Source organism: Halomonas sp. KM072 (assembly GCF_050710315.1).
Lineage (GTDB): Bacteria > Pseudomonadota > Gammaproteobacteria > Pseudomonadales > Halomonadaceae > Vreelandella > Vreelandella hamiltonii.
On record NZ_CP136132.1, the window covers coordinates 742108 to 857450 of the forward strand.

The 115343-nt window shown below is 58.1% G+C and carries 91 protein-coding genes and 1 tRNA gene (2 of these 92 only partly in view); 64 read left to right on the forward strand and 28 right to left on the reverse strand.

Annotated elements, in window-relative coordinates; genetic code table 11:
- From RVM26_RS03405 to RVM26_RS03425, 5 genes are all read left to right on the forward strand, one after another.
- Positions 1-588: the 3' portion of a glycosyltransferase family 32 protein gene (locus RVM26_RS03405; RefSeq protein ID WP_193462017.1), read on the forward strand. It extends 63 nt beyond the left edge of the window; the window shows 588 of its 651 coding nt (coding positions 64-651); the start codon falls outside the window, past its left edge; its stop codon occupies positions 586-588.
- A gap of 7 nt (positions 589-595) precedes the next feature.
- Entirely contained in the window at positions 596-1924 is a 1329-nt protein-coding gene (locus RVM26_RS03410) for an O-antigen ligase family protein (protein ID WP_498940800.1), read from the forward strand.
- Positions 1917-3320, forward strand: coding sequence for a sugar transferase (locus tag RVM26_RS03415; RefSeq protein WP_498940801.1), 1404 nt, complete (start codon positions 1917-1919; stop codon positions 3318-3320). The genes RVM26_RS03410 and RVM26_RS03415 overlap by 8 nt, the downstream gene beginning before the upstream one ends.
- A gap of 12 nt (positions 3321-3332) precedes the next feature.
- Positions 3333-4331 carry a UDP-glucose 4-epimerase GalE gene (gene galE / locus RVM26_RS03420; protein WP_498940803.1) on the forward strand — a complete coding sequence of 333 codons (999 nt, stop codon included), beginning with the start codon at positions 3333-3335 and terminating at the stop codon, positions 4329-4331.
- 192 nt (positions 4332-4523) lie between these two features.
- Complete coding sequence (locus RVM26_RS03425; protein WP_498940805.1) at positions 4524-5783, forward strand: O-antigen ligase family protein; 1260 nt, start codon at positions 4524-4526, stop codon at positions 5781-5783.
- A gap of 90 nt (positions 5784-5873) precedes the next feature.
- On the opposite strand, the gene RVM26_RS03430 is transcribed toward RVM26_RS03425, so the two are convergent.
- Complete coding sequence (locus tag RVM26_RS03430; RefSeq protein WP_039183083.1) at positions 5874-7208, reverse strand: UDP-glucose dehydrogenase family protein; 1335 nt, start codon at positions 7206-7208, stop codon at positions 5874-5876.
- A 318-nt stretch (positions 7209-7526) separates the two neighbouring features.
- Between RVM26_RS03430 and RVM26_RS03435 the strand changes: the two genes are divergently transcribed.
- The 20 genes from RVM26_RS03435 (at position 7527) to RVM26_RS03530 (ending at position 30748) form a co-directional block, all read left to right on the forward strand.
- Complete coding sequence (locus RVM26_RS03435; RefSeq protein WP_498940807.1) at positions 7527-7928, forward strand: RT0821/Lpp0805 family surface protein; 402 nt, start codon at positions 7527-7529, stop codon at positions 7926-7928.
- 1 nt (position 7929) lies between these two features.
- A complete protein-coding gene (locus RVM26_RS03440; protein WP_498940809.1) occupies positions 7930-9675 on the forward strand; it encodes a polysaccharide biosynthesis/export family protein in 1746 nt (581 codons plus the stop codon).
- 175 nt (positions 9676-9850) lie between these two features.
- Positions 9851-10660, forward strand: coding sequence for an ABC transporter permease (locus RVM26_RS03445; RefSeq protein WP_498940811.1), 810 nt, complete (start codon positions 9851-9853; stop codon positions 10658-10660).
- Between the two features lie 3 nt (positions 10661-10663).
- Positions 10664-11761 (forward strand): KpsE/RkpR family capsule polysaccharide export protein, encoded by a 1098-nt coding sequence (locus RVM26_RS03450; RefSeq protein ID WP_498940813.1) that lies wholly within the window; start codon positions 10664-10666, stop codon positions 11759-11761.
- A 222-nt stretch (positions 11762-11983) separates the two neighbouring features.
- Complete coding sequence (locus RVM26_RS03455; RefSeq protein WP_074210384.1) at positions 11984-12277, forward strand: DUF4351 domain-containing protein; 294 nt, start codon at positions 11984-11986, stop codon at positions 12275-12277.
- Between the two features lie 188 nt (positions 12278-12465).
- Positions 12466-12657, forward strand: coding sequence for a DUF2283 domain-containing protein (locus RVM26_RS03460; protein ID WP_016913348.1), 192 nt, complete (start codon positions 12466-12468; stop codon positions 12655-12657).
- Positions 12658-12857: 200 nt separating this feature from the next.
- Positions 12858-13139: a DUF4351 domain-containing protein gene (locus RVM26_RS03465; protein ID WP_498940815.1), complete on the forward strand. Its 282-nt coding sequence runs from the start codon at positions 12858-12860 to the stop codon at positions 13137-13139.
- Positions 13140-13503: 364 nt separating this feature from the next.
- Positions 13504-13770, forward strand: coding sequence for a hypothetical protein (locus tag RVM26_RS03470; RefSeq protein WP_016913346.1), 267 nt, complete (start codon positions 13504-13506; stop codon positions 13768-13770).
- The gene (locus RVM26_RS03475; protein ID WP_498940818.1) at positions 13758-14453 is read left to right on the forward strand and encodes an ATPase; all 696 of its coding nucleotides are present in this window, start codon (positions 13758-13760) and stop codon (positions 14451-14453) included. Before RVM26_RS03470 ends, RVM26_RS03475 begins: the two co-directional genes overlap by 13 nt.
- A gap of 586 nt (positions 14454-15039) precedes the next feature.
- The gene (locus RVM26_RS03480; protein ID WP_498940820.1) at positions 15040-16464 is read left to right on the forward strand and encodes an MBL fold metallo-hydrolase RNA specificity domain-containing protein; all 1425 of its coding nucleotides are present in this window, start codon (positions 15040-15042) and stop codon (positions 16462-16464) included.
- A gap of 196 nt (positions 16465-16660) precedes the next feature.
- Positions 16661-17329 carry an ABC transporter ATP-binding protein gene (locus RVM26_RS03485; RefSeq protein ID WP_074210387.1) on the forward strand — a complete coding sequence of 223 codons (669 nt, stop codon included), beginning with the start codon at positions 16661-16663 and terminating at the stop codon, positions 17327-17329.
- Positions 17330-17383: 54 nt separating this feature from the next.
- Entirely contained in the window at positions 17384-18949 is a 1566-nt protein-coding gene (locus RVM26_RS03490) for a DUF8374 domain-containing protein (protein ID WP_474189142.1), read from the forward strand.
- A 49-nt stretch (positions 18950-18998) separates the two neighbouring features.
- Complete coding sequence (locus tag RVM26_RS03495; protein WP_474189141.1) at positions 18999-20069, forward strand: hypothetical protein; 1071 nt, start codon at positions 18999-19001, stop codon at positions 20067-20069.
- On the forward strand, positions 20066-20365 hold the full coding sequence (locus RVM26_RS03500) for a hypothetical protein (RefSeq protein WP_498940824.1): 300 nt from the start codon (positions 20066-20068) through the stop codon (positions 20363-20365). Before RVM26_RS03495 ends, RVM26_RS03500 begins: the two co-directional genes overlap by 4 nt.
- Positions 20366-20385: 20 nt before the next feature.
- Positions 20386-21513, forward strand: a complete 1128-nt coding sequence (wecB, locus tag RVM26_RS03505; RefSeq protein ID WP_498940826.1) for a UDP-N-acetyl glucosamine 2-epimerase — start codon at positions 20386-20388, stop codon at positions 21511-21513.
- A gap of 78 nt (positions 21514-21591) precedes the next feature.
- On the forward strand, positions 21592-22872 hold the full coding sequence (wecC, locus tag RVM26_RS03510; RefSeq protein WP_498940828.1) for a nucleotide sugar dehydrogenase: 1281 nt from the start codon (positions 21592-21594) through the stop codon (positions 22870-22872).
- A 109-nt stretch (positions 22873-22981) separates the two neighbouring features.
- Positions 22982-28222 (forward strand): glycosyltransferase, encoded by a 5241-nt coding sequence (locus RVM26_RS03515; protein ID WP_498940830.1) that lies wholly within the window; start codon positions 22982-22984, stop codon positions 28220-28222.
- A complete protein-coding gene (locus tag RVM26_RS03520) occupies positions 28206-28991 on the forward strand; it encodes a hypothetical protein (RefSeq protein ID WP_498940832.1) in 786 nt (261 codons plus the stop codon). Before RVM26_RS03515 ends, RVM26_RS03520 begins: the two co-directional genes overlap by 17 nt.
- 151 nt (positions 28992-29142) lie before the next feature.
- Entirely contained in the window at positions 29143-30396 is a 1254-nt protein-coding gene (locus RVM26_RS03525; RefSeq protein ID WP_498939527.1) for an IS256 family transposase, read from the forward strand.
- A gap of 34 nt (positions 30397-30430) precedes the next feature.
- Complete coding sequence (locus RVM26_RS03530) at positions 30431-30748, forward strand: glycosyltransferase (protein ID WP_498940834.1); 318 nt, start codon at positions 30431-30433, stop codon at positions 30746-30748.
- Between the two features lie 171 nt (positions 30749-30919).
- Here the strand turns inward: RVM26_RS03530 and RVM26_RS03535 are convergent, their stop codons facing one another.
- The gene (locus RVM26_RS03535; RefSeq protein ID WP_498940836.1) at positions 30920-32281 is read right to left on the reverse strand and encodes an IS1380 family transposase; all 1362 of its coding nucleotides are present in this window, start codon (positions 32279-32281) and stop codon (positions 30920-30922) included.
- Between the two features lie 181 nt (positions 32282-32462).
- On the opposite strand from RVM26_RS03535, the gene RVM26_RS03540 reads away from it, so the two are divergent.
- The 11 genes from RVM26_RS03540 to cysQ all read left to right on the forward strand — a co-directional run bounded on the left by RVM26_RS03540 (position 32463) and on the right by cysQ (position 46984).
- Positions 32463-33035, forward strand: coding sequence for a hypothetical protein (locus RVM26_RS03540; RefSeq protein WP_498940838.1), 573 nt, complete (start codon positions 32463-32465; stop codon positions 33033-33035).
- Between the two features lie 11 nt (positions 33036-33046).
- Complete coding sequence (locus RVM26_RS03545; RefSeq protein ID WP_498940840.1) at positions 33047-33790, forward strand: O-methyltransferase; 744 nt, start codon at positions 33047-33049, stop codon at positions 33788-33790.
- Positions 33791-33876: 86 nt separating this feature from the next.
- Entirely contained in the window at positions 33877-35718 is a 1842-nt protein-coding gene (glmS, locus tag RVM26_RS03550) for a glutamine--fructose-6-phosphate aminotransferase (RefSeq protein WP_498940842.1), read from the forward strand.
- 133 nt (positions 35719-35851) lie between these two features.
- Positions 35852-37030, forward strand: coding sequence for a hypothetical protein (locus RVM26_RS03555; RefSeq protein ID WP_498940844.1), 1179 nt, complete (start codon positions 35852-35854; stop codon positions 37028-37030).
- 371 nt (positions 37031-37401) lie between these two features.
- On the forward strand, positions 37402-39243 hold the full coding sequence (gene glmS / locus RVM26_RS03560) for a glutamine--fructose-6-phosphate aminotransferase (RefSeq protein ID WP_498940846.1): 1842 nt from the start codon (positions 37402-37404) through the stop codon (positions 39241-39243).
- A gap of 508 nt (positions 39244-39751) precedes the next feature.
- Positions 39752-39997 carry a hypothetical protein gene (locus RVM26_RS03565; RefSeq protein ID WP_498940848.1) on the forward strand — a complete coding sequence of 82 codons (246 nt, stop codon included), beginning with the start codon at positions 39752-39754 and terminating at the stop codon, positions 39995-39997.
- Positions 39998-40025: 28 nt separating this feature from the next.
- Complete coding sequence (locus RVM26_RS03570; protein WP_498940850.1) at positions 40026-41492, forward strand: glycosyltransferase family 2 protein; 1467 nt, start codon at positions 40026-40028, stop codon at positions 41490-41492.
- A gap of 45 nt (positions 41493-41537) precedes the next feature.
- Positions 41538-42875, forward strand: coding sequence for a phosphoglucosamine mutase (gene glmM / locus RVM26_RS03575; RefSeq protein ID WP_498940852.1), 1338 nt, complete (start codon positions 41538-41540; stop codon positions 42873-42875).
- Between the two features lie 198 nt (positions 42876-43073).
- Entirely contained in the window at positions 43074-44666 is a 1593-nt protein-coding gene (gene pgm, locus RVM26_RS03580; RefSeq protein ID WP_498940854.1) for a phosphoglucomutase, read from the forward strand.
- A gap of 632 nt (positions 44667-45298) precedes the next feature.
- Positions 45299-46153 (forward strand): UTP--glucose-1-phosphate uridylyltransferase, encoded by an 855-nt coding sequence (locus tag RVM26_RS03585; protein WP_498941703.1) that lies wholly within the window; start codon positions 45299-45301, stop codon positions 46151-46153.
- A gap of 66 nt (positions 46154-46219) precedes the next feature.
- The gene (cysQ, locus tag RVM26_RS03590; RefSeq protein WP_498940856.1) at positions 46220-46984 is read left to right on the forward strand and encodes a 3'(2'),5'-bisphosphate nucleotidase CysQ family protein; all 765 of its coding nucleotides are present in this window, start codon (positions 46220-46222) and stop codon (positions 46982-46984) included.
- A gap of 945 nt (positions 46985-47929) precedes the next feature.
- Here the strand turns inward: cysQ and RVM26_RS03595 are convergent.
- From RVM26_RS03595 to RVM26_RS03630, 8 genes are all read right to left on the reverse strand, one after another.
- On the reverse strand, positions 47930-48439 hold the full coding sequence (locus RVM26_RS03595; protein WP_498940858.1) for an REP-associated tyrosine transposase: 510 nt from the start codon (positions 48437-48439) through the stop codon (positions 47930-47932).
- Between the two features lie 1343 nt (positions 48440-49782).
- Positions 49783-50298: a transcription/translation regulatory transformer protein RfaH gene (gene rfaH, locus RVM26_RS03600; protein ID WP_498940860.1), complete on the reverse strand. Its 516-nt coding sequence runs from the start codon at positions 50296-50298 to the stop codon at positions 49783-49785.
- 246 nt (positions 50299-50544) lie between these two features.
- Positions 50545-51873 carry an aminotransferase class I/II-fold pyridoxal phosphate-dependent enzyme gene (locus RVM26_RS03605; RefSeq protein ID WP_498940862.1) on the reverse strand — a complete coding sequence of 443 codons (1329 nt, stop codon included), beginning with the start codon at positions 51871-51873 and terminating at the stop codon, positions 50545-50547.
- Complete coding sequence (locus RVM26_RS03610) at positions 51870-59213, reverse strand: SDR family NAD(P)-dependent oxidoreductase (protein WP_498940864.1); 7344 nt, start codon at positions 59211-59213, stop codon at positions 51870-51872. The genes RVM26_RS03605 and RVM26_RS03610 overlap by 4 nt, the downstream gene beginning before the upstream one ends.
- On the reverse strand, positions 59210-60829 hold the full coding sequence (locus RVM26_RS03615) for an LTA synthase family protein (protein ID WP_498940866.1): 1620 nt from the start codon (positions 60827-60829) through the stop codon (positions 59210-59212). Before RVM26_RS03615 ends, RVM26_RS03610 begins: the two co-directional genes overlap by 4 nt.
- 1 nt (position 60830) lies before the next feature.
- Positions 60831-61640, reverse strand: a complete 810-nt coding sequence (locus RVM26_RS03620; RefSeq protein WP_498940868.1) for an SDR family NAD(P)-dependent oxidoreductase — start codon at positions 61638-61640, stop codon at positions 60831-60833.
- Positions 61637-62872 carry a capsule polysaccharide biogenesis protein gene (locus tag RVM26_RS03625; protein WP_498940870.1) on the reverse strand — a complete coding sequence of 412 codons (1236 nt, stop codon included), beginning with the start codon at positions 62870-62872 and terminating at the stop codon, positions 61637-61639. Before RVM26_RS03625 ends, RVM26_RS03620 begins: the two co-directional genes overlap by 4 nt.
- Before the next feature lies 1 nt (position 62873).
- Positions 62874-64892, reverse strand: a complete 2019-nt coding sequence (locus RVM26_RS03630; RefSeq protein ID WP_498940872.1) for a capsule polysaccharide biogenesis protein — start codon at positions 64890-64892, stop codon at positions 62874-62876.
- A 226-nt stretch (positions 64893-65118) separates the two neighbouring features.
- On the opposite strand from RVM26_RS03630, the gene RVM26_RS03635 reads away from it, so the two are divergent.
- Entirely contained in the window at positions 65119-67134 is a 2016-nt protein-coding gene (locus RVM26_RS03635) for a sensor domain-containing diguanylate cyclase (RefSeq protein WP_498940874.1), read from the forward strand.
- Here the strand turns inward: RVM26_RS03635 and RVM26_RS03640 are convergent.
- Positions 67131-70205 carry a bifunctional diguanylate cyclase/phosphodiesterase gene (locus RVM26_RS03640; protein WP_498940876.1) on the reverse strand — a complete coding sequence of 1025 codons (3075 nt, stop codon included), beginning with the start codon at positions 70203-70205 and terminating at the stop codon, positions 67131-67133. The genes RVM26_RS03635 and RVM26_RS03640 overlap by 4 nt on opposite strands.
- 127 nt (positions 70206-70332) lie before the next feature.
- Here RVM26_RS03640 and RVM26_RS03645 point away from each other — a divergent pair, with 127 nt between their 5' ends.
- Both RVM26_RS03645 and RVM26_RS03650 read left to right on the forward strand, forming a co-directional pair.
- Complete coding sequence (locus RVM26_RS03645; RefSeq protein WP_039177736.1) at positions 70333-71280, forward strand: AEC family transporter; 948 nt, start codon at positions 70333-70335, stop codon at positions 71278-71280.
- A gap of 52 nt (positions 71281-71332) precedes the next feature.
- Positions 71333-71409, forward strand: a tRNA-Arg gene (locus RVM26_RS03650).
- A gap of 91 nt (positions 71410-71500) precedes the next feature.
- On the opposite strand, the gene RVM26_RS03655 is transcribed toward RVM26_RS03650, so the two are convergent.
- The 4 genes from RVM26_RS03655 to RVM26_RS03670 all read right to left on the reverse strand — a co-directional run bounded on the left by RVM26_RS03655 (position 71501) and on the right by RVM26_RS03670 (position 74685).
- Positions 71501-72004 (reverse strand): opioid growth factor receptor-related protein, encoded by a 504-nt coding sequence (locus RVM26_RS03655; RefSeq protein WP_287808305.1) that lies wholly within the window; start codon positions 72002-72004, stop codon positions 71501-71503.
- Between the two features lie 198 nt (positions 72005-72202).
- A complete protein-coding gene (locus RVM26_RS03660) occupies positions 72203-73234 on the reverse strand; it encodes a helix-turn-helix transcriptional regulator (RefSeq protein WP_016915973.1) in 1032 nt (343 codons plus the stop codon).
- A 40-nt stretch (positions 73235-73274) separates the two neighbouring features.
- On the reverse strand, positions 73275-73739 hold the full coding sequence (locus RVM26_RS03665) for a DUF2201 family putative metallopeptidase (RefSeq protein ID WP_498940880.1): 465 nt from the start codon (positions 73737-73739) through the stop codon (positions 73275-73277).
- Between the two features lie 58 nt (positions 73740-73797).
- Positions 73798-74685: a LysR family transcriptional regulator gene (locus tag RVM26_RS03670; RefSeq protein ID WP_287808813.1), complete on the reverse strand. Its 888-nt coding sequence runs from the start codon at positions 74683-74685 to the stop codon at positions 73798-73800.
- A 130-nt stretch (positions 74686-74815) separates the two neighbouring features.
- Between RVM26_RS03670 and RVM26_RS03675 the strand changes: the two genes are divergently transcribed.
- From RVM26_RS03675 to RVM26_RS03685, 3 genes are all read left to right on the forward strand, one after another.
- The gene (locus RVM26_RS03675; protein WP_287808812.1) at positions 74816-76411 is read left to right on the forward strand and encodes an NADH-quinone oxidoreductase subunit L; all 1596 of its coding nucleotides are present in this window, start codon (positions 74816-74818) and stop codon (positions 76409-76411) included.
- On the forward strand, positions 76408-78771 hold the full coding sequence (locus tag RVM26_RS03680) for a putative inorganic carbon transporter subunit DabA (protein WP_498940883.1): 2364 nt from the start codon (positions 76408-76410) through the stop codon (positions 78769-78771). The genes RVM26_RS03675 and RVM26_RS03680 overlap by 4 nt, the downstream gene beginning before the upstream one ends.
- Positions 78772-79108: 337 nt before the next feature.
- Positions 79109-80110, forward strand: coding sequence for an aldo-keto reductase family protein (locus RVM26_RS03685; protein ID WP_498940885.1), 1002 nt, complete (start codon positions 79109-79111; stop codon positions 80108-80110).
- On the opposite strand, the gene RVM26_RS03690 is transcribed toward RVM26_RS03685, so the two are convergent.
- On the reverse strand, positions 80062-80325 hold the full coding sequence (locus RVM26_RS03690; RefSeq protein WP_498940887.1) for a hypothetical protein: 264 nt from the start codon (positions 80323-80325) through the stop codon (positions 80062-80064). The genes RVM26_RS03685 and RVM26_RS03690 overlap by 49 nt on opposite strands.
- A 48-nt stretch (positions 80326-80373) precedes the next feature.
- Positions 80374-80994 carry a DUF2201 family putative metallopeptidase gene (locus tag RVM26_RS03695; RefSeq protein WP_498940889.1) on the reverse strand — a complete coding sequence of 207 codons (621 nt, stop codon included), beginning with the start codon at positions 80992-80994 and terminating at the stop codon, positions 80374-80376.
- 91 nt (positions 80995-81085) lie between these two features.
- Between RVM26_RS03695 and RVM26_RS03700 the strand changes: the two genes are divergently transcribed.
- Both RVM26_RS03700 and RVM26_RS03705 read left to right on the forward strand, forming a co-directional pair.
- Complete coding sequence (locus RVM26_RS03700; RefSeq protein ID WP_287808809.1) at positions 81086-81334, forward strand: putative hemolysin; 249 nt, start codon at positions 81086-81088, stop codon at positions 81332-81334.
- Between the two features lie 37 nt (positions 81335-81371).
- Positions 81372-83141 carry a GGDEF domain-containing protein gene (locus tag RVM26_RS03705; RefSeq protein ID WP_498940891.1) on the forward strand — a complete coding sequence of 590 codons (1770 nt, stop codon included), beginning with the start codon at positions 81372-81374 and terminating at the stop codon, positions 83139-83141.
- Positions 83142-83166: 25 nt separating this feature from the next.
- On the opposite strand, the gene RVM26_RS03710 is transcribed toward RVM26_RS03705, so the two are convergent.
- The 4 genes from RVM26_RS03710 to RVM26_RS03725 are packed head-to-tail and all read right to left on the reverse strand — an operon-like array spanning position 83167 to position 86886.
- Entirely contained in the window at positions 83167-83850 is a 684-nt protein-coding gene (locus RVM26_RS03710; RefSeq protein ID WP_287807408.1) for an HAD family hydrolase, read from the reverse strand.
- The gene (locus RVM26_RS03715) at positions 83847-84821 is read right to left on the reverse strand and encodes a 2-hydroxyacid dehydrogenase (protein ID WP_287807406.1); all 975 of its coding nucleotides are present in this window, start codon (positions 84819-84821) and stop codon (positions 83847-83849) included. The genes RVM26_RS03710 and RVM26_RS03715 overlap by 4 nt, the downstream gene beginning before the upstream one ends.
- A gap of 33 nt (positions 84822-84854) precedes the next feature.
- Entirely contained in the window at positions 84855-85823 is a 969-nt protein-coding gene (locus RVM26_RS03720; protein WP_287807404.1) for a sugar kinase, read from the reverse strand.
- A 7-nt stretch (positions 85824-85830) separates the two neighbouring features.
- Positions 85831-86886, reverse strand: coding sequence for a LacI family DNA-binding transcriptional regulator (locus tag RVM26_RS03725; protein WP_287807402.1), 1056 nt, complete (start codon positions 86884-86886; stop codon positions 85831-85833).
- Between the two features lie 165 nt (positions 86887-87051).
- Here RVM26_RS03725 and RVM26_RS03730 point away from each other — a divergent pair, with 165 nt between their 5' ends.
- Genes RVM26_RS03730 through RVM26_RS03740 form a run of 3 tightly spaced genes read left to right on the forward strand, consistent with a single transcriptional unit; the run spans position 87052 to position 90423 of the window.
- Complete coding sequence (locus tag RVM26_RS03730) at positions 87052-88569, forward strand: amidase (RefSeq protein ID WP_498940895.1); 1518 nt, start codon at positions 87052-87054, stop codon at positions 88567-88569.
- 49 nt (positions 88570-88618) lie between these two features.
- A complete protein-coding gene (locus tag RVM26_RS03735) occupies positions 88619-89437 on the forward strand; it encodes a class I SAM-dependent methyltransferase (protein WP_498940898.1) in 819 nt (272 codons plus the stop codon).
- Positions 89434-90423 carry a methyltransferase gene (locus tag RVM26_RS03740; protein ID WP_287807396.1) on the forward strand — a complete coding sequence of 330 codons (990 nt, stop codon included), beginning with the start codon at positions 89434-89436 and terminating at the stop codon, positions 90421-90423. Before RVM26_RS03735 ends, RVM26_RS03740 begins: the two co-directional genes overlap by 4 nt.
- A gap of 13 nt (positions 90424-90436) precedes the next feature.
- On the opposite strand, the gene greB is transcribed toward RVM26_RS03740, so the two are convergent.
- Positions 90437-90982, reverse strand: a complete 546-nt coding sequence (gene greB / locus RVM26_RS03745) for a transcription elongation factor GreB (RefSeq protein WP_498940900.1) — start codon at positions 90980-90982, stop codon at positions 90437-90439.
- A gap of 232 nt (positions 90983-91214) precedes the next feature.
- On the opposite strand from greB, the gene RVM26_RS03750 reads away from it, so the two are divergent.
- From RVM26_RS03750 to cysN, 6 genes are all read left to right on the forward strand, one after another.
- Positions 91215-91859: a TRAP transporter TatT component family protein gene (locus tag RVM26_RS03750; RefSeq protein WP_486996430.1), complete on the forward strand. Its 645-nt coding sequence runs from the start codon at positions 91215-91217 to the stop codon at positions 91857-91859.
- 90 nt (positions 91860-91949) lie between these two features.
- Positions 91950-92597, forward strand: a complete 648-nt coding sequence (locus RVM26_RS03755) for an NUDIX domain-containing protein (RefSeq protein WP_491361887.1) — start codon at positions 91950-91952, stop codon at positions 92595-92597.
- A gap of 9 nt (positions 92598-92606) precedes the next feature.
- A complete protein-coding gene (locus tag RVM26_RS03760) occupies positions 92607-93053 on the forward strand; it encodes a DUF1249 domain-containing protein (RefSeq protein ID WP_287807390.1) in 447 nt (148 codons plus the stop codon).
- Positions 93053-93787, forward strand: coding sequence for a metallophosphoesterase family protein (locus tag RVM26_RS03765; protein ID WP_498940903.1), 735 nt, complete (start codon positions 93053-93055; stop codon positions 93785-93787). The genes RVM26_RS03760 and RVM26_RS03765 overlap by 1 nt, the downstream gene beginning before the upstream one ends.
- A 195-nt stretch (positions 93788-93982) precedes the next feature.
- Positions 93983-94939, forward strand: a complete 957-nt coding sequence (cysD, locus tag RVM26_RS03770; protein ID WP_287807386.1) for a sulfate adenylyltransferase subunit CysD — start codon at positions 93983-93985, stop codon at positions 94937-94939.
- Positions 94939-96387, forward strand: a complete 1449-nt coding sequence (gene cysN / locus RVM26_RS03775; RefSeq protein ID WP_287807384.1) for a sulfate adenylyltransferase subunit CysN — start codon at positions 94939-94941, stop codon at positions 96385-96387. Before cysD ends, cysN begins: the two co-directional genes overlap by 1 nt.
- Positions 96388-96529: 142 nt before the next feature.
- Here cysN and RVM26_RS03780 read toward each other — a convergent pair whose 3' ends face one another.
- The 3 genes from RVM26_RS03780 to RVM26_RS03790 are packed head-to-tail and all read right to left on the reverse strand — an operon-like array spanning position 96530 to position 98823.
- Entirely contained in the window at positions 96530-97345 is an 816-nt protein-coding gene (locus RVM26_RS03780) for an ABC transporter substrate-binding protein (protein ID WP_287807382.1), read from the reverse strand.
- Positions 97346-97402: 57 nt separating this feature from the next.
- Entirely contained in the window at positions 97403-98128 is a 726-nt protein-coding gene (locus RVM26_RS03785; protein ID WP_287807380.1) for an ATP-binding cassette domain-containing protein, read from the reverse strand.
- Positions 98125-98823, reverse strand: coding sequence for an ABC transporter permease (locus RVM26_RS03790; RefSeq protein WP_498940906.1), 699 nt, complete (start codon positions 98821-98823; stop codon positions 98125-98127). Before RVM26_RS03790 ends, RVM26_RS03785 begins: the two co-directional genes overlap by 4 nt.
- 204 nt (positions 98824-99027) lie before the next feature.
- Here RVM26_RS03790 and RVM26_RS03795 point away from each other — a divergent pair, with 204 nt between their 5' ends.
- The 4 genes from RVM26_RS03795 to RVM26_RS03810 all read left to right on the forward strand — a co-directional run bounded on the left by RVM26_RS03795 (position 99028) and on the right by RVM26_RS03810 (position 102514).
- Entirely contained in the window at positions 99028-99930 is a 903-nt protein-coding gene (locus tag RVM26_RS03795; RefSeq protein WP_287807376.1) for a substrate-binding domain-containing protein, read from the forward strand.
- 69 nt (positions 99931-99999) lie between these two features.
- A complete protein-coding gene (locus RVM26_RS03800; protein WP_498940909.1) occupies positions 100000-100563 on the forward strand; it encodes a type 1 glutamine amidotransferase domain-containing protein in 564 nt (187 codons plus the stop codon).
- A 62-nt stretch (positions 100564-100625) separates the two neighbouring features.
- Positions 100626-101681 (forward strand): App1 family protein phosphatidate phosphatase, encoded by a 1056-nt coding sequence (locus tag RVM26_RS03805; protein WP_227407877.1) that lies wholly within the window; start codon positions 100626-100628, stop codon positions 101679-101681.
- 158 nt (positions 101682-101839) lie between these two features.
- On the forward strand, positions 101840-102514 hold the full coding sequence (locus tag RVM26_RS03810; RefSeq protein ID WP_287807373.1) for a zinc metallopeptidase: 675 nt from the start codon (positions 101840-101842) through the stop codon (positions 102512-102514).
- A gap of 42 nt (positions 102515-102556) precedes the next feature.
- Here the strand turns inward: RVM26_RS03810 and cmoB are convergent, their stop codons facing one another.
- Entirely contained in the window at positions 102557-103567 is a 1011-nt protein-coding gene (cmoB, locus tag RVM26_RS03815; protein ID WP_498940912.1) for a tRNA 5-methoxyuridine(34)/uridine 5-oxyacetic acid(34) synthase CmoB, read from the reverse strand.
- A 1-nt stretch (position 103568) separates the two neighbouring features.
- Complete coding sequence (gene cmoA, locus RVM26_RS03820; protein WP_287807370.1) at positions 103569-104312, reverse strand: carboxy-S-adenosyl-L-methionine synthase CmoA; 744 nt, start codon at positions 104310-104312, stop codon at positions 103569-103571.
- A 114-nt stretch (positions 104313-104426) separates the two neighbouring features.
- Between cmoA and pgi the strand changes: the two genes are divergently transcribed.
- The 4 genes from pgi (at position 104427) to serB (ending at position 111360) form a co-directional block, all read left to right on the forward strand.
- A complete protein-coding gene (pgi, locus tag RVM26_RS03825) occupies positions 104427-106136 on the forward strand; it encodes a glucose-6-phosphate isomerase (RefSeq protein WP_498940914.1) in 1710 nt (569 codons plus the stop codon).
- Positions 106137-106257: 121 nt separating this feature from the next.
- Positions 106258-108153 carry a DNA topoisomerase IV subunit B gene (gene parE / locus RVM26_RS03830; protein ID WP_498940916.1) on the forward strand — a complete coding sequence of 632 codons (1896 nt, stop codon included), beginning with the start codon at positions 106258-106260 and terminating at the stop codon, positions 108151-108153.
- Positions 108154-108159: 6 nt separating this feature from the next.
- Positions 108160-110412, forward strand: coding sequence for a DNA topoisomerase IV subunit A (parC, locus tag RVM26_RS03835; protein ID WP_498940918.1), 2253 nt, complete (start codon positions 108160-108162; stop codon positions 110410-110412).
- Positions 110413-110415: 3 nt separating this feature from the next.
- Positions 110416-111360 carry a phosphoserine phosphatase SerB gene (gene serB / locus RVM26_RS03840; RefSeq protein ID WP_287807363.1) on the forward strand — a complete coding sequence of 315 codons (945 nt, stop codon included), beginning with the start codon at positions 110416-110418 and terminating at the stop codon, positions 111358-111360.
- 76 nt (positions 111361-111436) lie between these two features.
- On the opposite strand, the gene RVM26_RS03845 is transcribed toward serB, so the two are convergent.
- Positions 111437-112279, reverse strand: a complete 843-nt coding sequence (locus RVM26_RS03845; RefSeq protein WP_084123757.1) for a DUF6694 family lipoprotein — start codon at positions 112277-112279, stop codon at positions 111437-111439.
- Positions 112280-112442: 163 nt separating this feature from the next.
- Between RVM26_RS03845 and RVM26_RS03850 the strand changes: the two genes are divergently transcribed.
- The 3 genes in view from RVM26_RS03850 to RVM26_RS03860 are tightly spaced (at most 37 nt apart) and all read left to right on the forward strand, a layout consistent with a single transcriptional unit that may run on beyond the window.
- Positions 112443-113324, forward strand: coding sequence for an ion transporter (locus tag RVM26_RS03850; protein ID WP_287807361.1), 882 nt, complete (start codon positions 112443-112445; stop codon positions 113322-113324).
- A 13-nt stretch (positions 113325-113337) separates the two neighbouring features.
- Positions 113338-115044, forward strand: coding sequence for a 2-isopropylmalate synthase (gene leuA / locus RVM26_RS03855; protein WP_498940921.1), 1707 nt, complete (start codon positions 113338-113340; stop codon positions 115042-115044).
- Between the two features lie 37 nt (positions 115045-115081).
- Positions 115082-115343 carry the beginning of a DUF3375 domain-containing protein gene (locus tag RVM26_RS03860; protein WP_498940923.1) on the forward strand. Its footprint extends 1241 nt past the window's final position, so the window shows 262 of its 1503 coding nt (coding positions 1-262); the start codon lies at positions 115082-115084; its stop codon lies beyond the right edge, outside the window.

Below are 115343 nucleotides of genomic sequence, written 5' to 3' on the forward strand. Positions count from 1 at the left end.
GAGTGTATCGCTTCGTGGCAAGAGAAAATGCCCGATTATGAAATCGTGGAATGGAACGAAAGTAATATCGATAAAGATATTCCTTTTGTTCGCTACTGCCTGGAAAACAAAAAGTGGGCATTTCTCTCGGACTACATTCGGATGTACGCCCTGAATGAGCAAGGGGGCATCTACCTCGATGTGGACATGGAAGTAGTGAAGTCCTTGGATCCTTTGTTGAGTCATCCCTTTTTCATCGGGTATGAAGATGAGGGAAGAATCGGCGCTGGAGCCATTGGCGGTGTGCCTGGGCATCACTTCTTCAAGAACGCCATGCAGCTCATCGAAGAGCGGCATCAGAAGAAAAAGCCTTATCTGATAGCGCCCGAAGTGGCCAATGCGTGCATTGCCAAAGAAGATACCGATACCGTCATTCTGCCTTGGCCACTTTTCTATCCCTACAACCCTTACGCAAAAACCCATGACCGGAAGCAGCTGCTCTATCGGCATGTCACCGAAGAAACATACCTGATCCACCATTGGGGTAAGGGGTGGAAAATGAGTCTGCCTGAAAAGATATTAAGAAAATTATCAAAAATGATGAGCTGAAAGTATCATGTCTACAGAAATAAATCGCAAAGGAAATGTGATGTTTCCCAAAGTTGCCATTGCGCTTTTGAGCGCATGGCTTTTTTTGATTAATGGAAACCTTGATCCAAGAGTTATGTCAGGGATGTATTTGCAAGGCGCCATGGTGCTTGTTTTGGTTGGGTTTTTGGTGCTTTTTTTATATGATGGGCATAAGTTACCCCTGGCTATGGTTTTTTTTCCGCTCTTGTTTTTATACATGTATCTGGTTTCGCTTTTTAATGGAGGTGGTCTTCAAAGTGTGGCAAAGGTCGTGGTTTTTGCCGTGGTGGTTTGGATGGCGGTTTATTGTGCTGAAAAAATAAAAGTCGAAGTTTTTTTGAAAGTGGTAGTGCTGTCTCTCTTCTTTTTATCAGTTTTGAATTTCTTTGTGATCGTCGCTATTCCTGAAATAGGCGTGGATGTTGGCTTTTTTGAGGGAGACTGGAAGGGTGTATATGATCAAAAAAACTCTTTGGGTAGGCTAGCTTCAATATTGATGATTTCCGCTTTTTTACTTTTTTTAATTAGTAAGGACTTTGGTGTCCGTCTTTATTCAGTGTTGTTTTCTCTGGCTGCAATGTTTTTTTCATATAACACGGGCTCGAGAACGGCATTGGCAACTTCTTTGATTGTTGTCGTTTTGATTGTTGCCTTTCGTTTTCTTATTTTTGTGTATAGTCGTCCCATCAAGGATAAGGTTGTTTTTACTTTAATTTTGTTTGTTGAGGCGGCATTGGTTCTTTTCTTTATAGCAATTACAGTTTCTGTTGTGGATTTGCATACTAGTTACGATGGTGTTGAAGTTATGGGGTATTTCGTATCTTTGACAGGGAGAGTTACTATCTGGGATTTTGTGCTAGAAAATTTGACTGGTGTGCAAGCAATATTGGGGTATGGTCTGGATAATTTTTGGACCTATGAGCGCTTTAATGTTATTGGTCCTATGCAGGGAATGGGTGATTTTTATCCCCATGATAGTCATAATGGCTATGTGGATTTATTGGTTCAAGGTGGCTGGCTATCTGTTTTGGCTTATATTGCCATGATGATGCTTGTTGCTTATTACTTTGTGCGCGGAGGTCTCTCTTTGCAGGAAAAGCTGTGTGTGTTTGGTGTTTTTGCGCTTTTCTTTGTTTCAAATTTAACTGAGTCTTACGTGACAAAGTCCACCAATATTGTGAATTTTCTATTTGTCTATGCTGTAGCGTTATGTTGTTTGAATTCTAATCGACTAATGAAAAGTAAAGTCATCGATATAGGAGGATGGCTGGCTGGCAGGGATTATTTTTTGGTAAGGAGAAGGGGTAATGAATAAGCCGCAGTCTAATAGACAAAGAGGCGTGATTTTTTCTGAGCGCTACCCGCCCAAGATCATCTTTCCGGTGTTCGACTTCGTCGTTGTCGTGTTCTCGGGGGTAATGGCGTACCTGTTGCGTTTCGAGACCTTTCATTTGCATGAGCGCTACGTTCTGGCGTTGGCCTGCATGGCCTTGCTGGTGGTGGTGGCCAACAGTTCCACAGGCAGCTATAAACGCTGGCGCATCTCGTCCACGTTTTACATCATCACCAAGTTGATGCTGGTCTGGCTGGTGATCGGCATCATCGTCACCTCCATCATCTACTTTGCCCACGCGGCAGAGCGCTACTCGCGGTTATGGGTAGGATTGACCCTGCTGTTCTCCTTCGTGCTGGCCGCCAGTGCTCGAGCGCTGGTGCAATATGGGTTACGGCGCATTCGTATCCGCGGCGGGGCACGGCGCCCGGTTTTCCTGGTGGGTCCCGCCAAGAACGTACTGCACGTGGCGCGGGGCATGCGGGCAGCCTCCTGGGAAGGGCACTCCATTGCGGGGGTCGAGCGCTTGGGTGATGAAGCGCCTGATCAAGAGCACCTGGAGCGCATTGCCGCTCGGATCAGTGACGCGGGCGCCGCCGAAGTGTGGATCTGTGTGCCGCTGGAAATGGGCGACACCGTGCATGGCCTGTTTTACGCGCTGCGCAACCATACCGAGGAGATCCGCCTGATTCCGGAATTCAAGGACATGCGCCTGCTCAACCATCGCACCAGCGAAGTGGCGGGCCACCTGGCCATCGACCTCAGCGTGACGCCCATCAACGGCATGTCCCGAGTGGTCAAGCGTGCCGAAGACATCATCGTCGGCAGCCTGATCTCGCTGATGATTCTGCCGGTGTGCATTGCCATTGCGCTGGCCATCAAGTTCACCTCGCCTGGCCCCGTGCTGTTCAAGCAGCACCGCACGGGCTCCAACGGCAAGGTGTTCAAGGTTTACAAGTTCCGCTCGATGAAAGTGCATCAGGAGAAAGAGGGCGTCGTTACCCAGGCCACCAAGAACGATAACCGCCTGACGCCGATAGGGGCCTTCCTGCGCCGCACCTCCCTGGATGAGCTGCCGCAGTTCTATAACGTGCTGCAGGGGCGCATGTCCATCGTAGGGCCACGGCCCCATGCGCTGGCCCACAATGAGTACTACAAGGAACTGGTGGAGTCCTACATGCGCAGGCACAAGGTGAAGCCCGGCATTACCGGCTGGGCTCAGGTCAATGGGCTGCGCGGTGAGACCGAGACGCTGGAAAAAATGCAGCGGCGGGTCGAGTATGACCTGTGGTACATCGACAACTGGTCGGTGTGGCTCGACCTGAAGATCATCTTCATGACCGTGTTTAAGGGCTTTAAACACGCCAATGCCTACTGACCGGAGCCTCTGATGATTCTAGTGACAGGTGGCACGGGGTATATCGGCTCGCATATCGCCGTCGAACTGCTGAAGGAAGGGTACTCGGTGGTGCTGCTGGATGACCTTTCCAATAGCGTGGCCTCCGTGGTGCCGCGTATCGAAAAGATCACTGGGCGCGCGGCGGCGTTCTACCAGGGCGACGTGCGCGATGCTGCGCTGCTGGCGAGCATTTTCGAGCAGCACCCTATCGACGCGGTGATTCATTGCGCAGGCCTGAAGGCGGTGGGTGAAAGCGTGACCCAGCCGCTGGCCTATTACGATACCAACGTGCATGGCTCCATCGTGCTGTGCCAGGCCATGGCCAAAGCGGGTATCAAGCGGCTGATTTTCAGCTCATCGGCCACGGTGTATGGCGTGGAAGCCATCCCGCCCTACGTGGAAACCATGGGCCGGGGCAGCTGTACCAGCCCCTACGGCACCTCCAAGGCCATGGTCGAGCAGGTGCTGGAAGACCTGTGCGCCAGCGACCCAGAGTGGTCCGTGGCCATTCTGCGCTACTTCAACCCCATTGGTGCGCACCCCTCGGGCCTGATTGGTGAATCACCCCAAGGGGTGCCCAATAACCTGATGCCCTACATCAGCCAGGTGGCGGCAGGCGTGCTGCCCGAGCTGCAGGTCTACGGCAACGACTACCCGACCCAGGACGGTACCTGCGTGCGCGACTACCTGCACGTGGTCGATCTGGCGGTTGGGCACCGCGTGGCGCTCAAGGCCCTGGAAACGCCGGGCGCCAGCCACTACAACCTGGGCACGGGGCAGGGGGTGTCGGTCAAGCAGATGATCGATGCCTTTACCCAGGCCACCCAAGTGCCCGTGGCCTTCCGCTACGCCCCCCGGCGTGATGGCGACCTGGCCGCCTTCTGGGCCAGTGCCGAAAAGGCGCAGCAAGAGCTGGGCTGGCAAGCCACCAAAACCCTCGACGACATGATGACCGACACCTGGCGCTGGCAGCAGCACGCCAGCGCATGAGCGTATGCTTGCCAGGTGAGCGCCTGGTGAGCAGCCACGTTATCGGTAGGCCTCTGTTGCCTGTGGACCCTCGTTTTCTGTGAGCCCATTCTGCCTGTGAGCCCCTGCTGTCTGTGAGAACGGGCTGCCTGTGCTACTATCGGCTTCCTCAATGATTTGCCGCCCCAGGGCCATGAAAGGAAGTCTGTTTCAATGCTGGCAACGCACTCCCCCTCATCACACGCACGCACTCAACCCCCCCAGCTATTCACGGGCGTGGCCGTCTTTCTATTGGCCGCCATTGCACTGGTGGTGCCCAGCGGCTACTCGCTAGGGGCGTTGCTGCTGCTGCTGGCGGGGCTGGGGCTCATCGCCCTGCGCCGTGTGCCTACGTTGACACGTCAGGATGGCGCTATCATGGCCGTGCTGCTGGCCTATGCGGCCATCACCATGCTGGAAGCGTGGCTGGATGGCCAGGGCAGCAAGGGTTTCGACAAGCCCAGCCGCTTCATTCTGGCCATTCCGGCGCTGTTCTGGGTACTGCGCTACCCGCCCAATCTGGCCTTTCTGTGGAGCGGTGCCGCCGTGGGCGCACTCAGTGCAGGTACCTGGGCCGGGTGGCAAAAGCTGTTCGAAGGGGTAGATCGTGCCCAAGGGCACACTCACGTGATTCAGTTCGGTAACCTCAGCATGCTGCTGGGCGTACTGTGCATGGCAGGCCTGGGGTGGGCCGTGGTGCAGCGCCAGCGCCAAGTTTGGGTCGCCCTGCTGCTGGCGGGGGCGTTGGGTGGCATACTGGGCTCGCTGTTTTCCGGCAGCCGTGGCGGCTGGGTAGGTTTTCCCATCGTGCTGCTGGTGCTGTATCGCGCCTACGGCACCCAGCTTTCCAACCGCCTCAAAGTAGCCGTCGTGGCGGCCGTAGTGGTGGGGGGGCTGGCGGTGTATTCCGTGCCTCAGTCGGGGGTTCAAACTCGCGTACAGCACGCATTCAGTGACGTGGCGTTGTACATTTCCGGTGAAAATCGCTCGACCTCTGTTGGGGCTCGATTCGAAATGTGGCGCGGTGCTGCCATGCTGATTCAGGAAAAACCGCTGACCGGGTGGGGCAGTACCGGTTACGCCGAAGCCATGTACGACTTTGGTGAAGAAGGCATCATCAGTCGTGAAGCGGCTCAATATGGTCACGCTCACAATGAATTCGTCGATGCTTTCGCCAAGCGCGGCATTCTAGGGCTGGTGATTTTGTTGGCACTTTATCTGGTGCCCATGCGAATGTTCGCCCGCGATTTGCAATCCCCCGATCTGGCCGCTCGCGCTGTGGCCACGGCGGGCGTGCTGCTACCCGTCACGTTTCTGGATTTCGGGCTTTCCCAGGTTTTTCTGGAGCATAACAGCGGCGTCATGATGTACGCCTTCCTGCTGGTGGTGCTGTGGGGTTGCCACCGTCGACAATCCGCCCCCAAGGTGGCCTAGCAGCGTTGCTGGATAGACCCGCATGGGAAGCCCAAACGAATACGCCCGGCCTTGGCGCCGGGCGTCGTCTTTGTGGTGCCTCCTGACGGCTCAGGCAGGCTGAGGGCTGCGGCGGCCAACGCCCACGTAGCGCAGCCCGGCACTCGCCAGGGCGGCGGGCGAATAGAGGTTGCGCCCATCCACCACCAGCTTGTCGTTCAACTGGCTGGCCAGCCAGGCAAAGTCTACCGTCCGGAACGCCTTCCACTCCGTGCAGATCACCAGCGCATCGGCGCCTTTCACCGCCTGAATACGGTCACCGGCCAGCATCAGGTCGTCGCGTTCGCCGTACAGGCGGCGGCATTCGGCCATGGCTTCCGGGTCGAAGGCCTGCACCGTAGCGCCCGCCGCCCATAGCGCCTCCATCAGCGTGCGGCTGGGGGCCTCGCGCATGTCATCGGTATTGGGTTTGAAGGCCAGCCCCCACAGTGCGATGGTCTTGCCCCGCACATCGCCCAGTTCGGCGGTCAGCTTGTCGAACAGGGTCTGTTTCTGGCGCTGGTTGACCGCTTCCACGGCACCCAGCAGCTGAGGTTCGAAACCCAACGCCCTGGCGGTGCGCTCAAGGGCCTTCACATCCTTGGGAAAGCAAGAGCCACCGTAACCACAGCCGGGGTAGATGAAGTGATAGCCAATGCGCGGGTCGCTACCAATACCCCGGCGTACCTCTTCGATATCCACCTCCAGCCGCTCGGCCAGATTGGCCATCTCGTTCATGAAGCTGATCTTGGTGGCCAGCATGGCGTTGGCGGCGTACTTGGTCAGCTCGGCGGCCCGCACGCTCATGAACATCAGCTTGTCGTGGTTACGGTTGTACGGTGCATAGCACTCGCGCATCAACTCCCGCACCCGTTCGCTTTCGGTGCCCACCACGATACGAGCACCCCGAGTAAAGTCCTCGATGGCTGCGCCTTCCTTCATGAATTCCGGGTTGGAGCACACATCGAAGGCGTGGGCCGTGCCGCGCGCTTGCTGGGCCTGTGCGATGGTGGCCGCCACCTTCTCGGCCGTGCCCACGGGCACGGTGGATTTGTCGATCACCAGCTTGTAGCCGGTCATGTGCTCGCCAATGCTGCGCGCCACGGCCAGCACGTGGCGCAAATCGGCACTGCCATCTTCATCCGGCGGGGTGCCCACGGCGATGAACAGCAGGTCGCCCTGGCGAACGGCCTCTTCGGTGTTGGTGGTGAAATGCAGGCGGCCAGCCTCGCGGTTCTGCTGCAACAGAGTGCTCAAGCCTGGCTCGAACAACGGGCACTCGCCCGCATCGAGCAGGGCAATACGCGCCGGGTCGATATCCATGCAGGTAACCTGATGGCCCACTTCGGCCAGACATGCGCCCGCCACCAGCCCCACATAGCCCGTACCAAAAACCGCAATATTCATGGTGCCTTCACTCGTCAATACAAACGTTCAACGAGCTTACCACAGCCGTGTGACACACCTACGACAAGAAAGCCACGGAACTAAAAGGCTATTTTTCGTTATAAGAAGCCGTAGTGTGACATGCACACGGAAGCGCCAGCGTGAAAAGGGCGGGCTGTACAATGCTTGTTGACGTAGAGCCCAAGCAACGAATCCCTTACAATGGCGCGTGCTTTACAGCGCATTGGTAATCACTTTTTACATCCGCACAGCGTAGGGCAAGGGAATACGCCCGTATCAATCCCTGGGCGGTAGCGTGCCTTTTTGATGGAATCCACTATGTTGAACACCCCAATTTACGTCTCGCGGCCAGCTCGCATGCTGTTGGCGGCGGTCAGCGTGGCCCTGGTCAGCGGCTGCGCCACCCAGTACCCCTCTGGCAGCGCCCAGCAAGCGCCTCAATACGTGCTTACCCAGGATGCCGCGTCGCTGCTGGAAGACGAAGCGCTCAATCGCTTCCTCACCCAATCGCCCGCCAGCGGTGTACACACCGCCGCCCGTACCCCCTGGGGCGACAACGTGGAAATCATCGCCGAAGCCCCGTACCTGGCCGCCAGCGGGCGCAAATGCCGCCAGCTCCAAGTGATGGAGCCCGGCGGCAGCGTACGCGCAGCACTCGCCTGTGAAACCCCCAATGGCTGGGCACACCAGCGCCTGGTCACCCAAGCAGGAGGGCGCTGACATGCCGGCCACGATCACTTCCACCCCCACCCTGTTGGCTCCGCTGAAGCGCGTGCTGGCCACGGCCGGGCTGGTGTTTGCCACGCTGGCCACTGCGCCCGCCATGGCGCAATCCATCAGTCTCTCCAACGACATCCTTCCCCAGCAGGGCAGCCAGCAAGGCGGCCAGCAGGGGCAGCAAGAACAGGTGGACGACACCCCGCGCGCCGACTGGCGCAGCGGCACCTACGGCCCCATCGCCACGCCGCCCCAAAACCCCGATGCCTTGCCGCCCTTTGGTGCCAACCTGTTCACCGGGGGCTTTCGTGGCGCCATGGGAGACGGCCTGAACGCCGATTACCGCATCAAGCCCGGCGACCAGATCACCGTGCGCGCCTGGGGCGCATTCGAGTTCGACCGCGTGCTGCCTGTGGATGCCCAGGGCAACATCTTCATTCCCGGCTCCGGCCCGCTCAACGTGGAAGGGCAGAACAGCCAACAGGTCGATGGCAGCGTACGCGGCGCCATTACCTCGGTGTACCCCGATAACGTCGAGGTCTACACCAACGTGCAAGGCGTTCAGCCCGTGGCCGTGTTCGTCACTGGCTACGTGGAAAGCCCGGGCCGCTATGCAGGCACCCCCAACGATTCGCTGCTCTACTTCCTTGACCAGGCAGGCGGCATCGACCAGGATCTGGGGAGCTACCGCCAGATTCGTGTGGTGCGTGACGACCGCACCGTGGCCACCGTCGACCTCTACGACTTCCTCATCAACGGCACCATCGCCCGCCCGCAGTTCCAGGATGGCGACACCATCGTGGTGGAAGAGCGTGGCCCCGCCATTGCCGTGGTGGGTGACGTACACCGCGAACACCGCTATGAACTGATCGGCAACCAGCTCAGCGGTGCCGAAATCATCAATCTGGCCCGGTTGAGAAGCGGCGTTTCCCACGTACTGCTGCGCGGCGACCGCGACGACGGCCCGATTGCCCAATACTTCCCCATCAACCTGTTTGCAGGCCAAACGGTACGCAGCGGTGACGAAGTGGTGTTCAGCGCCGACCAGCGCAGCGAAACCATCGTGGTGGAAATCGAAGGCAGCTACTACGGCCCCTCGCGGTTTGCGCTGCCCCGCAATGCGCGCCTCAGCGAACTGCTCGACGCCATTGCCGTACCGGAAAACATGACCGCCGTGGAAAGCATCTCGCTACAGCGGGAAAGCGTGCGCCAGCAACAGGCGCAATCCTTGCAGGACAGCCTGCGCCGCCTGGAAACCACCTACCTGGGCGCTTCCTCGCGCACCGACCAGGAAGCCCAGATTCGCCTGCAAGAAGCCGAACTGATCGAACGCTTCATCGAACGCGCCCGTGAGCTCGAACCCAGCGGCCGCTTGGTGGTGGCCTCCAGCGACGGCATCACCGACATCCGCCTCCAGGATGGCGACGTGATCACCATCCCTGAAATCAGCGACTCGGTGCTCATCAGCGGTGAAATCCTCGTGCCCCAGGCCGCCGTCTACCGCCCCGGCATGAGCGTCATCGACTACGTGGAAAGCGCCGGTGGCTTCACCGAACGCGCCGACCGCGACCAGATCCTGCTGGTACGCCAGAACGGCGCCGTCGAACACGCCCGCAACACCCCGCTGCGCCCCGGCGACGAAATCCTCGTCATGCCCAAGGCACCCACGCACAACCTGCAGCTCGCCTCGACCCTCACCCAGATCCTCTTCCAGATCGCCGTCACCACCCGCGTCGCCCTGGACCTGTGATGGGTGGTTGGTAAATAGTGAATGGTGAGTGGTGAGTAGTGAAGGTAGTATCTCGTAGCGCGGCGTAACGAAAGAGCGAGGCAACGAGCGAAAGAGGCACCCGCGGAGGGCGGCGCCAGCCGCCCCGATCGAGCCACTACTCCATTTATGTTCTTGAATCAAAAGACACAGCATCATGGATAACACAAGCAGCGCCCCCAAAGGCGCGCGCACCCCTTGGCAAGTTACCCGCAGCGTGTGGTACGCCATGTTCATGCGGGAAGCTCTTTCCCGCACCATGGGCGACCGCATGGGCTGGTTCTGGATGATCTTCGAACCCTTTGCACTTGTTGCGATCATGGTGGGTATCCGTAGCTTCGTCAGCGGTGATAATTTAATTGCTAATGCCCCTTTTATACCCTGGATGATCATCGGGATGATGGGTTTTTTTTTGGCACGTGAAGGTATGATTCGTGGTATGGGAGCCATTGATGCTAACAGTTCATTATTTGCTTATCGCCAAGTACAACCTATAGACCCAGTATTAGTGCGCAATTTTCTTGAAGGCGCTCTACGGAGTTTTATATTCCTTATCTTTATTGGTGGGGGGTTAATGCTGGGGCTTGATATGTACCCCGATAACGCCATTAGAGCGATGGCTGCTTGGCTGTCCCTTTGGTGTCTCGGTGTGGGTTTGGGTCTAGTGACATCAGTCTCAGCAACCCTGGTGCCTGAAGTCGGTAAAGTTGTTCGAATGCTATCTCTACCGTTAATGATTATCTCGGGGGCAATTTTTCCGCTTAATCAATTACCGCACTGGTTGCTTGAGTATTTAATGTTTAACCCCGTTCCGCATGCGCTTGAAAACTTGCGGCTTGGTTTTTTCGAAAATTACCAAGTGATCCATGGCACTAGCATGCTTTATTTTTGGTTGGTGACATTGACTCTAAATGCGCTAGGACTACTCATGCATCTACGTTTTGTTGATCGTTTAAAGGCCAAATAACCCATGCACGTATCGTTTACTCGTTTTATCAAGCAGTCACCGCACTGGGCATTGGCCTTAATCGCTATCCTGCTCGTTAGTTTTTATTGGTTTGTATGGGCAGAGGAGCGCTACGTCTCGCGCGCGACCGTGGTGTTAGAAAGCCCTCAGGTCGCCACGCCAGAATTTAGCCTGTCATCCTTAATGGGGGGCGGGTCAGGTAACACCGCTGACCTATTGCTATTGCGTGAGCACTTACTTTCGGTAGATATGCTGCGCCTACTAGACGAGCAGCTCGGTATTCGCCAGCACTACAGCGAACACGGTGATTTCTTTGCGAAGCTGCGCGACCCCAACGTTCCAATCGAAGACTTGCACGACTACTACCTGCGCCGGGTAGAGGTAGAGCTAGACGAGTACGCAGGGGTGTTGAACATTCGTGTGCAGGGCTACACCCCGGAATTCGCCCACGACATGGCATCGCTGCTGTTAGAGGCCGGCGAAAACCACATGAACGAAATGGGCCACCGCCTGGCCGACGAACAGGTACGCTTCCTGGAGCGCCAAATGGTGCGCCTGGAAGAGCGCTTCAATGACACCCGCGCCCAACTGCTCGAATTCCAGAACGAGCACGGCCTGGTATCACCCACCAGCACGGTGGAAAGCATCAACCAGGTCGTCGCCACCCTCGAAGCCGACCTGGCCCGCTTCCAGGCCCAGCGCAACGCCCTGGCCAGCTTCCAAAGCTCGCAATCCGCCGAATTACGCCAAGTAGAGCGCAGCATTGCAGCACTACGCGACCAAATCACCGAACAGCGCGACCGCCTAGCCCAAGCCACCGGCAACTCGCTCAACCGCATCTCGGCAGAATACGAAACCCTGGAACTGCAAGCCCAGTTCGCCCAGGAAACCTACTCCAGCGCCCTGGCCGCCCTGGAAAACACCCGCCTGGAAGCCGCCCGTCAGCTCAAACAAGTCAGCGTGCTGCAAAGCCCGCTCATGCCGGAATACCCCACAGAGCCCAACCGCCTCTACAACAGCAGCGTCTTCGCCATTATCACCATCTTCCTCGCCTTCATCCTCAGCATGCTCATGATGATTGTGAAGGATCATCGGGATTAGAGTTGTTGGTGAGTGGTGAGTGGTGAGTGGTGAGTGGTGAGTAGTGAGTAGTGAATGGTGAGTAGTGAATGGTGAAGGGTGCCGCTATCCCGTGGCGCGGCGTAATGAAAGAGCGAGAGAAACGAGCGAAAGAGGCACCCGCAGCGGCGGCGCCAGCCGCCCTGATTGAGCCCTAGCTCGCTAAAGTGCCATCATCGCAGCTATCCTCAGGAGGAAAGCAAAATGGCTGGTTTAGCAGAGCGTCTTCGTACGGAAGGTATTCAGCAAGGCATGCAGCAAGGTATGCAACAGGGCATGCAACAGGGCATGCAACAGGGCATGCAACAGGGCATGCAACAGGGCCGTCAGCATGAAGCACAAAATATGCTGCGAAAGCTGCTCATGCTGAAGTTTGGCGAGTTACCGTCATGGGCCGATACCCAAATTGAGGCGGCTTCCATAGAGCAGCTGGAAAACTGGATGGAAGGCATATTGAGTGCCAACACATTGGAAGCCCTGATCGAACCTATTCAGTAACCGTTGACATTCACGCCATCACCAGCACCCCTCACGGGGTGCTTCGCGGGTGCGCTCCGCTTACGCCGCGCTACGAACACCGCCAACCTTATGAGGCGTGGCACCATCCTCTTGTCGATTGCAGCAGTCTTGGAAGATAAAATAGTGGTAAAGACAGTCATGCATCACTTTGTGTGGGAGGATAAGTAATGCGAACTACCTACGATGAAGCAGATGATATTCTAGTTCTGCACCTATCAGAAAAGCCTACCGTTAGGGAGGTTTCTCAAGATTGGCATACACATATTAGTTACGCTGAGGATGGCACGATCAATGAAATCGTCATTCTGGAAGCCTCGAAGCAAGGTGCATGGCCACTCTTAAAAAGCCAAGCCGCTTAACTAACCCCATCACCACTCCTCGCTGCTCCTGCGGGTGCACTCGTCTACACCGCGCTACAGAGAGAACCCGTAGCGCGGCGTAACGAAAGAGCGAGAGAAACGAGCGAAAGAGGCACCCGCGAAGGCGGCGCCAGCCGCCCTGATTGAGCCCTAGCTCGCTAAAGTGCCATCATCGCAGCTATCCTCAGGAGGAAAGCAAAATGGCTGGTTTAGCAGAGCGTCTTCGTACGGAAGGTATTCAGCAAGGCATGCAGCAAGGTATGCAACAGGGCATGCAACAGGGCATGCAACAGGGCATGCAACAGGGCCGTCAGCATGAAGCACAAAATATGCTGCGAAAGCTGCTCATGCTGAAGTTTGGCGAGTTACCGTCATGGGCCGATGCCCAAATTGAGGCGGCTTCCATAGAGCAGCTGGAAAACTGGATGGAAGGCATATTGAGTGCCAACACATTGGAAGCCCTGATCGAACCTATTCAGTAACCGTTGACATTCACGCCATCACCAGCACCCCTCACGGGGTGCTTCGCGGGTGCGCTCCGCTTACGCCGCGCTACGAACACCGCCAACCTTATGAGGCGTGGCACCATCCCCGTTTCGCGCCATAACGAGCAACCGCGTCAACACCTCGAATGGCGGCACCAACCCCGTAACGCGGCGTAACGAAAGAGCGAGAGAAACGAACGAAAGAGACACCCGCAGCGGCGGCCCGGCGCGAAGGGCGGCGTCAGCCGCCCTGATCGAGCCACGATATTTAATGAATCATTGCAATAGCCTGCTCTATTCGAAACTACTCGGTCTATAATGAATCTATGGTTTCACAAGCTGTACTGAGAAGGGGGAAATCATGAGTCAGAAATCAAACCACGAGAAGCTAGCGATGGTGCGCAAAGGTAAGAGAAAAGATCCAATGCAAGACACGCGCTCACTCATGCAGTTTGCGAGTGAATCCTCTCGCGCGGCCATCCAAAGAAATTTGGCGGCAGGTGTTTCTGTGGTCTATGAGCGTGATGGCTATCTGGTTGAAGAGTCGCCCGATCATCAGGTCAAGCAGCTCAAAAAGTTAAAACAAGCCCAGCCATTCAATCTTAGGGAGTATTTGTGCCAAGGTTAAGGCTTATTGCTGGCCCAAATGGCTCGGGTAAAACAACCCTGACTCAATTTTTGCTTAGTAAGAAAATACCATTAGGGCAATATTTAAATCCTGATGATATTGCGAAGCATATTGAGCTAAATGATGTTATTGAAAAAACCTCAACCACAATGTCTGAGGGCAAGGCGTTCGTAAAGTCTTTTGCTAAAGAGTTTGAAACGTATTTTGCTGCGATCTCTGCGCAAGCGATTGCCACAGGCCTGAGAGAGGATTGGTTGGAGTCTGGCCTATCCCTCACCTATGAATCTGTTATGAGTCATAGTAGTCACATAATATTTGTTGAAAAAGCACTAGATTTTGGGTTTGAGCCCTACCTCTATTATATTTGCACATCAAGTCCTGAGATTAATCAGGCTCGTGTTGCACAAAGAGTTTCGAGTGGTGGGCATGATGTCCCTGCCGAAAAGATAATAAGTCGCTATCAAGCAAGCTTGTCACTTTTGCATGAAATGGTTGTGAAATGTAGAAGAACTTATTTTTTTGATAATTCTAGTGAAATGCATCTGCATTTTGCAGAAGCCACACCTGATGGTTTTCTAGATATCTATGAAAGCGAATTTAAAAAATTTGATTCACAGTGGTTTGTTGATTCAGTGCTTAGAAAATGGGACAGATCTAAAGTGAGATCTGCACGCCCCTCATAACGCACGTAGCAATAAATAGCCGCCAACACCCGTATTAGCGGCCCTAGCCGCCCCGATTGAGCCACGGTGATCGAGCAAACCCCAGTGGCATATTCGGCACCCCTCACGGGGTGCTTCGCGGGTGCGCTCCGCTTACACCGCGCTACAGGTGAATCGCCAAGATACGCATGGGCGAGCACCCGTAGCGCGGCGTAACGAAAGAGCGAGGCAACGAGCGAAAGAGGCACCCGCAGCGGCGGCCCGGCGCGAAGGCGGCGTCAGCCGCCCTGATTGAGCCACGGTGATCGAGCAAACCCCAGTGGCATATTCGGCACCCCTCACGGGGTGCTTCGCGGGTGCGCTCCGCTTACACCGCGCTACGGGAACACCTCCAACGTTATGAGGCGTGGCACCATCATCGTTTCGCGCCATAACGATCAACCGCGTGAACACCTCGAATGGCGGCACCAACCCCGTAGCGCGGCGTAACGAAAGAGCGAGAGCAACGAGCGAAAGAGGCACCCGCGTGGGCGGCGCCAGCCGCCCCGATCAAGCCACTACGCTCCATAACGCCTTACCGCCCAAAGCAAGCACGAAAAGGAATTCAATGCTCAACATCACCCACCACGGCGGAGCCAAAGGCGTCACTGGAAGCTGCCACCAGCTCACCCTCGATAGCGAACACTCACTGCTGATCGACTGCGGGCTATTCCAAGGCGAAGACGCAAAAGAAAACGCCTTCGATCAGCTACAAATCGAATTCGATATCAGCACCGTCAAAGCGCTGGTCATCACCCACGTACACATTGATCACGTAGGCCGTTTGCCTTACCTACTGGCTGCCGGATTCAAAGGGCCAATCATCTGCTCCATTCCTTCGGCCAAACTGCTGCCCCTAGTGATCGAAGATGCCCTAAAAATCGGCTTCACCCGCAACGCCCAGCTCATCGAGCGTTTCCAGCAGCAGTTGGAAAGCCAGATCGTCAACGTGCCCTACGGCAAATGGCACACCGTGGTAGAAAAAACCGAAGAAGGCGGCATCACCACCCGCGTGAAGCTCAAGCGGGCAGGGCACATACTGGGCTCCAGCTACGTGGAAGTAGCCCACCAGCACCCCAACGGCGAAAAGGAACGGGTGATATTCAGCGGCGATTTAGGCGCTCCCTACGCACCGCTACTGCCCGCGCCCCAATCGCCCTACGGCTGCGAACAATTGGTACTCGAAAGCACCTACGGCGACCGCCAGCACCCTGACCGCCGCCAGCGCCGCGCCACGCTGAAACAGGCCATCGAGCAAGCGCTCACTAACGGCGGCACGGTCATGGTGCCCGCCTTCAGCATTGGCCGAACCCAAGAGTTGCTCTACGAGCTGGAAGGCATCATTCATGAAGCCGAGCGCAACGCCAAACGCGGGCTGCCCAAAAGCCTATGGCAAACGCTGGAGATCATCGTCGATTCGCCGCTGGCCGCCCGCTTCACCCAGGTATACCGCCAGCTAAAACCCTACTGGGACGACGAAGCTCAACGCCGCCTGCGCAGTGGCCGCCACCCGCTCAGCTTCGCCAACCTCTACACCGTAGAAAGCCACGAAGCCCACGAGCAAACGGTAGCGTATTTAGCCAACACAGGCCGCCCCGCCGTGGTGATCGCCGCCAGCGGCATGTGTGCAGGTGGGCGCATCATGAACTACCTAAAAGCTATGCTAGGCGATGAGCGTCACCAAGTACTATTCGTAGGCTACCAAGGCGCAGGCACCCCAGGCCGCGCCATACAGCAGTACGGCCCCCAAGGCGGTTGGGTAGAAATAGACGGCCAGCGAATTGATATCAAAGCAGGCGTCACCTCCATCAGCGGCTACTCCGCCCACGCCGACCAAAAAGGGCTGCTCAACTTCGTCAAACGCATGCGCCGCTGGCCCCATACCATCCATTTAGTACACGGCGAACAAACCGCGCGCAGCGCGCTCAAACGTGAGCTGGAAGCGATGTACACCCGTAAAGGAAAGGTGGTGAAAGTAGTGAATGGTGAGTAGCACCAACCCCGTTTCGTCACATAACCATCAATCGTGGCAACACCTCAAGTGGCGGCAACCACCCCGTAGCGCGGCGTAACGAAAGAGCGAGAGCAACGAGCGAAAGAGGCACCCGCGGAGGCGGCGATAGCCGCCCCGAACACGCCACTAAATGCTAAAACGCCACCACAGAACACCATCGGCAACCAAATACCAAATGATCGAAATAAAGAACCTCTACAAGCGCTACCACAACCACCACGGCAGCGACTGGGTGCTCAAAGACATCAACCTCACCATACCCACCGGGGTGAGCGTAGGCCTGATTGGCCGTAACGGTGCCGGTAAATCCACACTGCTGCGCCTTATTGCAGGAATGGATACACCAGAGCGTGGCGAGGTAATACGTCACAGCCGGGTCTCTTGGCCAGTAGGGCTAGCAGGCGGCATGCAAAACAATATGACAGGCCGCCAAAACGTCAAATTTGTAGCGCGAACACAAGGCTGTGGCCCCGAAGAAGTAAAACGGGTAATAGCGTTTGTGCAAGATTTTGCAGAGATCGGTGAAGCGTTCAATGAACCAGTACGTACGTACTCATCAGGTATGCGTTCAAGGCTCTCGTTTGGCCTCTCACTAGCGTTTGATTTCGATGTTTATATTTCAGATGAAGCTACGGCGGTAGGGGATCGAGCGTTTAAAGCAAAAGCGCAAAACCTATTTAAATCGAAAGTTGGGCAATCGTCGCTGATTATTGTTTCTCACTCTGAGGGAATTCTCAAAGAGCTATGTCAAGTAGGCGTTTATATCAAGGACGGGCAAGCGCTTTGGTTTGATAACATTAATGAAGCGATAGAGTCTTACCACAATGATGTGGATAAAAAATAAATTCATCGTTGCTATCTAAATTGCATAAATACCAAGGTATAGAGGAATGTGTCAGTGAATAGAATTGCCATTGTCGGCCATCCATCTTCGGATTACATGGACGTAGAAGCACTGCTAAAAAAATATGGTATGGCAGAGGCAGCTCCTTCCAGAAGGGAAGGCATGAGTATTCACAAAATTCAGGACTCGCTTTTTAAAGCTCACAGTGCCGTAAATGTTGAAGATGCTCAACAAGAGAGCGAGTTGGGGCAGTTGGAGCTTAGCAATGTATGGCAAGGGCTAGTCTTGGACTTATTGCTAGGAAACATTGAGCAAGAGGGCGTATGGGGCTGGGCTTCACCGGATACTCTGCGGTTACTAGATATGTGGTATAAGGTAGATGAGCAGACCTCTTTCTTACTGGTATACCAACACCCAGCCATAGCACTGAAAAATGCACTAGATCGCAAAGAGGACATTTCCCCAATCAAGGTGCTCAACAACTGGGCGGCCTATCATGGGGCCTTGTTAGCCTTTTACTTACGCCACCCTGAGCGCAGTTTCCTGGTCCACACCCAGCAGCTCCTTAGTCAGCCCCAGGACATACTCAAAGCGCTACCTGAGTTTTCAGCTAATCCCGCAAGTGCAATTGTAGCGCCTAAGGCAAGCCGGTTAGCGACTGCGCTCGAATCATTCGATGGCTGTGAACAAGCAAATGTCACACAGTTAGAAGCAGAGCCGTTAGCGCGTTTTCTCAGCGAAAAAGTGGTCGAACAGCACTCTGCGCTTTCCTTGTTTGAAGAGCTGCAAGCGAGCGCTACCTATCCAAGGGAATGTAATAGCACACTGACATATGAGGATGCTTGGCAGTATTTCAAGCAAAAGCGCACTGCGCTATTAAGTACAATCACAAGTTTGCAACAGGCGCTGGAGAGCGAAAGCAGCAAGAGTGCTGCTTTAAAACGCGAAAATGAAACGTCGACCAATAAGATTGCAAGCTTGCAGCAAGCGCTGGAGAGAGAAAGCACCAAAAGTGCTGCTTTAAAACGCGAAAATGAAACGTCCGCTAATAAGATCGCAAGCTTGCAGCAGGCGCTAGAGAGCGAAAGTGCCAAGAGTGCTGCTTTAAAACGCGAAAATGATGCGCTGAAAAAAACACCTCCAGCCCCCGCTGTTGATACTACTAAGCTACAGCAAGAAAACAGTATGCTGCTGGAGCAACTGCACGTAGTGCAGGAAGAGCTAGAAAAACTGCATAGCCAAAGGGGAGTGAACTCTGCAGCTGCCTCAATAGATGAGTCTTATTACGGCGCGGACCAACGCATTAAACGCCAGCTAACTTACCGGTTAGGGGCAGTAGTAGTGAATAGCCACAGCATAAAAGACTTTATCTGCCTCCCCCTGTCACTGAAACGCGAATATGCCGCATATCAAAAAGACATGAAGGCTCGCAAAGGGGAAAAACTACCGCCCATTTCCCAGTATGCGGATGCCCACAAAGCGGAGCAGGTGAAACGTCATCTCTCTTATCGCTTAGGGCAAGTGATTATGAACCACGCAGGTTCCCCTGTAGGGTGGGTGAAGCTACCAACGGCATTAAGCCGAGAAGCCAAAGCTTTTCGTAAAGAGCGCCAGAGTTGATCATCATTCAGTATCTTGCCAATAACACCAACACCATAGCGAGCATCTTATGACGGTTTTGACTCACTCCACTCAAGCTTCCTCTTCACAGCCTGCACTTGGCTTCCATGCGCTTTCGCTTGTGCAATGGCTAAGCGCGCTTCATGGTTTACAGTCACCGTCACAAATAACGCTGTTTGGGGCAGGCAGTGGCCACAATGAAGTGCTTGCCTGGGCAGCAGAGCAGTCCATTGAAAAGGTTAGCTTGGTCGAAGGTAGCCAGCAGGCGTTTCATCAGTTAAGCGTTAGATGGCAGGCTGCGCAGCCGCAATGGAAGCTGCACAATGTGGTGATGGATGCCGGGGTGGATAAAGCTGATACGTTTTATTTAGCCAGCAACTCCACAGAAAGCGGCTTGCTGGCACCTTTAACACTTACCCCTCTATGGCCGAACATCGCAGAAAAAGAGAGCCAGCCATGTGAACCTGTCAGCTTGACTGAGTGGGCAAGTACACACTGGCGAAGCCCAGGGCAGTGGCTCTTTATTAACTATTTTTGTGAAGCAAGCTTGTTAGTTAATCAGGTCGCTGAGTTTGATAAAGTAGACGTGCTTAGGTTGCGTGTAAGTACTGAAAAATCAGTACCCCAAGCTATAACTGCAGCTGCATGGCAGCCAGCTTTGAAGCAAGCAGGTTTTCGCATCATCAGCCGTGAAAGTGAGCGTCATCCGGGTATTGAGCGCTGGCTGTGTGTTAAGGTCCTTAACAGCGGATCCTCTGCCGTTAAAGCAGAGCTTGCTCAAACAAAAGCGGAGTTTGAGCAGGTGAAAGAGAAACTTGAAAATACTCATAATTGGTTCATGAACCATAAGAAGCAAGCGCTGGAGTATGAAAAGCAACTGGCTGTTACAGAAGACGAATTAAAAGCAACTAAAAATGAACTGGCGCAAACGCGGCAGCAAATGGAGCAAATAAAGTTGCTAAGAGAATCAGTCGATCAAATATCCCAGAAAATAACGCAAGGGTTTACGATTCAAAGCGAGCAGCGTCAACAGTCAACAAACGCATTAGGAAAACATATTACCCAAATGCTTCAACCTTCCAAAGTGCAGACCGAAAATGAGGAAAAGGATAACCTATGAGCGCACAGCCTCTTGTGGTCAAGCAGGCCATGCAAGCATTTCGGCAAGGGAATTATGCCGCCGCCAAAGTGCTTTACCAAAAAGCTGCCAAACAGTACGGCGCACACTTATTTAAAGCCAATCTCTACCTGTGTGATAAATACGCTGGCAGCGGTTCAAAACAACTAGCCGTAATGCCTGAAAGCATGACAGGTCAAGCGGATCAGGCACAGCGCCAGCTACAGGAAACTCAGCAACTTCTTGAGCACTACTACCAGCGCTGCCAAGAACTTGAGTACCAACGATTAGAGCGTTGATTAACAGCTAAGGTAACAGAATGAAAGTATTGACCGTATTTGGCACCCGCCCCGAAGCGATTAAAATGGCACCGCTGGCGCTTCAATTAGCCGCCGATGAGCGTTTTGACGCTAAAGTATGCGTGACGGCACAGCACCGAGAAATGCTGGATCAGGTGTTATCTCTATTTGAGCTAGTACCCGATTTTGACCTGAACATCATGAAACCGGGCCAAGACCTAAACGATGTCACCTGCGGGATTCTGCAAGGTCTCAAGGGTGTTTTTGAAGAGTTTAAGCCTGATATCGTGCTGGTTCATGGCGACACCGCGACCACCTTTGCCACCACCCTGGCGGCTTACTACCAGCAAATCCCCGTGGGTCACGTAGAAGCAGGGCTGCGTACTGGCAACCTATACTCCCCTTGGCCGGAAGAAGGCAATCGTAAACTCACTGGGGCACTGGCAAAACTGCACTTTGCACCTACCGAAACCTCTCAACAAAACCTGTTGAACGAAGGCATCGCACCAGCGGATATTCACGTAACAGGCAATACAGTGATTGACGCGCTGTTGGATGTTGCCCACAAGCTGGATACGAACCAAGCATTGGCTCAAGAGCAGGCCGCACGCTTTCCCATGTTGCAGGCAGGCAAGCGTTTGATACTGGTCACTGGGCACCGCCGTGAAAGCTTTGGCGGCGGTTTTGAGCGCATTTGTCAAGCACTGGCAGATACCGCCAAAGCTCACCCTGATACGCAAATTCTCTACCCGGTTCACTTGAACCCGAATGTACGCGAGCCAGTGAACCGGTTATTGGCAGGTATTGATAACGTCCACCTTATCGAACCTCAAGACTACCTGCCGTTCGTTTACTTGATGAATCGCGCCCACATCATTCTGACGGATTCCGGTGGTATTCAAGAAGAGGCGCCATCTTTAGGTAAGCCCGTGCTGGTAATGCGCGATACCACCGAGCGCCCTGAAGCGGTTTCCGCTGGTACCGTAAAGCTGGTAGGCACCGATGTCTCTACTATTACTGAAGAGCTGACCCGCCTGCTAACAGATGAAGCAGCCTACAACGCCATGAGTTATGCCCATAACCCCTACGGCGATGGCACCGCCTGCGAACGTATTCGCAACGTGTTAAGTGAGTGGAAACAGTCATAGGCGAGTATCCAATACTCGTCACTAACTATTCGCGACTCACCATTTACCATTCATCATCGACTACTCACGGATAAACACATGAAATTTGAAACCATCTCTATGATTGGCCTGGGCTACATTGGTCTGCCGACTGCTGCGGTATTTGCTTCACGGAAGAAGAAAGTGATTGGTGTCGATGTCAACCAGCACGCCGTAGATACCATTAACAAGGGCGACATTCACATCGTAGAGCCTGAGCTGGATATCGTAGTGAACGCTGCAGTGAAGCAGGGCTACCTGCGTGCAACCACTACCCCTGAACCCGCTGATGCCTTTTTGGTAGCCGTACCTACACCGTTCCATACGGATGAAAACGGCCAGAATCACAAAGCAGATTTAAGCTATATCGAAGCAGCAGCTAAATCCGTAGCGGCAGTGTTACAGCCGGGCAACTTGGTGGTTCTAGAATCCACTAGCCCCGTAGGTGCCACCGAGCAGATGGCAGAGTGGCTGGCAGAAGCACGGCCAGATCTCACCTTCCCGCAAACCCACGGTGAAGCATCCGATATTCGTATTGCCCACTGCCCCGAGCGTGTATTACCGGGCCACGTCATTCGCGAGCTGGTTGAGAACGACCGCGTGATTGGTGGTATGACCCCGAAATGTGCTGAAGCTGCCTGCGCGCTCTATCAAATCGTGGTGGAAGGTGAGTGTGTTGCTACCACTGCTCGCACTGCCGAGATGGCCAAGCTAACCGAAAATAGCTTTCGCGATGTCAATATTGCTTTCGCAAATGAGCTTTCCACCATCTGCCACGAGCTAGATATCAATGTGTGGGAACTGATTGCTTTAGCAAACCGTCACCCACGAGTGAATATCCTGACCCCCGGTGCGGGCGTAGGTGGTCACTGTATTGCTGTAGACCCTTGGTTCATCGTAGATGCCTGCCCAGAACAGGCCAAAATCATTCGCGCAGCGCGCGAAGTGAACGATGCCAAACCGCAGTGGGTGTTAGGCCGTGTGAAAGAAGCGCTGGAGTACTACCACCAGCAGCACCCGGATGCCAAGCGTAGCGATTTGACCGTGGCTTGCTTGGGGGTTGCCTTTAAACCGGATATTGATGATCTGCGTGAAAGCCCCGCCCTGGGTATTGCCAAAGAAATTGGCAAGTTGGGCTGCAAACTGCAAGTGGTGGAACCCAATATTGAAACACTGCCCAAAGGCCTAGAAGGGGCTAACGTAACACTGGCGACCTTCGATGAAGCCATGGCACAAGCCGATGTGGTATGTGTGCTAGTGAAGCACAAGCCGTTTATTGTTCATAAGAAGGCCGTGAGCGGTAAGGAAACCGTCATCGACGCCGTGGGCCTGCTGGGTTAAATATCCACCCAATTATCGTTAAACCAGGTGAGTGGTAATGGCAAGGCGTTCCGCAGCCCAAACCGCCACTCACCATTCACCATTCACCATTTATCTCTCACGGAAACCCATGGACGAGCTTCTTCAACACGCCACACATTTAGCGAATCAAACCAGCCATGCACTTTCAATGCCTATCAAAGGCCGTGTGGCTTATGTGGTTAGTCATGGTCAAAGTTATGCGAGCAACGGCTATGCGATTCGCACACAAGGTGTGGCTAAAGCCCTTAATCAACATGGCTTTGAAACTCTCTGTTTTGTTCGGCCGGGTAGACCGTGGGAGTTAAAGCAAAATATCCAACCTACTCCTCCTGAAGTGACCCTTCAGGGGGTGCGTTATATTCATAGCCGCTGGCCTAATGATGTTGCGCCTTCTAACGAGCGCGAACACTTAGAAGCGAGCGTTCAGCAATTCATGACGCTATTCAGCGTTTACCGCCCAGCGGTGGTGCTAGCTGCCTCTAATTGGATAGTAGGCTTACCCGCCTGGGTGGCGGCTAAGCGACTAGGTTTACCGTTTTATAATGAAGTACGCGGTTTCTGGGAGCTATCACGCGCCGCACACGATCCCGCTTTTGAAAGTAGCAAAACCTGCCAAATTGAAGCAGAGCGCGATACCTTTGTGGCAAAGCAGGGGTTAACCACTTTCACGTTAAATGCCCCTATGCAAGAAGAGCTGGTGAAGCGTGGCGTCAAGAGCGATAACATTCAGCTAGTGCCCAATGGCGTTAGCGAGCTACCGAATATTGTCCCCGCGGACCCTGTGCTGAAAAAGAGCTTAGGCATTCAGGAAGGTGACAAGGTAGTGGGCTACATTGGTAGCCACAGTGTTTATGAAGGTTTGGATACCCTGATATCGGCCTGTGAGGCATTGGTGCAGCAGGGGCAAAAAATCAAGCTGCTTTTAGTGGGCGACCATCAGCCAATTACCCAAGCGCACAAAGCCAACAAGGCAAACGTAAAGCAACCCTGGCTCATTCAGACAGGGCGAGTGCCTCACGAGGAAGTAGCCAACTATTATGCATTGATCGATTTAGTCGTCATTCCGCGTAAACCGCTTCGCGTTTGCGAGTTAGTACCGCCGATGAAAGCGGTAGAAGCACTTTCCCACGGCAAACAGCTGTTAATGAGCGATTTGCCTGCGTTAAGAGCCGTTGTTCCTGCTCATGACAATGTGTCATATGTGGTGTTTGAAGGTGCTGAAAGTTTATCGAAAAGCATTAAAGAAAGTCTTAATAAAAATACTAAAACTGACCTTGGTGATTTAGAAAGCGTCACACTGGCACATAGTGTAAAAAACATGGTGTCGATTTTTAAGGGTGGTGTGGTCAGTCAGCATAAAGCCCCTCCAAAAGGCAACGATGCAACACAGGGAAAAACATTAGCAACTGCTAGTAGCTTCTCTGCGGCTAGTCAGCAGTTTTACAAGCATGGCGAAATCAGCAGTGTCATTCAATCAATCCGGCTGCTGTGTGACACCGGCAGTAAGTTGGATAAACCACAACGTGATTTCTTAGGATTTATCGAAGGGCTAGAGCGTTTAAAAGGTGGCTGGCCGCTTCCTCCTAAGCAGCCAAACCCCGGGTTAATGGCTCAGCGCTTTCACGCGCTCTACTGTTTGCACCAATCGGTGCCTCATGCTACGAATGGCTATTCGACACGTTCCCATGGAATCGCAGTAGGGCTTCAGCAAGCTGGTTGGAAAATCCGCGCCACCACGCGCCCAGGCTTCCCTTGGGATTCGGGCGCAAAAGGCTTAACAAAGGGCTATCACGAAGCACAAGTAGATGGTGTTACGTATGCCGCAGTAGCTGGTTGGAATTTAAATAAAACGCCACTGGATTACTATTTAGCAGAGGCGGCAGACCACTACGTTCGTGAAGCACAAACCAGCGGTGCTGAAGTCATTATTGCCGCCTCCAATCATATAACGGCTTTGCCAGCGTTGATGGCAGCTCGTCGTTTGGGTTTACCGTTCGTTTATGAAGTACGTGGCTTGTGGGAAGTCACCCAGGCGTCTACACAGCCGGAATGGGCGAATTCAGAACGCTTCTACCTCATGCGAGAGCTAGAGCAGCAGGCGGCTCGTGAAGCTGATTTGGTCATCACGCTGACGGATGAGCTGTCGACTGAGCTTGTTAGTTGGGGAGTTTCCAAAGAAAACATTGTAGTTATTCCTAACGCGGTCAACGCTGATACCTTTACTCCCGCAAAACGCGATAGCGCCATTGCTGAAATGCTGAGGCTACCCTCGAATGTCCCAGTGATTGGTTACGCTGGCAGCGCTGTGGCTTATGAAGGCCTAGAATTGCTGCTTGAGGCGATGGCTAAGCTTAAACAACATAAACAAGAATTTGTATTTGTGTTAGTGGGTGACGGTAAAGTGATTGACACCGTCAAGGCAAAAGCCAAGGCGCTAGGTATTGAAAAGCAGTGTCGATTTACTGGCCGTATTCCATTTGATGAAGTGCCGCGCTACCTATCTTGTATGGACATTATGCCGGTTCCCAGGCTTTCATCGGCAGTCACGGAAATGGTCTCCGCTTTGAAGCCGCTGGAAGCCATGGCCATGGGTAAAGCGGTGGTTCTTTCGGATGTATCTCCGCATCTCACCATGGCAGGCAATAATGAGCGTGCTCTTCTATTCAAAAAAGACAGTGTGGACAGCCTGACAGAAACACTCAGCACGCTTATTCAACAACCTGAATTACGCGAAACACTGGGCGGCGCGGCGCGGCGCTGGATTGAGCAAGAGCGCACTTGGCAATATGTCACGCAAAACTATCACCATGCCTTACAGCGTTTGTGGCAAAAACCAACGGCTAGCGCCCAACAGCAAGCGAAAACGTTAGATCAAATTACGCTAGGCTTGATTGCAGACCAGTTTACAACCGATACACTGGCCAGCGGTGTGAAAGTAGTCAAACTATCTCCTGAGAATTGGCGTCAGGAAATAGTCGATCAACCTATCGATGTAATGTTCGTAGAGTCAGCTTGGAAGGGCAACGACTGGGCTTGGCACCGCAAGGTGGGCTATTACAGTGATGAAGAGTTTGCTCCACTCAGTGCATTATTAGCGTACTGCCGTGAAAAAGGCATTCCTTCGCTATTCTGGAATAAAGAAGACCCTGTTCACTTTGATCGCTTCCGTAAAACGGCAGCGCTTTGTGATCATGTGTTCACCACAGATTCAAGAAGGATCATCCCTTACTTAGCAACCCCAGGGGCATTGACACAAAGTGTTAGCAGTTGCCCTTTCTACGCGTCACCGAAGATCCATAACTTGCTGCCCTCTAAGCGCTCCTGGCAGCACACTGCTGCCTACGGCGGTACGTACTACGGCAAGCGCTACCCAGAGCGCACAGAGTATATGGACAAGATCATGAGCGCAGCAGCCCCCTTAGGGCTGACTATCTATGACCGGCAGCACGATGACCCAGAGTCACCCTATAAATACCCAGGTGGGCTAGGTAGCTATGTGGCAGGCAGCCTAAGCTACGAGGAAATGATTGAGGCGTATAAGGCGCACCCTGTACAAATCAATGTTAACTCGGTGCTTGATTCTCCTACGATGTTCTCACGACGAGTAACCGAAGCAGCGGCTTGCGGTGCCCCCATTATTTCAGGGCCTGCATTGGGCATGAACCGCTACCTGGAAGCAGCAGGGCATGTGGTACGGCAGGAAAGCGAAGCTGCTCAGGCGCTTGAAAATCTGATGCACCATGACGCGTACCGTTGGCGTGTAGCTTTGAAGGGCGCAAGAGCGGTAATGCGGGCACACACGACTCAAACACGCCTTACCCAAATGTTACGCACAGCAGGAATGCGTGTTTTAGCTCCTGAGTTGCCCGAAATTCGCCTCTATAGTGAAACGATCACTCAGGTTGCTGCGCAAAGTATCGTGAACCAAACCGTGTTGCCAGCCAGAGTCGCCGCAACTACCTGGAGTGAAGATGCAAAAGCGCAGCTGCAGGCAGAGGGTGTTGAGTGCATAGACGCACATCAGGTAGAAATAAAGGCTAATGAGTATTGGCTATGTACCCATGTGGATGCATTAGAAAATGCCGAACCAGAGGATATTGAAGATTTAGCGTGGACGACAGTCTACTCACCTTATGCACGAAGCGTGCTAGATAGAGCGGATGCACTAGCTCAAGGAGAGTGGGCAGGTGTCGCGTTCGTGAGTGATACGGTAGAAAGCGATTTTCAGCTTATTCGTGCCAATGAATCACAAAGTATTGAGCAGCTCATCGCATCTAGTCGCCAAAAAGAAACTCTCGCATTACGAAAACCTCCGAAACAATTTGCTCAAGCACCGAACGTAGCACCTACGAAAACAATCGTTATTTCAGGTCATGACCTAAAATTCATTAAACCCTTTTATCCCTATTTCACAAAGTCTGGAATGCGTCTGTTGCTGGACTTCTGGAATGGCCACAATCAGCATAATGAAACAGCTAGTAAGCGCTTAGTGCGCCAAGCGGATACTGTTTTCTGCGAATGGATGATGGGGAATGCCATTTGGTACGGAAAGCATAAGCGCGAAGGCCAAAAACTCGTCGGCCGCTTGCATGCTCAAGAGTTGAGAAGCCCGCTTTTCGACAAAGTGCCTTTTGACATGTTTGATACAGTGATCTTCGTTGGTCCGCATATGCTTAGGCAGGCGATCAATCGAAACCCTGTGCTAGAGAAGAACGGCGTTGTGATCTACAACGGTGTCGATGTCGAGGCGCTTCAAGCCGTACCGCGTAAGCCAACCAATGGCAAAGTGTTAGGCATTGTCGGTATTGTGCCTCAGAGTAAGCGCTTCGATCGTGCGCTCGATATTCTGAAAGAGCTACGCAAGGAAGACAAAGGGTATACATTACGGGTGAAAGGTAAGCGCCCAGAAGATTACCCCTGGATGAAAAGCCGACCAGAGGAAATGGCATGGTATGAATCACAGTACCAACGTTTGGAGAGCGATCCTGACTTGAAGGGGGCAGTATTTTTTGACCCCCAGGGTAACGACATGCCGGAGTGGTATTCGTGTATCGATTATGTGCTCTCCGTTAGTGATCATGCCCCCCATTTGGCTGTTGCTGAGGGGGCAGCTGCAGGATGTAAACCTATAGTACTCCCTTGGGAAGGTGCGGATGAGATATATCCTTCTGATTGGCTGAGTCTAAATGTTAAGTCTGCTGCAGCTGCAATTAATGATCAACGATTTGAAGTAGCTGCAGGTTTACATCTGTCGAGTGATTTTGATATCCCCTTAATTGCTGAGATGATAAAGAAGATAATGGGTGGTTGTGATGTCTCTTGTAAATAAAAAAATCAATTTTAAAGAGTTTGGGTTGGATTTTAATTATTTTTTTCATATGAAAGGTGAGAGAAATCTGTTGGTTTTCATGCCCTCTGCGATGAGTAATCGTGAAGTTATACCCAAGTTTAGTCGTTGGTCATGGATGGAGGAGGTTAAAGGTTTTGATTCAATATGTGTCGCAGATCCTACGTTGCATCTTAGTGAAAGTATTTTGGGTGGTTGGTTGCAAGGCACCCAAGAAGTATGGGCTTTAGAGCGGATTGTTAGCCATATTTATCTTCTGTCCTTGGTTCATGATTACGATAAGATTATATTTCATGGGTCTTCATTAGGCGGGTTTGGAGCAATTCAAAGCGTAGTTCTAATGAATAATATGTTTAATATTAATGCGCTATTTCTGGCGGAGAATCCTCAAATAGACCTTGCGATATATCAATGGAAAAGACATAGAGATACTGTGGCTAAGGTGGTATACGGCAAGGATGTTATAGAAGATGTTGACTCGGAATACCTCCACAGACTTAATGTGTCTAAAACTATTGAAAAGTTGTGGGGGCAAGATTTCTCGCCTAGGGGAGTTGTTGTGGCTAAAGAGTCTGATAGGCACCATTACGAAGAGCATGTAATTCCTTTTTTGGGTTATTTAAAATCAAATTTCAAAGAGTGTATGGTGGATCTCCATTTGATTAGTGCGCATGAGGATGCTAGTGGTCATACGGCTTTAGATAAAGAAAGGTTTTTTAGGGAGCTAAGCGAATTGGTTGAAGATGCATAAAGTAGCTTTCTGGTAATTAATTTCAAAATAGCTTGTTTTGAGGTGTTTATGAGAGTTAAGCTCAAGTCTGGTGTATGGGAGGAGATAGGAAGGGTGGCGTATCCTGTTGATTGATCACGACCAAGATCTCAACCAACAGAGTGGATACGCCATGACCGATTCTACCCTCCGGGCTCTTTCACAACCAGAACCCCAGGTCGCTGACCCGCTGCACGAGCTGCTGCGCCAAGGCGCCCGTGACTTGATTGCCAAGGCTGTCGAGGCCGAACTGGCTACCTTCTTGGCGCAGTATGCCGATCATCGGCTCGACGATGGCCGCCAGGCCGTGGTCCGCAACGGGTACCTGCCCGAGCGTACGGTCCAGACTGGCATCGGGGATGTCAGCGTGCAGGTGCCCAAGGTGCGAGACCGCAGCGGTGGAGGCGCTCGCTTTAATAGCAGCCTGCTGCCCCCCTACCTGAAGCGGGCCCGCAGCATCGAGGAGCTGATCCCCTGGCTCTACCTGAAGGGAATCTCCACCGGCGACTACCAGGAAGCCCTGGCGGCGCTGCTGGGCGACCAGGCCAAGGGGCTGTCAGCCAACACGGTGTCGCGGCTCAAGAAGCAGTGGGAAGACGAGCATGCCGAGTGGCGGCAGCGAGACCTGGTCGACCAGCGCTACGTCTACTGGTGGGCCGACGGAATCTACAGCAACGTGCGCATGGATGACCGCCTGTGCCTGTTGGTGATCATCGGCGTCACCGAGCAGGGTCGCAAGGAACTGGTCGTCGTCGAAGATGGCCAGCGTGAGTCAGAAGCCAGCTGGAAAGAGCTGCTCACGGGGCTGCGTGGGCGCGGGCTGACCACCGCCCCCAAGCTCGCGGTCGGCGACGGCGCCATGGGCTTCTGGGCGGCCTTGAGCAAGGTTTACCCAGAGACCGACCATCAGCGCTGCTGGGTACATAAGACTGCCAACATACTGAATAAGCTGCCAAAATCGGTGCAGCTCAAGGTCAAGGCCGACCTTCACGAGATCTGGATGGCCGAGACCCGCGATGAGGCACACAAGGCCTTCGATCGCACCGTGAAACGCTTCGAGGCCAAGTACCCCAGAGCCATGGAGTGCCTGGCCAAGGATCGGGAGGAGTTGCTGGCGTTCTACGACTACCCGGCAGAGCACTGGGTGCATATCCGCACCACCAACCCGATCGAGTCGACCTTCGCCACGGTCCGCCTGAGGACCAAGCGGAGCCGGAACTGCGGCTCCCGAGCGACGACCCTGGCGATGGTCTTCAAGCTGCTCCAGAGCGCCGAGAAGCGCTGGAAGCGCATCAAGGGGTTCAGCAAGCTGGAACTGGTCGTGAACAACGTCCGGTTTCAGGATGGAGAGCAGGTAACCGATCAGTCAGACAGGACTGTCGCCTGACCGCCATCCACCAGATTTGACTATAACTCTGTTTATGAATGCATTTTTGGAGTGTAAGATAAAAGATCTGCCGTGTGCAAAACACTTTGTGTTTACTAGGTTTGGTATTGGAGTATTTGATCCTAAATGGTTGGAGTACAGGATTAAGCTTTTTTCGGCTGTAACTCTGCCAAGCGTTGTGGCTCAAAAAAATATAGATTTTGTGTGGGTTATTTTTGTTGATGTTGATATAGATAAAGAAAGTTTACAGTTTTTAGAGAGATGCGTAGGTGGTTATAATTTTATATATATTCCTGAATCCGTGAAGCCGGCGCCGACACTTTCCCTATCACCGCCAGCGAGCACTTTTTGATCATTCGCCCCGTGCAAGTTGGCTTTCGCAAGCCCGTTATTGCCAAAACCCACCGTGCTGATCGGTGCTGACGGCCCGTTTTGTCATGCCTTTCCACCCGCCAGGCACGACATATCTGGCGATCGCGTGTCGCTTGGAACTGCTTGTGGATAGAGTGTCGCCGATTGACGGTCAGCATGGCGTTCCTCGTGGATAACGCAGTCGGCTCCGCAGCGTCTTGAGCACCGTCATGCGCCCGATATCCTGCCCGAAGTCGAGGATGATCTGCCGTGCCTTGTGAATCACGAGAGCCGCACGGTGCACCAACTCTTGTAGCACGGTGCGCAGCCGGCGCCGCTTGGCCGGGTGGCGAACCGGGCTCAGCTCGCCGGTCATGCCCAGCTGTCCCATCAGGCGCAGGATGTTGTAGGCCAACTGGGCGAGATGCAGGATCAGATCGTTGGTGGCGAACTTGCCGGACGGCAAGCGCTCCAGGTCGAGATCGGTCTTGATCTCACTGTGGAATTGCTCGTGGGTGGCATGCGCCTGGTAGCGCTTGATCACCGCCTCCGGCGCCTCGTCCAGGCTGGTCCACCAGCCTTCCAACTCATAGTCCGGTTCGAGCAGCAACTGGCCATCGCGATCGGCGGTGCGCTCGACCAGGCGCATCACGCGTTGGACGACGTATTCGGTCTTGTTGTCGTCGTGGATCGAGACGGTCTGCGACCACAGCGCCTGGCGCTTGCCAGGACGCAGCTCTTCCCAGTAGTCCGCCGCCACCGCCAGCCAGGTGTCCTGATCGGCCGTGGCCGAGCCACGCGGGTTCCATTTGACGAGGTAGTCCAGCCGGCGGCCCTCCTCGGCAAAGGCCTGCCGCTGCTGTTCGAGAAGCGCCAGGTGCGCCTGGCTGTCGAAGCCGCTGTCCTCGCGTAACAGGATCGGTTGCTTGGTCAAGCATTGGGCGCGAGGCAGTACCCGCTCCAGGAAGGCGTTGCTCTCCTTCATGGTGTGCTGCTTGCCAGGCCGCAGTTCCAGACCCAGGCACCACCCTTCGTTGCCCAGATAGGCGGCGATCGGGGTGTAGCCATCGACCTTCTGGTAGGTCCGCGAGACGCCTTCCTTCTTCGAGTTGCTGTTGTCCATGACGAAGGTGTCGATGTCCAGGCAGACGTGCGTCGTCTCGGCGGTGATCGGTGCTTCGATCAGTGACAGCAGGGTCGTGGACCAGGTGGCGGTGCGCGCCTGCAGGTCGTTGGCGGCAAGTTTCTCCAGCCGCTGTCGCAGCGTCGCCGCGCTCGGCACCTTCTGCAGGGTCAGCAGTTGTTGGAAGGGCTTGTCGCGGCGGAAGTTCTCGACAGCGTCATAGTCGCTCATGCCCAGACACAGCAGGCCCAGGTAGCTCTTGATCACGTCACTGGTGCGCATGCCCAGCGTGGTGGGGAAGCGGCTGTCGATGCTGTCGACGCCAGCGATCTCGAAGCATTGCCCGATGATGGACAGCCCGGCGTGGCTGGTGAGGGTGCGGCAACTGGCGCGGAACTTTATGTTGGGCATGGCACTGTCTGGGTGAATGGCGATAATGGCTATATTGCCATGCAGGTCAGTGGGTTAGAAGTGCTTCCGGGGGCCGGTCTCACGGATTCAGGATATTGTAAAGGTTGATTTTTATGCCGATTATTTTGATATTTCTGAGTGTTTAGTTGGTCTCTCAATAGATAGGAATGGAAGCTGCCTTGTGTCAAAGATTGATGATGATGCATGGCATAAAGACACCTTTGCCGAGCTTTATAATGAGTTGGACGATTGCTATAGTGTATATGTTTTTCCAACTGGTTATGATTTTCTTTGTCAGGAAAGAATAATTCTTAAAAAAAATAGGCCTTATATTACACATAACACACATTTTTGTTTTAAAAGAAAGGATAGTTTACCGATTTTAAGAGCTGGTCATCACAGAGTTGCAGAGCTTTCTGAAAATTATAGTCTTCATGTCAAAGAGATATCAACCAATAAGAGTATGTGGCTTTACTCAAGACATAAGCAGTCTGATTCTCGCTTTTCGGCAGTGAAGAACTCTATATTAAATTCTTCTGCGAAAACCTATTTGACTAGTAAGGTGTATGACGATTTTTCATTTGATATGAGTTGCTATGATTTTTATAGGCAGTATGCATCTAAAGCTAGCCCAGCAGATAAAGGTAAAGCTTGGGATATTAGTCAGGAGTTACAGGCTGAGGCAGCTGCTTTAAAGAAAAAGCTTCGTGAGGTGAAGAAAAAGATAATTGAAAGCACGACTAACGTTTTGTAAGGGGAATGATTGTGAGTGGAAGCAATGATAATTATATAGAATTATCTGAAAAGATAATAAAAGAAATCAGGTTTTTTGGAAATAAAGTGGTTAGAAGTCAAGTTGAATTGGAGCTAAAAGCGTATACTCAGTTTGAGGCTTTTTCTTGGCTACAACGCCGCCTAAAGATTAATGGGCAGTTGCCACCTTTAAGAGGTTGGGCTACCTCTCCTGATATTCTGCTAAAGCTTCACACTCATATTATGGCACGTCAGCCCAAAGTGGTGGTTGAGTTTGGTAGTGGCTCCTCCACTTTAGTGACGGCTGATGCTCTTCGTCAAAATGGTTTTGGTCAACTGATTTCCATTGAGCATAGCAGTCATTACGGCAAGCAGACGCTTGACACGCTAATTGCAGAAAATTTGCAACCTTGGGTAGATTTACGTGTTGGAGAGCTAGAAGCTTGGAATAAGCAACACCTTTGCTCATCTGATGCGGAAAAGCCACCTTTCTGGTATCCCGAGCGCTTATTGAAAGGTATAGAAGGTATCGACCTATTGCTTGTCGATGGCCCGCCGGGAGCTACCTGTGAGTTTGCTCGCTATCCAGCATTGCCTGCGCTTTTTGAAAGGTTAAATCCTGGAGCGCAGGTGTGGATGGATGACACCGTACGCCAAGAAGAAAAAGACATTTGCCAGCGTTGGGCTGATGATTATGGGTTTAATTTGGAATACTACCCTCTTGAAAAGGGCCTCGGTATTCTTTCACGAGCTTAATTAGCACTTGGTACATTTATGCAAATGCATATAGTTGTTAACTAAGGGCTGTGCTTTAAAATTCATTCTGAATTAACGGAAATACTATGTGCGGCATTGTTGGCGCGATAAGCGCAAAGGAAAGCACCGATTTTCTACTTGCAGGGTTATCTACCCTGGAGTATCGCGGCTACGATTCGGCAGGCTTGGCGGTACTCAATAATGGATTGCAGCGCGCTCGTGCCAAAGGGCGTGTGGCGGAGCTAGCCAGCAAAGTGGCGGAAGCAGGTATTAACGGGCATGTGGGGATCGCTCACACACGCTGGGCTACTCATGGCGTTCCCGCCGAGCGCAATGCTCACCCGCACATCTCCTCTGGCTTGGCGGTGGTGCATAACGGCATTATCGAAAACTACGAGTCTCTCCGTGAGCAGCTTCAAGGCCTGGGGTATGTGTTCACCTCGGATACCGACACAGAAACCATTGCTCATCTGATTCAAGCCTGTTTTAAGGGCCAAATTGGCGAACCCGCTGAAAACCTCTTTGCCGCTGTGCAGTGTGCCGTGGCGCATTTGAAGGGTGCCTTTGCGTTAGCGGTAGTCAGTGAGGAAGAACCGGATTGCTTGGTGGTTGCCCGTGAAGGTTCCCCGCTCATGCTGGGCGTGGCGGAAGATGGCTACTACGCAGCCTCCGATGCTTCAGCGTTGCTCTCCGTCACCAAGCGCATGATGTACCTGGAAAACGGCGATGTAGCCCGTTTAAGCCGCGATGCGGTGGTAGTGGTGGATGGTGTAGGCCAGATGGTCGAGCGCGCCGTTGTCACGTCTAGCTTGAACGCAAACGCGGTTGAGCTTGGCGATTATAGCCACTACATGCAGAAGGAAATCTTTGAACAGCCCCAGGCGCTGAGCAACACGCTGGAAATGATTAGCGGGGCAGGGCAGTTGCAGCCCGGCATTTTTGGTGCGGTAGCCGCTGAGATTTTCCAGCAGGTAGATTCGGTACTGATTCTAGCGTGTGGTACCTCTAGCTACGCAGGCATGACGGCGAAGTACTGGATTGAGCAAGTGGCGGGCATTCCTTGCAACGTAGAAATTGCCAGCGAGTACCGCTATCGCTATAGCGTGCCTAACCCCAAGCAATTGGTGGTGGTGATTTCTCAGTCCGGTGAAACCGCGGATACCCTGGCGGCGCTGCACCACGCAAAGGCGCAGGGGCATACCTTCACCCTGGCGATCTGTAACGTTCCAGAATCTGCCATTGTACGTGAAACGGCACTGCGCTTTATCACCCGCGCAGGCCCGGAAATTGGTGTTGCCTCTACCAAGGCGTTTACCACTCAGCTGAGTGCGCTGTTCTTACTCACGCTGCTGCTTGCCAAGGCGAACCAGCGCTTGAGTGATGACGCTGAAAAAGCGTATTTAGACGATCTTCGTCACTTGCCCATTGCCGTTGATAAAGTGCTGGCGTTAGAGCCTAGCATTGAGGCGTGGTCTCAGCATTTTGCCAATAAGCACCATGCGCTGTTTTTAGGCCGTGGTCGGCATTATCCCATTGCCTTGGAAGGCGCGCTGAAGCTTAAAGAGATCTCTTACATTCATGCGGAAGCTTACCCGGCGGGTGAGCTGAAACATGGCCCGCTGGCTCTGGTTGATTCTGAAATGCCTGTGGTGGTGGTAGCGCCCAACGATGAAATGTTGGAAAAGCTGAAAGCCAACATGCAGGAAGTGAGTGCCCGTGGCGGGCAGCTTTATGTATTTGCCGATGGTGGCAGTGCGGTGAAGTCGTCTGACGGTGTGAACGTACTGTTGATGCCTGAGCATTACGGGTTGCTTTCACCGGTGTTGCACGTGGTGGCGCTTCAGTTGCTCTCTTACCATGTGGCGTTGGTGAAAGGCACCGATGTTGATAAGCCGCGTAATTTGGCGAAGAGTGTGACGGTGGAGTGAGGCGGTTTGGGTGGCTGTATCGTGGCGGCTAAGCGCCACCCTGTGTATCTGGGCCGGGCTCATTTGCTAATCAGATTGGTGAGCAGGGTGCCAATGTAATTGAAACTAATTATTTTTAATTGTAGGGGTGGGTATGGATCTTTCTCTTAAAACTAGCTTGAAAGGTGGATATGTTACAGCTGAGGTAGTGTCAGATCAGGCATATAATGGCCATTTAAATTTTGCTTTCTATCTTTATTTAGATGGTGTTAGGGAGAGTGTAGTTTGGTACGCGAAGTCTAGGAAGGTTACTTTTGATGTCAAGCGGGCTAATCTGGTTCAAGTCAAGCTATTCGCAAAGGATGACAATGGTAATTTAGTAGGTACTTTTTTGTCTGAAGAGCTGCTTTGCAGTTCTTCGGCTTCGACTCCTGTGTATAATATTAATAGATGGGGGGGTGTTTCATTTTTTTCGTTTGAAGATTTTATTAGCTTAGAAAAAATTAGTGATGGATGTGTCAAGGTTGAATTAGAAGGTGGAAGCGTCGATTTCTTTATAGATGGAGTTGGGAGAGCGAAAAATTATAATTCAGCTTTAGTATGTTTTTCTGGCGCTGTCCCAAATCGAAGCACTAAATCAGCACCTTTTTTCTCAGGGGTTAATGTCGCTAAAGATCTTGATATGCCATTGATTTCTGTATCTGATCCTTCTTTAGCTTTGTCAAGTAACTTAGCGCTATCTTGGTATGCTGGTAATTATCAGCTAAATGACTTACCTGATAAAATTGCAAAAATACTTGATCAAATCAGTAGATTGATTAAATGCAAACTTATATTGTTTGGTGGTTCAGGTGGTGGTTTTGCGGTTTTGTCTGTAATACATAAGTTGAGCTGTGAGGCTGCCGGTGCTGTATGGAATCCACAGGTTTCTATAACAAGATATAATAAAAGGGCTGTTGAAAATTATTTGAATATTTGTTTTCCAAGTATTAATAATGAATCTGATATGTATAAGTGTTTTCAGAAAACCGGTGTTGAACATGATTTGCATGTCGTGTTTGCTAGTGAGTTTCAAAAAAATGTAAATGTGCTTTATATTCAGAATGAAGGTGATTCTCATCACATGGAGAAGCATGCTATGCCTTTTGTTGAATCATTACGAGCTACAAAAGCTCCTGGTTTTAATAATGTTTTTTATTCGGGAACTGGTGTTTCTTTTTGGTTTGGTTATTGGGGAGAGGGTCATTTGGTTCCAGATCAAGAAATAATTAAAACCTGCTTGCGAGAGTTGAGTGTTGGTAGTAGTTCTCTGGAAATTGCGAGAAATCTATAATTTAATAAATTGGATAAGGTTTAGTTGTATTTTTAGTGAAGATTTTCTTTAACTTAAAACATGCTTTTTTATATGGGGCTTTATTTAGCATTGCGCCAGACATCGATCATTTTTAATAATGATGAAGTTTGGATAGTCATAAATAGTATTTGTCTTAATTTCAGAGAATTTTAATCCTAGTGAGGGTGTTGCTCTATGCTGAATATTAGAAGTATTTTTGTTTGGGCTTGATTTAAAACCCTATCCTCTGGAAAAGCTTCTCTGTATTTTTTACGATCTTAATGAGTACATTGGTGAACGTATGCTATTGCATATAGTTGTTAGCTAAGTGCTTCCCCTTTAGAAATATATTTTGGATTAACGGAAATACTATGTGCGGTATTGTTGGCGCGATTAGCGCAAAGGAAAGCACCGATTTTTTACTCGCAGGGTTATCCACCCTGGAGTATCGCGGCTACGATTCGGCAGGTATGGCGGTCTTAAACAATGGTTTGCAGCGCGCCCGTGCCAAAGGGCGTGTGGCGGAGCTAGCTAGCAAAGTGGCGGAAGCGGGTATTAACGGGCATGTGGGTATCGCCCACACACGTTGGGCGACTCATGGCGTGCCCGCCGAGCGCAATGCTCACCCGCATATCTCCTCTGGCTTGGCGGTGGTGCATAACGGCATTATCGAAAACTACGAGTCTCTCCGTGAGCAGCTTCAAGGCCTGGGGTATGTGTTCACCTCGGATACCGACACAGAAACCATTGCTCATCTGATTCAAGCCTGTTTTAAGGGCCAAATTGGCGAACCCGCCGAAAATCTATTTTCCGCCGTGCAGTGTGCCGTTGCCCACCTGAAGGGGGCGTTTGCGTTAGCCGTCATTAGTGAGGAAGAGCCGGATTGCCTGGTGGTAGCCCGTGAAGGCTCCCCGCTGATGCTGGGCGTTGCAGAAGATGGCTACTATGCCGCATCCGATGCCTCTGCGCTGCTCTCCGTTACCAAGCGTATGATGTACCTGGAAAACGGCGATGTAGCCCGTTTAAGCCGCGATGCGGTAGTGGTGGTTGATGGTATTGGCCAGATGGTTGAACGCGCCATAGTCACGTCTAGCTTGAATGCCAACGCGGTCGAGTTGGGCGATTACAACCACTACATGCAGAAGGAAATCTTCGAGCAGCCCCAGGCGCTTAGCAACACGCTGGAAATGATTAGCGGGGCAGGGCAGTTGCAGCCCGGCATTTTTGGTGCGGAAGCCGCTGAGATTTTTCAGCAGGTAGATTCGGTACTGATTTTGGCGTGTGGTACCTCTAGCTACGCAGGCATGACGGCGAAGTACTGGATCGAGCAGGTGGCGGGCATTCCCTGTAATGTCGAAATTGCCAGTGAGTACCGCTATCGCCATAGCGTGCCCAACCCGAAGCAGTTGGTGGTGGTGATTTCTCAATCCGGTGAAACCGCCGATACCCTGGCGGCGCTTCACCACGCCAAGGCGCAGGGGCATATCTTCACCCTGGCGATCTGTAACGTGCCGGAATCTGCCATCGTGCGTGAAACGGCGCTGCGCTTTATTACCCGCGCAGGCCCGGAAATCGGGGTGGCCTCTACCAAGGCTTTTACCACCCAGCTCAGTGCGCTGTTCTTGCTCACGCTGCTGCTGGCCAAGGCGCACCAGCGCTTGAGTGATGACGCTGAAAAAGCGTATTTAGACGAGCTTCGTCACTTGCCCATTGCCGTGGATAAAGTGCTGGCGTTAGAGCCCAGCATTGAAGCGTGGGCAAAGCATTTTGCCAACAAGCACCATGCGCTGTTTTTGGGCCGCGGTCGGCATTACCCCATTGCCTTGGAAGGCGCGCTGAAGCTCAAAGAGATCTCTTATATTCATGCGGAAGCCTACCCGGCGGGTGAGCTGAAACATGGCCCGCTGGCTCTGGTCGATTCCGAAATGCCTGTGGTGGTGGTCGCGCCCAACGATGAAATGTTAGAGAAGCTGAAAGCCAACATGCAGGAAGTGAGCGCCCGTGGCGGCCAGCTTTATGTGTTTGCCGATGGTGGCAGCGCGGTGAAGTCGTCTGACGGTGTGAGCGTGCTGTTGATGCCTGAGCACTACGGGTTGCTTTCACCGGTGTTGCATGTGGTGGCGCTTCAGTTGCTCTCTTACCATGTGGCGTTGGTGAAAGGCACCGATGTTGATAAGCCGCGCAATTTGGCGAAGAGTGTGACGGTGGAGTGAGGCGGTTTGGGTAGCTGTATCGGGGCGGCTAAGCGCCGCCCACGCGGGTGCCTCATTTGCTCGTGCCTCGCAAGATTCGTTACGCCGCGCTACAGGGGGGCAGTGCTACACCTGTAGCGCGTGGTAAGCGGAGCGCACCCGCGAAGCACTCCAGTAGGAGTGCCGATGGTAGCGCGAAGGTGAAATGGCGCACGGTGGCTTCATCTAGGCGGCTATTCGCCGCCCTCGCGGGTGCCTCCTTCGCTCGTTACTCTCGCTCTTTCGTTACGCCGCGCTACGGGGTTCAGTGAATGCACTTGTAGCGCGTGGTAAGCGGAGCGCACCCGCGAAGCAATGTGTTGGTGGTGCCATTGGGGCGCGGGAGTTAACTTCTGATAAGATGACCAAGCAGGGGCCTTAAGGCCCTTTTTTGTAGGCGAATGTTCAGGAGTGAACCGCCTGGGGCAGTGATTTTGCCGCATCGTTGTGCAGGGAGCGATATAACAAATAACACCTGAGTGGGGGCACTATGTCGGATGCACAGGAAACAATCGCGAGCCTGGAAGCACGTTTGCGAGCGCTGGTGGAACACTATGCGGTAGAGCGTGGTGAAATGGCTGAGCAGTTGAGCCAGTTGCTGGAAGAGAATGACCGCTTAAAGCGTCAGGTGAAGCAATTGGAACACTCTGCGGGTGTACCGTTGGGGCAGTCGCAGGAACCTAACAGCCATGCGCTTACCTTTGATTTTTCATTACCTGATCAGCCCGTAAGCTAGTCAGGTAGGTGGTAATGCAGGAGTAAGGATGCAGGTGTTTAAGGCAGGAAAAGCACGGCTGCGCCAGTGGGTGGGGCAGCACGCGCTGGCCTTGGCGGCGGGTGGTTCATCGTTCGCGCAATCAGCGGCGGGGGTGTGGTCTTACTATCGCTTGGGAATGTACCAAACAGTGGTGAACCAGCCTGCCTTCCCAGATAACGTGAATGCTCAGTTCGCTAGAGCGGCCTCGTTAACGGCTCTGGGGGAAGCACAGGAAGCCGAGGCAGTAGCGCGTTCACTGTTGAAAAGTGGCCAACTAGGCGCCCGTGTGCCTGCGTTCATTCAAGCCATCGCTGCCTTTTCGCCCCCTTTGGCGGAACAGCTCTGCCATGAAGCGGTGCTACCTGCTTCGTCTTTTCTACCCGTAGGCTTAGCCATGCGGTTGGGGGATTATCCCTTAGCCAAGCAGAGGCTACAGGCTTACCAGCAGGCGGCTAACACCCCCAATCCTGAAGCGTTGCTGGTGGAAAGTAACCTTACTGCCACCACGGCGCTTCAACAGTGCGGCTTCATCAATCAATTTTTGGCCCGCCACGGGCTCGCCGCTGTTAGGCCCGTTGATGAGCACGCCCCGTTGGGCGTCATGAATCTTGCAGCGGTGGATAGGCCCGCCCACGCGGATGATGAAAGCGCGTCTGCCAGCCAAGGGCCGCTGGTCAGTGTACTGATGACGACGTACTGCTCGGGAGAGCGTGCCGTTCGTGCGATTGATTCGCTATTGGCTCAGCAGCACCGTCACCTCGAAATCATCGTGGTGGATGACGCTAGCCCTGATAACACCTTTGAGCAGCTCTTGGAGTGCGCTAAAAAAGATGCCCGGGTTCGGTGTTATCAGTTGCCGAAAAACGCGGGCACGTACGTTGCTAAAACCTACGGCTACCAGCAGGCGCATGGCGAGTTCATTACCTGCCATGATTCAGATGACTGGTCGCACCCTGAAAAAATTAGCCGCCAACTGGCTCCCATGCTTAAACACCCGGCCATCATGGCGACCACGTCTCAGTGGGTTCGCTTAAGTGATGAAGGGACGTTTTTTGTACGCCAGGCAGCACCGTTTACGCGCTTGAACCCGTCTTCGCCACTGTTTCGTCGTGCGGTAATCGAGCGCATGGGCAGTTGGGACTTGGTGCGTACCGGGGCAGATAGTGAATTCTTGGCGCGCATGAAGTTGTATTTTGGTAAGAGTGCCGTAAAACGCTTGATTGAGCCGCTTGCGTTTGGCGCGCACCGAGACGATTCATTGATGACCGCTAAAGATACCGGGCATCAAGAAAATGCGGTCTCCCCAGCACGGCTGGCCTACTGGGAAAGCTGGAGCGAGTGGCACCTTCAACGGTTACGCAACGGTGAGCCACTCCGCTTGGCACCGATAAGTGGTCAGCGAGCGTTTCCGGCACCCGATGCAATTGCGGTGCCTGAGGCGGATATCAACACATTGCTAGGTGAAGCGCGTTAAGGCGCTCGCCAGCCATTAACATAATACGTTTGGTGGGTTTGGAGAATGCGAAAGTATTTTGGTACCGATGGGGTTCGCGGGTTAGTAGGGGAGTTCCCCATGACCCCCGATTTTGCCATGAAGCTGGGCTGGGCCGCTGGGCAGGTGCTGGGCGCAGAAGGCATTAAAGAGGTCATCATCGGTAAAGATACCCGTGCCAGTGGCTATATGCTGGAGTCGGCGCTGGAGGCGGGTTTTTCCGCAGCGGGTGTCAACATTGCTCTGGTAGGGCCGTTACCGACGCCTGCAGTGGCATATCTGACCTCTACCTTTCGTGCGGATGCCGGGGTGGTGATCAGCGCCTCGCATAACCCGTTTCATGATAATGGCATCAAGATCTTTGGCCAGGGTGGGTTTAAGCTTACGGATGCTCAAGAGCAGGAAATCGAGCGGTTGCTTCATGTGGCCATTGAAGGCGGCATGACGTGTGTGAGTTCTGAGCTTTTGGGCAAGGCACGCCGTGTCGATGATGCCGCGGGGCGCTATATCGAATATTGCAAGGCTACCTTGCCCAGCAGCCTCAGTTTGAGCGGGCTGAAGGTCGTGGTGGATTGCGCCAACGGAGCTGCTTACAAGGTGGCACCTGCCGTTTATCGTGAACTGGGCGCGACTGTGGTCAGTATTCATGACCAGCCCAATGGCGTGAATATCAATGCAGGTTGTGGTGCCACGGCCATGCAAAGCTTGCAAGCTGCCGTCATTGAGCATGGGGCCGATATGGGGGTTGCCCTGGATGGCGATGCCGATCGTTTGATGATGGTAGATCATACGGGCGTGGTGGTAGATGGTGATGAGCTGCTGTTCTTGTTGGCGAAAGATGCCAAGGCATCGGGTTATACCGGCGGTGTCGTCGGTACGCAAATGAGCAACCTGGGCCTGGAGCAAGCGCTAGCAGCCATGGATGTGCCCTTTAAGCGTGCCAAAGTAGGCGACCGCTATGTGATGGAGCAACTCAAGGCCACCGGTTGGCGCTTGGGCGGCGAGGGGTCTGGTCACTTATTGAGCCTAGACCACGCCTCTACAGGCGATGCCATTATTGCCTCACTACGCGTACTCACCTGCTTATTGCAGCAAGAGGCAACCCTGTTTGTGGCGAAGCAGGGCATGCACAAGCTACCGCAAACGTTGATCAACGTTCGCTACACTGCCGTAGAAGGCATCGACCCGCTAGAAAGCGAGCAGGTGAAAGCGGCAGTCGCCAACGTAGAAACGGAGCTTGGCGATAGTGGCCGTGTGCTGTTGCGTAAATCCGGCACCGAGCCGCTGATTCGTGTGATGGTTGAAGCAGTTGATGCCGAGCAGGCGACCTCTTGCGCGGAGAAAATCGCTGCGTCGTTGGCGTAATCCGTCCGTTCGTAGGTCAAGCCAGCCAGCCTTTCGGCTGGCTTTTTGGTGATTGCAGATGCTTAACCTCTGTGGCGTTGAGGTGTGATACAACATGTGCGTATTAGCGCTGTGTTAGCCTTATCATTTTGTTTATTACTATCATCGTTGCGTAAACACCGTGCGAGATAGAAATGATATCTAGCAAGGGAGAAGGAAATGGCAGCCATCGTAACGGCATTTTTTAATGAAACACCGGATGCCAGCATTGCTAGCGAGCGGGTAGCCTTTGGCACCTCTGGCCACCGTGGCCGTGCCACCGAGCGCACGTTTAACGAAGCGCACATTATCGCCATTACCCAGGCGGTGGTAGATTACCGCAAAGAGGAAGACTACCAAGGCCCGCTCTTTTTAGGCCTCGATACTCACGCGCTATCACGCCCCGCTTGGGAGTGTGCGTTGCGAGTGCTGGTAGCCAATAAGGTGCCGGTGATGGTAGAGAAAGATCATGGCTATACCGCGACTCCCTTAGTCAGCCACGCGATCTTACAGCACAATGCGCAACAGCAAGAGGCAATGCCTGCCGCGAAAGCCGATGGTTTGATTATCACGCCCAGCCATAACCCGCCGGAAGATGGCGGTATCAAGTACAACCCTTATCACGGTGGCCCTGCCGATACCGAAGCGACGCAGTGGATCGAGCTGCATGCCAATGCGTACCTGCTGCGTCAGTTAAGTGACATTACGTTGGTATCGTTGGAAGAGGCGCTAGCTCACGCCCAGGAGTATGACTACACCGCACATTACGTGGCCCATTTAGGCAGCGTGGTGGACATGGCCGCCATCCAGAACGCCAACCTAAGGCTGGGCGCAGACCCGATGGGCGGCACGGCGCTGCCCGTGTGGCAGGCGGTTGGTGAGCATTTCGGCCTGCACCTGGACGTCGTGAACACTACCATTGATGCCAGCTTCGGGTTTATGCCGCCCGATCACGACGGCAAGATCCGCATGGACTGCTCCAGCGCGGATGCCATGGCGAATCTGCTAAAAATCAAAGACCGCTTCGATATCGCTTTTGGCAACGATCCGGACGCCGACCGCCACGGCATTGTGGATGCTAACGGGTTGATGAACCCGAACCATTTCTTGGCGGTGTGTGTGGATTACCTGATCAGCCACCGCCCGCAGTGGAGCGATTCACTGAAAATTGGTAAAACGCTGGTCTCGTCTTCCATGATCGACCGCGTTGTGGCCTCGCACAACCGTGAGTTGTTTGAAGTGCCGGTTGGTTTCAAGTGGTTCGTGGATGGCTTGCACGAAGGCTGGTTAGCCTTTGGGGGTGAAGAGAGCGCTGGCGCAAGCCTGCTTACCCAAGCAGGCGAGGCGTGGTCCACCGATAAAGACGGCATCGCGCTGTGCTTGCTAGCCGCTGAGATTATGGCCGTTACCGGCAAAACGCCCAGTGAGTATTACCAAACCCTCACCGATCGCTTTGGCGAACCGTTCTATAAACGGGTCGATACCGCCTGCAGCGCGGAAGAGAAAGCCGCGTTCAAAAACCTCACCGCCGATAGCATCACCGACACCACCTTGGCCGGAGACCCCATCACTGCCGTGTTGGTCAAAGCGCCGGGTAACCAAGCCGCCATTGGTGGTTTGAAAGTCACCACCGAAAACGGCTGGTTCGCCGCCCGCCCCAGCGGCACGGAATCGCTCTACAAAGTGTACGCCGAAAGCTTCAAAGGCCCGCAGCATTTGGATGAGTTGATCGAAAGCGCCACCGCGCTTTTATCAGGCGTATTGAAAGGGTAAGTAATTCACGTAGCGGGACGTAAGCGAAGCAAAGTGGGCACCTCACACGTTACGTGGCTCCACAATATGCAAGGCAGGCACCCGTAGCACGGCGTAAGCGAAGCGCACCCGCGAAGCACTCCGCCAGGAGTGCCGATGGTGGCACCCAGGTATGATCATTCACGGCGGCTTCATCCAGGCGGCTACCCGCCGCCTTCGCGGGTGCCTCATTTGCTCGTTGCTCTCGCTCATTCGTTACGCCGCGCTACGGGGCGGTCAGACACTCGTAGCGCGTGGTAAGCGAAGCGCACCCGCGAAGCACTCCGCCAGGAGTGCCGATGGTGGCACCCAGGTATGATCATTCACGGCGGCTTCATCCAGGCGGCTACCCGCCGCCTTCGCGGGTGCCTCATTTGCTCGTTGCTCTCGCTCATTCGTTACGCCGCGCTACGGGGCGGTCAGACACTCGTAGCGCGTGGTAAGCGATAGCGCACCCGCGAAGCACTCCGCTAGGAGTGCCGAAGGTGGTACTAGGCTCGCTCCGGTAGAGGCGTTCCTGCTATATTGTTCGGCATGTCTATTGCATATCGTTTGGCGTGGTTCGATGTTTATGACTTATCGTGGAAGGCACGCTCAATAAAAGGACGTTAATGATGACTCAAGTACGCAAAGCGATCATTCCGGTGGCTGGATTCGGCACCCGCCTGCTGCCGATCAGCAAGGCGATTCCTAAAGAGATGGTGCCGGTGGTGGATCGCCCCCTTATCCAGCACGTAGTGGAAGAGGCGCTGGCCGCAGGTATCAACGAAATCATTTTGGTCACGCGTGCCGGAAAATCAGCCATTGAAGACCACTTCGATGCCCACTTTGAACTCGAACACTCGCTGGCCAGCAAGGGTAAAAATGCGCTGCTGGAAACGCTCTCGGCCATTTCCCCTAAAAAGCTGAAAGTGACCAGCGTTCGTCAGCCCAATGCGAAAGGGCTAGGGCACGCCATTTACTGCGCTTCTCACTTGTTAGACAAAGACGAGCCCTTCGCGGTGATTCTGCCGGACGTACTGGTCAAACCCCAGGTAGACAGCAGCGCGTGTGACTTGGGCAGCATGGTCGAGCGCTGGGAAGCTTCGGATGCGTCGCAAATCATGGTAGAAGCGGTGCCGCAAGAAGACGTTTACCGTTACGGCATTGTCGACTGCGATGAGCCAGCCGCGGGGGAGAGCGCCACCATGCGTGGCGTGGTGGAAAAGCCCAAGCCGGAAGATGCGCCGTCGCGCCTGTCTGTCATTGGCCGTTACGTGCTGCCGTACCGCATCATGGAGCTGCTACGCGACCAGCCGCCGGGTGCGGGTAATGAAATCCAGCTAACCGATGCCATCGACCGCTTGATGCAAGAAGGTCAAACCGTGCAGGCGTTCCGCATGCATGGCCGCACCTTCGATTGCGGACACATCGAAGGCTGGCTGCAAGCCAATACTACGCTTGCCCGCGAGGCGGGTTACGACGTTTGACGAGCTGTTGAATGATGAGTGTTTGAAAACCGTCCTATGGGCGGTTTTTTACTATCTGGGGGGAGTATGCGGGAATTACTCGAACAGGTGTTGGCCATTGCCAAGGACGCTGATCGCGCCATTATGGCCGTGTATGCTCGTGAGTTTGATGTCACGCTTAAAGAAGATAACAGCCCGCTCACAGAGGCGGATCGAGCGGCGCATCAAGTGATACGGCGCGGGTTGGAGGCCCTCTCGACGACGCTGCCGATCTTGTCGGAAGAAGATATAGAGGGCTTTTCAGGCGTGGGGAAAGAGGGCCGCTATTGGCTGGTCGACCCGCTGGATGGCACCAAAGAGTTCATCAAGCGTAATGATGAGTTTACGGTGAATATTGCGCTGATTGAACACGGTGCGCCTATTTTGGGGGTCGTCACGGCGCCTGCGCTGGGGGTGGCTTATATCGCCGCAGACGGTATCGGGGCTTTTAGAATCGACGCTGATGGACAGCGCCATGTGATTCAAGTGGCCGGCAAACCTTCACCAGGAAGCGTATGGCGGGTACTGGGCAGCCGCTCACATGCAAGCCCTGCCTTGTCCGCTTGGTTGGAGACGCTGGGCGCTTATGAGATTCAGCCCATGGGAAGCTCCTTGAAAAGTTGTTTGATTGCGGAAGGTAAAGCCGATGTGTACCCCCGCTTCGGCCCCACTAGTCTTTGGGATACCGCTGCCGCCCATGCCGTCGTGCGTTATGCAGGTGGTCGAATAGAGACCCTGGAAGGGCAGCCGCTTATCTACGCCAACCCTGCCGAGACCTTGAACCCCTCCTTTGTTGTATGGGGACATTCGTAGCGCGGTGTAAGCGGAGCGCACCCGCGAAGCACTCCGCTAGGAGTGCCGAAGTTGGCACCGAGGTGTGATGATTCACGGTGGCTTGATCAGGCGGCTATCCGCCGCCTTCGCGGGTGCCTCATTTGCTCGTGCCTCGCAAGATTCGTTACGCCGCGCTACGGGTATGTGCAAGCGCCCAGTGTTGGTAGGTTCTACGGTACTCAAGGGAAGGCACCCGTAGCGCGGCGTAAGCGGAGCGCACCCGCGAAGCACTCCGTCAGGAGTGCCGAGGTTGGCACCGAGGGGTGTGATGATTCACGGTGGCATCATCCAGGCGGCTATCCGCCGCCCTCGCGGGTGCCTCATTTGCTCGTGCCTCGCAAGATTCGTTACGCCGCGCTACGGCAGTTGGGCACCATTATCGCGCACCCGATAGCCAGGAAAGCGGAGGATTACTCCCAGTTCATGTCGGCCACTTCGGGTATGTGCAAGCGCCCAGTGTTGGTAGGTTCTACGGTACTCAAGGGAAGGCACCCGTAGCGCGGTGTAAGCGGAGCGCGCCCGCGACGCACTCCGCTAGGAGTGCCGATGGTGGCACAGAGCTTTGATGATTCACGGTGGCTTGATCAGGCGGCTATCGCCGCCCTCGCGGGTGCCTCATTTGCTCGTGCCTCGCAAGATTCGTTACGCCGCGCTACGGGTATGTGCAAGCGCTCAGTGTTGGTAGGTTCTACGGTACTCAAGGGAAGGCACCCGTAGCGCGGTGTAAGCGGAGCGCACCCGCGAAGCACTCCGCCAGGAGTGCCGATGGTGGCACCGAGGTTTGATGATTCACGGTGGCTTGATCAGGCGGCTATCGCCGCCCCCGCGGGTGCCTCATTTGCTCGTGCCTCGCAAGATTCGTTACGCCGCGCTACGGCAGTTGGGCACCATTATCGCGCACCCGATAGCCAGGAAGGCGGAGGATTACTCCCAGCTCATGTCGGCCACTTCAGGTATGTCTTGCGTACCCCAGTCTGGCTCGTACCATCCCTTCTTGACGCATTGGTGAAAGCTGGACCACTGCCATTCGCGAGGGGCGTGTGCCCAGCCGTGCTTCACTGGGTTGTAATGGATGTAATCCATGTGGCGCTGCCAATCGTTCTCATCGCGGATGACGTGCTCCCAAAATCCACGCTGCCAAGCATGTGGGCTGCCGGGGGGAAGCAAGAATTCTTGAGAGGCATATTTTTTGACGTCTCTCCATCGGGAGGAGTAATCCGCATCTCCTTCGGGGAGTGTCCAGATACAGTGCAGGTGGTCGGGCATCAGGACGAAGGCGTCCATGGTGAAGGGGCGTTCTTCTTTCACACGACGGAAGGCCCGGCCCAGGGCGTTGATGTTGAGGTGGTCCGCCAGGAGCGGTTGGCGGCCGTAGGTTACCACGGTGAAGAAGTAGGTGCCGCCGGGGATGTGCGCGCGTCGGTAGGTGGCCAAGGGCTGCTTCCCTGCAGTGAATTTAGGGTAAGCGTACCTTGATTGGGAAGGGAGTGCATCTTTCGTGCGGGGGGGGTTACCTGTGCCCGATGTTTTGATCGAGCGCTGTGGCGAAATCGGGGCGGCTGGTGCCGCCCTTCGCGGGTGCCTCATTCGCTCGTTGCTCTCGCTCAGTCGTTACGCCGCGCTACGGGGGTGGTGCCCGTGACCATGCCCATGACCATTCCCCTCGCTCAATGTGGGCGATGACCCCGTAGCGCGGTGTAAGCGGAGCGCACCCGCGAAGCATCCCGTTAGGGATGCCGATGAGGCCGCCGAGATTTGATCAGGCGCTGTGGCGTGATCAGGGCGGCTGGCGCCGCCCTTCGCGGGTGCCTCCTTCGCTCGTTGCTCTCGCTCAGTCGTTACGCCGCGCTACGGGGGTATCCGTGCCCGTGCCCATGCCCCTCGCCCAATATGGGCGATGTATCCGTAGCGCGGTGTAAGCGGAGCGCACCCGCGAAGCAACGCGGGAGCGTTGCCGATGAGGGCACATGGGCGGCGGTGGTGTGGTTGTTTATGGTGGCGTAATCGGGGCGGCTGGCGCCGCCTTCGCGGGTGCCTCCTTCGCTCGTTGCTCTCGCTCAATCGTTACGCCGCGCTACGGTGGTGCCCGTGCCCGTGCCCATGCCCCTCGCCCAATATGGGCGATGTATCCGTAGCGCGGTGTAAGCGGAGCGCACCCGCGAAGCATCCCGTTAGGGATGCCGATGAGGGCGCCGAGATTTGATCAGGCGCTGTGGCTCAATCAGGGCGGCTGGCGCCGCCTTCGCGGGTGCCTCATTCGCTCGTTGCTCTCGCTCAATCGTTACGCCGCGCTACGGGGGTGCCCGTGCCCATGCCCATGCCCCTCGCCCAATATGGGCGATGACCCCGTAGCGCGGTGTAAGCGGAGTGCACCCGCGAAGCATCCCGTTAGGGATGCCGATGAGGGCGCCGAGATTTGATCAGGTGCTGTGGCTCAATCAGGGCGGCTGGCGCCGCCCTTCGCGGGTGCCTCATTCGCTCGTTGCTCTCGCTCAGTCGTTACGCCGCGCTACGGGTATGTGCAGTTGCTCCGTGTTGATAGGTTTTACGACACTTGAGGCAGGCACTCGTAGCGCGGCGTAAGCGGAGCGCACCCGCGAAGCACTCCGCTAGGAGTGCCGATGGTGGCACCGAGGTTTGATGATTTGCGGTGGCTTGATCAGGCGGCTATCGCCGCCCCCGCGGGTGCCTCATTTGCTCGTGCCTCGCAAGATTCGTTACGCCGCGCTACGGTTGATCATTCACCGTTTACCATCATTCGCCATTCGCCATTCGCTTCACCGCTTTTCCAAGCTTTCAACCGGTAGTTCTACGTGTTGTGGGCGTTGGAGGACGTTGAGCAATACGATGGCGCGTTCTTCGCCTTTGCAGCGGGTGAAGATGGCTTCTAGATCTTTGAAGGGGCCGTCGGTGATGGTGACTTTTTCACCAGCGGTGAAGTAACTGTGGCTGCCTTCTTGGCGATGGGGCTGGGCACGCAGGGTGTCGACGAGGGCGTCGGGTACGGCGATGGGCGTGTTGCCAAAGGTGAGCAGGCGCAGGACGCCACGCGTAGAGCGGATGGGCCGCCAGTTGCTGATGACCTGGTCTAAACGGATGAATAGATAGTAGGGAAATAGCGGCTCAGTGATGGTAGTGAGCTTGCCTTGCCGTTTGCGTTTGACGTCCAGCACGGGGTGGAACACCTCGTAGCCCTGGTTGGCGAGGTGTTCGGCAGCGCGGAAGGATTCACCGCCTTTGCATTGGATGACGTACCACTGGGCGGTCGTGGTTTGGGGTGTTGCAATTACCATGCGGTTACCTTTTTTTGCCCTGGGTGGCGTGATAGGCGGTGGTGAGTACCCGTAGCGCGGTGTAAGCGGAGCGCACCCGCGAAGCAATGCGTTAGCGTTGCCGATGGGGGCACAGAGGGTCGCGGTGGCGTAATCGGGGCGGCTGGCGCCGCCCTTCGCGGGTGCCTCTTTCGCTCGTTTCTCTCGCTCAATCGTTACGCCGCGCTACGGTTCACTCCTCACTCCTCACTCCTCACTCCTCACTCCTCACTTTCCCTCCGCCAATAGCTTCTCCAGTACATCCAACGTCTCGTCGATGTGCGCTTGGGTGTGTTCGCAGGAGAGGAAGAAGCGTAGGCGGGCGCTTTTTTCCGGCACGGCGGGGTACAGGATGGGTTGGACGTTGATGTCTTTTTCGAGCAGGGCGTTGGAGAGCTTGGCGGCCAGGGGTGAGCTGCCAACGATGACGGGAACCACGGCGGAGCCGATGCTGTGGCCGGTGTCCATGCCGCGTGCTTGCGCCTGTTCGAGGAAGTAACGGGAGATGGCCTGTAGCTTGGCGACCCGCTCGGGTTCCTGGGCCATGAGTTCCAGCACCTTGAGCGAGGGGGCGGCGACCTGGGCGGGCATGCCGACGCTGTACAAAAAGCCCGGTGCGAAGTAGCGCAGCGTCTCGACTAGCGCGGTGCTACCCGCGATGTAGCCACCGCAGCCGGAGAGCGTTTTGCTCATGGTGCCCATCCAGATATCGACATCGGTGGGGTCGATGGCAAAGTGTTCACGCAGGCCCAAGCCGGTTTTGCCCATCACGCCGAAGGAGTGGGCTTCATCCACCATGAGCCAGGCTTGATGGCGCTGTTTGAGGGCAATGAAGCGCGGCAGGTCGGGGATGTCGCCGTCCATGCTGTAAAGCCCTTCGATCACCACCAGCACGCGCTCGAACTGATGGCGGTGCTGGACAAGCAATGCCTCCAAGGCGTCGGGGTCGTTGTGGCTGAACGACATGCGTTTGGCGCCGGAGAGCTGGGCACCGACCAACAAGCTGTTGTGGATGTACTCGTCGTGGAGGATCAGATCCTTGGGGCCCAGCAGGTAGCCTAGCGTGGAGACGTTGGTGGCGTGACCGCTGACGAAGGCCACGGCATCTTCCACGGCATACGCCTTGGCGATGGCCTGTTCCAGCTCGCCATGAATGGGCCGTTCGCCCGAGACCACACGGCTGGCAGATACCGAAGTGCCGTAGTGCTGGGCGGCCTCGCAGGCGGCCTGGATGACCCGCGGGTCGCCGGAGTAGCCCAGGTAGTTGTAGCTGGCGAAGTTGATGCAGGTGCGACCTTGCATGACGCTGGTGGCCCCGGCCAGGCCGTCGTGCACCTTGAAGAACGGCACCTGCAAGCCCAGCTGTTGCGCGCCCTGACGCATCATCGAGAGCTGTTGATAGCCTGGGTGGGCATCGAAGCGGGTGAAGCGTTCGGGCACGGAACGGGTTGCCCCTGCACTGGTGGCAGGGGCAGTGGGCTGGCTGGCTCTTGCGGTAGGGCGCTTGCGCGCCTGTTCCAGTAGCTGGCGTTTTAGTTCTGAACGCTTGGCGGTCATGGTGTCTCTGTCGCTGGGGAGGATGCGGGCTCACTGGTAATGCCGTCCGCGCCGTGGCGGGCGGCCAGAGAGGCTAACGCATCTTGCGGCGACTCTTCAACGTCTTCATCGTGCTGGTGGAGCTTCTGGATCAGCACGCCTGCCAGCTTGTCGAGGGTGGAGGCTTCGCTGAGGACCATGACCGGCACTTGAACGCCCAGGCGGTTCTCGATGGCGGTCATCAGTTCCACGCCCATCAGCGAGTCGAAGCCCATGTCGTACACCGAGCGGTTGACGTCGATCTTCTCTTCGTCGATGAGCAGGATGCTGGCCAGCTCTGCGCGCAGCAGTTCGGTGATGGTGCTGTGCAGCTCTTCCGGCGAGAGGTCGGCCAGCAGGGCGCTGATGTCGTCGTCGCTATCCAGGCTGCCGTCGTCATCGCTGGCGCGGGCAATTTCGTCGAAACGCGGGGTGTCGGAGGTGGGCAAAAAGCGCGCCAGTGCGCCCCATTCCAGCTCCAGCACACCCAGGCTTGGCCCAGGCGTCAGCAGCATCTGTTCCAGCACCTTCAGGGCATCGTCGGAACGCAGCGCTGAGCCTCCCAAACGCTCTTGGAGGGCATCGCGGGTGCGGGTGTTGCGGGCCAGGAAGCCGACGTCTTCTATGGCGCCCCAGCGCACGCAGGTGGCCGGTAGACCTTGGGCCCGACGGCGGGCCGCGAACGCTTCGAGCCAGTGGTTGGCGGCCACATAGTTGGCTTGGCCTGGGTTGCCGAACAGGGTGGTGGCCGATGAGTAGAGCACGAAGAAGTCGAGGGTGTCGTTGGCCGTCAGCGCCTCTAAGTGTTTGGCACCGTCGATCTTCGGTGAGAGCACATTTTGAATCCGCTCGGCATCCAGGTTGCGAATCAGGCCGTCATCGATGACCGTGGCGGCATGCACGATACCGCGCAGCGGACTGAGCTCGCGTTTGGCGCGCTCGAACACTTGTGCCAGGGCATCGCGGTCGGTAATGTCGCACGCCGCCGCCAGCACGTTCACACCTTGCGCTTCGAAGTCAGCCACGGCTGCTTGCGCTTCTTCACTGGCCGGGCCGCTGCGGCTGAGTAGAATCAGCTCGCGTGCGCCTTTATCGACCAGCCATTGTGCGGTTTTTAGGCCAAAGCCACCCAGGCCGCCGGTCACCAGGTAGCTGGCATTGCTGGGTAGCTGCATGCTGGCGGTGCCCAGCTGCTCCTGGCGCGGTGGGGCAATGGGCTGCTCGTAGGTGACGACGACCTTGCCGATCTGGCGCGCCTGCTGCATGTAGCGGAAGGCATCGATGACCTGGCTGTGGCTGAAGGCGGTAAACGGTAGCGGGCTCAGCGTGCCGTCGTTGAACAGTGCCATCATTTCGCCGAACAGGCGCTGAGTGAGGGCCGGCTGCACTTTCATCAGCTGGTCGGAGTCGATGCCGAAGTAGCTGAGGTTGTTACGGAACGGGCGCAGGCCAATGTGGGTGTTTTCGTAGAAGTCGCGCTTGCCCAGCTCCAGGAAGCGACCGAATGGGCGCAGTGCGCGCAGGTTCTGGTTGATGGCTTCACCGGCCAGGGAGTTGAGCACGATATCGACGCCTTCGCCTTGGGTGTCTTCGAGGATTTCTTCGGCGAAGGTGAGCGAGCGGGAGTCATAGAGACGCGCTTCGCCCATTAGGCGGAGGAAATCACGCTTCTCTTCCGAGCCCACGGTGGCGTAGATGTCGGCGCCCATCCACTGGGCAATTTGCAGCGCCGCAATGCCCACGCCCCCGGCAGCACCATGGATCAGCACCTTTTCACCGGGCTGCAGGCGTGCCAGGTGCTTCAGCGCGTAGTAGACCGTGAAGAAGGTGGTCGGAATGGTGGCGGCTGCGGCGTAGCTGACGCCTTCGGGCAGCGGTGCCACGGCGTGCTGGCTGGCGACCAGGCGGTCGCTGAAGCTGGCAGGGCCGAAACCGACCACGCCTTGGCCGGGGGCCAAGTGGGTGACGTTGCTGCCGACGGCCACGACTTCCCCGGAGAACTCCAGGCCCAACGTGGGGCCGGCAAAGCCGTTTTCGATGGCTTCATCGGAGAGCAGCCCGAGGGTGTACATGACATCGCGGAAGTTCAGGCCGGTGGCCTTGACGCGCACTTCCACCTCGTTGGCACCCAGTTCGGGGAGCTGGCGTGGCCGCCACTGTAGCTGGCGCAGCTGGCCGGGCAGGGCAAAGCCCAGCGTCATGGCCTGGCGCGGCGCTGCCTGGCTGGCCTTGTGCGGGTGCGGGGCGGGCAGGGTACGCAGGCGGGTGGCGTAACGGGTGCCTGCCTGGGTAATGACCAGCTCGTTTTCCGCATCCGGGTGGGTCACGGAATCGGCCATACAGGCCAGGGCCTCGCTGCTGGGCTGCTCGGGCAGTTCCAGCAGGGTGACGCTGTGGCCCACGGCTTCGTTGGCCAGCGAGCGGCCAAAGCCCCAGAGTGCGGCGTCGTCGCCGTGCTGGTAACCCTGGGTGAGCAGCCACAGCGTGACACGGCTGCCCTGGGCTTCCAGGCCGCTGTGTTCGAGGGCCAGCGACCACTGTTGAGCCAGGTGGCAGCGCTGGGTCTGTGCGGCGGTAGTGTCTTGGCCCAGGCCGCGCAGGTCCAGTACGTTCAGCGCGGCGGGAGGCGTTTCGTGCTGGCGCAGCTGTTCGGCCAGCAGGGCCGCAGGCTCGCCATCGCTGAGCAGGGTGACGTTCTCCAGCGCTGCGGCCAGCGCGTTGGCCAGGGCTTGCTGAGCAGCGTCGGCAATGACCAGGGTATGTGCCTGGGTCGCTTGCGCTGCGCTGCCCGGCTGTTCGCTGGGGGCTTGCGCGTGCAGCAGGTAGGCGCCGTTCTCTTCCAGCTCGATGGGCGCGGTCACGCTGAGCCCTTGGGCGGAGAGCCACTCGATGAGGGTGGCTTGTTCCAGCGCGGCCTGACCGATGCCGGGGGTGGCCAGCAGGTCGTCCAGCCAGCGGCTGGGATGAATGCCGACCACGATGAACTGTGCGCCCGGTGCCAACTGCGAAGGCAAGGCCTCGATGAGCTGGCGGGTGCGCTCGGGCTGGGTGACATCGGCGCTGATGAAGGCCAGCTGGGCTTTTTGTGCTTCTGCCAGCGTGGGCAGGGTCTCTTCCAACGGCTGAACGTCGATCAGCGGGTAGCGTTCCTGCAGCTGCTCCGCTTGATGGCGCGCCGTGTCGCTGGTGGTCAGCGCACGGTAGCGGTAGCTGTCGGTGACTTTGGGCGAGTGATGGGCAAGCCGTTCCAGCAGGCGTTGGCCCAGCGCGGGGGCGCAGGGGCCTGCTTCCAGCAGCGCCAGCCGCTGGCCTTCGGGCAGGGCGGCCAGGGCTGCTTCCATCAGGCTGCCCAGCTCGCTGGCCAGTACTTGCCAGCCGCTTTCACCAATCAGGACGCGGTTGATGCCTGCCAGGTGTTCGTGGGTGACGCCCAGGCTTTCCAGGGTGTCGGTGCCACGCGCCAGGGCTTCCTTGTGCAGACCGAGCCTGCCCACCAGATGAATGGGGGCGAAGTAGTCCGGGTAGTCTTGGACCAGCAGTTGCCAGATGGTTTCCGGGGGCAGGGGCGCTGATTCGTCGCTGGCGGCATCGTCGCCGGGTGCGGTGGCCTCGGCAGGCTGGCCCTGCTGGGCGAAGGCTTCGCTGAGGCTGTCCAGCAGCGGAGCGACTTCCTGGGCGTAACGCTGGCCGGTGCTGGCGCTGAAGGCATCGCTCAGCCCCATCAGGCGTGGCAGGGCTTCGCTGGGCATGGGTAGCGTGACGGCGCTGAGCGGCGCGGGCGTGAGTTCGATATCCAGGTAGCTGAAGTGCTGGTGGTGCGCGCGGTTGAGGCGAATGGCCTTGAAGCGGGTCTGGCTCAGCACCGCCACGGCGCGCCCTTGGGCATCGTAAAGCTCGAAGTCCGCCGTGAAAGAGTGCGGAGCACGCTTGCCCATGACCGCACGCGCCAACACGGGCGTGCCTGCCTCGGCATTGACTTGGATACGACCGACGCGCACCGGTACGAAGGCGAGTTGGGCGGCGAATTCACTGTGCTGTGCCAGCAGCGGAATGAACATTTGGAAAGCGCTATCCAGAATGCCCGGATGCACGTGTAGCGTGTTTAACTGAGCCGCTACCGCCTCTGAGAGAGCGATTTCCCCAATGACGCTATCGCCCTCGATCCAGCCGCGTTGAATCGCCTGAAACGCTGGGCCATAGTGCAGGCCGATGCGCTCGGCCATGTGCAGATGCTCATCCAGGGTATAGTCAGCATCACGTTTGGGCAGCGCTGGCGCCCTGCGGTTGAGCAGGAAACCGCGGCTTTCGCGCATCCGGCGTGCCACGGCATTGAGCTGCCACTCGCTTCCCGTGGCGGGCTCTCGGGAGTGGATGGCCAGACGTCCATCATCGGGGTCGAGGGTGAGACGCATGGTACGGCCATTGGGGCCGTCCAGCAGCAGCGGCGCGCGAATTTCCAGCTCTTCGATATCCAGCAGCGGGGTGTCTTTTTGCTGCATGGCGGCGGCCAGGGCCAGCTCGATGAAGCCCGCGCCGGGGAAGACGGCCCCTTCACCCACCACATGGTCGGCCAGCCAAGGCTGCCGCTTGGTGTCCAGCTGGCTTTCCCAGGTGTGCTCTTGCTGCGCTAATGGGTAACCCAGCAACGGGTGCTGGTAATAGCGTGATAGCAGGCCTTGGCCGTCGTTGGTGCCTTGAACCCATAGGTGAGTGCGCTGCCATGAGTAGCGGGGCAGCAGGACGCGCTGGCCCTCCACGGGGAAGAAGTGCTGGCTGTCGAGGCTCAAGCCACTGAGCAGCAGTTGGCTGGTGGTGCGGTTTAAGCCCTCTAAACCGGGCTTGTGGCGCTCGATGGTGCCGAAGACCAAGCCGCTGCGCTCTTGCTGGCGCAGCGATTCGTTGAGATAGCGGCGTAAGATCGGGTGCGCCCCGACTTCGACGAAGACGTTGTAACCCTGCTCGATGAGGGCGGTCGCGGCGTTATCGAAGAGCACCGGCTCGCGGATGTTGAGCCACCAGTAGTGGGCATCTAGTTGTGTGCCTTCACTGACCGCCCCGGTCACGGTAGAGACGTAGGGGATCTGGGTGGCTTGGGGCTCGATGTCCGCCAGCGCGTCGACCACACCCGACTGGATGCTATCCATGGCAGGGCTGTGGAAGGCGTAATCCAGCGGCAGGCGCTTGGCAAAGGTGCCTTCGGCACTCAGCGCAGCTTCCAGCTCGCCGAGCTGGTCGCGATCGCCCGCCAGGGTAATGCCTTTGGGACTATTGATGCCCGCCAGACTGATCTTGTCGAATTCGGGCTTGGCGAGCCAAGGAGTGATCTCATCGGCACTCATCGCCACCGCCGTCATTTCCCCTAGGCCGCGAGTTTTGCCCTGATAGTCACTGCGGTAATAAATCACTTTGACCGCGTCTTCCAGGCTCAGTGCGCCAGATGCCCACGCGGCCGCTACCTCGCCTACGCTGTGCCCAAACACGGCGGCTGGCGTAATGCCTTGCGCTTTTAGCCACTCGGTCAGCGCCACCTGAAGGGCAAATAGTGCGGGCTGGGCGATTTCGGTGCATACGAAGCGGCTCTCTTCGCCTTCTGACCGGTTGCGGCCTGCTAATTCATCACGCAGAGAGAAGCGACCGTAGCGCTGGAACAGAGCGTCGACACGGTCGATGGCGGCCGTGAAGTCGGCGTCGGTATCCAGCAGGTCATGGCCCATGGTTTCCCACTGGCAGCCGTTACCGTCGTAGACGAACACCGGGCCTCGGGCATTGGCGAGGCGCTCTAGCGTCATGACGGGGCTGGCCTCTCCTTCGGCAAACTGGCGCAGTGCCGTGGCGGCTTCGTCAGCGCTGCTGGCAAAGCAGAGCGCCCCGTGGCTGTGCTGCTCACGGTGGTGATAAAGCGTATGGGCTATATCGTAAAAATCCTGCCCGGATACCTGCAGGTGCTGGGCCAGCGCCAGTGCATTGTCGGTCAAGGCCGCTTCACTGCGGGCGCTAAGGCGAATGGGCAGCGGGGTAGCGGGTGTTTGGCGAGGCGCTGCCGCTTTTTCCGGTGCGCTCTCCAAAATGACGTGGGCATTGGCGCCACCAAAGCCAAACGAGTTGATGCCAATCACCAAACGGCCTGTGGGTTTCAGCGGCTGGGCTTTGGTGACCACGCTCAAGTTCCATTCGTCGAACTTGATGCGCGGATTCAGCTTGCGAATGCCGATGGTCGCGGGCACCTCGCGGTGCTGCAGGCTATAAAGCGCTTTGGCAAGCCCCGCCACGCCCGAGGCGGTTTCCAGGTGGCCGACATTACTTTTTACCGAACCAATCGGCAGCGGCGTTTGCCGATGTTTGCCAATGGCCTCGCCAATGGCGCGGGTTTCGATGGGGTCGCCAACGGCGGTGCCGGTACCGTGGGCTTCTAAATAGTCGATCTCATCGGGGGAGATGCCCGCTTGCTCGTAGGCGCGACGCATCAAGTCGGTTTGAGCGCTGGTGTTGGGCACCGTCAGGCCGGATTTATGACCGTCGGTATTCACGGCTGACCCGGCGACCACGGCCAGTATGTTGTCACCGTCGGCGACGGCTAAGTCATAATCTTTGAGCAGGAAAAGTCCTGCGCCTTCGGAGCGTACGTAGCCATTACCCGCTTCGTCGAACACCTGACAGCGCCCGGTGGGCGACAGCATGCTGGCTTTGGAGAAAATGATGAAACCGTAGGGGTGCAGGTGCAGGCTGATACCGCCCGCCAGCGCCATCGTGGTTTCACCGCTACGGATGGATTGGCAAGCTTGGTGAAACGCCACCATCGAGGACGAGCACGCGGTATCCAGCGACATGCTGGGGCCGTGCAGGTCGAAAATGTACGACAGCCGGTTGGAGGCGATGCTGGACGTGTTGCCCGTGGCCGTGGAGGCGTCGATGGCCGCCATGTCGTCGGCCAGCCGATAGGAGTAATCCAGACTGGCCACGCCCACGAAGACGCCGCACTGGCTGCCACGCAGGGTGCTGGGCACGATGCCCGCGCTTTCCATGGCTTCCCAGGCGAGCTCTAGCAGCATGCGCTGCTGGGGGTCCATATTGGCTGCTTCCCTGGGGGAGATGCCGAAAAACTCTGCGTCGAACCCGCTGATATCGCCCAGGCTACCGGCGGCGAACGTCACGCTGGTGCCGGGGTGGCGCTTGTCGGGGTGCCAGAACGCATCGTGGCTCCAGCGGTCGGGCGCTACTTGGGTGACGAGGTCTTTTTCGGCTTGCAGGTCTTGCCAGAACGTTTCAGGGGTGGTGCCTGGGAAACGATGGGCGGCACCGATGATGGCCACGCGTTTAGTCATTCTTGCTCCTGAGGTTCTGGTTCTGCCTTGATCACATCGTTACTTATATCGTGTCCAAACACTTGTTTAAATAGCCGAAGGCCAAGTTCGTTGGCGGCTATGTCCTGCGGCGGCTGCTTGGCAGGCGTTTGGTCGGGTGGCGTTGGTTGCGTCGACCATATCATGTATGGGGTGCTGCCCGTAGGGGGCATGAAGTACCCGTAGGCATCCGGCAGTATAGGCACATGGTCGCCATACCAGCCCAGTATGCCAGGCCTCATGCGCTCGTTTAGCGCGGTTTTAACGTTCGCCAACATTTGATCAGCTTCACCTAAGTGGTGCAAATAGACGGCGAGTTCACGCAGGTGGTCTGCAAGCGGCCAAGTCGCGTTGGGTAGGGTCGCCGCCAAGCGTGCCTGCGTAGGCGCCTCCAAATGCAGCGGGCCGTGGTTTTCCATGGTGATCACGAAAATAAACAGCGGCCTATTATCGTCATCTTTCAGCAGGCGTCCAACCTTTCGTGCCACGGCCTGGTCACCGATGTATTGCCCGTGTTTGTCGCTACTGTCAAACGCGCTGATATCGATGAACGTATCGAAACCCAACTGCGGCATGACGTTATCGCGCATGTAGAAGGTAGCGGGGTAGGGGTGCACGCAAATAGTGCGGTATCCCTGGGCGCGAAAAGCGCTCGCCACGCTGGGTAGCGGGTGACGGCTTAGCGTGCGGTAGGGGTTGAACTGGCGGGCACCCCAGGCGCTGGGTGCCAACCCCGTGAGCACGGCGCATTCGGTGCGTACGGTATTGGCCCCCCAGGCCGGCACGCTCAACTCGCCCTTTTCGACGGCCTCGGTAAAGGTGGCATCGAAATGTTGCAGTAGCGTCGGCGCAACCTCTGGACACCATAGGCGCGGATCGAAAAAGGATTCGCTCTGGACCAGGACGACATTGGGTCGCTCGGCGCTATCTTGCGAAGCGACGGCACTGGGCTGGCTGGCAGCCGCGTAGGGGGATGCCGAAGGGGCAGGCGGTGACGAGCGCATCAATGCTACCCCATAGGCCCAAAGGCTGGCATATAGCCCCACGCGATGTAGGTCCTCGACCGGTTGCAGGGACATGGCGCCGAGTGAGCGTAAACCAACGGCTACCAGCACCGCCCCGAGCCCGGCCAGCAGTCCGGTGCTTTGTAAAAAGAGCACGGTGCTCCACTGGCTAACCAGCGACGGCTCCACATAGAGAAAGCTGCCAATGGCGATGGCCCCCGCGCTGCTGGCCGCGATGGCGAGGCCAATGCCAAAAAACGGGACATAAAGCCGTGGGTGCAGGATGGCGTCCCAGAAGTACTCGAAGTCGTGGCAGATGAACGGTTCGTTGAGCGTTTTGGACTTGGTATTGCTCGACTGGACCACCACGAGCTGGAGCGACAGCACGAAGACCACGGCAAACCAGGGACGCTGGAGCAGCAGCGTGAAAAGCCCAAATAGCAGTAGCCAACTGCCGAGATGGATCACATTGGCTGCCATCGGCCGCTGCCAGAGAGGAGCAGGCCGTGGAGACAGCAGCGCTTCGAACGCTAGGCTGAACACTAGCCCGATGAAGAGCGGCAGGCTAAGCGATAGGAGCAGGTGGCCAAGCATCTTACCGGCCTCCTACATGATCGAAACCCAGTCGTTTGATGAGCCACTGCGACACGCCTGCCGGCAAGACGGCCAGCCACCAAGTGCCGAAGTTGAGCGGAAACGGGAAGCTGACTCGCGCGCGGTTGGCGCGAATACCACGAATGATCACTTTGGCGGCTCGTTCGGGTGGCCACTCAAAGGGCTTGGGGCCAGGCATGGCATTGCACATGGGGGAGGTGACGTAGCCGGGCATGACGACCGTTACCCCGATGCCGCAGGGTGCGAGCAAGCCGCGCAAGGCTTCGCCATACGCTTTGATGCCCGCTTTGCTGGCACTGTACGTGGGCGTGCTGGGTAGTCCATGCCAACCTGCCAGTGAGCTAATGAATACCAGTTGGCCGCTACCCCGTGCGCGCATGGCGGGTACCAAGTGCTGCGCCATGGCAATGGGGGTGGTCAGGTTGATGTTCAGCAAGGCTTGAACATCGGCCCAGGGCTCGAGCTCCCCCAACTGCTCAGGATGTGTGTTCTTGCCTGCGTTGGCGATCACGATATCGGGCAACTGCTCGGCACGGAGTGTGGTGAGCCACTGCGCTAGTGCCTCCTCATCAGTGAGGTTGATGGAGGAGAGCGACACGTCAGCCCCTTTTTCTCGACAGGCGTTAGCCACGTCCTCTAAGGCGCTGACGTTGCGTCCATGCAGAATCAGATGCGTCTGGGGCGTCGCATACGCCTTGGCGAGCGCTCCGCCGATGGCCCCCGTGGCGCCGGTAATCAGTACGCGGCGTGTGTGTGGTGTCTTTGTCGAGTACGTTGCATCAACACTCACAGCAGCTTCTCCAGAGGGGATGGGCAGGCTTCTAATATGTGCGCAGCATTATTGACCGCAAGATCGATGCTGGGCTGGCAGTAAAAACCGCCGTTTACCTGGGCGGTATGCATCACGGTATTGCGAAAATAGCCGAACAATTCGGCACTGGGCGGTGGTGGCTGGTGCCAAAACTCCTCCAGCGAGCCTTCGTAGGTAAGGCCTGCCAGATTATAAATGGGGTCGCTGAGCGCAAAGGTGGGGCAACCTGATTCAAGTGAGACGATGCCCACGGTGCTATTCACCGTGACGGTACCCACTGCATGCTTGATCAGCGCATTCAGATCGCCGGACTCGAGGTACACGATGCGCCCATCCAAGCCGTAAAAGTCTGAGAGACGTTGAATGATGGAGGGGTAATCCACGAGTCCCATATCGAGCGGGTGGTTCTTGATGCACAGCAAGGTATCGCTTGGTGCATGTTCGGCAAACGAGCCCATCACGTGGTCCATGACCTCTTCCATGTTGGCGTAGGGAGAGTGGTCACGAATTTGCGCATCGGTATTTAGCTGTAACGGCAGCATGAAGTAGGGCTTGCCACTTCCGATCAATCGCTTAATCCGTGCTGCATCGCGTTTTTTCCACTGTTTGAGCAGCGTGAAGCGCTTTAGGTAGCCCGCATACTCCACCGGTGCGGTAATGGGCGCGTGGTTGCGATAGCGCGGTGCGACCAGGGGGTTCGCCAGACCGGCGACATGGTACGCCACATCGTGCATGGCGCGGATTTTAAACGATGAGCGAAAGCGTACTGGAGAGGGAAGCTCAGGTAACACTTTGCCCGTTTCATAAAACCAGGTGGGATCGCGAGGCAGCAGCGAGTGGCCGTTGACTCCCTCACGTTCCAGCGTGATCCAAAAGGGGCGGAAGTAGCCCTCTTCAAACACGTGGGTGCGAATGCCTGCGGCCGGGGCTTGGTCGACCGCTGGGCGGTGCACGGGACGCCGGTCGCCGAACAGGACCTGGTCGGTAATGCCGTAGCGTTGCCATAGTGAGGTGACGTAGGCGGGCAGCTCGCTCAGAGGGCCGCGAAACAAGTGGCTATGACTGTGCGTGCGCTGCCAATAGAGGAGATCGCCCGCGTTGAAGTTAACTTTCACCACGCGGTGGCCGTCGTCGGTGAGGCGGCGGGCTAAGCGTTGGTAAAAGGGCGAGCAAACGCCTTGTAAGAATAAGAATGCGCGCTTCTGCTTCAACTCAATGGCTTCCAATCAACAAGTTACGATAGCAGCGATAAAGGCGCTGCTTCCATGTAAGTAGCGGTGTTTGTGCATTAGATTGTTGTAACTTTGCCCGCTCCAATAGGCTGACGACGGTCTCGGCATTGCAAAGCTGACCAGAGGTGGGGTCGACGTAATTGGGGTACAGCAATAGCGTGCCAGCAACGAGGGCATCCAGGGTGAGCGTCCGGTTGCGCCTTGGGCAGCGCAGGGCGTCTTGCGTTAGCCCCCAACCCGCATAAAAAGGCAGGCCATAGGTCGTCACTTGACGATGACGCAACAGAGCTTCAAAACCGGTCAGCGAGCTCATTGTATGCACGGCATCCACGCGCTCTAGCAGAGCGGTGATGTCGACGTGGCTGGCGTCCAAATCATACAGACGTTTGGCATCAGTATCGAGTTTGCCTACTCGAGCCCCGCTGATCACATCAGGGTGTGCTTTGTAGATGATGAAAGCATTCGGCTGAGATTGGCGCACGGCTTTTAGCAGCGCGCTATTGGTGCGGATCTTCGGTGAGCCGGTGGCGATGGACGCATCGCTCTCGACTTGTCCCGGCACTAAAATGACCGTTCGATGATCGGGTAAGGCAATGTCTGCCGCCCCAGGCACGTTATATTTCGATAGCTTCAGGGTGACAAGGCGTTGGCGCAATTCGGCGGCCCTGGCCAGTAAGTCATCGCTAAATTCATGCTCGTTGAGTAGCGTTTCCAGGTCGCTTGGCTGACTGGGGTCGTAATAAATACCGTGGCGGTCTATCACCAGTGACAAGGGTTGAGTGAGGTCGACGCCCAGGCCCACCGAGCGGATAAAACCGTCTTCCATGCGCCAAAGATGAGGCAACAGTTCGCTGTGCTGCGTTTTGAAGGTGCCGTCGATACGGCTCGACCATACCAGCAGCCGTTGAGGCTCGACGGCTTGATGGGGGAGTCTCTTTTGATAACGAACGCGGGCAGCAGGGCCCAGAAAATCGCTGATAAAACGTCGCTTCCAAGAGGAGAAGCCGCAAGCGAGCCATGCGCCTCTCAACCGTTCTTGCTGACGCTTTTGGTCAGCGATGAGGTGTATCGTCTCTTCCAGCGTGGATGGCTGGCCCGTGTAGGGGTTAGCGTAACGGCAATAGCGAAGATAGGCCGCCGCGAATACTTCTGGTAATGTACGAGAACGCGTGCGCCGCGGGCAGGGGAGTTGGTCTTGGGTCAGGCCCCAGCCAGCATAGAAAGGGGTGCCAAAGCAGTGGACACGTTTGCCCGCCATAAGCGCTTCGAAGCCAAGCTGGCTAGTCACCACATAGACGTCGTCGACTTGGTCGAACAGGGCCCAGGGGTTGATATCTTCGCTGATGACCTGGCAGCGCGGGTGTTGAAGAGCGCTGGTAAGGTGCCCTTGCTTTTTACCCGCAATCACATCGGGATGAATTTTGACCAGCACTTTGGCCTGGGGGTGATAGGCCAGTGCGTGCTCCAGCATGGCTGAAAAACTGGCGGCGCTCGCGCCACCATACTCGATGGATGCATCCCCCGCCGTTTGGTCGACCACTAACACGGTGGCGCCACTAGCGCTCAGAGGCTTGTCCGGCGCATGGTTATATTTCGATAAGCGATAACGCTTTAGTAAGGCGACGCAATGTTCGGCCCTGGATACTTCTTCCGACGAAAAGTCGGCGGTCGCTAGCCACTGCTCTAGGTCGCTGGGTCGTGAGGCGTCGTAATAAATGCCGCTGTAATCCACTACGAGACTATGCGGTTGGTAACCGGCACTACTAAGCCCTAAAGAGCGTAAAAAACCATCTTCCAGGGCGACGTAGGGAAGACGGCGCTTGTTGGCGTAGCGCCTTGCTCGGCGGCTGGTAGGTTTCAATCCCCACCCAATGACGGCGTCTGGTTGGGCACTGAGGGGACGAAGCGGAAGGACGTCGTCGAATTCTCTTAAAAATGCGGCGAGTGGTGTGATGCTGCCAATGCCTTTAGAGGTGTAACCCGCCGTACGTTTTGCCATGGAGTGTGCCGAAATGTTTTGTCGGGTGGTTTGCGAGATAGGCGGCGAACATACGTGAAATAAGCGTGGTTATCAATTCGCACGCGCTTGGCTTAGAAAATAGCTAAGTTGATTTGTCTCAACGCGCACATTTCAGTTGTTTTTGATAAGTTATTTCTTTCGAGCCATGATAGCGTCTGAACTCGCGAGCCCCACTCAAGGAAAGTTAACGAAATAGGGTTTTCTGGTGCGCCTAGCCCCCCTGATCCATCGACTGATTACGCTTCGTTCGCTAAAAAGCCGGCTGCTGCTGGGGCTTTCCTGTGCGCTGGCCATCTTGGCGGGGGCCGTGCTGGGCATGGCGTGGCAGGTCGGCAAAATTATGGTGCACGAGATCAATATCGCCCACCTGCGCTATGAAGCCGATTTGCTGGCCGATGAGATTACTCAGCAGGTGAATCAGCGCATTACTGCGTTGGAGCTGTTGAGCAGCGCCATGGGGTCCGCCAACGAAACGAGTTGGTTATCGTATGAGCTGCAGAAAAACGATGCCTTGCTCTCCTGGTTCGATGGACTGATTGTGAGTGACGAGTATGGTGAGATCGTGGCGGACTGGCCCAGTGTGGTGGGGCGAGTGGGACTCGATACGGCAGAACTCGAGTATTTCAAGATGGTACGCGGTACACGCCGCCCTTATGTGAGCGAGCCTTTTATTGGCCGTGCAAGCGGCGCACCCATGGTGCTGATGATCGTACCTCGGCTGGACGAGGAGCGTCGTTTTGCCGGGTTCGTAGCGGGGATGGTGAGCCTGGACCGTAGCGGCCTGTTCAAGCGATTGGCCACGATTCGTTTGGGTGACCACGGCTTTGCGGCGGTTTCCACGGCGTCAGGCAAGATTCTTTACCACCCTGATTACGAGCTGGTGAATGCAGAAATCAGTCACGCCCAGCGCAATGCCCTGCTGGACCTGGCCCTGGACGGCTGGCAAGGGGAGGGGGTCAGCGAGCTGGCCGACGGGCGCTCCAGCCTGCAAGCATATGCGCAAGTGTGGCCAGCCAACTGGGTCGTTGGGCTCTATTTGCCCACCGAGCAGGCGCAGCTTCCGCTTTCGGGCTTCATCTCCAAGCTGTTTGGTATCTGGCTGGTGATTTCCCTGTTGATGATGCCGCTGCTGTGGTGGTTGCAGGCGCGTATTCTCAAGCCCCTGGAGCATCTCGAACGCCAGATTGGTGAAGTAGGGGCTGGGCGGCGCTCGCAGTTGGCCCTGGCCACGGGGATGCAGGAGCTACAGCAGGTCGCCACTACGTTCAACCGGGTGGAAGGGGAACGCCAGCAACTGGTGGGCCATTTGCAGGAGCGTGAGGCATTTCTCGATTCGGTGCTGAGTGCCACGCCTCAGGGCATGTTCGTGGCCAACTTCGGTGGCAAGATCACCTACATGAACCCTGCGCTTTTGCAGATGCTGAGCATTTCAGCCGATACTCCGATGGAGCAGTGGCTGACACAGATTCACGCGGATGAACGTGAGGGTGCGCGTGATATGTGGCTGCACAGCTTGAATAGCGGCAGTGATTTCGTGCGCCAGCTGCGTTTTCTGCGCAGCGACGGCGAAACGCTGTGGCTGGACATTCATGCACGGGTGGTGATGTTGACCCAAGGCGGCCACTCCTTGGGGTTGGTCGGTGTGGTGAAGGACATTACCGAGCGGCGCCAGCAAGAGGCGTTGCAGCGCTGGGAAGCCGAACATGACCCCTTGACCGGGCTGTTGAACCGACGTGGCTTCGAGCGCCGCCTGGAAGAGGCCTTCGCCGATTTTCAGAAAACCAGTACGCCTTCGGCGCTGCTGCTGTTCGACCTGGATCACTTCAAGCCGATCAATGACGAAGGCGGCCATGCCTTGGGTGACGAGATGCTGCGCCGTATTGCTCAGGTGGTGGCCTGGGAGGTGCGCCGCAGCGACCACGTGGCCCGCCAGGGGGGCGATGAGTTTGGCGTGCTGTTGCCTAGCTGCACGCTGGGGCAAGCCAAGGTGATTGCCGATTCACTGCGCAAGGCGGTGAGCGAGGTGTCGGTGACCCATGAGGGCAAGGAATATACCGTTACCTTGAGTATTGGGGTGACCGTCTTCGATGAAAGCGATGACGCCGTGGAAGTCGCCCTGGCCCGTGCCGACGCCGCCAGCTACGACGTCAAGGGCCAGGGGCGCGACGGCGTCATGGTCAAGCTGACGAGGGAAAGCGACCCGATGGCGTTGTTCGATTAACCCAGCGCAAACCCTTCCGCCTGCCAGGTTTCCAGCCAGCCTGGTAGTGCGTCGGCGGGCATCGGACGGGCAATGCCGTAACCTTGTGCCAGATGGCAGCCCATGGCCAGCAGGGCTTTGGCATGCTCCATGGTCTCGACCCCTTCGGCCAGCACCGGCCGTGAGAATTTTCTGGCCATGAAGATGATGCTTTCCACGATGGCCTTGTCATCCTTGCTTTCCAGCATATCGCGCACGAAGTCGCGGTCTACCTTGATCAACTGCACGGGCAGGCGACGGAAGTAGGCCAGCGAGGAGTAGCCGGTGCCGAAGTCGTCCAGGGCAATTTCGATGCCGAGCCGCTGGCACTCTTCCAGCACGTGCAGGGCGGCCTGCATGTCATCCAGCGTGGCCGATTCGAGTATCTCGATGGCGAGCAGCCGTGAGGGGACTTGCGGGTAGTACAGCAGCAGCTGTTCCAACTGCGGCAGAAAGCCGGGGTGCAGCAGGTGTTGCGGGCTGATGTTGACACTCACCTGCAGTTCGATGCCCATGGCCAGCCAGCTTTGCAGCTGCTTCAAGGCGGCTTCGATGACCCACTCGCCCAGATGAAACTCCAGCTCGCTGCCTTCCAGCAGGGGTAGAAACTCTGCCGGGTTGCGCAGCCCGTGTTGCGGGTGAATCCAGCGAATCAGCGCTTCCGCCCCGACCACGGTGTGCGATTTGAGATCGACCTGGGGTTGGTAGTAGAGACGAAACTCGTTATTGGCCAGGCCGTGCTGAATGGCGCTGCGCTCTTGCTGGCGCAGTTTGACCAGGTGTTCTTCATCGGTGCTGTAGCGGACGCACTGGGCGATCCCTTGGGTCTTGGCCTGGTACAGCGCCTGGTAGGCATGGCGAAACAGGGCGTCTGGGTCGACGTTGTCTTTGGGGTAGCTGGTCATGCCGAGACAGGCGGTGAGCTTCAGCTTTTGCCCGTTCACATGCAGCGGCTGCTGGATGGCGTGCTGGATGGTGGACGGGGTAAGGCGCTGGACTGGCCCGGCCAACACGAACTCATCGCCGCTGAGCCGCGCCGTGATGCCCTGGGCCTTGAAGGGGCTGACCAACGCTTCCAGCCGTTTGGCAATGCGCTTGAGTATTCTGTTGCCGGTGGCGTAGCCAAACAGGTCGTTGAGGCGTTTGAAATCGTCGATGTTGAGGATCGCAACGGCCAGCGGGGTGTCCTGACGTACCAGCGCTTCCAACTGCGTGCGGGCCAGCCGCTGGTTGGGTAGCCGCGTCAGCTCGTCGATATTGGCGGCTTTGTACAGCGCTTCTTCGTGCAGCTTGGTGTCGGTGATGTCCGACTGGATGGCAATGAAGCCGCCGCCGGTTTGCTCGTTGGCGGGCAGCGGGTTGCAGCTGATATGTACCCAGTACGGGGTGCCATCCTTGCGGTAGTTGAGCAGCTCTTCCTCGAAGTGCTGGCGGTGGCGCAGGGCATGGGCGATGCGCAGTACCGTGGCGCGGTCGGTGGCTTTGCCCTGCAGCAGTTGCCCCGGCTTCTTGCCGACCGCTTCTGCGAAGGTGTAGCCACTGAGCCGGGTAAAGCCATCGTTGATCCATTCGATGTTGCCGCGTGCATCGGTGATCACCACACCGTTGCTGGTATTCTTGGCCACCAGAGAGAGCCGTGCGATAGCCTGTTGGTCTTGCTGCTGCTGGCGGTGGTGGCGCAGAGTGTTGATGAACTGCCCGATACTGCCCAGCAGCGGGGCCAGGTACTCCACCAGGTCGGGATGATAGCCCCCGGGGCGATTGGCCAGGCCAATCATGGCGATGCAACGACCGTGGAAGTGAATCGGTGCCCCCAGAAACGCATCGAGCGGTGGATGCCCCGGTGGCAGGCCTCCGCGCCTGGGGTCGTGGGCGGGCTCATTGGCAATGACCACTTCTTCGTGGCGCATGACATGACCGAACAGGGTGTCCAGGTTGCTGAATACCATGCCGTTGGGGGCGTTCTGAGCGTAGAACTGTCGCGAGGGCTCGTCCCAACTGATGTCGGTGATGGCATGGGCCACCAGGTAGGGCGTCTTGTCGGGGTGGTAAAGCACTTCGCCGATGAAGCCGTATTCGCTGCCGGTGAGGGTGAGCAGGTCGTCGAGCAGCGGGTTCAGCGCCTTGGCATTGCCCTGTTCGTCGATGAAGCTGGCCTGCGCCCGCATGATGGCCTGCTCCAGTGCCTGCTGGCGCAGTAGCTGTGTTTCGACCTTCTTGCGGGGGGTGACATCGAGCATGGTGCCGATGAGCTGCACCACTTGGCCATCCACGGCCAAGGGGGTGCCGGTGATTCTGACCCAGAGCGGCTCGCCCGAGGGGGGCTGCATCTCGAAGATGTCGTTGAAGGGCGTTCCGTGGGCAATGGCGGTGTCGATGGCTTCGACGAGCCGGGCGCGGTCAGCCGAGGTGTACGCCTGCATGCGCGCTTCGAAGGTGTTGGCTTGCCGAGCATCGGTTTGATAGAGCGCATCGACCACATCGTTCCAGTGGGTGGTGCGGGTGGCGACATCCATCTCCCAGAGGCCGATGGCGGCATTGCCAATGGCCTGGTAGGCGCGCTGGCTCAGGTAGTGTTCGAACTGCAGCATGGTGCTGCTGGCCAGTTGTTGTAGCAACTCCCGCTGGATAGGGCTCAGTTGGCGGGGCTTTTGATCCATGACGCACAGCGTGCCGATGATGTTGCCATTATCGGCAACCAGCGGCATGCCTGCATAGAACACGACATGGGGCGCTTCACTGACCATGGGCAACTTATGGAGCCGCGCATCCAGGCGTGCATCCGATACTTCGAACAGCTTGGGTTCGAGGATGGCTTCCCCGCATAATGAGAGCTGACGCAATACCTTGGGGCTGTATTCGCCCACGCCACTTTTGACCCAGACGTGACTGGCATCCACCAGCGTGATCAAGGCCATGGGGGTTTCGCAGTAAGCAGCCGCTAGACGGGTGATGCGGTCAAACTCCTGGTCAGCCGAAAGATCCCCCAGTGTGTACCGCTTCAGGGTGAGAGGCCGCTGTGCTTCGTGTTCAGGGACGGCGGGCTGTACCATACGTAACGTATCCGTGATGCGCGTTTAGGGCTACTTTCCCTTATGCCGAGGTGCCTGTCTAGCCAGTCGACAAATCCTGGTCAACGGTAGAGTATAAGACGTCGCTTATCCAACTGAGAGAGCTGCTGTGGATCTACTGGAACTGTTTACCCGCACGCTAGACGTGACGCTACCCGTGTTTGCCATGGTGTTCATCGGCATTGGCTTGAAACGCCTTGGCTGGATCGACAGTGCCTTTATCAGCACGGCCTCGACGCTGGTGTTCAAGGCGACGCTGCCGACGCTTATTTTTCTGAGTCTAGTCAAGGCCGACCTCAGTGTCGCGTTGGACATTCCGCTGCTGCTGTTCTTCGCCGTGGCCACCCTGGCGCAGTTCGCCCTGAGCTGGGGCTGGGCGCATCTACGTGTGCCCCAGGCAGACAGAGGGATATACGTGCAGGGGGCCTTTCGCGGCAACTGCGGCGTGGTGGGGCTGGCCTTGGCGGCGGGCATGTACGGCAACTACGGGCTTTCGGCGGGAAGCCTGCTGCTGGGCGTGGTGATCGTGATGTACAACGCGCTTTCCGTGGTGGCCCTGGCGGCGTACCAGCCCGGCCAATCCACCGATTGGCGCAGCCTGCTGGGGCATATCGTCAAGAACCCGCTGATTCTTTCCGTGTTCGCGGCGTTGCCGTTCACGGCGTTCTCGGTAGGGCTGCCGAGCTGGGTGATGACCTCGGGCAACTACTTTGCCTCGCTGACGCTGCCCCTGGCGCTGATCTGCATTGGCGCCACGCTTTCGGTGTCCAGCTTGCGTGAAGGTAGCCAAGTGGCCATGAGTGCCAGCCTGATGAAGATGGTCGCCTTGCCCGCCTTGTCAACGGTCGCGGCGTGGCTGTTGGGCTTTTCCGGCGCGCAACTGGGCCTGCTGTTCCTGTTCTTCGCCAGCCCCACCGCCGCCGCCAGCTTCGTGATGGTGAAGGCCATCAACGGCAACGTGGCCCTGGCCGCCAATATCATCGCCATCACCACCCTGATGGCCAGCATCACCGTGACCCTGGGCATTTTCGCCCTGCGCCTGGCGGGGTGGATTTAAAGCGCGACGGTTGGCCGAGGCAAGCCAACGCGCTATACTACGCGCCCCCTAAGTCCCTGTAGCTCAGTAGGATAGAGCAGCCGCCTCCTAAGCGGCAGGTCGCAGGTTCGACTCCTGCCAGGGACGCCATCTAAATTAGATAACCATATCTTTTCCTGCTTTGAAGTATTCCCGTTTTTGTCTTTTCTGGGTTTGCAACCACTCGATTCTGGGGGTGGGTCTAAAACGCCTCCCGCCAATACTGAATTGATGAATCAGAAACCACCCCCCGGTGGGTGCCAATCTCGATGACGGCTTGCTGAAAAGTGCGTGCGAGGTCTGGCTGATGACACAACGCCAGTGACCGAATGATACGCGTGATGCGTAAATGGTTATGGCCACCGGCTTTCAGCCAGACTTGCGTCGGTATCGCTAACGTTGGTTGAGCAACGATGCCGTTTCCATCCCGGGCGAGGCCAAAAAAATCAAGCATCACCGTTAGCGATTGCTGCTGGTGCTGGCGCATAACATCGCTATCTTGAAAGGCAGCTTGCACGGCGGGTGTTAAAAGGGGCGCAAAGCCGTTAAACCTGCCCGCCTCAGGGATAGGGAACAGCCACTGAATATAGTCGTGGGTGTGTTCTAGCCAAAAGGACGACAGCGCCCAAATATCCTCTAGACGCCGACCTTTATGGTCCAGCCCTTCGCCACTGTAAAAATCGATCAAGCGTGTATCGTTATCCATTAGGCAGTTCCCATGGTGAGTTCTGTCGTCGCGTATAACGCCGTCTCGCGCGCATGGCGATCTGTTAAACGCTGGGTAGCCATGTGGGAGCCGTAAGCAAAATAGAGCATGGTAACCCTCCTTTGTGTAGAAACGATAAGTCGTGGCTTTTTCCGCATGCGGAAAACATGTATGTCAGAACCTGGGAATAAAAGCTGTTCATGACGGTGCAGAGTGTTCGGTGGCGTAGTGTGCCAGCATCTGTTCTGCGTTGGTTTTGATCGTTTCTTGCCATACATCAGGTGCAAGGACCTTGATATTTGGCCCCATGCCCATCAGCCACCACAGAGTTTGTTGGTCATCCGGTACATGGGCGGTTAGCCGATACCAACTGTCAGTGCCCGGCAATGCTTCTATCGACTGTTTGTCTGACAGCGGCGTTTCCTGTAATAGCCACGCTACTGATCTGGTGATGTCAGCTTCCAGAACCACATCGCTTGGCCCCTGACGGTATCCAAATGCACCGCCCTGGATGTACTCATCGATGTCAAAATCGTGCTGCGCCTGCCAGGGCTGATGACTTAATGTTGCCAGCTTCACTCGGTGAAGGGCGAACTGGCGCAGGTCTCTGAACCCGTCCACATGAGCTAACAGATAGGTGGCGCTGTGGCGGCTCACAATGCCTTGAGGATGAAGCGTCAACGCTTTTTCAGAGTGACTGGTGCGTGATAGATAAATCACGTCAACGGCTTTCTGCTCAAGGAGCGCCTGCGAAATGGTCTGCCAGGTTGCCTCGTCAATCTCAGCGGGGATTAGCGCTTTGCCATTGGGAATGGCACGTACCTTGCGTGCCCACTGACTAAGCCCATTAGTGCTCATATCGTCCAGCAGTTTTCGCGCATCGGTAAAGTGGTGCGAGAGTTGGCCGACCACCACCGGAGGAAGCAACCCTTTCAAGTACTCTTCCGCCAGAACCAGCGTCAGCGCGCCAGGCACATCCAGCGCAGGTAGCTGGCACTGAAAGTCACGATCAAAATACCAGCGGTAAGGTTTCTGGCTATCGTCACAGCCAATCGGAAACTGCGTGGATAGCTTCTGGCTTAAATCCCGCTGCAGCGAACGTGTATCGATATTGAACCCGCGCTCTGCAAGCTTCTCTTTCAACACGGGGGTCGCGATACGCCCTGGTGCTCGAGGAATCAACTGCAACATGGTTAAGTAGCGAAAAAGCGTATCGCGGGGCTCAGACATAGTGACGCAAACCTTGGCTGAATGCATGAAAGCGTTGAGTTTAGCGCGCCTCACAAAACGTAGCGACTTGTTCTGGCAAAGCACCTGGCTCTTTAGCGATCAGGTGGGCACGTTGTCTCCAAAGCATAAGGGTGCTGTGCGAGACTTGGGTGTCAGGTAAGGCATGCCACAAGGCGGCGGGATGTATATCCATGGAGGCTTCAACTGAAAGATTAGGGTGCCCCTCCAGCCAGCGGTAAACACTCAATGCGTTACGCCCCACACACACGGGAAAGAGCACGGCATCCGCAGGTAAAGGAATCTGAAGTGCTAACAGCAGTGAATTCACTTCATGGTCGCAAGCAAGGTGCCAACGTTGATAGTCGGCTACGAGCGGTGCAATCAGATGGCCGGCCACGCAATGCCAAATGAGATGCGCCTGCAGGAACTGGCGAGAGGTATCAGATAACGTAGCGCTGTATTGGGGGCAAAAAAAACCCGCTTCGGCGGGTTTTTTTGATGCCAATTAAGTTGTTCACGATTCCTAGCCAAACTTAGCGAATTGCGTTGCGTTCACTTCTGGCTCAATCCAGCAGCGATTCCCCCGTGCGTGTTAACAGCGCTTTCAAGCTAGGCGACTCGAACCGGCGCTGAATGGTAATGGCGTAGAATTCTTCCCATACGCTGGGCAGCGCGCCGTAATCTTTTAGCGTGCCGTTGTGCAGCTCGTCACGTACTACCACGGGGGGCATAACGGCAATGTGCTGCGTGTCCCGCGCCAATAGGCGCATCATTGCCATGTCGTCGACTTCGGCGGCAATCTTGGGCGTTAGCCGGTAGTGGCTGCACAGCTGGTCGAAGGCGTGGCGAGTGGCGTTTTCAACCCCAGGTAGAATAAACGCGTGGCCGTTTAAGCCTTTGGGAAAAGCGGGGGGCGGCGAGAGGAGGGGCGCTGCAATTAAACTTACCGGCTGGCGCGCTAACCGCTGGGAGCGCCAGGGGTGTTCACTATCGCCACGCACCGGCTGGTTCGAGAGTACCACGTCTAGCTTGTGGGCCGAAAGCCGCCTTAGCAGGTCATCCAGACCACCGCTTTGCAGTATCAAATCTAGGTCGTCTCGGCCCAGCAGCGGCCGTACAAATCCTTCCTGAAAGTTGCGCGATAGCGTGGCCACTGCCCCGACGCGCACCACTTCGCGATGGGCGTGGCCGCCTTCAGCAAACAGCGCGCTCAGCTCTTCTCCTTGGGTGAAGATGGTTTCCGCGTAATCAAATGCCAGCCTGCCCGCTTCGGAAAGGTGCAGCTGCCGCCCTTCGCGAATAAACAGCGCTTGGCCCAGGCGCTCCTCTAACTGACGAATTTGCTGAGAAAGCGACGACTGTGATACGTGCAGCGCTTCGGCCGTACGGGTCAGGTGGCCTGATTTCGCCACTTGCCAAAAATAGTAAAGATGATGGTAGTTGAGCTTCATGGCAGAGGGACCTCAGGCTGCGTGTTGGCTATTCGTTCTGTTTTAAAGAACGATTTATCAAAAATAAACTATTTTTTATATGGTGACGAGCTGGGCATAGTCGATGGCATATGACTAAGGGGGAAAGGCTATGCCACATTTTATCAACATAACGGTGCTATCACTGCTAGCGCTGTGGTTACTGGTCCCGGTTTCGCTGTTAGTGATGGCGGGCGTCAGCGCACGGGCCAGCACGCCCGCATCGCTGAAGCGCGCTTGGCAAATAGGCCGCTGGTTAACGGCAAGCGCGCTGGTCGCGAGCCTAGCGGTGGGCGGGCTACTGGTGCTGGATGCGCTGGGTGTACCTACCGGCCTGCCCGAAGCCGCTCAGCCGCTGGGCTTGTATCCGGATGGTTTGGCCGTGTGGATGGCGCTACTCATCAGCCTGTTAGGCACGGTGCTGCTGCGTTTTGCAGAGAACTACCTAAAGGGCGACCGTGGCGAGCGTCGGTTTTTGCCCTGGTGTTTGGTGGTGCTGGCAAGCGTGATGCTGCTGGTCTTTACCCATCACTTGGTCGTGATGCTGATTGCCTGGGTGGGAGTGAGTGTGGCGCTGCACCACTTATTAACGCTCTACCCTGAGCGTGTGGAAGCCCAACGGGCGGCATGGCAAAAATTTGTGGTTAGCCGTATAGGCGATGCGGCGCTGATTGTAGCGGTAGTGCTTTTATATGCCCGTTTCGGTTCCTTTCAGCTACCTGAGCTGTTTGCGGCCGCTGCGGCGTCCTCTGGCGGCTGGCAGGTGGAGGCCGCCTCGGTGGCGCTGGCCATCGCGGCACTGTGCAAATGCGCCCAGGTGCCGATGCATGGCTGGTTGATCAAAGTGATGGAAGCGCCCACGCCGGTCTCCGCGCTGCTGCATGCGGGGGTGATTAACCTGGGGGGCTTTGTGTGGCTGCGTTTGTTCCCGGTGTTTGATGGCCTAACGCTGGGCCACTACCTGCTCATTGCGGTGGGTGGTTTTACCGCACTGGTCGCGGTGATGACGATGCTGACCCAAACCTCCGTCAAGCATGCTCTGGCGTGGTCTACCTGCGCGCAAATGGGCTTTATGCTGTTCGAAATTGGCGTAGGGGCGTACACCTTGGCGCTGGCTCACCTGTTGGCGCACTCGCTTTACAAAGCTCACTCCTTCTTGGCGTCTGGCCGTACCGTGAGGGCCTCGCGCTGTGAGCGCCTGCCGCTTGCGCCGCTGCGTCAGCGTCTTTCTCTTGCGTTGCCTGCGGCCGCTGTCGCGGCGATGGTACTGATGCTGTGGCCCTCGCTGGTTAGCTATAATCCGCTGCTGGGTGCACTGCTTAGCTTGGCGGTGGGCAGCACGCTGTTGGGCATGCCGGTGGGCACCGCCAAACCCAAGCGTTTAGCGCTGGTAGGAATGGCGCTTGCCCTGGTGCCGTTGTATGCCTTGCTACACAGCGTGCTGGCACCTGCACTGCCCAGCGCCTACACGCCCTTAACACTCACGGCAGGACTTTTAGGGGCACTGATGCTGGCAAGCCTAGTGTTGGCCGCTGGAGCCGTCACGCTGTTCCCTCAGGCTGCCTGGGTAGCCCGCTGGCGCGTTCACTTTAGCCAGGGGCTTTACCTGGCACTGCCGTTTCAGCGTGCGGTGGATGCGGTAGCCCCCATTCGTGCCTGGTCGCGTCCTTCATCGCTTGCCCCTGGTTTAAAAGGAGAGTGGTCATGAGTCAGCCTATTGCCGTAGACACATCCTCACACCATTCGTCAGTGCCGTCGCCAGAGCAGTATCGCGATGCGTTAAAGCGCGCGACCGACGCCATTGCCCCGGTGTGGCCGCTGGACCAGTGGATTGCGGTCAACCCCTGGTGGGGCCTGAAGCATCAGCCCATTGAGCAGGTGAGCCAAGCGCTCAGCCGCCGGGCCGGGCAGCCGATGACCATGCCTGCCGAGTTTTATCGTAACGCTTGGGAATCGGGTCGGATTACCCCGCAAGACCTACAGCAGGCGCTGCGCCATGGCGGCTACGCTTATAGCGAGCAGAGCTTAGTGAGCTACTTGGCAACACCGCCAAAGCCGGTAACGCCGCTACGCAGCGCCTGGGATTCCCTGGCAGGGCATGATGGGTTTGACCCGCTGGCGGAGAGCTGTGCGAGCTACTTCGATCACCATCAACAGCGCTGGGCAAGCCCTGCTGTGCCTTCGCTTTATCACTTCTGGAAAACGGCGGCACAGCACGATCTGCGCTGGCCTAAAGCGCAGCGCCAGGCGCTACACACTCTGCCAGATGACCCCGCCGCAGCGGTTGCGCAAATAGCCGAGGATTGGGCGCTCACCCCAGAAGCGTTTGAGGCGCTAGCCCACACGCTGCTGCTACGGGTTAACGGCTGGGCTTCCTGGTGCCAAGGCATTGGTTGGCATACTGCCCACCAGCAGGCAGAGGCGGGCATCACCCAGCTGGCTGCCATGGTACTGGCATGGGAGTGGATAGGCGTTGAGCAGCTCACCAGCATCCAACAGAGCGAGTGGTTTGCCCAGTGGCAAACCGCCGGTGCCGCCATGACTTTTCCGCATGAGGCGCTGTGGTGCTGGCAGCACGCCTATGAGTTGGGTTATCAGCGGACGCTAGCCATGACGTTAGCCACGCCGAGTGCCGAGTCTTCCTCCGCTCCCAAGGTACAGGCTGCGTTCTGTATCGACGTGCGCTCTGAGCGGTTCCGTCGCCATTTAGAGCAGGCCACCCCTACCGTTGCCACATTAGGCGTCGCGGGGTTCTTCGCTATGCCGGTGGCCGATGCGGCTACAGGGCCTGAGCGTGCCCAGCCCCGCGTGCCGGGGTTGTTAAAACCGATTTATCGGGTGGGCTCGTTGCAGCCGCAGCAGCGGGGCGTTCAGCGCTATCAAAAAGAGAGCCAGCGCCAAAGCGTGCGCCACGCGAAGTACGCGCCGCTTTCAACCTTTACCCTGGTGGAAACAACCGGCATTGCCTGGGGCTGGAAGCTGATTAAAGACAGCCTGCGTAAACAGGCAACCGTGCCCCAGTGCGAAGCGCCCGCCGGGCTTTTTCACACCTACGACGGCGAGCCAATTGCCCGCCATGAAAAAATAGCGCTGGCGAAAAACCTGCTAACGCTACTGGGAACCCCCACGGCGTCGCTGCTGGTGCTGGTGGGCCACGACTCCCAAAGCGAAAACAACCCGCATCACGCCGGACTGACCTGCGGGGCCTGCGGCGGGCAGGGCGGCGGCATGAATGCGCGAGTGGCCGCTGCGCTGCTGAACGACCCGGAAGTACAGCAGGCCGTACAACACGCAGGTATCACGTTGCCTAGCCCTTTTCACGTATTGGCCGCCACCCACTGCACGCTCACCGACCGCGTGCACGTCTATCGGGATGAGCAGATGCCCGAAGCGCTAGAAGACGCGCTGGCAGCATTTGAAAGCGGTGTACACGTGGCGGGTGAGGCTACTCGTCTAGAGCGGGCACCTGACCTGGGGGTGGATGACGCCGACCCTATTGAGCGCCTGAAAACCTTCGCGACGCGCGGTGCCGACTGGTCGCAACCACGGCCTGAGTGGGGGTTGGTAAATAACGCCGCGCTTATTTTAGCGCCACGGGCGCGTACCCAAGGGAAAGCGCTGGACGGGCGCGCGTTCTTACACGACTACCGCCCAGAGCAAGATCCGGAAGGCAAGGTGTTAGAAGGGCTGATGATGGCACCAATGCTGGTGGCCAGTTGGATCAACCTGCAGTACTACGCGTCTACCGTGGTGCCTGGGCTGTACGGCGCGGGCAATAAGCTGCTGCATTCAGTGGTGGGTGGCCATGTGGGCGTTATTGAAGGTAATTCGCCCCAACTGCGCATTGGCTTGCCGGAGCAGTCGCTGCGCGATGGTGAGAAGCTTCATCATGAGCCGCTGCGCTTAACCGTGGTGATCGACGCGCCCAGAGAGCGCATCGAAGCGATTATTGAACGCCAGCCGGTGGTGGCGGATTTAATCAACCACCGCTGGCTGTGGCTCACTCGTTTGGGAGAAGGTGGCCTAGAGCGCTGTTCGCCAGAAGGCTGGCAGCCGGTTGCCTTTTGAGGGGCGAGCTACTCAGCGCTGAGATCCTCATAGCCGGTCACCTCTAAATAGCCTACCCCGAGCGCTGCCTGTGTGGCGGTGTCGCGCACCGTCTTGAAACGTTAGAAGGCATGAAGACGTTTTGGGATTTTGATGGTCGCGTCACGGCCCCCTTGCATGGTTCGCAAGCGCCGATGAGTATTATAAGCGCAGTAGCAGCGCCTATTTTGTCTCGGCCATTCAGGTGCCTACGCTGATCGTGCACGCGGAAGATGATCCGTTTATCTACCCGCATAGCGTTCCCAAGGCAGCAGCCTTACCTTACTGTGTTGCCTTGGAACTCTATTGAGGTTTTCAAATGTCTGGGTTTTACGAACGTTTGAAGGAAGTCGCATCGCCACGTATTGGGCTTGGCTGTATGAACCTTTCTCACGGCTACGGGCAGTATGTGCCGGAAGAGGAAGGTATCAGAGCGCTGAACGACGCCTTTGAAATGGGCTACCGCCATTTCGATACCGCTACGCTGTACGGCGGCACGGCTAACGAACGCCTGTTAGGAAAAGCGCTAGCGTCTAAACGTCGTGAGCTGCTGCTAGCCAGTAAGTGCGGCATGGTCATGGACCCAGAGAGTGGCAAGCGGGTGATTGATGGGCGGCCTGAAACGCTGCGCCGCCAGTGTGAAGAGAGCTTGGCTCGCCTAGGTACCGATCATTTGGATCTCTACTATCTTCACCGCATGGATCGTCAAGTCCCCATTGAAGAGAGCGTGGGCGCGCTTGGACGATTGGTAGAGGAGGGTAAATTGCGTGCAGTGGGTTTATCAGAAATCTCTGCCGACACATTGCGTAAGGCGCACGCTGAGTACCCGGTGGCAGCCGTTCAGTCAGAGTACTCGCTGTGGACGCGTAATCCTGAGATAGCCCTTAGCCAAGCGTGTAAAGAGCTGGGTACCGCGCTGGTGGCCTTTAGCCCGCTAGGTCGCGGGTTCCTATCTGGCGCTATTCACGCCCATACCACCTATGTGGAAGGCGATATGCGCGCCGGGATGCCGCGCTTTAATGGCGATAATCTGACCCATAACCTGACGCTGCTGGCGCATTTTAATGCGATGTCGAACGATTTAGAGATGACGCCTGCCCAGCTGGCGCTTGCTTGGGTAAAGGCGCAGGGCGACCATGTCATTCCCATTCCTGGGTCGCGCTCCGTTAGCCATATGCAGGAAAACCTCTACGCCGAGCAGGTGGTATTAAGCGATGAGGATTTGGTACAACTCAATAAAATGATGCTGCCTGGAGAAATCGCCGGTGCTCGTTATAACGAAGCGCAGCAGGCAGATATTGATACAGAAGAGTTTGTATAAATAGGCAGCGAGTTTATTTGGCTGTCGTCGCAACCAATCGGAAATTGGCTGGAGAGCTTTTGGCCCAGGTCGCGTTGCAGTGAACGGATATCGACCAAAAAGCCATGTTCGGCCAGCTTTTCCTTGAGGGCCGGGGTCGATATCCAGCCAGGGTAGCGCGGTATCAGCTGAAGCATGGTGATATGACGAAAGAGCGTATCGCGTGCATCGGACATGACGGCCAACCCTGGCAAAAAGAAAGCGTTCGTTAGCGAACCGTTAGTTTATCGCGCCCCACAAAACTTAGCGACACTTTCGGGCAGCGTGCCTGTTTCTCGGGCGGCCATGTGCGCGCGCCGACGCCACAGGGCAAGAACACGTTGATCAGGCGCCGTGCCCGGCAGGTGGCTCCAAAGGGCGGCGGGATGCACGTCGATGGTGGACTCCAGCGATGTGTCGGGGTGTCCTTCCAGCCATTGGTATACGTCCAGGGCGCTGCGTCCTATGCAGACGGGGAAGAGGAGCGCGTTACAGGGCAGGGGGAAGTCCAGTGCCAGCAGCAGGGCGTTGACTTCATGGTCGCAGGCCAGGTGCCAGCGATGACGATGTGCTACCAGTGGGGCACTCAGGTGGCCGGCCATGCAGTGCCAGATGAGGTGTGCGTGTAAAAAACGTCGCGACTCGTTCGTCAAAGAAGCGCTATAGTCGGGAGAAAAATAGAGATGACGGCCATCGGTGCTGGCGGTATCGAACCGCTGGCTGATCAGTGGGCTAAGCGTCAGGCATTCGCTGAGCAGTGCCATCATTGGATGTGAGTCTGCCCATTCGAGACGGTCTTGCTCCCACTTTCGTTGCTCTTGTCGGGCCAGTTGCTGCTGTACTGCCGTTGGCGTCATAGGGTCCATTGCGCTGCCTCCTTTGTGTCGATGAAGGCAGCGTACTGGCAAGGTGCGACACTGCAGGTCGCACAGCTGACATTGCGTTGAGGAAAATGACATGAGATTACGTTATTGGCCTCTGTGGATAGCGGTAGGGATGACCGCACTGCTGGCGGGATGTGCCACGGCAGGGGGTGAGCAGGCGCCGAGCATGCAAGCGGCGGCGGCTGAACATTGTGAGGCACGGGGAGGCGAGCGTATCACCCGTGAAAGCCGTTTGGGTACGGGGCGTTATTGCCGCTTGCCAGATGGCCGGGTAGAGAATGAATGGCATCTTTACCGTACGGAACGGCTGGATAACTTCTAATCCTATTGGGTGGCTGATAGTGCACGTGGTCATGGCGATGCTTCTTTCTCGATGGCGTACCCTGGCGGGGTGGCCTGCTCTGTGTGCCCTGCTGGCACTTTCTGGGCTGGCTCACGGCTACCAGGGCCCTTCTCCATTGGGGGAGTGGGAGTACCGTTGGGGGGACTCGCCATTGGACAGCGAAGGGGAGCCACTCTGGTTATCGGAGCCGAGCCGCGATTGGCAGGCCATTGCCTTTCCGTCGAACCCGCCCGAGCGCGAGGGGCGGCAATATGTCTGGTTCAGGACCGTACTGCCTGAGGGAAACTGGCGTGATCCGGTGATCCACATCACCAGCATCAATCTGGTCGGGCAGGTGTTTTTAGGGGATGAGCTGATTTATGAGCACGGCGATATGCAGCAGCCGCGCTTCATTGGTTGGCCGTGGCATTTGATTCCGCTGCCCGACGATTTTGCGGGCCAGACCCTGTCAATACGCATCTATTCGGACTACACCAGCATTGGTTTATGGGGCGATGTTCGGGTCATGGACCGTCTGGGCGCCCTCAAGGCGATGTTGAAGGCGTCAGCAAAAGACCTGGCGGTCAGTGCGTTCAGCCTGTTGTTGGCAACGCTTGCGGGTATTTTTGCGCTGATGGGCCCTGACCGGCGAGGCTTTGGCGCCACGGCGCTGTTCGCCTGTGCTTCCGGATTGATGCTGTTGGCCGAAACGCCTGCCAGGCAGCTGATCGCCGATGCCCCCTTGGCTTGGGACACGCTGCGCGCCGCCAGTTATTTTACCTTGCCCATTGCCATGGGGCTGCTGTTGAGCCACTGGTTGGTGGGGTCGGCCAAGCGCTGGATGGCGCGTTTCTGGCAGCTTCATCTGGGGTATCTGGTGGTGACAATGGGGCTGGTGCAGTTCGGCTTCTTGAACCTGGCCTTGACCTTTCCCGTGTTTGACGTGCTGCTGTTGCTGACGTTGCCCTGCATGCTGCTGATCACCCTGGTGGCATGGCGCCGCTTGGCGTTGGAGCAACGTTTGCTGGTGTTCAGCTTTGTGATGTTCGCGCCTTTGCTGGTGCTCGATATGCTGGTGGCCCACCGGCTGGTGGCGCTGCGGCAAGTGCCTTTGAGCTTTGGGGCGCTGGGCTTTTCGATGGCCATCGTGGGGGTCTCGCTGTGGCATTACCGTTTCACGCAGCGGCAGCTGGCGCTGGCGAACCTGACGCTGGAGGCGCAGGTGAAGTCGCGCACGGCGGAGCTGGATCAACTGGTGGACCAGTTGAAGGGATTGTCGCTCCAGGACGCCTTGACCGGGCTGCCCAACCGGCGCCACTTCGATACGCTGCTGGATGAAGAGATGGAGCGCGCCGCCCAGAGTGGGCAGCCGCTTTGCCTGTTGATGATCGACATCGATCACTTCAAGAACGTCAACGACAGCTTTGGCCATGATGTGGGCGATGCGGTGTTGATCGAAGTCGCCAACCTGCTGACACGCTGCTTTCGCGGGAGCGATGTGGTGTGCCGCCTGGGTGGGGAGGAGTTCGTGGCGCTGCTGCCGGTGACCGACCTGGATGAAGCCGAACGACGGGCCAACGAGCTGTTGCAGACGCTGCGTACCCATGCCCTGTTCCATCACCAGCAACCGTTGGGCTACATCACGCTTTCGTGCGGTATTGCGGCGTATCCCGAGCATACCGACAGCCGACATTCGCTGATCAAGATGGCAGACCAGGCGCTTTATCAGGCGAAGCACCGTGGACGAGATCGCTGTGTGATCTGGCAGCAGACTGAAGCGGATCAATCGTTTATTGATGCTTTTTAAATGTTATGTGTCGGGTCCTGTGTGATTATTCGTGTAGCCGTGTAAGTACCTCCGGCAGCTCGCTGGCATGATGAATGCCGATCGCGCCTGCGGGGGTGGCCTCTTCTTCCGGGAAGTGGTTCAGGTGGATGACGTGCATGCCTGCCGCCAGGCCAGCCTGCACGCCTACGGCGGCATCGTCGATGACCACGCACTGTTGTGGGGCGTAGCTCATGGCGGCAGCGGCCTTCAAGTACAGCTGCGGATCGGGTTTCCAGACGTTCAGGGTATAGGCGCTGAACAGGTTGCCCGCAAAATGGTGTGTCAGCTGCGTGCACTCCAGGGCGCAGCGGATTTTGCGCTCGGGGCCGTTGGATACCACCGCCTTGGGGTGGTGGGCCAGTTGGGCCAACGCATCCGGCATGCCTTCTATGGCCAGTAGCTCGGCCTGCATGCGTGCTTCCATGCGCGCGCGCATGGCGGCTTCGAGCTGTATCAATCGGGTTTCTTCCAGCGCTTGAAAGCGCTCCTCCAGGGTATGCACGATGGTGTGAAAACGTACTCCGCGAAACTCCGCCATGTATTGCCGGGCCGTAAAGGGCAGCCCGTACTCTGGAAGAACGTCGCCCATCACGTCAGCGAGCAGCGTCTCGCTGTCGACCAGCGTGCCGTCACAATCGAACAACAAGCAGTAGGCGGCATGTTCCGCCGATTGGCCAGTCGTGCTCATTTCCATACTTCCTCGTTGACCAGGCTGATTGGGCGCTGACCTTGCAGGGCCATGCGGATATTGTCCACCGCGCGTTGTGCCATGGCGTCTCGGGTTTCATGGGTGGCTGAGCCTATATGCGGCAGTGCGACCACGTTGGTCATCTGCAGCAAGGCCGAGTCATGGGCCAAAGGCTCTTGCGCAAACACGTCCAGCCCGGCGGCCTTGATCACGCCCTGTTGCAGCGCTTCGATCAGGGCGGGTTCGTCGACCACCTTGCCGCGGGCAATGTTGACCAGAATGGCCGAGGGCTTCATGCGGGCAAGTTCGGCAGCACCGATGAGGTGTTCCGTGTCGGCGGTCAGAGGGACCGTCAGACACACGAAATCGGACTCGGCCAGCAGTGCGTTCAGCTCACGCCGCTGGGCGCCCAGCGCCTGTTCGAGGTCTGGCTTGGGGGACGCATTGGAGTAGAGGATGCGCATTCCAAAGCCCAGGGCGCCGCGCTTGGCCACTGCCTGGCCGATGCGACCAAACCCCACCATGCCTAAGGTTTTGCCGTACACGTCGCTGCCGAACAGCGCTGGGCCAAGGCTCTGTTGCCACTGATTCGCCTTGACCCAATTGGCCAGTTCCACCACTCGGCGTGCGGTGGCCATGATGAGCGCAAAGCCGGTATCTGCCGTCGTTTCTGTAAGCACATCCGGGGTGTTGCATACCAGGATGCCGCGCCGGGTCAGTTCATCGACGGGCAGATGGTCATAGCCGACGGAAATGGTGGCGATGACCTTGAGGGCAGGGGAGGCTTCCAGCAGCTCATCGGTGATGAGCAGTCTGGAGCCGATGATCCCTTGTGCCTCTCGCAGCGCTTCGCGCACGTTGGGCTGAGTCAGCTCCAGTGGGCTTTCCAGCTCGATGAGCTGGAAGTGCTCGTCCAGTTCGGCCAGTTGGGCAGGGCTGAGACGCCCTGAAACGATGATACGCGGTTTCATGTGCTCTCCAGTGATCATGACGGGGTGGGGGTGTCAGGGCTGCTCCAGCTGCATGAGCTGCTGGCGGGTCGGCAGGCCCTCCATGTCGCCAACCACTTGCACCGCCTGAGCACCGATCAGGTTGCCGCGCTGCAGTGCCTTTAGGTGGGGCAGACCATCCAGCAGCGCACTGATCACACCGACGGCAAAGCCGTCACCGGCGCCGACCGTATCGACCACGGTGGCAACCGGCTGGCCGGGCACGCTAAAGCTTTCCAGCTGGCCGCCCAGCACTCCTCGATAATAACTGCCTTCTGGGCCCAGCTTGATGATGACCGCCTTGACGCCTCGTTCCAGGTAGAAGTCGGCGATGGCCTCGGGCGATGTTTGCCCAGTGAGCAGGCGGCCCTCGGACAAGCCCGGCAGCACCCAGTCGGCCAGGGCGGCCAAGGCGTTGAGGGTATCGCGCATCAGGGCATCACTGGGCCAAAGCGTTGGGCGAAGGTTGGGGTCGAAAGAGACGCTGGCGCCCGCCGCGCGCGCTTGCTGCATCATATGGCGGCTCAACTGCGCGGCGCTTTCGGAAAGCGCAGGCGTGATGCCGGTGGCATGCAGGTGGGTGAGGGCGGCCATATCGACGCTTTTGGCGTCTTCGATGCACAGATGGCTGGCAGCACTGCCTCGCCTGAAGTAAGTGACCTTGGGGTCTGCCCCGCGCTTGGCACGCTCCTTGAACAGCAGGCCGGTGGGGTGGCTGGGGTCGGTATGAATATGGCGGCTGTCTACCCCTTCTGCTTCCAGTGCCTGGCGAATGAACTGCCCGAAGCTGTCGCTACCTACGCGGCTCATCCAGGCCACGTCAAATCCCAGCCGGGCCAGGCCTATGGCGACGTTGTTGTCCGCCCCCGCCAGGCGCCGCTGAAAATGCTCCACGGTGGCCAGTTCGCCGGGAGTCTCTGCCACGAACATGGCCATGGCTTCGCCAAAGGTGAGAACGCTGGGGGAGGGTTTGGGGTGTGTCATCGGGGCCTCACGTGTTGTCTTGGGTTGTCGTGTTGGTTTGCAGGCCCTGGCGGTGAGTGCTGCCTCGGGCAATGAGAGTGGGCGCATGGCGGTACTGCACCGGTTGCTCTATCGCCTGGGGGGCAGTCAACCGTGTGATCTGGTTCAGCAGGCTGGTCACGGCGGCCTGGCCAATGGCGTTGGTGGGCTGGGCCAGCGTGGTGATGCCCGGAGGCACCAGGGCGCACCACTCAAGCTCGTCTATACCGATCAGGCCGACGGGCCCCAGAGAAATGGCCTGGTGCTGGAAATGGCGAACCATGGCCAGGGTGGCGTTGCCGTTGGCGCATAGTACGGCGCAAGGGGCCTGGCGATGGCGTTGAACGAAGCCGCGCAGCCGTGAGGCTGCCTGTGGGTTGTCGAGGGATGTCAAGGTTTCGCCCTGTATGCCCAGTGACGTCACGCGTTGTCGAAAGCGCTGCAGCCGCTCCTGGCGAGCGCTGGCCAACTGGGGGGGCTCGCTGACATACAGTACCGCGCGATACCCCCGCTGCATGAGGTGTTCCAGCGCCAGGTCGATGGCCAGTGCGTTATCGAGGCCGATGGTCTCGGCGTCCAGGTTGGCGACGTCGCGGTCGATGAGGGCCAGGGGGATACCGTTGTGCGCCCAGGCTTTCAAGGCGCGCTCTGGCTGCCCGGCCGCATTGACGATCAATCCCTCCACTCGGTAGGACGATAGCGAGGCCAGATGCCGTGTTTCCAGCTCGGGGTCGTTATCGGTATTGCACACGATCAGCGAGTAACCCTGTGCCCGTGCCGCTTGCTCTACTCCATGAACGATGGCCACGGAAAACGGGTTGCGTATGTCGGCGACCAGCATGCCCAGCAGTCTGGATCCGCTGCCTTTCAAGCCCCGTGCCATTTGGTTGGGGGAGTAGCCAAGGCTCTTGGCCGCTTGATCGATACGCGCCTGCAAGGCAGCAGACAGCCTGTCTCGCTCCGGGCCGAAGAAACGTGAAACGCTGGTTTTGGACGTACCTGCCAGCCGAGCGACTTCGATGAGCGTTGCGCGTGAGGAGAGCATGAGCACGACGACCTGATGCAAATGAGTAAAATGGGAACGTTCCCATGGTGAGGTCTCACCTTAATACCTTTATATCGCCAAGACAATATGCCCATATGGTCAAGGCACGTGTGGCCAATGCTCGAGCAGCCTTTGCTACGCTGAAAGAAAACCGGGAGGGTGGCGATGCACGTGCACGAGTATCAACAGTACGACGCAACGGGGCTGGCAGCGCTGATTCGTGGCGGGCAGGTGAGCTGGGAAGAGGTGCTGGAGGCCGCGCTGGTGGCCATCGAGCAGGCTAACCCGGCGCTACAGGCCGTGGTGCGCATGCGGGTCGAGCAGGCGCGTCGTGAAAGCCAGCAGGTAGAAAGTTCGGCCTGTTTTGCCGGTGTGCCCACCTTGAGCAAGGATTTGTTGATGGCCCTCAAAGGGGAGCCCTTGGCGTTCGGCAGTGCTGCGTTACGCGACTGGCGGCCTGCCGAGGACTCGCTGTTCATCCAGCGCTCGCGCAGGGCGGGGCTGGTGGTGGTGGGCCAAACGGCCACGCCGGAGCTTGGCTTGATGGGCATCACGGAGCCCAAGGCATTTGCCCACCCTGAAAACCCGTGGTGCGCAGGCTATTCGCCCGGTGGTTCCAGCGGTGGGGCGGCGGCCGCGGTGGCCGGGGGTATGGTGCCCTTGGCGTTGGCAGGCGATGGCGGCGGTTCCATTCGTATCCCTGCCAGCTATTGCGGGCTGTTCGGGTTCAAGCCTTCCAGGGGCCGCGTGCCGCTGGCGCCAGCCCATGGTGAGGTGTGGCAGGGAGCAGTCGTTGAGCATGCGATCACGCGGAGCGTGCGTGACAGTGCGGCCCTGCTGGAAGAGGTCAACGGCATGGCGCCTTCGGGCCCTTACCCGGTGCTTGCGGAACGCGGCTATGTGGAGGCGCTGTCGAAACCCTGCCCACCCTTGCGGGTGGCGATCTCTCTGGGGGAGCCTTTTGGGCGCAGTTTGGGTACACGGTTGAATCCAGAGGTGAAAACGGCCATCGAGAAAACCGCCCAGCGGCTGGAGGAGATGGGGCACACGGTAGCGTGGTGTGACCCGCCGGTCGACGGTGAGGCGCTTGCCGACAGTTACCTGACGCTCTACCTGGGTCACTTGGCGGCAGACCTGCGCTGGATCAGTCAGCAAACCGGCGTGCCGCTCGGCCGCCTGCCTCTGGAGCCTTCTACCCGAGCCATTGGCCGCCTGGGTGCCAAACTCTCTGCCTGGGAGTACGAGACGGCCAAGCGCTACTGGCACGTGGCCGCCGAGCAGATGAGCCAGTTTCATCAGCGTCATGATGTGCTGGTGCTGCCCGTGGCCGCAGACACCGCGCCTCGGTTAGGGGAGCTGTACCCGTCGGCCCTGCGCGAACGGGTGATGGCGCTGCTGGCGGTGCCGGGCCTGCCCGCGCTGGCACTGAAGGCGGGGCTGTTGAAGCGCCTGGCCGTCGATGCCCTGAGCCGTACGCCCTTTACCCAGTTGGCCAACCTGACTGGCCAGCCTGCCATGTCGCTGCCGATGCACGTGGCGCAAAGCGGCTTGCCCGTGGGGGTGCAAGTGGTTGGGCGGCTGGGGGAAGACCGCCAGTTGCTGCAGTTGGCTGCCGCCCTGGAGCAGCAGGAAAACTGGCAGGCGAGGCTGCCTCGGCAAGCGTTTGCAGCGCAGGCAGGGTAAACTACGCCCCCGTCAATCGACGCCCGTGATTCTATCTAGAGCTTGCTGCATGCACCCATCCTACGAATTGACCGAGGCGGGCGACCGTTATTTCGATGGTCTGGCCGAGAAATTTTCCCGCTCGCTGTATCAGGCCCCGCGTGGAGAGCTGCGCTTGGCCATGCTGGATTACCTGCTGCCTCAGATGCTGAACCTGAACGCTCAGCCGGTACTGGATGTAGGCGGCGGCCTGGGACAGCTATCGGCCTGGCTGGCCGAGCGGGGGCATGCGGTGACCATGGCAGAGCCTTCCCAGGATATGTTGGCACACGCCCAGGCATGGCATGGCCAGCGGGTCGGCGAAGGTGCTTTCAATGCCGACGCGCTGCACTACGTTGCGGCACCGCTGCAAGCGCTGCCCGCCCAGGCCCCCGGACCCTGGCCGCTGATCACTTGTCATGCGGTGCTGGAGTGGCTGGGCGACCCTGCCCAGGCGCTGGCTACCCTGGCCAGCCTGCTGGCCCCCGGTGGCCAGCTGAGCCTGATGGTGTTCAATCGCGATGCGCTGCGCTTCTCCAACGTGGTGAAGGGCAACTTGAACAAGGCGCTGGGCGACCAGTTGGCAGGCAAGGGGCGTCGCCAGCGCTTGACCCCCATTTCACCCATGACCCACGCGCAAGTTCTGGGCTGGGCCGACACCTGCGGCCTGGAGATGGTCGACGTGGCGGGCATTCGTATCTTTCAGGACTACCTGCGCCAGGCCCCTGCCAGCGCTGACGACCAGGCCACGCTCATGGCGCTGGAACGCCAGTACTGCCGCCAGGAGCCCCATTGGCGGCTGGGCCGCTATCTACTTTACACCTTCACCAAACCCGAGGCCGATGCATGAGCGCTCAACTGCCCGCCAGCCAACTTCTCGAACGTTACCATGGCCCTGCGGCTCAACTGCTGCCCATCGCTCCGCCTGCCGACGGCTGGCTGGTGGAGCGCTCTACCGCCATGATCAGTGGCGATGTGGCGCTGCGCCAGCAGTGGCAGGACGCTGGAAAGCTGGCCAGTAGCCCGCTGGCGCCCATGAATGCAGAGCCCGCTGGCCGCGTGGTGCTATTCTGGCCCAAGGCGCATGCCTTGGGCACGTGGTGGCTGCGCTGGCTGTGCCAATGGCTCCCCGAGAACACGCCTTTCGAGATCGTGGGGGAGCACCAGGGCGGGATCAAGCGTGTGCCGAAGCTGCTGGCAGCGCTGGGCATGGGGTGTGACAAGCTGGACAACGCACGCCGCTGTTCACTGTTTGCCAGCCGCACTGTGGCGCTGCCCGAGCAGCCAGATGAGTGGCAGCGCTTCGAAGCGCTGGGCATGACGCTGGTGAGCCACCCTGGTGTGTTTGGCCATGGCAAGGTCGACGAAGGAACCTTGCTACTTCTTGAAACCCTGGAAGCGCACTTGCCCAAGCGCCCGCTGAGCGTGCTGGACATGGGCTGTGGTGACGGCATCATCAGCGCCTGGCTGGCCAGCCGTGGCCACACGGTGACGGCGGTGGACGTCAACGCCTTTGCTGTCGAGGCGTGTCGCCAGACCCTGGCGGCCAACCAGCTGACGGGCAGCGTGTGCGAAAGCGATGTCTACCGTGCGCTGGGCGATGCGCGTTTCGACCTGATCGTCAGCAATCCACCGTTTCACCAGGAGCGCGAGATCAGCTACGGACCGAGTGCGCGGCTCATCGACGAAGCGCGTCAGCACCTGACCCCCAAAGGCCAACTGGTGCTGGTGGCCAACGCCTTCCTGCCTTATCCCGAGCGGCTGGAGCGTGCGTTTGGAAGCTTCGAGACGCTGGCCGACAATCGGCGTTTCCGGGTGTATCGCGGGCAGTCGTGAAGGTGCCGCTGGCTCAAACGCTGGGTGAGGCACCGGCATAGCGAATGTCGGTAATGGTGTAGAACGCCTCGCCGTTGGGCGTGATCACCGTGATCTCGTCGTCCACTTCCTTGCCCAGCAGCGCCTTGGCCATGGGGGCATCGACACTGATCCAGTGCTTCCGAGTGTCGATTTCGTCATGGCCCACCAGGCGAATATGCAGGGCTTCCCCCGCGTCGTCTTCCAGGCTCACGAACGCGCCGAAAAACACCTTGTCGGTGTTGGCGGGCAGCCTGTCCACTACCTGTAGTTCGTCCAGCCGCTGGGTCAGATAGCGGATGCGGGCGATGACCCGGTTCAACTCTTTCTTGTTGTAGGTGTAGTCGGCGTTCTCACTGCGGTCCCCCAGCGCAGCGGCTTCCCCTACCTTGGCCGACAGCTCAGGGCGCTTGACGCGGGAAAGGTGATCCAGAATGCCCCGCAGGCGGGCCGCGCCCTCGGCGGTAATCAGGTTACTCTTGGGTGCCAGGCGCGGGTCTTTTGCCGGATCGCGCCAGCGCGTCATGTTGTGGCCTTTCATGGTGTCGTTACCTTTCCGGAAAAGTGCCTAGCTTACGCTACCAAGGTACAGGGCAACAAAGCGGCGATTCTCTGGCGAATCATTCAAACGTTCGTTACATTGTCAGTGTGGACGAGATATCGCCATGCTTTGGGCAGGTCTAATGCGATAGTGATAACTCAACAGTCATGGCTCATTCCTCATGACTCATTCTTCATGACTCATTCTTCATAACAACAAGCAGGAGTTTTCCATGCGTGCAATTCCATTTTCTAGACTCTTCATGGCGGCGGCGTTGGGCGGTGCCCTGGTACTGTCGCCGCTGAGCGCGTCGGCCTTCGAAAGCGAGCTGTTCTCCTTGAAGAACCGCTGGGAGCATACGGTGACCGAGATGCCCGCCAACCAACGCGAGTCGACCCTGAGGGCATTGGCGGGCGAGGCAGAGCGACTGGCCCAGCAGAACCCCAACGAGGCCGAGGTGCTGGTATGGCAAGGCATCGTGCTGGCTTCCTATGCTCGAGAGCGGGGTGGGTTGGGGGCGCTGGGTACCGCCGGTGATGCGCGCACGGTGCTGGAACGCGCCGTCGAGATTGATCCTACGGGGGGCAATGGCTCTGCGTATGTGACCCTGGGGGCGCTGTATGACCGTGCCCCGGGTCGCCCGCTGGGGTTTGGCAATAGCGCCACCGCTGAGCGGATGTTCCAGCGGGCACTGGAAATTCGCCCGGACGGTATCGATGTGAACTACTACTATGCCGCTTTCCTGAAAGAAGAGGGCAACACCCAGGCGGCGCGGGAGCATGCTCAGCGAGCCGTGAACGGCACGGCGCGGGAGAGTCGCCAGCGTTCCGACGAAGCCCTTCGCCGTGATGCCGAGGCGCTGCTGCGCGAGCTGTAATGGCCGTCAAATCACGCGGTTGATGATCCGATTGGCATTCCCGGTGGCCAGCATTGATAATGGTACGATCATGTTCACCGGGAGTGCCGTATGGGCCCCACGCTCAATCGCGACGATGTGGAACTCATCACGCGTGACACCCTGTACAAGGGGTTTTTTCGCCTGGAAGCGCTAGAGCTGCGTCATCGACTTTTCGAGGGCGGCTGGAGCGCCCCCATGCGCCGAGAAGTGCACAACCGCCACGATGCGGTGGGTGTGCTGTTGTATGACCCCGAGCGCGATGCGCTGATCCTCGTCGAGCAGTTTCGCGCTGGCGCCATCGACGACCCTCACTCCCCCTGGAAGTTGGAACTGGTGGCGGGCCTCGTCGACAAGGACGAGACCCTGGAAAACGTGGCGCGCCGTGAGGCCCAGGAGGAAGCCGGTTGCCAGGTGGGCCAACTGACCCGATTGCATACCTACTACCCAAGCCCTGGCGCCTGCAACGAGCGGGTCACGCTATTTTGCGGGCTGGTCGATAGCCAGGGCGTGGGAGGCGTGCATGGCGTCGAGGACGAGAATGAAGACATCCGTGTTCATGTCGTCTCTTTTCCCGCCGCCTGGCAACTCCTGGAGCAGGGCAGACTCGACAACGCCATGTGTTTGATCGGCATGCACTGGTTGGCCGGGCAGCGGGCATCGCTGCGGGCGGCTTCCCAGCGCGCGGCCGTGTCAGCCGCCGAGGCCAACACCCGGTAAGGAGTCATCATGGCAAGAGCCGCCTACGTAACCGATTTGAAAACCCTGCAAGGGGAGTGCAGCGCCAACTATCTGCGCCTGGTGCGCCTGGTGGGTGACCTGCAGAGCGGCCAGCGGCGCGATATCGCCTTGCGCGGTGATAACCGGCACTTTGGCGACCTCAAGCTGGCCATTCTTCAGCAGGCCCCTTACACCACGCTGGTGGAGATCTCCCAGCGCGGCCCGCTGGATGCGGTCATTGAAGGGCCGCGCATGCGCGTGCACCTTTACCATGATGTGCGCATGGCGGAAGTCATCGACTTTCAGCGCGAGCGTCATTTCAGCGGACGCTATCGCTACCCCAATTCGCGCATGCATCAACCGGATGAAAAGCTGCAGTTGAACTGCTTTTTAGGAGAGTGGTTGGCCCATGGGCTGGCCCATGGTCATGTCGTCGATTTGCCGGAGCTACCCTGATGCGGTTGATACAGATTACCGATGCGCATCTGCACGCCGACAAGCAGGCACGCTCTCGGGCGGCCATTCCCTGGCAGCAGTTCGAAGCCGTGCTGGCCGCCGTGGTGGCCGAGCGCCCGGACGTGGTGGTGGTGAGTGGTGACGTCAGCCAGGACGAAACCAGCGCGTCTTACGTTCACGCCTGCGAGGCCTTGAACCGCCTGCCGTGCCCCTGGTTCTGGATACCGGGCAACCACGACCAGCCCGAGCTGATGGCCGCAGAACGCCCGATGCTGGATGAAGTCGACCTGGAACAGTGGCGCCTGTTGCTGCTGGATACCCATGTGCCGGGCAAGCCCCATGGCGAGCTGGGAGCGAGCAAACTCACCGCCCTGGCCGAACGGCTGGAGCAGGACGAGCGGCCGGTGGCCATCGTCATGCACCACCCGCCGGTGGATGTCGGGGCAGCCTGGATGGATGCGATTGGCTTGCAGGACCGCGATGCGTTCTGGCAGCTGTTGAGCGCTTACCCCCAGGTCAAGATCATTCTGTTTGGGCATGCCCATCAGGCCTTTGCCCAGCATCAGCCGCTGGCGGGCTCGGCGATAGGCACTTATGGTTGCCCCGCCACGTCAGACCAGTTTCTGCCCGGTGCGGAAACCTTTGCGGTGGATGAAGCGTCGCGGCCGGGTTATCGCGTGGTGGAGCTGCACGGGGAGGAGTGGCAGACCTGGGTCGAGCGTATCGACCTCTGATGCTTTTCTGTTTAGTTGATAAAGATATAAAAAGATAGTTATTAATTCTTTTGGGTTATTATTGACCTGGCGTTACCCTACCTACAAATGCCCGCCTTGCGATTCATGCGCGCCGGGCGGCACACCATGTTTGCACAGGCTTCCTTGAAAAGCCGTCTCGATAAAAGCAAGCACCGTTTTGTGAGGGAGTAGGTAATGAACCAGTTTTCTGCGCCGTCGGCGACGCAACAGGTGCCCATCGCACCGGATGCCGCTCGATTGACCCACTTGAAGCAGCTCGAAGCCGAGTCGATCCATATCATCCGGGAAGTGGCAGCCGAGTTCAGCAACCCGGTGATGATGTACTCCATCGGCAAGGACTCCTCGGTGATGCTGCATCTGGCGCGGAAGGCCTTCTATCCCGGCACGCCGCCGTTCCCGCTGATGCATATCGATACCACCTGGAAGTTCCGCGAGATGATCGCTTTCCGCAATCGCATGGCGGAAGAGGCGGGCATGGAGCTGATCGTGCACACCAACGAAGAGGGTCGCGCCGCCAACATCAACCCCTTCGATCACGGCAGTGCCAAGTACACCGATATCATGAAGACCCAGGCCCTCAAGCAGGCCCTGAGCAAGCACGGTTTCGATGCTGCCTTTGGCGGCGCGCGGCGCGACGAGGAAGCCTCCCGTGCCAAGGAGCGCGTCTACTCCTTCCGCGACAAGTACCACCGTTGGGATCCCAAAAATCAGCGCCCTGAGCTTTGGAACGTCTATAACGCCAAGGTCAATAAAGGCGAATCGATTCGCGTCTTCCCGCTTTCCAACTGGACCGAGCTGGATATTTGGCAGTACATCTACCTTGAGTCGATTCCGATTGTGCCGCTGTACTACTCCGCCAAACGTCCCGTGGTTGAGCGCGACGGTATGCAGATCATGGTAGACGATGACCGCCTTCCTTTAGCCCCAGGCGAGGTGCCGGAAGAGAAGTGGGTGCGTTTTAGAACCCTGGGCTGCTACCCGCTGACGGGGGCGGTGGAGTCCACTGCCGCCACGCTGCCGGAGATCATTCAGGAGATGCTGCTGACCAAGACCAGCGAGCGCAGTGGCCGCGCCATCGATCACGATCAGGCCGGTTCCATGGAGAAGAAAAAGCGTGAGGGGTATTTCTAATGGCGCACCAATCAACGTTGATTGCCGATAACATCGAGCAATACCTGCACGAGCACGAAAACAAGGATCTGCTGCGTTTCATCACCTGCGGCAGCGTCGACGACGGCAAGTCCACGCTCATCGGACGGTTGCTCCACGACTCCAAGATGATCTTCGAAGATCAGCTCGCCGCGATCACCAAGGCTTCCAAAACCAGTGGCACCACCGGTGATACGGTGGACCTCGCCCTGTTGGTAGACGGCCTGCAATCGGAGCGCGAGCAGGGCATCACCATCGACGTGGCGTACCGCTTTTTCTCCACCGACAAGCGCAAGTTCATCATTGCCGATACGCCGGGGCATGAGCAGTACACGCGCAACATGGCCACGGGCGCTTCCACTGCCAGCTTGGCGATCATCCTGATCGACGCGCGCTACGGTGTGCAGACCCAAACCCGTCGGCACAGCTTCATTGCCGACCTGCTGGGCATTCAGCATCTGGTCATCGCGGTCAACAAGATGGACCTGGTGGGCTTCTCGGAGGCACGCTTCAACGAGATCGTGGCGGAGTACCGCGCCTTTGCGGCCAACTTGCAGGCCCCGGACATTCGCTTCGTGCCGATGTCGGCGCTCAATGGCGACAACGTGGTCAACGCCAGCGAGCACACGCCCTGGTACTTTGCGGCGGGCAGTGAAGGCTACGAAGGCAAGACCCTGATCGAGCTGCTGGAAAACGTCGAAGTCACCCGTGACCAGAACCTGAGCGACCTGCGCCTGCCGGTGCAGTACGTCAATCGCCCCAACCTGGACTTCCGAGGCTATTGCGGCACCCTGGCGGCCGGTGTGCTGCGCCCAGGGCAAGCGGTGAAGGTGCTGCCTTCCGGTAAAACATCCCGCGTGGCACGCGTGGTCACCTTTGATGGTGATTTAGACGCCGCCTACCCAGGGCAGGCGATTACCGTGACTCTGGAAGATGAGATTGATATCTCTCGTGGTGACTGGATTGTAAGCGCGGATGCTGACATCCCGATCTCGAACGTGTTCAGCGCCGACATCGTGTGGATGCACGAAGACGCCCTCACGCCTGGCAAGCTCTACGACATCAAGCTCGCCACACGTGATTTGGCAGGGCAGGTCAGCGCCATTGAGTACCAGATTGATGTCAATACGCTGGAAAAGCATGCCACCGATTCCCTTGGGCTCAATGCCATCGCCCGCTGTGAGGTTGAGTTGACCGCTTCTATTCCGGTCGATGATTATCGCACCAGCCCTGGCACCGGCAGCTTTATCGTGATTGACCGCCTCACCAATGTGACGGTAGGGGCTGGCATGATTCGCGGCGTTGCTAACGCCCGCGAGCAGGCTGCCGCCACTGATTGGGCCGCCTTCGAGCGTGATTTGAACGCGCTGGTGCGCAAGCACTTCCCCCATTGGGAAGCGAAGGATGTTCGCGAATTGCTAAGCCGCTGAGCTGACGTCGCGTTATCTAAATCATAGTCCTAAAATCATAGCCATAAACAAAGGCCTGCTGCACTTGGTGCAGCAGGCCTTGTTGCGTTTGCCTCAGTGGCGGTGTATGCCAACACCGCCACTGAGGCTCTTCTGCAAAGGACTACTTGGCGTTAGGGAAAAACAGCTGTTGGCCGCCTACCTCGAAGTCAGCAATCGCCTGCTGACCCTCCTCGGATACGAGCCACTGGTGCCACTGGGCGGCTAAATCGTGCTTCAAGTGCGGATGACGCTCTTCCGAGAGCAGCAGGCTGCCGTACTGGTTAAACAGCGCTTCGTCGCCCTCGAACAGCAGGGTCAGGTCCTGCGGGTTTTCAAAGGCCACCCAGGTGGCGCGGTCGGTGAAGCTGTAGGCGTTCATGCCTGCGGCGGTATTCAAGGTCGGGCCCATGCCGCTGCCCAGTTCACGGTACCAGTCTCCTTGCGGTGTGACGCCCGCATCTTCCCAAAGGCGCAGCTCGGCGCGGTGAGTGCCGCTGTCATCGCCTCGTGAGGCGAAGGGCGACTCGCTGTCGGCGATCCGCGCGAGGGCGTCGCTGACGCTGTCACTGTCGGCGATGTTGGCAGGGTCATCGCTGGGTCCCACGATCACGAAGTCGTTGTACATCACATCCAGCCGCTCGGTGGCGTAGCCATCGGCAACGAACTGCTCTTCGCCTGCGGTATCGTGAACCAGCAGGCTATCGGCATCGCCACGACGAGCGATTTCGAAGGCCTGGCCAGTGCCGACGGCCACCACGCGCACATCGATCCCGGTCGCTTCGGTAAAGACCGGCAGGATGGCCCCAAACAGGCCCGAGTTCTCGGTAGAGGTGGTGGAAGCCAGGGTAATGTAGTCATCATTGGCCAGCAGCGAGGCGCTCCAGGCCAGTGCCGTGGTGCATAGGCTGGCGGTAACGAGGGTAGTGGTCTTGTTCACGGTCCTGCTCCTTTGGGTATTGTTCAAGCGTCGTGGTGGGGCTTGCTAGAGTAGGGCTTACCAGACCAGCTCGCCCCGTATGAACGCCCTGGCTTGCGCTGTTGCCGGGGTGTCAAAAAAGTCTTCTGCCGAGGTGTGTTCGATCAACTGACCGCTGTACATGAACAGCACGTCATCGGCCAGACGCCGTGCCTGGTGCAAATCGTGGGTGGTCATGACGATACGCGTGCCTGCCTGATGGAACTCATTGACCGCGTCTTCCACGGCCTTGATGGCCGCCGGGTCCAGGGCGGAAGTGGGTTCATCCAGAAACAGGATGGCAGGCTTGAGCAGCCAGGCCCGTGCCAGCGTGAGACGTTGTTGCTCGCCTCCGGAAAGCACCCGGGCGGGGCGTTTGGCCAGGCTGGTCAGGCCGAACTTTTCCAATGCCTGCAAGGCCAGCGCCTTGCGCTGGCGGCGAGGCACCCGATGCACGGCCAGGGCGTAGGTGAGGTTGTCCAGCGCCGAACGGCGCAGTAGCACCGGACGCTGAAAGACCATGGCCTGCACCGGTGGCTTGCCTTCCCAGGTCACCTGGCCACTGCTGGGGCGCAGCAGCCCATGCGCCAAGCGCATGAGCAGGCTTTTGCCAGCCCCGTTGGGGCCCATTACCAGCGTCCGGCGGCAGTCATGCAGCGCCAGTGTGGTCGGTGCCAGCAGCGTGTCGCCACGGTGGCAGAAGCTGACCTGCTGAAAATGCAGGCTGGGGACGGTGGAAGCCGCGGGGCTGAGGGGTGCGTTCATCCTAACCGCCGTTTTGCCGTTTCACTGACCCAGTGGGCCAGTGCATTGATCAAGGTGACCAGACTGAGCAGAATGATGCCCAGCCCCAAGGCCATCGCCAGGTTACCCTTGCTGGTTTCCAGCACGATGCTGGTGGTCATGACCCTGGTCACGCCGTCGATATTACCCCCCACGATCATTACTGCGCCCACTTCCGCACTGGCGCGGCCAAAGCCCGCCAGGATCACGGTCAGCAGGCCAAAGCGCGCATCCCACAGCAGCGTGGGCATCATGCGCAGTTGGCTGAGCCCCAGCGAACGCAGCTGTTCGGCATACTCGCTGTGCAGAGCTTCCACCTGCTGGCGTGTCAGGGCAGCAATGATCGGAAAGACGAGAATCACCTGGGCAATGACCATGGCGGTGGGCGAGAACAGCAGCCCGAACTGACCCAATGGCCCCGCACGGGAAAGCAGGAGGTAGACGCACAGGCCCGCGACCACGGGAGGCAGCCCCATAAGGGCATTGAGCACCACGATCAGAGCGTTCCGCCCGGGGAACTGCCACAGTGCCAGCGCCGCCCCCAGAGGCAGTGCCAACAGGCTGGCCAGGGAGACCGCGATCAGCGACACCTGAAGCGATAGCGTCACGATGGCCACGAGCGCGGGGTCCATGCCCAGAATGAGCGCTATCGCGGTGCTGAATGGGTTATCCGACATGACGTTCCGTAGCCAGGGTTGCTGATAGGGACAGGTTCATTGTGTTGGTAGGGTGTCGTTGTAAGGTCATGATGTATTTGAAAAGTCACGATGTTGGTAGGAGCATCAGGTAGGTGCATAGTGTACGTAAATTTCCCGGGATGCACGGTGCGCTGAAAAATATGCGCTACTATGCAGTCTCATGTAGGAATTGAAGGTGGCGGGGTGAGAGAGTCTCTGAAAGAGTATTCAAAAGAGTACCTGACGACGGCGGAAGTGGCGGCGTATCTGCGGCTCAAGGAGCGCAAGGTGTATGACCTGGTGCGCCAGGGGCAGATCCCTTGTAGCCGTGCCACCGGGAAACTGTTGTTTCCTCGTCAGCACATCGACATGTGGGTGTTGAGCCACCTGGAAGGCGACCAGGCCCAACGGCTGCCGCCCCCTCAGGTGCTGGCCGGAAGCCTCGATCCGCTGCTGGAGTGGGCGATTCGTGAGAGTGGCTGCGACCTGGCATCGCTGTGCCATGGGAGTGGCGACGGCATTCGGCGCTTGCTCGAAGGCAAGGCCATGGTGGCGGGTATCCACTTGCGGGACCCTGACAGTGGCCGCTACAACGAACCGACCTTGCTGGGGTTGGGTGGGGTCAAGGATCTGGTGGTGCTGCACTGGGCCAAGCGCCGTCAGGGTCTGATAGTGGCGCCGGGCAACCCGTTGGGCCTGAAGACGATAAAGGATCTTGCCCGCCCAGACGTGGTGTGTGCTCATCGCCAGCCCGATGCCGGGGCTGCGCATTTGCTGCGAGGCTTGTTGAAGCAAGCGTCCATCGCGTCTGACGCGCTGCGCTGGGCCGACCACATGGCGCTCAGCGAGGAGGATCTCGGCCTGGCCATTGCTCAGGGAGAAGCGGATGTCGGGGTGGGCATGGAGGCGGCGGCGCATCGCCAGCAGCTTCATTTCATTCCCTTGGTGGAGGAGTCGTTCGATCTGGTCCTGCATCGACGCAGCGCTTTCGAGCCCACCATGCAAGCGCTGATGGCCTTTGCCCGGCAGCCGCGCTTTCATCAGCGGGCCGAGGCGCTGAAAGGTTACGACATCAGCCAGCTGGGTCGCGTTTTATACAATGCTTGACGATGGTATAAGATGCGCCACACTGGTTAGGTGCTGTACACGACTACTCATCACGAAATGGAGAGCATGATGAATCAAGCACTGAACGGTAAACGCGTCGCTATTCTGGCAACGGATGGTTTCGAAGAGTCCGAGCTGAGCGTACCCCGCGCCGCGCTACAAAAAGAAGGCGTCGATGTGCATGTGATCTCCCCGGAAGGCAAGGAGATCCGTGCCTGGGCAGAGACCGAGTGGGGCGATAACTACCGTGCCGACAAGTCGCTGGCCCAAGCCAGCGAGGCGGACTATCACGCCCTGGTGCTTCCCGGTGGCCTTTTCAACCCGGACGAGCTGCGCATGAACGATGAGGCGCTGAGCTTCGTCAAAGCCTTCTTCCAGGCAGGCAAGCCGGTGGCGGCCATCTGTCACGCCCCGTGGATTCTGATCAATGCGGACGTGGTGGAAGGGCGCAAGATGACCTCGGTCGCCAGTGTCGCTCAGGACTTGCGCAATGCGGGCGTGAACTGGGTAGACGAGCCGGTGGTGGTCGACAGTGGGCTCGTGACCAGCCGCACCCCCAAGGACCTGGATGCCTTCAGCGCCAAGCTGCTGGAAGAGCTGCAGGAAGGGCGTCACTCGGGTCAGCACGCTTAATGGCGTGGTATCACCAGTGGGCAAGCTTTGCCAAAAGGCTTGCCCATGTCGTTGCCAAACCCATGAAAAAGGACCGTGGCCGGGGTGGCATGATGGTGCACCCTTATCGTGGCTACGGCTCTCAACAGGAAATTTTCGTCATGGGCCGCGTGTTTCGACAGGCGGCCCTTGGGCGTGCCATCCCGCGGCGCGGCATATTGCGTGACACGGCCGACGTGGCCCGGCGCATCTTTCGCCGTGGCCTGGCTGATGCCCAGGTAGAGATCCGTGTGGGCGAAAATCAGCTGACGCTGACCACCGACCGCGACGGTTATTTCGACGCCCATTTGCCCATCACTTCGACGCTGCCAGTGGACGTTTCCTGGCACCGTGCCGATATCGTCGTACGTGCCAGCGGTCAGCCCACGGTGCGCACCAGCGTGGAAGTCTACGTGCCGCCCCCCGAGGCCGACCTGCTGGTGATCAGTGATATCGACGACACCGTGATGTTCACCGGTGTGGCCGAAAAGCTGAAGATGCTCTATCGGCTGTTCGTGCGCAAACCCCATCGACGCACCGCGTTTCCCGGCGTGGCATCGCTGTACCAGGCGCTCTACCGTGGCCAGACCGAAAAGGCAGAGCGTCCCATTCTGTATGTGTCCCGTGGCCCCTGGGCCATCTATGAAATGCTCGAAGCCTTCTTTCAGCTCAACCGTATTCCGGTGGGGCCGATCCTGTTTCTGCGCGAATGGGGTATCTCCTGGCGCAAGCCCTGGCCGCGCCGGGCAGAAGCCCACAAGCGCGACCTGATCGACCGCATGCTGGCGCTCTATCAGGACATGCCCTGCATCCTGATCGGCGACAGTGGCCAGCACGACCCGGAAGTGTATACCGAGGTTGTCAAAGCCTACCCGGAGCGCATCAAGGCGATCTACATCCGACGGGTGGACAGTGACCCCAAACGCGAAGAGGCCATTCAACGCCTGCGTGAGCAGTTGGCGCACACCCAGTGCGAACTGGTGTTGGCCGCTGACAGCGTGCTGATGGCCGAACATGCCCACGGGCAGGGCGATATATCTGCCCGCGGGCTGCAGGCCGTCAAGCGTGATGTCGCCGCACATCACAACGACCCCGACTGACGCTGCGCCCCCACGCGTATCATGGTAAAACTAATGGCCCGCTTGCGGGTCATTTTACGTAGGCACTGGCCGTCGCGAGCAGCTTGCTTTGCCGCTGTCAGTGCCCCCACGGCTTGTCGAAGCCTCTCTGAATTACCTGTGAACGCAGCGGTGGAGTTATGTGGATTCTGGTCATTGCCATCATGCTGGCAGTCTTCGTACTGCCCAACCTCTGGGCGAAATGGGTGCTGAAGCGTCACACCCGTGGCCGTGACGACTACCCGGGCACCGGGGCCGAACTGGCCGAGCACCTGTTGCGCCGCCTGGGTGTAGAAGGGGTCAAGGTAGAGCGTACCGAGCATGGCGACCACTACGACCCGGAAGCCCGCTGTGTGCGCTTGACGCCAGACCACTACGACGGCCGCTCGCTCACCGCCGTCACCGTGGCGGCTCACGAAGTGGGCCATGCCCTGCAGCACCATGAAGGCTATGCGCCGCTGCTGGCCCGCAGCCGCCTGGTGCAGCTGGCGCAAAGAGCGGAAAAGCTGGGGGCGGTGCTGATGATGCTGGCACCTTTCCTGTTCCTGCTGACCCGCTTGCCCGGCGGCCTGGCAGCGGTGGTGGCGATGGCCGTGATCAGTTTTGGCACTGCGGCACTGGTGCATCTGGTCACGCTACCGGTCGAGTTCGATGCCAGCTTCAACCGGGCCCTGCCGCTGCTGAAAGACTACGTACCTCCCTACGACATGCCCGGTGCCCGCCACGTACTGACCGCTTGCGCCTTCACCTACGTCGCCGCCTCCCTGGCCAGCGTCATGAACCTGGGGCGCTGGCTGGTGATTTTAAGGCGCTGATTTAAAAGTACTGGTTTAAAAGTGCTGGGCGTCCAACACTCACTATTCCGGCTTGTTTGCCAGAATCACCGCGCGGCGTGGGGCGGGGTAGCCTTCAATGGTGCGGGTGCGGTCATTTGGGTCGAGGAAGTCCGCCAGCGACTGATAGGTCATCCACTCGGTGGAGCGCTGCTCATCGAGCGTCGTCATCGCTTCATCTACCACCCGTACATTGGTGAAGCCGCAGCGCTCCAGCCAGTGGCACAGGGCGCGGGATGAGGGCAGGAAATAGACGTTGGGCATGGCGGCGTAGCGCTCGCCGGGCACGAACACGGTTTGCTCATCGCCTTCTACCACCAGGGTTTCCAGCACCAGCTCACCACCGGGGGCCAGCGCGCCTTTTAGCTGTTGCAGGTGCTCAAGGGGCGAAGGGCGGTGGTACAGCACGCCCATGGAGAACACCGTGTCGAAGAAGCCCAGGTTTTCCGGCACGTCCTCGATACCCACGGGCAGGAAGTGCGTGCGGCCTTCATCGGCGTTGCCGACAAAGTGACGCACCGCCTGAAACTGCCAGTAAAAGCGTGGCGAAGGGTCAATCACCAACACGAAAGCCGCGCCTGCGCCTGCCATCCGCCAGGCGTGGTAGCCGCTGCCACCGCCCACATCCAGCACCTTGCGGTACTTCAATGGTGCAAGATGCGGAGCGACACGCTGCCATTTCCAGTCGGAGCGCCACTCGGTATTGATCTCGATACCACCCAGGTTGAATGGCCCTTTGCGCCACGGGGCCAGCTTGCGCAGCAGGTTGAAACACTGGCGCTGCTGGCTCTCGGTAAGTGCCAGCTCTACCGTCAGCGTGTCGCTGTTTAGATCCACACGGCGCTCTTCCGGCAGCGGTGGCAGTTTGGCCACTGCTTTTTCCCAGGCAGATAGATCGCCGTGGCGCTGGCGGTCCAGCCCGCTGGCTAGCTGCCCGGGCAGCTTGGCCAGCCACGGCGTCAGCGAGGCATCCTGGGCGGCTTGGTCCAGAAACGCTTGATACAGCACGCGGTGATCGTCGGGGAGTAGCGCCACCTTAACCCTCCTTGAAAGCGATCAGCGAGGTGAAGTTCAGGTACTGGAACCAGGTCATGGCGCGGGGAAAGCCCGCCAGCGACAAACGCTCGTGCAGTGCATCCAGCGTGTCAGGAATCAGCACGTTCTCAAGCGCGGTGCGCTTTTGACTGATCTCCATATCGCTGTAGCCGTTAGCACGCTTGAAGTCGTGATAGCGTTCGACCCGCCAAGCGTTATCACGCTCGTCGGCATCGACGGTCTTTTCCGACAAGATCAGCACGCCGCCGGGCTCGAGCGTGTCGTAAAGCCGCTTGAGCAGCGCATCACGATCGGCCGGTGGCAAAAACTGCAGCGTAAAGTTGAGAATGATCATCCCCGAAGGCGCATACTCGTAGGTACGAATATCGGCTTCTTCCACCTGCATGGAGTGCTCGGGGCACTCATCGAGAAAGGTCTGCTTGGCTCGGGCGGCCATGGCCGGGGAAAGGTCGATGCCGGTATAGCGGAACGCATCGGCGGGCAGCGCGCCTGCCAGGGCGAGTCCGGATGCGCCCAGCGAGCAGCCTAGATCATAAACATGGGCGCCGTGGCGCAAATGGCGCTGGGCGATCAGGCTCAGCATGCCCAGGATCTGGCCATAGCCGGGCACCGAGCGGCGGATCATGTCGGGAAAGCAGGCGACGACCTGTTCATCGAAAGAGAACCTTGCCACCTTATCCAGGGGTGTTGAAAAGATAGCGTCGCGGTAAGATGCATCACTCATGGGCAAGCCAGGCTGGTTAATGAGGCTCGCTAGTTTACGCGCCCTTGTTAATCCAGAACAGGCCCGTCGATCACAGATTCCTGCCTCACGGAACGACGCCACAGGAGAGGGCACATGGCTTCAGCAAAGGCAAATCCCGATACGCTACCCGCTTGGCAAACGCTTACCCAGCATGCCCAGGCGATTCGTCACATCCATCTGAAGAACCTGTTTGGTGACGACCCCGAGCGCTGGTCACACTTCACCCGTCAAGTAGCGGGACTGACGCTGGACCTCTCCAAACAGCGCTGGGATGACGACACCCTGGAGCATTTGCTGGGCCTGGCGGAAGAGGCGGGCGTGCCGGGGGCCATCGAAGCGCTGTTGAGCGGCAAGCGGGTCAACGTCAGCGAAAACCGCCCGGCGCTGCATACCGCCTTGCGCTTGCCCGCCGATGCCCAGCTGGAGGTGGAGGGTGAAGACATCGTCGGGGCCGTGCACGACAGCCTGGCGCAGATGGAGCGCCTGGTGCAGCGCCTGCACGCGGGCCAGTGGCGCGGTGCCACCGGCAAGCCGATTCGTCACGTGGTGAACCTGGGGGTAGGCGGTTCGGATTTGGGCCCGCTGATGGTGACCCATGCGCTGGCCGATTATCGCCCCAGCGACATTCACCCCGTCGAGGTGCACTTTGCCTCGACCATGGATGGCTCGCAGCTGGCCGACTACCTGACGCGTTTCAACCCGGAAACGACGCTGTTCGTGCTCTCTTCGAAGTCGTTCACCACCATCGATACGCTGTCCAACGCCAATACCGCCCGTGACTGGCTGCTGGGGCGGCTGTCCCGACATGCAGAAGCTGGCGAAGCCCCTCAGGCGCACACCATCAGTGCCGAACTGGTCGTGCGTCAGCACTTCATTGGTGTCTCGGCAAGCCCGGAAAAAATGAGCGAGTGGGGCATCACCCCGGACCACCAGCTGATGTTCTGGGAGTGGGTGGGGGGGCGCTATTCGCTCTGGGGCACCATTGGCCTGCCGATTGCCCTGGTGATCGGCATGGAGAACTTCCGTGCGCTGCTGTCGGGCGCGCACGCCATGGATACCCACTTCAAGACGGCGCCCATGGCCGACAACCTGCCCGTGCTGCTGGGCCTGGCGGGTATCTGGAACGTGAACTTCCTGGACATTCGTGCCCATTCGATTCTGCCCTATGACGGGCGTCTGGAATATTTTGCCGCCTATCTGGAACAGCTGGAAATGGAGTCCAACGGTAAATCCGTGACCCGCCAGGGCCAGGCGGTGAGTTACTCTACCTGCCCGGTGCTTTGGGGGCAGTTGGGTCCCAATGCCCAGCATGCGTTCTATCAGCTGCTGCACCAGGGCACCCAGCCGGTGGTCTGCGACTTCATTGCCCCGCTCAAGCGCTACGACGAGGTGGAAGACCCGGACACTCGCCGCCATCTGAAGGCCCAGCATCGGCTGGCGCTGGCCAACTGCTTCGCCCAGTCGCGGGTGCTGATGCTGGGGGACGATGCGCTGGAGGAGGACGGCCCGCGCCCCGAACACAAGCGCTATCGCGGTAACCAGCCCTCGACCACGGTGCTGCTGGACAAGCTCACGCCTGCCACCTTGGGGGCGCTGATTGCGCTCTACGAGCACAAGGTGTTCGTGCAGGCGGTGATCTGGGACATCAATCCTTTCGACCAGTGGGGCGTCGAGCTGGGCAAGCAGATTGCCACCGACACCCAGGCCATCATCGAAGGCGACGGCGAGCTGGCGCGTTTGGACGCGTCCAGCCGTGGGCTGATCGAAGCGTTCTGGGCGGCAGAGCAGACGCCGCGCGGCTAAGAGATGCGTGGCGCCCGTTTTTCATGGCTGGATATACAGCTTTTTGCTTTTCCGCTATCCTGTGCCCTTTTGTCGGCGGCGCACGCCGCCGACAGTACGTATTTTTAGGAACTGACGTTACATGACCCAGTTTGATGCTTCTCAGTACGGCGCGAGTTCCATCGAGGTTCTCTCCGGGCTTGAGCCGGTGCGCAAGCGCCCTGGAATGTATACCGATACCTCGCGGCCCAATCACCTGGCGCAGGAGGTCATCGACAACAGTGTCGATGAAGCGCTGGCTGGGCATGCCACGGCCATCAGCGTCGTGCTGCACGGCGATGGTGCCATCGAAGTGCAGGACAACGGGCGGGGCATGCCCATCGACCTGCATCCCGAGCACGGCGTCTCGGGGGTCGAGCTGATTCTGACCAAGCTCCACGCGGGGGGCAAGTTCTCCTCGTCGAGCTACCGCTTTTCCGGCGGCTTGCACGGCGTGGGCGTGTCGGTGGTCAATGCGCTGTCGCGGCGGCTGGAGGTCGAGGTCATCCGTGACGGCGCGCGCCACGCCATTGCCTTCGAACACGGCGAAAAGGTCGAAGAGCTCAAGGAGATCGGCAAGGCCGCCAAGCGTGCCACTGGAACACTGGTGCGCTTCTGGCCGGACGAAAGCTACTTCGACAGCCCCAAACTTGCGCTCTCACGATTGAAGCACCTGCTGCGGGCCAAGGCGGTGCTGTGTCCGGGGCTGGCGGTCACGCTGGTGGAGCCGGACGGCACCAAAACCGAGTGGGCGTACGCCGATGGCCTGCGCGATTACCTGGCCGAAGCCACCGATGGCTACGAGGTGCTCCCCAGGGAGCCTTTCGTTGGCCACTTCAATGATGAAGAGCATGGCGTGGACTGGGCGATTCAGTGGCTGCCGGAAGGCGGCGAAGCGCTGCTGGAGAGCTACGTCAACCTGATCCCCACGCCCCAGGGCGGCACCCATGTGAACGGTTTCCGGGCGGGGTTGCTGGATGCCCTGAGGGAGTTCTGCGAATTCCGCAACCTGCTGCCCCGTGGCATCAAGCTCACCGCCGAAGACCTGTGGGAGCGCGCGTCCTTCGTGCTGTCGGTCAAGATGCTCGATCCTCAGTTTGCCGGGCAGACCAAGGAGCGGCTGTCGTCGCGTACCATCGCCGGATTCGTGTCCGGCGTGGTGAAAGACGCGTTCTCGCTGTGGCTGAACCACCACGTGGAGCAGGCCGAGCAGTTGGCCGAGCTGGTGATCAGCGCTGCCCAGCAGCGTCAGCGGAAATCGAAGAAAGTGGCGCGCAAGAAGGTCACCTCGGGCCCCGCGCTGCCGGGCAAGCTGGCCGACTGTTCGGGCCAGGACCCGGCCCAGAGCGAGCTGTTTCTGGTGGAAGGAGACTCGGCCGGGGGCAGCGCCAAGCAGGCGCGCAACCGCGAAACCCAGGCCATCCTGCCGCTGCGCGGCAAGATTCTGAATACCTGGGAGGTCGAGACCCACGATATCTACGGTTCCCAGGAAGTCCACGACATCGCGGTGGCCATTGGCGCCGACCCCGGCAGTGCCGACCTGGAAAAGCTGCGCTACCACAAGATCTGCATCCTGGCCGATGCCGATTCGGATGGCCTGCACATCGCCACGCTGCTGTGTGCCCTGTTCGTGAGGCACTTCCCCGCCCTGGTGGATGCAGGCCATGTGTTCGTGGCCATGCCGCCGCTCTACCGGATCGACCTGGGCAAGGAAGTACACTACGCCCTGGACGAGAGCGAAAAGGCCGCCATCCTCAAGCAGCTGGCCAGCAAGCGCGGCACCCCCAACGTGCAGCGCTTCAAGGGGCTGGGCGAAATGAGCCCGCTACAGCTGCGTGAAACCACCATGGCCGTGGAGACCCGTCGGCTGGTTCAGCTCACGCTGAGCGAGGGGGACGGCACGCTGGAGATGATGGACATGCTGCTGGCGAAAAAACGTGCCAGCGACCGCAAGAAGTGGCTGGAAGATTACGGCAACCTCGCAGACATTGAGGTATAACCTCCGATGACCATGGATATTCAGGTAGCGGAGGGCGACGTCGAGCGTCTGTCCCTGCGCGACTACACCGAAAAAGCGTATCTCGACTACTCGATGTACGTCATTCTCGACCGCGCGTTGCCCAACATCGGTGACGGCATGAAGCCCGTCCAGCGGCGCATCATTTATGCCATGCGTGAACTGGCGCTGCACGCCAACGCCAAGTACAAGAAGTCGGCGCGTACCGTGGGCGACGTGCTGGGCAAGTTCCACCCCCACGGCGACAGCGCCTGCTACGAAGCCATGGTGCTGATGGCCCAGCCGTTCAGCTACCGCTACCCGCTGGTGGATGGTCAGGGCAACTGGGGTAGCCCGGACGACCCCAAATCCTTCGCGGCGATGCGCTATACCGAGGCCAAGCTCTCCAAATTCGCCGACGTGCTGCTCAGCGAACTGGGCCAGGGCACCGTGGAGTGGGCGCCCAATTTCGATGGCACCATGCAGGAACCGGTGGTACTGCCGGCTCGTCTGCCCCATGTGCTGCTCAATGGCGGCACCGGCATTGCCGTGGGCATGGCCACGGACATTCCACCGCACAACGTATCGGAAGTGGTCGATGCTACCTGCCATCTGCTGCGCAACCCCAAGGCCACCACGGCCGAGCTGATGGCGTTCGTGCCCGCGCCGGACTTCCCCACCGATGCCGAGATCATCACCCCAAAAGCGGACCTGCAAAAGCTCTACGAAAGCGGCCGTGGCTCGGTGAAGCTGCGCGCTCGCTACGTGCGTGAAGAGGCCAACGTGGTGATCACCGCGCTGCCTTACCAGGTCAGCGGTGCCAAGGTGCTGGAGCAGATCGCCGCGCAGATGCAGGCGAAGAAGCTGCCCATGGTGGCCGACCTGCGCGACGAGTCGACCCATGAAGAGCCCACCCGGCTGGTGATCGAGCCGCGCTCCAGCCGAGTGGACGTGGAGTCGCTGATGGCACATCTGTTCGCCACCACGGACCTCGAAAAGAACGTGCGGGTGAACATGAACGTGATTGGCCTGGACGGTCGGCCACGGGTCATGCCGCTGAATGACATGCTGGGCGAGTGGCTGCGCTTTCGTCGTGCCACGGTGCGCCGTCGCCTGGAGCATCGGCTGGGCAAGGTGGAAGATCGCCTGCACATTCTGGAAGGCCTGCTGACGGCTTACCTGAACATCGATGAAGTGATTCGTATCATCCGCGAGGAGGACGAGCCCAAACCTGCCCTGATGAGCGCTTTTGGCCTCTCCGAGCGGCAGGCCGAGGCGATTCTGGAGCTGCGCCTGCGCCACCTGGCCAAGCTGGAAGAGATGAAGATTCGCGGCGAGCAGGATGAGCTGGAAAAAGAGCGCAAGACCCTGCAAGGCCTGCTGGGTAGCGACGCCAAGCTCACCACGCTGATCGAGAAAGAGATCCGCGCAGCGGGTAAAGAGCACGGCGACGAACGCCGTTCGCCGCTGGTGGAGCGCAGCGAGGCTAAAGCGCTCTCCGAGGTGGAGCTGCTAGGTGCCGACCCGATTACCGTAGTGCTGTCGGATAAAGGCTGGATTCGTGCTGCCAAAGGCCACGATATCGACCCCGAAGGGCTCTCCTACAAAGCGGGGGATAGTTTCCGACTAGCCGCTCGGGGTAAAACCAACCAGCCGCTGGTGCTGCTGGACGATACAGGCCGCGCCTATACCCTGGCGGCGCACAATTTACCCAGCGCCCGAGGGCAGGGAGAGCCGGTGACCGGTCGGGTGAACGTGGCAGCGGGGGCGCAGATGGCGGGTCTGATGCTCGCGCCGCCCACCCAACGCTATCTTCTGGCCAGCGACGGCGGCTATGGGTTTGTGGCCCAGCTCGAAGCGCTCACCGGCAAAAACAAAGCGGGTAAAGCCGTGCTCAGCGTGCCGAAAGGCTGCAGCGTCATGCCGCCCGTGGAAGTGCCGGAAGGCGAATCGCTGTGGGTGGCGTCGGTTTCCAATGAAGGGCGGCTGCTGCTCTTCCCGCTGGACCAGTTGCCCGAGATGGCCAAGGGCAAGGGCAACAAGATGCTCGATATCCCCGGCCCCCGGGCGGCGCGGCGCGAAGAGTTCCTGCGTGATATCGCCATTGTGCCGGAAGGCGGTGAGCTGATCATTCATGCGGGCAAGCGCAAGCTGACGCTCAAGGCCGATGACCTTGCTTATTACCAGGGGGAACGTGGGCGTCGGGGCAGCAAGTTGCCGCGCGGTTTCCAAAAAGTTGAACGACTAGAAGCAGGGGAGTGACCGATGGCACGCGGTGATGAAGCAGTAGCCGATGTGGTGATGAGTGTACTGGCACCACGCTGGACACCCGACATGGAGCCGCCCCTGGCGGCACTGCTGGCGCAGTTCGGCCTGCAGGAGCAGCAGCGCACGCCGTTGGCCCAGGTGGCAGAAGGCGCGCCGCTGGATTGCCTGGAGCTGCATCTGGCTGGCGCTCCCGTCGAGTGGCGGGAGCTGCGTCAAGCGGCGCTGGCGCTGGGGGAAACGCTGGGGGCCGACGTGGTGGTGCAACCCGACCGGCGCCACCTGGGGGCTCCCAGGCTGGTCTGTTTCGATATGGACTCCACCCTGATCAAGGCCGAGGTGATCGATGAGCTGGCGCGTCGCCACGGGGTGGGCGACGAAGTGGCTGAAGTCACCGAGCGGGCGATGCGCGGCGAGCTGGACTTTCAGGCCAGCTTCCGGGAGCGGATGAGCAAGCTGGCGGGGCTGGATGAGTCGGTGTTGGCCAGCATTGCGGCCGAGCTGCCACTGATGGACGGCGTCGAGCGGCTGATGGCCAATCTTCGCCACCAGGGGATCCGCACTGCCATCCTTTCTGGTGGCTTTACCTATTTTGCCCGTGGCCTGCAGGCGCGGCTTGGCTTCGATGAGATCCACGCCAATGAGCTGGTGATTCAGCAGGGCAAGGTCACAGGCGAAGTCCAGGAGCCCATCGTCGATGCCGAGCGCAAGGCGCTGCTGCTGGAGCAGATTGCCCAGCGTGAAGGTATCGACCTGGCGCAGACGGTGGCGGTAGGTGACGGGGCCAACGACTTGAAGATGTTGGCCAAGGCGGGGGTGGGCGTAGCGTTTCGCGCCAAGCCGCTGGTGCGTGCCGAGGCGCGTCAGGCGTTAGGCGTGGCGGGGCTGGATGGCGTGCTCTATCTGCTGGGCTATTCCCAGGCCGAGCTGATCGATCCTGTCTAGTTCGACACTATCCAGTTCGACTCTATCCAGTTCGACCCTATCCAGTGATTGACGGGGCGGCGTTTGGCCGCCCTGTTCAGCTCGAAGGGCTCTCGGTGCTGGGCGTCAGGCTACCGTACTCGGCCCGCAGGGCTTCCAGCCGTTCGGTTTCGGCCTCCGTCAGCGTAGGCGCGTGCCACAGCCGTTGGCCCTGGGCATCCTTCACGCCCTTCAGCGTGAGGGTGAGCTGGACATCCCGGGGTATCTGATCGTTGCCCCAGGGGCCGAAACGGTTGGGTGCCAGGCTCCAGGTGGCGCGTTCACCCGGTGCCAGGCCGCCGGAAATCACGTAGTAGAACGTCTCGTCTACCCAGGCAACGTCGCGGTTGGCGCTGCGCAGTACGCCGCGCAGCTGCAGCTCGGCAATGGCCGCATCAGAATCGTTGCTGACTTCCAGTTCGATGACCGGCTCCAGCGCCCCGAATGGGCTGGAAGCAAGATAGTAGCGCGCCCTGTCGATACTTACCCGCGCCAGCTGCTGCTGGGCGGCTTCGGCGTTGGCCTCTTTTTCTTCCAGGCGGCTCAAGGTGCGCAGGGCCTGGTCACGCTCTCGGGCACGGCGCTGGCGCAGCATCTCGTCGGCTCGCTCGATGACCTGGTCGCCGGTGAGCCCATGCATGTAGGCGTTGGCCGACTCGGCGATTTCAGCCGCGTTCATGCGCCCGGGCTGCAGCACGCTGATACCGCTGAAAGACGACATGGCGATGATCTTCAGCGCCTGGTCGAACTCGTCGCGTTTGTAGGTGGGCAGCGAATCGCGGACTTTTTCGATGGACACCACGGCTGCGGGCATCGAACTCGTATCAATTTTGGGGTCAGCACAGCCCGCTATCAGCAGGGCCGTCAGCGACAGTATCGATAGCCTTGTCAGGCGCCGCATAATAGTTGTACCTCGTTACAGGCCAAAAAACCGACAGGGAGCTTACCCGAAAGTGGTATCGACCACTAGCCGGAGCAGCAAAACTCCCCTGCATCCAGCAGGTGGAAGGCGGCTCTTTTTGGTATAAAGTGTGCCGATTCAACGTTTCCGAGAAGCCCGTTCCATGAGTGCATCCTTTACTACCTGGCAGGCGCGCTTTGAAAAGCTGCGCAGCAACAAGCTGTTCGAGACCGTGGTGATCGCCATCATCGTGCTGTCTGCCATGACCATCGGTGCCCGCACCTACGATGAGGTCAGTCAGTTCGAGCAGTGGCTGACCTATCTGGACGTCGCCGTCACCATCTTCTTTCTGGTGGAACTGCTGATTCGCATGGCCGCCGAACGCAATCTGACCAACTTCTTCAAGAAGGGTTGGAACATCTTCGACCTCCTGATCGTCACGGCCAGCCTCATCCCCATGGACGACTCTGAGATGGTGCTGCTGGCACGCCTGCTGCGCATCTTCCGGGTGCTGCGTCTGGTGTCGATGATTCCCGAGCTGCGCCTGCTGCTGGTGGCGTTGATCAAGTCCATTCCACGGATGGGCTATGTGGCGCTGCTGATGTTCATCATCTTCTATATCTACGCGGCGGTGGGCAGCTTCATCTTCCATACCGTGGATGAGCAGCTGTGGGGCAACATTGCGCTGGCCATGCTGACGCTGTTCCAGGTGGCCACCTTCGAGAGCTGGGCCACGGCGGTGCTGTATCCCACCATGGAGCAGTACCCCTACGCCTGGATCTACTTTCTGACCTTCATCTTTTTGAATGCGTTCATTTTCCTGAATATGATGATCGGTATCGTGCTGGACGTGATGCAGAAAGAGAGCGCACAGATTGATTTAGAAAGCGGAGAAGGCGAAGCTGCAGAGATACAGGGCCTGCGTGACGACGTGCGCGCACTGCGCAGCCAGTTGGATCGCATGGAGTCCGCCCTGCAGGCGGCCGCGCAAGCAAAGCCTGGTCTAGCAAAGCCTGGCCAAGCTAAGCCTGACCGCGACGAATAACAGGAGAGCCACGATGATGATGAAGGACCCTTCGAAAAAGTATCGCCCTTTCGTGGCGGTAGACCTGCCCGACCGTCAGTGGCCCGGCCAGCGTATCGACACGCCGCCCATCTGGTGCAGCGTCGACCTGCGCGATGGCAACCAGTCGCTGATCGACCCCATGGATCAGGAGCGCAAGCAGCGGTTGTTCGACATGCTGCTGAAGATCGGTTTCAAAGAGATCGAAGTGGGCTTTCCTTCTGCGTCGCAAACCGATTTCGATTTCGTGCGCTCGTTGATCGAGCAGGACAAGATTCCCGACGACGTCACCATCCAGGTGCTGACCCAGGCACGGCCGCATCTGATCGAGCGCACCTTCGAGGCGCTGAAGGGCGCCAAGCGTGCCATCGTGCATGTCTACAATGCCACCGACCCGATGTTTCGTCGGGTGGTGTTTAGCGTCGACAAAACCGAGTGCATCCAAATTGCCGTGGACGCCACGGCGCAGATACGTGACCTGATGGCCGCCAACCCGGAGACCCAGTGGACCTTCCAGTACTCGCCGGAACTGTTCACGACCACGGAGATGCCTTTCGCCGTGGAGATCGTCGAAGCCGTGATGGACACCTTTGGCCCCAGCGTCGACAACAAAATGATCGTCAACCTGCCAGCCACGGTCGAAGTCGCTACGCCCAACAACTACGCTGATCAGATCGAGTGGTTCTGCCGCCATGTGAAAAAGCGCGATACCTTGATCGTCAGCGTGCACCCGCACAACGACCGCGGCACCGGCGTCGCGGCGGCGGAGTTGACGCTGATGGCGGGGGCAGATCGAATCGAGGGCACCCTGTTCGGTAACGGCGAGCGTACCGGCAATGTCGATATCGTGACGCTGGCCATGAACATGTACACCCAGGGCGTACATCCTCAGCTCGATTTCTCCAATATCACGCCAATCATGCGCGAAGTGGAGTACTGCAACCAGCTGCCGGTTCATCCGCGCCATCCTTACGTGGGCGACCTGGTGTTCACGGCGTTTTCCGGTTCGCACCAGGATGCCATCAAGAAGGGCATGGTCGAGCGTCGCGCCAACCCCGAAGCCCCCTGGGACGTGCCGTACCTGCCCATCGACCCCATGGATGTCGGGCGCAGCTACGAAGCCGTGATTCGCGTCAACAGCCAGTCGGGCAAGGGCGGAATCTCCTACCTGCTGGAGCAGGAGCACGGCATCGAGCTACCGCGCAGGCTCTCCATCGAATTCAGCCAGGTGGTGCAGGAAGTGGCGGACCGTACCGGTAAAGAGATCACCTCACAAATGATCTACCAAGCCTTTGCCGATGAGTATCTAGAGCAGCGGTCACCGCTGGCACTGGTGAATCACCGTCTTTCCTCCGAGCCAGATAGCCCCAAAGTCGCGCTAGAGGCCATTGTCGAAAACGGCGGCCAACGCCAGACCCTGACCGGTGAAGGCAACGGCCCGCTGGCCGCGTTCATCAAGGCGCTGGTGGCGAGCGGCCAAGAGGTCGAAATCATTGACTATCATGAACACTCCCGCGGCCAAGGGGCGGATGCCGAAGCGATCGCTTACGTGGAAGTACGCATTGATGGCAAAGCCGTATTTGGCGTAGGTACCGATGAAAGCATCACTAGCGCCTCCATGAAAGGCGTGCTGAGTGCAATCAATCGCCATCACTCTACCCAAGCGCCTGCTGCCAATGTGACGGCGGCGTCGCTGGGGTAGATAGCGCTTAATACTCAACCAGCTTAGATGTAACACTATGGATAGTAACCCCCAGCAACGCACACGCCACTACATCGCTGCCCGCAAGCAGCACCCTGCTTGGCTGTTGCTGGCATCCCCCCGAGCGCCCCTGGTGCTGGGGTGCCTGACCTCGTTGTTTGAATTTAGCGAAGATGGTATCGCCGAGTCAGACGCGCTAGAGGCGCTGTCGCAGATGCTGGGGCGTTATGCCGAGCAGGATGAGTACGCCATTGACCCTGACAATACGCGACAGCAGGCTGGGCGAGAGCTGCGCGAGT

What these genes read in the sequence shown, in the direction of transcription:
- RVM26_RS03410 (WP_498940800.1), top strand. Translation starts at nt 596, where the DNA reads ATGTCTACAGAAATAAATCGCAAAGGAAATGTGATGTTTCCCAAAGTT.
- RVM26_RS03415 (WP_498940801.1), top strand. Translation starts at nt 1,917, where the DNA reads ATGAATAAGCCGCAGTCTAATAGACAAAGAGGCGTGATTTTTTCTGAG.
- galE (WP_498940803.1), top strand. Translation starts at nt 3,333, where the DNA reads ATGATTCTAGTGACAGGTGGCACGGGGTATATCGGCTCGCATATCGCC.
- RVM26_RS03425 (WP_498940805.1), top strand. Translation starts at nt 4,524, where the DNA reads ATGCTGGCAACGCACTCCCCCTCATCACACGCACGCACTCAACCCCCC.
- RVM26_RS03430 (WP_039183083.1), bottom strand. Translation starts at nt 7,208, where the DNA reads ATGAATATTGCGGTTTTTGGTACGGGCTATGTGGGGCTGGTGGCGGGC.
- RVM26_RS03435 (WP_498940807.1), top strand. Translation starts at nt 7,527, where the DNA reads ATGTTGAACACCCCAATTTACGTCTCGCGGCCAGCTCGCATGCTGTTG.
- RVM26_RS03440 (WP_498940809.1), top strand. Translation starts at nt 7,930, where the DNA reads ATGCCGGCCACGATCACTTCCACCCCCACCCTGTTGGCTCCGCTGAAG.
- RVM26_RS03445 (WP_498940811.1), top strand. Translation starts at nt 9,851, where the DNA reads ATGGATAACACAAGCAGCGCCCCCAAAGGCGCGCGCACCCCTTGGCAA.
- RVM26_RS03450 (WP_498940813.1), top strand. Translation starts at nt 10,664, where the DNA reads ATGCACGTATCGTTTACTCGTTTTATCAAGCAGTCACCGCACTGGGCA.
- RVM26_RS03455 (WP_074210384.1), top strand. Translation starts at nt 11,984, where the DNA reads ATGGCTGGTTTAGCAGAGCGTCTTCGTACGGAAGGTATTCAGCAAGGC.
- RVM26_RS03460 (WP_016913348.1), top strand. Translation starts at nt 12,466, where the DNA reads ATGCGAACTACCTACGATGAAGCAGATGATATTCTAGTTCTGCACCTA.
- RVM26_RS03465 (WP_498940815.1), top strand. Translation starts at nt 12,858, where the DNA reads ATGGCTGGTTTAGCAGAGCGTCTTCGTACGGAAGGTATTCAGCAAGGC.
- RVM26_RS03470 (WP_016913346.1), top strand. Translation starts at nt 13,504, where the DNA reads ATGAGTCAGAAATCAAACCACGAGAAGCTAGCGATGGTGCGCAAAGGT.
- RVM26_RS03480 (WP_498940820.1), top strand. Translation starts at nt 15,040, where the DNA reads ATGCTCAACATCACCCACCACGGCGGAGCCAAAGGCGTCACTGGAAGC.
- RVM26_RS03485 (WP_074210387.1), top strand. Translation starts at nt 16,661, where the DNA reads ATGATCGAAATAAAGAACCTCTACAAGCGCTACCACAACCACCACGGC.
- RVM26_RS03495 (WP_474189141.1), top strand. Translation starts at nt 18,999, where the DNA reads ATGACGGTTTTGACTCACTCCACTCAAGCTTCCTCTTCACAGCCTGCA.
- RVM26_RS03500 (WP_498940824.1), top strand. Translation starts at nt 20,066, where the DNA reads ATGAGCGCACAGCCTCTTGTGGTCAAGCAGGCCATGCAAGCATTTCGG.
- wecB (WP_498940826.1), top strand. Translation starts at nt 20,386, where the DNA reads ATGAAAGTATTGACCGTATTTGGCACCCGCCCCGAAGCGATTAAAATG.
- wecC (WP_498940828.1), top strand. Translation starts at nt 21,592, where the DNA reads ATGAAATTTGAAACCATCTCTATGATTGGCCTGGGCTACATTGGTCTG.
- RVM26_RS03515 (WP_498940830.1), top strand. Translation starts at nt 22,982, where the DNA reads ATGGACGAGCTTCTTCAACACGCCACACATTTAGCGAATCAAACCAGC.
- RVM26_RS03520 (WP_498940832.1), top strand. Translation starts at nt 28,206, where the DNA reads ATGTCTCTTGTAAATAAAAAAATCAATTTTAAAGAGTTTGGGTTGGAT.
- RVM26_RS03525 (WP_498939527.1), top strand. Translation starts at nt 29,143, where the DNA reads ATGACCGATTCTACCCTCCGGGCTCTTTCACAACCAGAACCCCAGGTC.
- RVM26_RS03530 (WP_498940834.1), top strand. Translation starts at nt 30,431, where the DNA reads ATGAATGCATTTTTGGAGTGTAAGATAAAAGATCTGCCGTGTGCAAAA.
- RVM26_RS03535 (WP_498940836.1), bottom strand. Translation starts at nt 32,281, where the DNA reads ATGCCCAACATAAAGTTCCGCGCCAGTTGCCGCACCCTCACCAGCCAC.
- glmS (WP_498940842.1), top strand. Translation starts at nt 33,877, where the DNA reads ATGTGCGGCATTGTTGGCGCGATAAGCGCAAAGGAAAGCACCGATTTT.
- RVM26_RS03555 (WP_498940844.1), top strand. Translation starts at nt 35,852, where the DNA reads ATGGATCTTTCTCTTAAAACTAGCTTGAAAGGTGGATATGTTACAGCT.
- glmS (WP_498940846.1), top strand. Translation starts at nt 37,402, where the DNA reads ATGTGCGGTATTGTTGGCGCGATTAGCGCAAAGGAAAGCACCGATTTT.
- RVM26_RS03565 (WP_498940848.1), top strand. Translation starts at nt 39,752, where the DNA reads ATGTCGGATGCACAGGAAACAATCGCGAGCCTGGAAGCACGTTTGCGA.
- RVM26_RS03570 (WP_498940850.1), top strand. Translation starts at nt 40,026, where the DNA reads ATGCAGGTGTTTAAGGCAGGAAAAGCACGGCTGCGCCAGTGGGTGGGG.
- glmM (WP_498940852.1), top strand. Translation starts at nt 41,538, where the DNA reads ATGCGAAAGTATTTTGGTACCGATGGGGTTCGCGGGTTAGTAGGGGAG.
- pgm (WP_498940854.1), top strand. Translation starts at nt 43,074, where the DNA reads ATGGCAGCCATCGTAACGGCATTTTTTAATGAAACACCGGATGCCAGC.
- RVM26_RS03585 (WP_498941703.1), top strand. Translation starts at nt 45,299, where the DNA reads ATGACTCAAGTACGCAAAGCGATCATTCCGGTGGCTGGATTCGGCACC.
- cysQ (WP_498940856.1), top strand. Translation starts at nt 46,220, where the DNA reads ATGCGGGAATTACTCGAACAGGTGTTGGCCATTGCCAAGGACGCTGAT.
- rfaH (WP_498940860.1), bottom strand. Translation starts at nt 50,298, where the DNA reads ATGGTAATTGCAACACCCCAAACCACGACCGCCCAGTGGTACGTCATC.
- RVM26_RS03605 (WP_498940862.1), bottom strand. Translation starts at nt 51,873, where the DNA reads ATGACCGCCAAGCGTTCAGAACTAAAACGCCAGCTACTGGAACAGGCG.
- RVM26_RS03610 (WP_498940864.1), bottom strand. Translation starts at nt 59,213, where the DNA reads ATGACTAAACGCGTGGCCATCATCGGTGCCGCCCATCGTTTCCCAGGC.
- RVM26_RS03615 (WP_498940866.1), bottom strand. Translation starts at nt 60,829, where the DNA reads ATGCTTGGCCACCTGCTCCTATCGCTTAGCCTGCCGCTCTTCATCGGG.
- RVM26_RS03630 (WP_498940872.1), bottom strand. Translation starts at nt 64,892, where the DNA reads ATGGCAAAACGTACGGCGGGTTACACCTCTAAAGGCATTGGCAGCATC.
- RVM26_RS03640 (WP_498940876.1), bottom strand. Translation starts at nt 70,205, where the DNA reads ATGGTACAGCCCGCCGTCCCTGAACACGAAGCACAGCGGCCTCTCACC.
- RVM26_RS03655 (WP_287808305.1), bottom strand. Translation starts at nt 72,004, where the DNA reads ATGGATAACGATACACGCTTGATCGATTTTTACAGTGGCGAAGGGCTG.
- RVM26_RS03660 (WP_016915973.1), bottom strand. Translation starts at nt 73,234, where the DNA reads ATGTCTGAGCCCCGCGATACGCTTTTTCGCTACTTAACCATGTTGCAG.
- RVM26_RS03670 (WP_287808813.1), bottom strand. Translation starts at nt 74,685, where the DNA reads ATGAAGCTCAACTACCATCATCTTTACTATTTTTGGCAAGTGGCGAAA.
- RVM26_RS03675 (WP_287808812.1), top strand. Translation starts at nt 74,816, where the DNA reads ATGCCACATTTTATCAACATAACGGTGCTATCACTGCTAGCGCTGTGG.
- RVM26_RS03680 (WP_498940883.1), top strand. Translation starts at nt 76,408, where the DNA reads ATGAGTCAGCCTATTGCCGTAGACACATCCTCACACCATTCGTCAGTG.
- RVM26_RS03685 (WP_498940885.1), top strand. Translation starts at nt 79,109, where the DNA reads ATGTCTGGGTTTTACGAACGTTTGAAGGAAGTCGCATCGCCACGTATT.
- RVM26_RS03690 (WP_498940887.1), bottom strand. Translation starts at nt 80,325, where the DNA reads ATGTCCGATGCACGCGATACGCTCTTTCGTCATATCACCATGCTTCAG.
- RVM26_RS03695 (WP_498940889.1), bottom strand. Translation starts at nt 80,994, where the DNA reads ATGGACCCTATGACGCCAACGGCAGTACAGCAGCAACTGGCCCGACAA.
- RVM26_RS03700 (WP_287808809.1), top strand. Translation starts at nt 81,086, where the DNA reads ATGAGATTACGTTATTGGCCTCTGTGGATAGCGGTAGGGATGACCGCA.
- RVM26_RS03705 (WP_498940891.1), top strand. Translation starts at nt 81,372, where the DNA reads ATGCTTCTTTCTCGATGGCGTACCCTGGCGGGGTGGCCTGCTCTGTGT.
- RVM26_RS03710 (WP_287807408.1), bottom strand. Translation starts at nt 83,850, where the DNA reads ATGAGCACGACTGGCCAATCGGCGGAACATGCCGCCTACTGCTTGTTG.
- RVM26_RS03715 (WP_287807406.1), bottom strand. Translation starts at nt 84,821, where the DNA reads ATGAAACCGCGTATCATCGTTTCAGGGCGTCTCAGCCCTGCCCAACTG.
- RVM26_RS03720 (WP_287807404.1), bottom strand. Translation starts at nt 85,823, where the DNA reads ATGACACACCCCAAACCCTCCCCCAGCGTTCTCACCTTTGGCGAAGCC.
- RVM26_RS03725 (WP_287807402.1), bottom strand. Translation starts at nt 86,886, where the DNA reads ATGCTCTCCTCACGCGCAACGCTCATCGAAGTCGCTCGGCTGGCAGGT.
- RVM26_RS03730 (WP_498940895.1), top strand. Translation starts at nt 87,052, where the DNA reads ATGCACGTGCACGAGTATCAACAGTACGACGCAACGGGGCTGGCAGCG.
- RVM26_RS03735 (WP_498940898.1), top strand. Translation starts at nt 88,619, where the DNA reads ATGCACCCATCCTACGAATTGACCGAGGCGGGCGACCGTTATTTCGAT.
- RVM26_RS03740 (WP_287807396.1), top strand. Translation starts at nt 89,434, where the DNA reads ATGAGCGCTCAACTGCCCGCCAGCCAACTTCTCGAACGTTACCATGGC.
- greB (WP_498940900.1), bottom strand. Translation starts at nt 90,982, where the DNA reads ATGAAAGGCCACAACATGACGCGCTGGCGCGATCCGGCAAAAGACCCG.
- RVM26_RS03750 (WP_486996430.1), top strand. Translation starts at nt 91,215, where the DNA reads ATGCGTGCAATTCCATTTTCTAGACTCTTCATGGCGGCGGCGTTGGGC.
- RVM26_RS03755 (WP_491361887.1), top strand. Translation starts at nt 91,950, where the DNA reads ATGGGCCCCACGCTCAATCGCGACGATGTGGAACTCATCACGCGTGAC.
- RVM26_RS03760 (WP_287807390.1), top strand. Translation starts at nt 92,607, where the DNA reads ATGGCAAGAGCCGCCTACGTAACCGATTTGAAAACCCTGCAAGGGGAG.
- RVM26_RS03765 (WP_498940903.1), top strand. Translation starts at nt 93,053, where the DNA reads ATGCGGTTGATACAGATTACCGATGCGCATCTGCACGCCGACAAGCAG.
- cysD (WP_287807386.1), top strand. Translation starts at nt 93,983, where the DNA reads ATGAACCAGTTTTCTGCGCCGTCGGCGACGCAACAGGTGCCCATCGCA.
- cysN (WP_287807384.1), top strand. Translation starts at nt 94,939, where the DNA reads ATGGCGCACCAATCAACGTTGATTGCCGATAACATCGAGCAATACCTG.
- RVM26_RS03785 (WP_287807380.1), bottom strand. Translation starts at nt 98,128, where the DNA reads ATGAACGCACCCCTCAGCCCCGCGGCTTCCACCGTCCCCAGCCTGCAT.
- RVM26_RS03790 (WP_498940906.1), bottom strand. Translation starts at nt 98,823, where the DNA reads ATGTCGGATAACCCATTCAGCACCGCGATAGCGCTCATTCTGGGCATG.
- RVM26_RS03800 (WP_498940909.1), top strand. Translation starts at nt 100,000, where the DNA reads ATGAATCAAGCACTGAACGGTAAACGCGTCGCTATTCTGGCAACGGAT.
- RVM26_RS03805 (WP_227407877.1), top strand. Translation starts at nt 100,626, where the DNA reads ATGAAAAAGGACCGTGGCCGGGGTGGCATGATGGTGCACCCTTATCGT.
- RVM26_RS03810 (WP_287807373.1), top strand. Translation starts at nt 101,840, where the DNA reads ATGTGGATTCTGGTCATTGCCATCATGCTGGCAGTCTTCGTACTGCCC.
- cmoA (WP_287807370.1), bottom strand. Translation starts at nt 104,312, where the DNA reads ATGAGTGATGCATCTTACCGCGACGCTATCTTTTCAACACCCCTGGAT.
- pgi (WP_498940914.1), top strand. Translation starts at nt 104,427, where the DNA reads ATGGCTTCAGCAAAGGCAAATCCCGATACGCTACCCGCTTGGCAAACG.
- parE (WP_498940916.1), top strand. Translation starts at nt 106,258, where the DNA reads ATGACCCAGTTTGATGCTTCTCAGTACGGCGCGAGTTCCATCGAGGTT.
- parC (WP_498940918.1), top strand. Translation starts at nt 108,160, where the DNA reads ATGACCATGGATATTCAGGTAGCGGAGGGCGACGTCGAGCGTCTGTCC.
- serB (WP_287807363.1), top strand. Translation starts at nt 110,416, where the DNA reads ATGGCACGCGGTGATGAAGCAGTAGCCGATGTGGTGATGAGTGTACTG.
- RVM26_RS03845 (WP_084123757.1), bottom strand. Translation starts at nt 112,279, where the DNA reads ATGCGGCGCCTGACAAGGCTATCGATACTGTCGCTGACGGCCCTGCTG.
- RVM26_RS03850 (WP_287807361.1), top strand. Translation starts at nt 112,443, where the DNA reads ATGAGTGCATCCTTTACTACCTGGCAGGCGCGCTTTGAAAAGCTGCGC.
- leuA (WP_498940921.1), top strand. Translation starts at nt 113,338, where the DNA reads ATGATGATGAAGGACCCTTCGAAAAAGTATCGCCCTTTCGTGGCGGTA.